This window comes from Aurantiacibacter gilvus (assembly GCF_038289935.1).
Classification (GTDB): Bacteria; Pseudomonadota; Alphaproteobacteria; order Sphingomonadales; family Sphingomonadaceae; genus Alteraurantiacibacter; species Alteraurantiacibacter gilvus.
The window spans coordinates 680432-791013 of the sequence record NZ_JBBYHV010000002.1 but is presented as its reverse complement, the minus strand read 5'-3'; the positions used below and the strand labels follow the sequence as shown (position 1 = coordinate 791013).

The following is a 110582-nucleotide window of genomic DNA, read 5'->3' as shown; positions in this document are numbered from 1 at the left end:
ACGAAGCCTTCACGGCCTATCGCGATGCCGAATGCGGTGCGGTGCTGCAAAAGTGGATCGACGGCACGATCCGCGGGATCATGACGCTATCGTGCCGCATCGACATGACCGACGCGCGCACGCACCTGCTTTGGGAAAATTGGCTGACTTACCAGGACTCGAGCCCGCCGGTCCTGCCGGAACCGGGCCCGAGCCGGTAGGGATCAGGCGGCTTCCTTCACTTCTGCCACGATCTTCCTGGCGGCATCGCCAAGGTCGTCGGCGGGGATGATCGGCAGGCCGGAGTTGGCGAGGATGTCCTTGCCCTGCTGCACGTTGGTGCCCTCGAGGCGCACCACCAGCGGCACGTCCAGCTCGACTTCCTTGGCCGCGATCACGATGCCCTCGGCAATGGTGTCACAGCGCATGATGCCGCCGAAGATGTTGACCAGGATGCCCTTCACCGCCGGGTCCGACAGGATGATCTTGAACGCGGCCGTCACCTTCTCGGTGGTGGCGCCGCCACCCACGTCGAGGAAGTTGGCCGGAAACGAGCCGTTCAGCTTGATGATGTCCATGGTCGCCATGGCAAGCCCTGCGCCGTTGACCATGCAGCCGATATCACCGTCCAGCTTGATATAGGCGAGATCGTACTTGCCGGCCTCGACCTCCATCGGGTCTTCCTCGGTCTCGTCGCGCATGGCTTCCACGTCAGGATGGCGATAGAGGGCATTGCTGTCGAAGCTCATCTTGGTGTCGAGCACCAGCAGCTTGCCGTCTTCGGTCTCCACCAGCGGGTTGATCTCCAGCATGTCGCAATCGAGCGCAGTGAAGGCCTCGTAGAGCTTGGCTGACAGCTTCTGCGCTTCCTTGGCCAGCGCTCCGTCGAGCTTCAACGCATAGGCAACCGAGCGGCCGTGGTGCGGCATGAAGCCGGTGGCGGGATCGATGGTGATGGTATGAATCTTCTCGGGCGTGGAGTGCGCCACTTCCTCGATATCCATGCCGCCTTCGGTCGAGACAATCATGGCGACGCGGCTGGTGGCACGGTCGACCACCATCGACAGGTAGTATTCCTTGGCAATGTCGACGCCGTCGGTGACGTAGAGGCGGTTCACCTGCTTGCCGGCATCGCCTGTCTGCACGGTCACCAGGGTGTTGCCGAGCATTTCCCCGGCATCCTTGCGCACGTCTTCCACGCTCTTGGCGAGGCGCACGCCGCCCTTGGCATCGGCAGGCAGTTCCTTGAACTTGCCCTTGCCGCGGCCACCGGCGTGGATCTGCGCCTTTACGACGTAAAGCGGCCCGGGCAACTTGCCTGCTGCTTCCACGGCTTCTTCCACGGTCAACGCCGGATAGCCCGTCGGCACACCGATGCCGAACTTCGCGAGCAATTCCTTGGCCTGGTATTCGTGGATGTTCATGGAGACGGACCTTCTTCGAATGCAGAGGGGGGTTTTGCGGGCGCTAAAGCATTATCGCGCCGCGCTTGCAATCGCTTAGCGTGGCCGTCATTGGCCTTGGCACCCATGATTGACCGCATGAGACTGGAAGCGATCTGCCGCGAGGCAGGATCGATGGCGCTACGCAAGTGGCCCGGTTCTGGGCACGCATTGAAAAGCTGGGAGAAATCGCCCGGTTCGCTGGTCTGCGAAGCCGATCTCGAGGTTGACAGTTTCCTCAAGCGCGAGCTGGGCGCACTGCTGCCCGCTGCCGGCTGGTTGTCCGAGGAAACGGCTGACAGCGCCGAACGACTCGGGAAGGACCTTGTTTGGCTGGTCGATCCAATCGACGGGACTCGCGATTTCATCCGGGGACGGCATGGCTGGGCCGTATCCGTGGCGCTGGTTTCGGCCGGACGGCCCCTGCTCGGCACCCTCGTGGCGCCGTCGCGCGGCGAGGTCTGGTCAGCCACGGCAGGCCGCGGGGCTTGGCTCAATGGCCAGCGGCTGCGCGCCAGCACGCGCACGGAGTTCGCCGGGGCACGGGTTCCCGTGCACGACCTGCCCAAGGAAGACCAGGACCTGGTCAAGGTCGACCAGCCCAATTCCATCGCGCTGCGCATCGCCATGGTCGCAGATGGTCAGGCCGATCTTGTTGCGACGTTGCGCTGGGGTTTCGAGTGGGACGTGGCCGCTGCCGCGCTGATCGCGCGCGAGGCAGGCGCTGCGGCGACGGACGCCTTCGGCAAGCCCCTCGCTTACAACAAGCGCGATCCGCGCGCCTTCGGCCTGCTGGTCAGCGCGCCGAAGATCCACGAAGCGGCCGTCGAACGGCTGGCGGACCGGGCAAATCGCTTGTCTTAGGTCCGCGCGGGCAGTCGCCCTTGCGGTCCGCTGGGCGCAGACCGTTCCAGTCAGTTACGCCGGAATGGAAAAAAGCTCGGGCGCGACCGCGCGCCCGAGCTTTTTCGAGGAGCCAGGCGGGCCGAACGGCCTGCGCCTGGCGCCTGAGGGCCCGGACTAGTAGGCGGCGTTGACGTCGTCCTCGGTGATCGGGGTAATGCGGATTTCCACGCGGCGGTTCTGCGAACGGCCGGATTCGGTGGAGTTGTCGGCAACGGGATACTGTTCGCCGTAGCCGATTGTCTCGATGCGGGCGCGGGCAACGCCGCGGGAGACAAGGTAGTTGGCGACCGACTCGGCGCGGCGACGCGACAGGTCGAGGTTGTACTGCTCGCTACCCGTCGAATCGGTGTGGCCCATGACGTCGATCAGCGAATTCGGATAGTCGATCATCGACTGTGCCACGCCGTCGAGCGTGTTGCGCATCTGCGGCGAGATCGTGGTCGAGTTCACAGCAAAGGTGACATCGGGGAAGTTGACGAGAATGCCGTCGCCATTGGGCGTCTGTGTAACGTCGACACCGGTCCCGGCGGTCACTTCCTCCAGTTCGCGAATCTGTTCGTCCATGCGGTAGCCGACATAGCCGCCAGCAGCGGCACCGATGCCGGCGCCGACGATACGGGCGGTCTTGCCGCCGACGAGGCCGCCAAGCAGGTAGCCGAGGCCCGCGCCGCCAATGCCGCCAATGGCGGTCCGCGAAACGTGGCGTTCGCCGGTGTTGGGATCAGTGACACATGCGGTGGTGGTGCCAGCCAGAGCCAGCGCGGCTGTGGTCGAGACGAGCATCTTGTTAAATTTCATATCGGCATTCCCTTTGTTTTTACGCAGACTAAGCCTGTCGTTGGCCGTGCTCTACTCCGGCCATCACAAGTCTAAACGCCAGAATGACCATGCCGTTCCGTGAATGATTCCTGTCGAAGGCTTTTGCACTCCGCGCCATTGCTGCTAGCGACACAAGCCTGATGAGCCCGTTTCCCTGGCACTACCTCGCCGCGCTTGCACTGCTGATCGTGCTCAACGGCGTTTTCGCCATGTCCGAGCTGGCAATTGTCTCTGCCCGCACCGCGCGCCTGCGCATGGCAGCCGAAAAAGGCAGCCGCAGCGCCGAGGTGGCAATGCGGCTGGCGGCGGACCCGGGCAAGTTCCTCTCCACCGTGCAGATCGGCATAACGCTGATCGGCATTATTGCCGGCGCGGTTTCGGGCGCGACGCTGGGTGAACCGGTGGGTGAGCGGCTGGCGGGGCTGGGGCTCGACCCGGATCTTGCCGCCAACACCGGTTTTGCGCTGATGATCGTGTTGACCACCTTCTGCAGCGTGGTGATCGGCGAGCTGGTGCCCAAGCAACTGGCGCTGCGCAATGCCGAGCGGATTGCCGTCATCATGGCGCGCCCCATGGCCGGGCTGGCGGCGGCGGCGGCGCCCTTCGTCTGGCTGCTGGATGCCTCGTCCAACCTGCTGCTGTCGCTGCTGGGGATTCGCCACAAGGGTGACCACCGGCTGACCGCCGAAGAACTGCAGATGATCTTTGCCGACGCCACGCGCACCGGGGTTATCGAGGAACAGGAACGCGCGATCCTTTCCGGCATCATGCGCTTGCAGGACCGGGCTGTGCGCGAATTGATGACGCCGCGGACCGAGATCGACTGGCTCGATGTCGAAGCAGACGAGGAACAGATCCGCCAGACCATCGCCGCTTCGCCGCATTCGCTTCTGCCCGTGGCCGAAAGCTCGGCAGACAGGGTGCTGGGGGTGGTCAAGGTGCGGGAAGTGCTGGCCTTGTTGGTCGCTGGCCAGCCGGTCGTGCTGCAAGAACTGATGCGCAAGACCGAGGTCGTGCCCGATCGGCTCGATGCGATGGACGTGCTGCGCGTGTTGCAGCAGTCGGGCACGGGCATGGTCATGGTGCACGACGAATATGGCCATCTCGACGGAATCGTTACCACGGCAGACCTGCTGTCCGCGATCGCCGGCGACTTTGCCAGCCACCAGGACGAGGGCGACACGCCCATGGTGACGGAACGGCAGGACGGTTCGCTGCTGGTTTCGGGCGCGCTTGCGGCAGATGCCCTGGCCGAACGGCTCGGCATCGACCTGCCGGAAAATCGTGAGTTCGCGACAGCAGCGGGCTACGCGCTGTTCGTCCTCAAGCACCTGCCTGCGGAAGGCGAGCACTTCAGCGACCAGGGCTGGCGCTTCGAGGTGGTCGATATGGACGGGCGCAAGATCGACAAGCTGTTGGTGAGCCAGGAGTAGGATTGCTTGTCTTGCGCACCGACCTCCGTCGGTGCGTCCTCGCTAGACGCGCTCCGCTTCGCTGCGCGCACGCTGTGCGGGATGGCGGTCGCCCTTGCGGTCACTGGCGTGACCGTTTTCACGTCAAGTTTGCTTAACTGCGCGCGACCCGCAGGTCGCCCCGAACGACGGCAAAGCCGGGTGCAGGGAACAGCACCGAGGACGAAGCCGAGGAGGAGGCTTCGAAAATCGAACTGTGAAGTGATTGCGGGCGTCAGCCCGGGATCACGGCCCGCGCAGCCTGGCCGTCACCTTCGGGCGCGGCGAGGATGGTCTGCACGGCGGTACCCTTGTCGACCGTGAAGGTCTCGGCGTCGCCGACAGCCGTGCGGATGCCCGGTGCGGCTTCACCGGCGCGATCCAGCGCACTGGTTTCCACGGCGCTGCGCGGGGCCGGGCCACCGAACAGGGCTTCGAGAGCCTGCTGCGATGCGGTGCCTTCGACCGGACGCGGAGCACCCGGCTCCGGCGGAGTCAGGTGGAAGTCGGGCGGGATCACCAGCGGTGCCTGGCGCTGCACGGCGAATTCGTCCGGACGGTCACGCCCGCCGATGTTGAGGCCGCCACACGCGGTAAGGCCCAGCACGGTGGCGCTGGCGATGAGGGCGCGGGTGAGATTACGCATGATATTCAAGACTCCGGGCTTTCGGCCGTTGGCCCAACCGTTTCTGCTGGGGCGTCGCTGTCCGATGCCTCCTGCTTGTTGGGCTCTTTCTCGCGCATGAACAGGGCACGTGCAAGGATAATCACGACGCCGGCAGTGATCGCGGCGTCGGCAACGTTGAAGATGAGGAAGGGGCGGAAATCGCCGAGGTGGAAGTCGGCATAGTCGATGACATAGCCGTAGAGGAAGCGGTCGCGGATGTTGCCGAGCGCTCCGCCCAGCACCAGCGCCAGCGGGATCACGTCGCCCAGGCGCTTCTCGCGCAGCATCCATACGAAGACCACCAGCGCGATCAGCGCGGTCACGCCGACGAGGATCCAGCGCATCTCCACGCTGGTCGCTTCGAACATGCCAAGCGAGACGCCGTAATTGTTGGTGCGGGTGAAATCGAAGAACGACAGCAGCGGGTAGTGATCGCCCACCTGTGTCAGGCCAAGGTCCTCGACCACGAACTTCTTCAGCCACTGGTCGACGATGAAGGTCAGCGCGGCGACCACCAGCCCGTAAAAGGCATATTTGCGGCTGGCGATCATGATGCGGCATCCAACCGGGCGACGACGTCGGTGCAGCGGCCGCACAGGTCGCCGTCTTCCGTTACTTCGGGCAACAGGCGCCAGCAGCGGCCGCACTTGGCGTCGCTGGACTTGGTCACGCTCACGCTATCGCCCTGGCCCACGGTGACTGTGCCGGTGATGAACAACTCGGCGAGGTCGTCGGACGAGAAGCCGGCGGGCACTGCGTTCTCCGGCACCACGACTTCGGCCTCGAGGCCCGAACGGATGGTCTTTTCGCGGCGCAGCGGTTCGATAGCTTCGGTGACGCGCTCGCGCAGGCGGCGCACCGCGGCCCAGACGGCCTCGTCGGCGTCGACTGAAGGGATTTCCGGCCATTCGAGCAGGTGCACGCTATCCGCATCGGGATAGCGCGTGGACCACACTTCCTCGGCGGTGAAAACCAGCACCGGCGCGGCGTAGCGGATCAGCGCATGGAACAGCGTGTCGAGCACGGTGCGGTAGGCGCGGCGTTCCAGTCCGTCAGGTGCGTCGCAGTAGAGCCGGTCCTTGCGGATATCGAAGAAGAACGCGGACAGGTCCTCGTTCATGAAGTCGACCAGCGCGCGGGTGTAGGCGTTGAAGTCGTAGTCTTCCACGGCCTGCCGCAGCTTGCCGTCCAGTTCGCCCAGCAGCGCCAGCACGTACTGCTCGAGCTCGGGCATCTGGGCAACGTCCACCTTCTCGGCGTCGGTGAAGCCACCCAGTGCGCCGAGCATGTAGCGGAAGGTGTTGCGCAGCTTGCGGTACTGGTCGGCCACGCCCTTGAGGATTTCCGGCCCGATGCGGTGGTCTTCGGTGAAGTCGACCGACAGCGCCCACAGGCGGATGATGTCGGCGCCGTATTCTTCCATCACCTTGAGCGGGTCGACGGTGTTGCCGAGGCTCTTCGACATCTTGCGCCCGTCGGCGGCCATGGTGAAGCCGTGGGTCAGCACCTGCTTGTACGGCGCGCGGCCGCGCGTGGCGCAGCTTTCGAGCAGCGAGGACTGGAACCAGCCGCGGTGCTGGTCGGAGCCTTCGAGGTAGAGGTCGGCGGGCGACTGCAGGTCAGGCCAACGCTCGCTCTCGAGCACGAAGGCGTGGGTCGAGCCCGAATCGAACCAGACATCGAGGATGTCGGTGATCATCTCGTAGTCGTCGAGGTTGTAATCGTTGCCGAGCAGGGCCTGCGCGTTCTCTTCGCACCAGGCATCGACGCCGCCGGCCTTCACGGCCTCGACGATACGTGTGTTCACGGCCTTGTCGACGAGGTATTCGCCGGTTTCGCGGTTCACAAACAGGGTGATCGGCACGCCCCAGGCGCGCTGGCGGGAGAGCACCCAGTCGGGGCGGCCCTCAACCATTGAACCGATACGGTTCTTTCCCTTGGGTGGAACAAACCGCGTCTGCGCGATTTCAGCCATGGCAGTCTCGCGCAGGGTGCGCGTGTGCGATGCGTCGACGGCCAGCGCCACGGCCCCGCCAATGCCGCCAAGGTGCGCGACATCGAAGTCGAACGGCGAGATCGGCTCGTCCATCGGCACGAACCACTGCGGCGTGCAGCGGAAGATCACCTTGGCCTTCGAGCGCCAGCTGTGTGGATAAGAGTGTTGATAGTCTGCGGATGCGCTGAGCAAAGCTCCAGCGGCCTTCAGGTCCTCGCAGATCGGCCCGCCAGTCCCTTCATCATTAGGCGGCGCGTTGAACTTGGGATTGATGACCGAGCCGGAGCGTTCGTCGGTGCGCGGCAGCCACAGCCAGTCCTCGCGGTAGCGCCCATCGTCGTCGACCACGAACTTGGGGCCGAGGCCATTGGCCTTGCACAGGTCGAAGTCGTCCTCGCCATGGTCGGGCGCCATGTGCACGAGGCCGGTGCCGCTCTCGGTGGTGACGAAGTCGCCGGGGAGCATCGGACGGGGCTCGGCAAAGAACCCGCCGAGGTGGTGCATCGGGTGGCGGCAGATGGTTCCTCGAAGCAAAGCGCCATCGATTGCACCGCCTACATCGATGCCTTTGAGCAGAACGGTTTGGCCGAACTGGTCATCTAGCCGCTTGTTGAATTCGCTCACCAACTGACGCGCGATAAGGAAGCGCTTTCCAGCCAAAGCTTCTACGTTGGTCGCCTCTACCAAGCCGTAAAGAACAGACTCACCGTAAGCGAGCGCTTGGTTCACCGGAATCGTCCACGGCGTGGTCGTCCAGATAACCGTATGCGCGCCGATCAGTTCGGGCACATTCGGGCACTCAACAATCTCGAACGCCACGTCGATCTGCGTCGACACGATATCCTCGTACTCGACCTCGGCCTCTGCCAGCGCGGTCTTTTCGACCGGGCTCCACATCACAGGCTTGGCACCGCGATAGAGCTGGCCGGTCTCGGCGAACTTCAGCAGTTCGGCGACGATGCCTGCTTCGGCCTCGGGCGCCATGGTGAGGTAGGGGTTGTCCCAGTCACCGCTAACGCCCAGCCGCTTGAACTGTTCGCGCTGCACGTCGACCCACCGCGCGGCGTAGTCGCGGCATTCCTGCCGGAACTCTGTCGCGGGGACCTCGTCCTTGTTGCGCTTCTTCTTGCGGTAGGCTTCCTCGATCTTCCATTCGATCGGCAGGCCGTGGCAGTCCCAGCCGGGCACGTAGGGCGCGTCCTTGCCAAGCAAGGTCTGGGTGCGCACTACCGCGTCCTTCAGCACCTTGTTCAGCGCGTGGCCGATGTGGATGTCGCCATTGGCATAGGGCGGGCCATCGTGAAGGATGAACTTTTCGCGGCCCGCGCGGCTATCGCGCAGCTGCCGGTAGAGGTCCTGCTCTTCCCAGCGCGCAAGAATGCCCGGCTCCTTCTGCGGGAGTCCGGCCTTCATCGGGAAGTCGGTCTTCGGCAGGAAGACCGTGTCTCTGTAGTCGCGCTTCTCAGTCATTGCGCGCGCCACCTAGAAGGTCGCGGGCCTGCTCGCAATCCCGTTCCATCTGCACCTTGAGCGCGTCGAGGCTGTCGAACCGCGCCTCGGGCCGCAGGAAGTGGTGCAGGGCGACGTCGATCTGCTGGCCGTAGAGGTCGCCGGAGAAATCGAAGAAGAAGGGTTCGAGCAGCTCCTTGGGCGGGTCGAACTGCGGGCGCACGCCGAGGTTGGCCGCGCCGACGAGCTGCTGTCCGGTGGCGAGAACGCGGCCGGTCACGGCATAGACGCCGAAGCGGGGCCGCAGGTAGGAGCCCATGTCCATGTTGGCGGTGGGATAGCCGAGTTCGCGCCCGCGCTTGTCGCCGTGGATCACCGTGCCGCGCACCGTGAACGGGCGGGTGAGCAAGTCGGCGGCGACCTGGCATTCGCCTGCCTTCAGCGCATCGCGGATGCGGCTGGAGGAGACGACCTGCCCGCTGGCGCCGACCGGGCCCACGGCGCGCGCTTCGATCCCGCAGGTGGCCCCCACATCGCGCAGTACCGCCACGTTTCCGTCGCGGCCCTTGCCGAAGGTGAAGTCCTCGCCTGTGACCACGCCTGCCGCGCCGATCTGCGTGCCGAGCAGGTCGCGAACGAAGCTTTCTGCCGGTGTCGCTGCCAGCTCGTCGCCAAACTCGAACACCAGCATGGCGTCGGCTCCGGCGGCGGTGAACAGTTCCTCGCGCTGGGCTAGGCTGGTGAGGCGGAAGGGCGGCACGTGTGGGGCGAAATGGCGCACCGGGTGCGGGTCGAAGGTGGCGACGATCGCGGGGCGGCCCTCTGCCTTGGCCCATTCCACCGCTTCGGCGACCACGCGTTGGTGGCCGAGGTGGAAGCCGTCGAAATTGCCCAGCGCGATGATCGCGCCGCGCAGGCTCTCCGGCACGGCATCGCGGTGCGAGAGACGGGTCATGCCATCGGCTCCAGTCCTGCCCGGAGGACGCGCAGCGCGTTGAGGCCCATGACGGCGCGAATCTCGTCCTCGCTCCAGCCATCTTCCAGCAGGGCGTTGGTGATCTGCACCAGTTGCGAGGTGTCGAAACGGGTAGTGACCGATCCGTCGAAGTCGCTGCCCAGTGCCACGTAATCCACGCCGACAAGGTCGCGCACATGACGCATGGCGCGCACGATGTCGGCGGGCGCGGTGCCACAGGCGGCGTCGGGCCAGTAGCCGATCCCGATCACTCCGCCGGTTGCGGCAACTCCGCGAAGCTCGTCATCGGTGAGGTTGCGCACGCCGGGACAGGTCGTCTGGACACCGCCGTGGCTGGAGACGACCGGGCGCCGCGCCATTGCCAGCACTTCGGCCACGCACTGGTGGCTGCAATGGGCAATGTCGATGATCATCCCCATGCGCTCCATCCGTTGCACGGCTTCGCGACCCATGTTGGTCAGCCCGCCCTTTTCGATCCCGTGGGCAGAACCTGCCAGTTCGTTGTCGAAGAAATGCGTGATCCCCGCCATGCGCACGCCCGCGTCGTAGAGCACGTCGAGGTTATCGATATCGCCTTCGAGATCGTGCAGCCCTTCGACCGAGAGCATCGCACCCACCGGCTTTCCGGCGGCTGGCGTGGCATATCGGCTGCGGCCAATCGGCGTGCAGGTTCCACAGGCGATGGCTTCTTCAAGCTCTGCCAGCTCCGTCGTGTCGCGAACCAACCACAGTCCGTTGCCGCTATCTTCGGCGGCCTGCTCCAGCTTCTCGCCATGATACAGCGTCCGTTGCAGCAACGAGGTCCAGGTCCGCACCGGCTGAGCCTGCACCATCACCAGCAGGGTAATGTTGTCGGTCTCGTCGCTGTTGTGGTCGTAATTCATATCGCGCGGCGTCTTGGTGACGCTGGAGAACACCTGCAGCGCGACATTGCCTGCCTGCAGGCGTGGCAGGTCGATATGCCCGCGATCGGCTGCATCCAGCATGTCGCGCTGCCACAGCAGGGTATCGCCGTGCAGGTCGACCACGGTCAGCGTGTCGTGCAGTGCCTGCGCCTCGGCGCTGACTTCGGGCAGCGGCTGCCCGTCGATGACATTGTGCTGGCGCTCCACGATGCCGGGCGCGAACAGCAGCAGAGCCCCAACTGCGAGCAGCACGAGCAAACCGATCCGCAAGCCCCAACGGCGCATCAGGTCGTCCGTTCGTAGGTGACGAAGTCGTAGGGCGGGAAGCCATCCTTGGCCGGACGGCTTTCGCGGGCAGTCTCGCGCCAGGTCGGATCGATAGCAGGCGAAGGCATGGTGACGTCGCCCACGGTATCCTCGAAGACTTCGGTCAGTTCGAAGGTCGTGGCCATGTCATCGAACAGCGCGAACACTTCGGCCCCGCCGATCACGGCTACATCCTCGTCGCCAGCCAGTTCCAGCGCGGCTTCGGGCGTCAGCGCCACTTCCGCGCCGTCCGCCTGCCAGTCCGTCTGCCGCGTCAGCACGATATGGCGGCGGCCGGGCAGCAGGCCGGGCAAGCTGTCGAAAGTCTTGCGGCCCATCACCATGGGTTTGCCCATGGTCAGCCGCTTGAAGCGCTTGAGGTCTTCGGAGATCGACCAGGGCACGTTACCGTCCCTGGCAATCACGCCGTTGGTCGCGCGGGCGACGATGAACAGGATGTCCCGGCTCATCACCCGACCCGCGTGATGTGGCCCATCTTGCGGCCCTCGCGCGCTTCGGCCTTGCCATAGAGGTGCACGTGCGCGCGCCCGTCAGCCAGGTGGCCCGCCAGGTTGAGCGCCTCGCTGCCCAGAAGGTTGTCCATCACCACCTTGTCGTACACGGAACTGGTGTCGCCCAGTGGCAGGTTGCAGATCGCGCGGACGTGGTTCTCGAACTGGCTGGTGACGGCGCCCTCGATGGTCCAGTGCCCCGAATTGTGCACCCGCGGTGCCATTTCGTTGAACACCGGTCCGCTGGCTGTCGCGAAGAATTCCAGCGTCAGCACGCCGACATAGTTGAGCGCGATGGCGGCCATCTGTGCCAGTTCGCGCGCCTTTGCCACCTGCTGCAGCACGATCTCCGGCGCGGGCAGTTCGGAATGGGCGAGCACACCGTGGACATGGCGGTTGCGGGTCGAATCCCAGAACCGCACTTCGCCCGCGCGGTTGCGCACCAGGATGACCGAGAACTCGCATTCGAAATCGATGCGCGCTTCATAGACGCAGCCACTTTGCGGAACGCGGGCGCGGTAGACCTCCTGGCGATCGGCGATCTTCCACTGACCCTTGCCGTCATAGCCGTCGCGGCGGGTCTTGAGGATGCCGGGGACGCCAATCCGGTCAATCGCGTCGGTAAGCTCGCTGTCGTGGTCGATCACCGCGAAGGGTGCAGGACGGCCGCCCGCCTCTTCGATGAAGCGCTTTTCGCGGACGCGGTCCTGCGCCATTTCGAGCGCGCGCGGCGAGGGCGCGAGCTGTTCCTGCGGCAAGGCTGCCAGCGGAGCGACCGGTACGTTCTCGAACTCGTAAGTGATCACGTCGCAGTCGCGCGCGAACTCGATCAACGCACCGCTGTCGTGCCAGCTGGCGCAAGTGAACTTTGCAGCGACTTCGGCAGCGACCGAATCGCGCTCGGGCGCGAAGACGTGCACGTGGTAGCCCAGCTGGGCCGCCGCCACGGCCATCATCCGGCCCAGCTGGCCGCCGCCCAGGATGCCGATTGTCGAACCGGGAGGAAGCGCGGTCATGCCCAGCCTACTCAAGCGTTGTCGCTGGGGCGCTCGGCCACCCTGTCGGTCTGCGCGGCGCGCCAGTCCTGCAGGCGGGCGGACAGGCCTTCGTCGGCCAGGGCGAGGATCGATGCAGCAAGCAGGCCGGCATTGGTCGCCCCGGCCCGACCGATGGCGAGGGTGCCGGTGGGCACGCCCGCGGGCATCTGCACAATCGACAGCAGGCTGTCGAGGCCACTCATGGCTTTCGATTGTACCGGCACGCCCAGCACCGGCAGGTGTGTCAGCGCGGCGATCATGCCCGGCAGGTGGGCAGCGCCGCCTGCACCAGCGATCACTACCTTGAAGCCTTCGTTTGCTGCGCTCTTGCCGAAAGCGTGTAGCCGGTCCGGCGTGCGGTGGGCGGAAACGATGCGAGCATCATAGGCCACGCCCAGCGCATCCAGCACTTCGGCGGCCTTTTGCATGGTGGGCCAGTCCGACTGGCTGCCCATCACGATAGCGACTGGTGCGCTCATTGCCTCAACTGTCCTTCAGGTAATACCGTTCGCCCGGCTGCATGTTATCGTCGAAGTCGTAGACGATCGGCTGGCCGGTGGGAATCTCCAGTCCGGTGATTTCCTCGTCCGAGATGTTCGACAGGTGCTTTACCAGCGCGCGCAGCGAATTGCCGTGGGCGGAAATGATTACCGTCTCGCCCGCAGCCAGCTGCGGCAGGATGTCGCTTTCCCAGTAGGGCAGCACGCGTTCGATGGTGAGCTTGAGGCTCTCGGTCTGCGGCACTTCGATCCCGGCGTAGCGTGGATCGTTGCCGGGATCGTACTGGTCGCCCTTGGGCATCGGCGGCGGCGGTACGTCGAAGCTCCGGCGCCAGATGTGCACCTGTTCGTCGCCGTGCTTCTCGCGCGTTTCCTGCTTGTTGAGGCCGGTCAGCCCGCCATAGTGGCGCTCGTTCAGGCGCCAGTCCTTGGTTTCCGGGATCCACAGCCGGTCGCAATATTCCAGCGCCAGGTGCAGCGTCTTGATCGCGCGCTTCTGCACGGAAGTGAAGGCCACGGTCGGGAAGATGCCTTTATCCTTCAGCAGACGGCCAGCTTCCTTGGCTTCCTCGACACCCTTTTCGGTTACGTCGACATCCCACCAGCCGGTGAAACGGTTGGCGAGGTTCCATTCGCTCTGGCCATGACGGACGAGGATCAGCTTGGGCACGGGTCAAAGGTCTCCTGTTGAAGGGCGCGCCCTAGCTTTCGCTGTCGGATTTGGAAAGGTCTGGAGAGGACCCGGGTGATTCGCGTCCGGCCGACTCTTGAGCCGACCTCTGGGCATCCATCGCCCGCGCTTGCGACTTGCGGCGCTTCAGGTTGGCGCGCAATTTCGCTGCGAGGCGCTCTTCGCGGGAAATATCCTTGCTCATGGGCTGCATGTCTGGCGCAAGGCGCGCTGCACCTCAAGCTTGGCTTGACTTTCATGCCGTCCGCGACAATAGCGCGCGCCTGTTCCCGCACCTGACGGATTTTTCGGGCCAGACGCTGCTGTAGCTCAGTGGTAGAGCGCACCCTTGGTAAGGGTGAGGCCGGGAGTTCAATCCTCCCCAGCAGCACCAGTCCTTTCGATCATGAACCCGCTTACGCGGGTTCGTCCTCGGCGCTGAACCCTCCATTCGGCTGGCGACCTCATTGCGGGGCACCTGCGGTCGCGCAGTCGCGCTCTGTCGTCTGCTGGGTGCAGACGATTGACCTCAAGTCACCTGCGGCATTCAATTTTTCTTCAAAACGCAGTGTGTTGTGTCTATACATCACCGATGGACGCGGAACCACTCACCAAGCTCGACCCTGCCTACACCACCGTCATGCGACTGGAGGGTGCGCTGATGCTGTTGCCGATACTGGCAGGCACGATCGCGCTCTATGTCTCGTCCGTCCTGCCGATCTGGGTGCCGGGGCTGCTGTTCCTGCTCATCGCGGCGGTGCTGGTGATCTACTTGCCGATGAAGCGATACCGTTCGCGCGGCTACCACATCAGCGACGACCGGCTGCGCGTCGTGAAGGGCGTCATGTTCCATGCCGATACCGTGGTGCCGTTCAGCCGCGTGCAGCACCTCGACGTCGAGCAGAACCCGCTCGAGCGGATGTTCGGCATTGCCCGGCTGATCCTGCACACGGCGGGCACGCACAATTCCTCGGTCACCCTGCCGGGCCTTGTCCATGCTGATGCCGTGACCATGCGCGAGGAAATCCGCGCCCATGTGAAGCGCGAATCGCTGTGAGCGAAGCAGTTCCGCCGATGGCGCCCGAAGACGGCTGGCAGCGGGTCAATAAGCTCTCCATGCTGGTGCAGCTCGTGCGGCTGGGTTTCCAGGCCATCATCCCCGCCGTCTTCTTGCTCTACAGCTCGGCTTCCGACGCGAAGAACCTCAGCACGGTTGGGCCCATTATCGGTGCCGTGGCCATGCTCGTGATCGGAGCGGTGGGCCTGTCCACCTGGCTCAACTGGTACCGCCTGCGCTACCGCGTCGGCGACAGCGACGTGAAGGTGGAGAAAGGCATCATCAGCCGCCAGGCGCGCTCGGTTCCCTATGACCGCATCCAGGACGTCAGCCTCGAACAAAAGCTCGTGCCGCGCCTGCTGGGACTGGTGCAGGTGAAGTTTGAGACCGGTGCCGGCGGCAAGGACGAACTGGCGCTGGCCTATGTTTCCGAAGCCGAGGGAGAGCGCCTGCGCGAAGTGGTGCGCGCGCTGGTAGAGGGCGAGCAGGCCGCCGAACCCGCCGCGCAGGAGGCCGAGGACGCGCCGATTGCTGCCGCCACGCCGCCCGGGCGCACCTTGTTTGCCATGGGACCGAAGCGGCTGTTCACCTACGGCCTGTTCAACTTCTCGCTGGTGATCTTCGCGGTCCTGCTGGGTGCAGCGCAGCAGTTCGAATTCCTGCTGCCCTTCGACCTGTGGGACTACATCGGCTCGTTCTTCAACAACGAGGCGGTCAATGATGCGGGCACCTACCTGTCCTCGCTCGACATGTTCGCGCGGATCGCGGCGATCCTCTACGCGCTCGGCGTGGTGCTGGTGCTGGGCGTCAGTACCGGTGTGGTCCGCACATTCGTGCGCGACTGGGAATTCCTGCTGGAACGCACCGCCAAGGGTTTCCGCCGCCGCCGCGGCCTGCTGACCAAGACCGACGTCGTCATGCCCGTCCACCGCGTGCAGGCATTGGTGGTGAAGACCGGCTGGCTGCGCCGCCGCTTCGGCTGGCACGGGCTGAGCTTCATCAGCCTGGCGCAGGATTCGGGCAGCGCCAACCACGACGTCGCGCCCTTCGCCAAGATGGACGAGATCGCGCCAATCGCGGCAGAGGCGGGCTTCAGCCTGCCGGACGAGACGGAGCAGTGGCGGCGGGCCAGCCCGAAGTACTACACCGACAAGGCGATGATCGTCGGCGCTGTCGTGACCCTAGTGGCCATGGGCAACATCGTGTTCGGCAATGCTTTGGCGGGCCTGGCGATTGCCCTGCTGGCGGCCGTCTTGGTGCTGCGCGAATACTTCCTGTGGAATTTCGACCGGCACGCCCTCGATCCGGCGCAGGTGCTGTCGCGCCGGGGCTGGCTGGCCCCGCGCCTGCAGGTGGCAAGCCGGGTCAAGCTGCATTCGGTCGAGATCGCCCAGGGCCCTCTCGCCCGGCTGCGCGGTTACTGCGACCTCAGGTTCGGCATGGCGGGCGGCAGCTTTTCGTTCGACGGGCTGGCGCTGGACGACGCCAGGAAACTGCGCGCGGCCGTGCTCGATTCGATTGCCGAGGTCGACTTCGCCAAGCTGCCCAGATGAATTGAAAATTGGCGACACGAAAAGGGCCCCGGCCGAAGCCGGAGCCCTGTTCAACGTCTGTGTCCGTCGGTTGTCCGCGTCAGTACATGACGCCGTAGTAACCGAAGACCTGGCGACCATAGTTGTCGCTGAAGATCGGGGTCTCGCTGGGCGCGTAGCTTGGTGCGTCGCGCAACTGCGACTTGTCGATGTTCACGACGTAGCCGTCCTTGGCGACATCATAGTCCAGCGCGTCCCACGGGACGGGGAAATGGCTTTCGCCGATACCCAGGAAGCCGCCGAAGCTCATGACGGCATATTCCACGCGACCGGAACGCTTGCCGATCATCAGATGGGCAATCTTGCCAATCTCCTCGCCGTCAGTGGCATAGACCTTGGTGTCTTCCACCTTGCTCGAAGAAATCAGGTTGTCGGCTTCGTCCCGCTCCAGCGGGCGCGAACGGTCGAACTGGGCGCGGCGCTCAAGTTCGGCCTCGGAAAAGGTCGGACGGGTTTGCATGGTTGTCTCTGTCATGAAGTGACCTCCTTGCTGACCGATGACGCACGCGATCCCGGGTGGATGCTTGTTTCGGGGGACGAACCCCGCAGGCGCCCTGCGTCTTGTGAAGACAGCTCGATCCGCAGCTTGCGGAGAGCGCGGCGCCAGCGTCGAAAAACGCCATCGGCATGTTCAATTACCAAACGGCTCGCCGCCGCGAGCGTTCCGAGAAACCTTGATCTTTCCGATGCTTGATCAGGCGCGCAGGTCCGCCCATTCGGGATGCTTGTCGAATTGTACCGCGACATAGGGGCAGGTTGGCTTGATCCGGAAACCCTGTTCGCGCGCATCGGCAATCAGGGCTTCGACCAGCTTGAAGGCAATGCCCCTGCCGCGTGCCTCGGGCGGGGTGAAGGTATGGTTGGCGATCCGCACGCCGTCCTCGCGCAGCCGCCAGGTCAGCTCGGCGCGGGTGTCCGTGCCTGCGACATCGGCATAGTAGGCGCCCTTGTCGCCCTTTTGCTCGGTCGTGATTTCCAGTTCTGCCACGGGGTCTCCTGTTGATCTCCTGCTTGCGCAGAACGAGCCGTGCGGCCAATGCGTTCCGCGATGCAGTTCCTGTCCGACAACGCCGCCCCCGTCCATCCCCGCTTGTGGGAAGCCATGCGTGCTGCCGATGCGCCTGACACGCCCTACGACACCGACGCGCTCAGCCGCGAGCTCGACGCGCGCTTTTCCGCGCTGTTCGGGCGCGAGTGCGCGGCGCTGTGGGTGGCGACCGGCACGGCGGCCAACTGCCTGGCGCTGGCGACCATGGTCGATCCCCACGGCGGCGTGGTCTGCCACGAGGAAGCCCACATCGAGATGGACGAGTGCGGTGCGCCCGGTTTCTACTTGCACGGGGCCAAGCTGCTGCTCGCGCCTGGCAATGGCGCGAAGCTGACCGCCGATGCGATTGGCGAGGTGCTGGCGGGCATTACCCGGGGGGTGCACCAGGTTCCGGCACAGGCGATCTCGATCACCCAGGCGAGCGAATACGGCATGGTCTATCGGCCTGACGAACTCGCCGCGATCAGCGCGCTGGCGAAACAGCACGACCTTGGCCTGCACATGGACGGCGCGCGTTTCGGCAATGCGGCGGCCTTCCTCGGCGGCGCGCCAGCCGAAGTCGCGGGGCCGGTCGACGCGCTCAGTTTCGGCATGGTCAAGAACGGCGGGATGGGTGCTGAGGCGGTGATCCTGTTCGACACGGCCAAGGCGGACATGATCCGCTTCCGCCGCAAGCGCGCGGGGCACCTGCAGAGCAAGGGCCGCTACCTCGCCGCGCAGATTCACGCCATGCTGGACGACGACCTGTGGCTTGAGAATGCCCGCGCTGCGAACGCGGCGGCGGCCGAGATCGCCGCCGCGGCGGGAGACCGGCTGGTCTATCCGGTGGAGGCAAACGAGGTATTCGTGCGCATGAATGCGGACGAGCGCGCGGCGCTGCGCGAACGGGGCTTTGCCTTCTACGACTGGGGCGACGTCTGCGTGCGCATGGTTACCAGCTGGGCCACCAACCCGGACCATGTGCGGCTGCTGGCCAAGGCCGTGTCGGCGCTGTGAGACCACTGTGAACACGGCCGACGCCAATATCCTGAGTTGGCGGGTTATCATCCCGTTCCTGCTGACGGGCACGATCTGGGGGTCGACCTGGTACGTCATAACCGGCCAGATCGACGGCGTGCCGGCTGCGTGGTCGGTCTTCTATCGCTTCGCCCTGGCAACGCCGGCGCTGTTCGTGGTCGCCTTGCTGATGAAGCGCAGGCTGCGGCTCACGCGCCCCGAGCAGGTACTGGCCATGGGCGTGGGACTGGCGCAGTTCAGCGGCAACTTCCTGTTCGTCTATCACTCCGAGCTCTACGTCACCTCCGGCATTGTCGCGATGATGTTCGCCTTGCTGATGGTGCCCAATGCCCTGTTCGCGCGGTTTTTCCTGGGAGAACGGGTGCAGGGCGGCTTCGTGCTTGGCAGCCTGGTGGCAATCGTCGGTGTTTCCTTCCTGCTGTGGCACGAATGGCAAGCCAATCCGGATGCCGGAGTGATCGGCGGCAACGTGGGGCTGGGTATTGTGCTGGCGGTGATCGGCATCCTTTGTGCTTCGCTGGCAAACGTGATCCAGGCCAACCCTACCGGGCGCGGCGTGCCCATGGTCAGCCTGCTGGCCTGGGCCATGCTTTACGGGACGCTGTTCGACCTCGGCTTTGCCTGGCTGACAGCTGGACCGCCACCCTTGCCCACGGCACCGACCTACTGGGGTGGCATCGTCTATCTCGCGCTGATCGGATCGGTGGTGACCTTCCCGCTGCATTACAACCTGGTCCGCGTGATCGGCGCGGGCCGGGCGGCCTACAATTCGATCATCACCATTGCCGTGGCCATGCTGCTTTCCACCCTGTTCGAAGAATACCGCTGGACCCCCCTGACCGCGAGCGGGATGGTGCTGGCAGTGATCGGCATGGTGCTGGCCCTGCGTGCCAGGAAGCAGCCCGGCGTGCAGGTGCAGCAGTCGGGACGGCTGATGCGTGGCGAGCCGTCAGAGCAGGGCGAGTAGCCCTTCGCGATAGGTCGGATAGTCCGGCTGCCAGCCGAGCACCCGCTTCACCTTGCCGTTCGCGACCCGCCGGTTCTCCGCATAGAAGCCGCGTGCCATGGGGGAGAGGCCCGCTTCGTCGAGCGTCTGCAGCGGCGGCGGCTCTTGCCCCAGCAACTGGCAGGCGAATTCGATTACCGTGTTCTGGCTCGTCGGCAGGTCGTCGGAGAGGTTGTAGGCCCCGGCAGGCGCCTCACGCCTGATAGCTGCCAAGACTCCGCTGGCGATATCATCGACATGGACGCGGCTGAACACCTGCCTCGGCAAGTCGATCCGGTGGGCCTTGCCAGACCTGACGCGCTCGAAGGCGCTACGACCCGGTCCGTATATCCCCGGCAAGCGGAACACCCGCGCGCCGCGGTCCAGCCAGGCGGCATCGCATTCGGCACGCACCGAGCGGCGACCGGAGCCGGTAGGCGCCGATTCGTCAACCCAGGCCCCTTGTGTGTCCCCGTAGACCCCGGTTGAGGAGAGGTAGCCCAGCCACCGTCCGTCGAGCACGTCGCCATAGCTTTCGAGCACCGGGTCATGCCCGCTCTCGCGGTCCGGCGGTACCGATGAAAGGACATGGCTCGCCCCCTCGAGTCCTTCCCGCACGGCTGCCCTGTCGCCAAAGTCGATGTCCCCGTCGGAGCCCGTCGCGGCAATATGCCAGCCTGCGCGCTCTGCCGCCGCTGCGATGCGCTTTGCCGTGTAACCCAGCCCGAAAATGAAAAGCTTTGCCATTTGCCGCGTTCTACCCCCTCGACGCTGCGAAGGAAGGGTCTTAGGTCACGGCCATGGATATTGCGCGCACCCCATCGACCATCGACGGCAACAACCAGCTTGCCGATGCCCCCCCCGAGCCCAAGGACCCGCCCGTCATCCGGCGCGAGGACTACAAGCCTTTCCCATGGCTGGTGCCGCAGGTGGAGCTGAGCTTCGACCTCGGTATCTCCAAGACCACGGTGCAGGCCAAGCTCTCCGTCGAGCGCAACCCGGCCGCCAATGCCGATCCGGTGATCCACCTTAACGGCGACGGGCTGCAGCCACTGACGGTGCTGATCGACGGCGAGCCGACCGACAGCTGGCACATGGAAGACGCCGACCTGCTGCTGTCGCTGCCGGGCGAGAGCCACGAAGTGACGATCACCACCGAGATAGACCCTTCGGCCAATACCCAGCTGATGGGCCTCTATGCCTCGGACGGCATGCTCTGCACCCAGTGCGAGGCGGAGGGCTTCCGCCGCATCACCTTCTTCCCGGACCGGCCCGACGTGCTGTCGACCTACCGCGTCCACATGACCGGCGACGCCGAGGCGTTTCCGGTCCTGCTGTGCAACGGCAACCTCGAAGCCAGCGGTGCGAACGATGATGGCACCCATTGGGCCGAGTGGCACGATCCCTGGCCCAAGCCGAGCTACCTGTTCGCGCTGGTGGCCGGACAGCTGGTCGCCAATACGGACAGCTTCACGACGATGAATGGGCGCAAGGTCACGCTCAACATCTATGTCCGCGACGGCGACCTGCCGCGCACCGGCCACGCGATGGAATCGCTCAAGAAGTCGATGAGGTGGGACGAGAAAGTGTTCGGCCGCGAATACGATCTCGACCTGTTCAACATCGTCGCCGTCAGCGACTTCAACATGGGGGCGATGGAGAACAAGGGCCTCAACGTCTTCAACACCAAGTATGTGCTGGCGGACGAGGATACTGCCACCGATTCCGACTTCGACGGCATCGAAGGCGTGATCGCGCACGAGTACTTCCACAACTGGTCGGGCAACCGCGTTACCTGCCGCGACTGGTTCCAGCTGAGCCTGAAGGAAGGCTTCACCGTGCTGCGCGACCAGCTGTTCAGCCAGGACATGGGCAGCGAACCGGTGAAGCGGATCGAGGACGTGCGCGTCCTGCGCGGTGCCCAGTTCCCCGAGGACTCGGGTCCACTGGCTCACCCGATCCGGCCGGACAGCTACCGCGAGATTTCCAACTTCTACACCGCCACGGTCTACAACAAGGGTGCCGAAGTCATCCGCATGATGCGCACCATGGTGGGCGAGGAGCGGTTCCGCGCAGCCACAGACCTCTATTTCGACACCCACGACGGCGAAGCGGCGACCTGCGAGGACTTCATCCGAGCCATGGAGCAGGGCGCAGGGATCGACCTCGGGCAGTTCCGCCTGTGGTACTCGCAGGCAGGCACGCCGAAGGTGACCGTGCGGCTCGAACACGACGGCGAAACGGCGACGCTGCACCTCTCGCAGGAAGTACCCGCCACCCCCGGCCAGCCGGAAAAGCAGCCGATGCCGATTCCGCTCAAGCTGGCGCTGTTCGACAGGGAAACCGGGAAACACCATGGTGAACAACTGGTTACGCTGACCAAGGCTCAAGATAACTTCAGCTTTGCCGGATTCGCCCAGCCACCGGTGCTGTCGATCAACCGCGGCTTTTCCGCACCCGTCACAATCCAGCGCGATACGCCGGTGGAGGATCTCGTCTTCCTCGCCGCCAAGGATGACGATCCCTTCGCCCGTTACGAGGCCTTGCAGGACCTGATCGTCAGCCACCTGAAGCAGGCGGTGGACGGCGCGCTCGATCTCGCCGCCATGCAGTCTGCGCGCGAGGCCATCGCCAGGGCGCTGGGCGCGGTGCTCGCAGACGACACCCTCGATGACCTGATGCGCGGCGAATTGCTGGTCCTGCCGAGCGAGACCTATCTCGCCGAAACCATGCTGATCGCCGATCCGGGCCGGATTCACGAGGAACGCCAGGCCATGCGCGCGGCGCTGGGCACAATGCTGGAAGCCGAGTTCGTCGCGCTCCACCAGCGCGCCTCCGCCGTGCCCTTCAGCCTCGACGCAGAGGCGCGCGGCGCGCGCAAGGTGAAGACGCAGGCACTGATCTACCTTGCCGCGGGCAATCCCGAACTGGGCAAGCAGATGGCCTGGGCGCAGTACCAGGGCGCGGACAACATGACTGACCGCCAGGGCGCGCTGATGGTGCTGACCGGCCTGACGGGCATCGAACGTACCGACGCGCTGATGGACTTCTACAACCGCTACCAGGGCAATGCGCTGGTGGTGGACAAGTGGTTCGCCCTGCAGGCGAGTTCCATGCATCCTGCGTGCATGGCCCATGTCGAATCGCTGGCCAAGCACCCGGACTTCACCCTGAAGAACCCCAACCGGGTCCGCTCGCTCTACATGGCCTTCGCCTACAACCCGCATGCCTTCCATGCAGCGAGCGGCGAAGGATACAAGCTGATCGCTGACGTGATCCTGGCGCTCGACCCGATCAATCCGCAGACGGCTGCCCGCTTCGTCCCGCAGTTGGGCCGCTGGCGGCGGATCGAACCAGGACGCTCGGCGCTGATGAAGGAACAGCTGGAACGGATCGCTTCCGCCCCCGAGCTGTCGCGCGACACCTACGAGCAAGTGAGTCGCAGCCTTGGCTGAGGTGCTCCGCGCGGACAATCTTGGCGTCCCGCATGGTTTTCTCGACGCGGCGCAGAGCGATGCGCATGCCTTGCAACTTGCTGTTGGGAACCTGCCGACGGTCTTCGTGAAGCAGGTGCATTCGGCCGAGGCCATCGCGGTGGATGCCCCTTTCCCCAAGGATGAATGGCCGGAAGTCGATGCCATGGCGACGGCCACGCCGGGACTCGCGTTGGCGATTGTCACGGCGGATTGCGCGCCCATCCTGCTGGCCGATGAAGGCGCGGGCGTGATCGGTGCCGCCCATGCCGGATGGCGCGGTGCACAGGGCGGGATTGTCGCCGCCGTGGTCGAGCAAATGGTCTCGCTCGGCGCACAAGCAGGGCGGATCGCGGCGGCGATCGGCCCGACCATTGCCCAGGCGAGCTACGAGGTAGGCACCGACATGCGCACCCACTTCGATGCAGCCGACCACGACCTGTTTCGTGAAACAGGCCCCGGCAAGTGGCATTTCGATCTCGAAAGCTACGTTGCCCGGCAATTGGCGGCGGCAGGCGTAAACTCGGTCAGGCCTCTCGGACTCGACACATACACGGAGGCGCCGCGCTTCCATTCCTATCGCCGCGCCACCCATCGCGCGGAGCCGACGACAGGCCGGCAGATTTCGCTGATTGCCTTGCCGGAATAGCCACAGGTCCGAGCAACATTCGCTGCCGCTAACATAAGTGTCACATCGCGGGTTGGCATGGCGGATTTGCTCGTCTATCAGCCGCGCCAAGCCGCCACCCGGCAAGGGTTCCCCGTGCGGCTATGACAGGGTTCTCATCATGCGCGCCCAAGGCTAAGGCCAAACGGGCGCAAGTGGCAGGCAAGGCAAGGGTATGGCAACCACCACGGGCAATGCTGAAGTGGCAGAAGTCACCGGCGAAGACGGCGTCCGCCGTCGCGACTTTATCGAAATCGCAGCAGTTTCGGCAGCGGGCGTAGGCGCGCTGGCAACGCTGGTGCCGCTGGTCACGCAGATGTCGCCGTCGGCAGACGTGCTGGCCGAAAGCACGACCGAGCTGGACATCAGCGCACTGGAAGTCGGCCAGTCGATCAAGGCCGTATTCCGCAAGCAGCCGGTGTTCGTGCGCCGCCTGACGTCGAATGAAATCGAGGCCGCCAACGCGGTGGATGTCGATTCGCTGCGCGACCCGCAGACGCTGGCGGAGCGCACCCTGCCCGGGCACGAAGAGCTGCTCGTCGTCATGGGCGTCTGCACCCACCTCGGCTGCGTGCCGCTGGGTGCTGCCGAAGGCGAGAACAAGGGCGAATTCGGCGGGTACTTCTGCCCCTGCCACGGTTCGCACTACGACACCGCCGCGCGTATCCGCAAGGGTCCCGCGCCGACCAACCTGGCGGTTCCCGAATATTCCATTTCCGACACGACGCTCGTGATCGGCTGAGGCGAGAGAGAAGAACATGAGCTTTCCCTGGGCCAAGGACTACCAGCCGCAGAACCCGTTGATGCGCTTCCTCGACGAGAAGCTGCCGCTGCCGCGCCTCGTCTACAACGCCGTGGGCGCGGGCTACCCCGTGCCGCGCAACCTCTCGTACTTCTGGAACTTCGGCGTGCTCGCCGGATTCTTCCTGGTGCTGCAGATCGTGACCGGCGTGGTGCTGGCCATGCACTATGCGCCGAACACGCTGGTTGCCTTCGGTTCGGTCGAGCACATCATGCGCGACGTCAACTGGGGCTGGCTGATGCGCTACACGCACGCCAACGGCGCCAGTTTCTTCTTCATCGTCATCTACATCCACATCTTCCGCGGCCTCTTCTACGCTTCGTACAAGCCGCCGCGCGAAATGATCTGGCTGCTGGGCGTCGTCATCTTCCTGCTGATGATGGCAACTGCCTTCATGGGTTACGTTCTGCCGTGGGGCCAGATGAGCTTCTGGGGCGCGCAGGTCATCACCGGCCTGTTCGAGGCCATTCCGCTGATCGGCCCGGGCCTCAAGACCTGGTTGCTGGGTGGCTTCGCGCCGGATAACGCCGCGCTGAACCGCTTCTTCAGCCTGCACTACCTGTTGCCCTTCGTGATCGCCGGTGCGGTGATCCTGCACATCTGGGCGCTGCATATCCCCGGCTCGTCGAACCCGACGGGCGTGGAAGTGAAGCAGGAGTCGGACACCGTGCCGTTCCACCCCTATTACACCGCCAAGGACGGCTTCGGCCTGGGCGTGGCGCTGATCATCTTCTTCGCCTTCGTGTTCTTCATGCCGAACATGCTGGGCCATCCGGACAACTATATCGAGGCGAACCCGCTCTCGACCCCGGCGCACATCGTGCCCGAATGGTACTTCTACCCGTTCTACGCGATCCTGCGCGCCTTCACCTTCGACTTCATCCTGCCGGCGAAGCTGTGGGGCGTGCTGGCCATGTTCAGCGCCATCCTGGTGTGGTTCTTCCTGCCGTGGCTGGACAAGTCGCCGGTGCGTTCGGGCCACTACCGCCCGCTGTTCCGCAAGTTCTTCTGGTTCGGGCTGATCCCGGTTATGGCCGTGCTGTTCTATTGCGGCGGCGCGCCGGCCGAAGAGCCGTATGTCATGATCAGCCAGATCGCGACGGCATATTACTTCCTGCACTTCCTGGTGATCCTGCCGATCATCTCTTCGATCGAACGACCCGATCCGCTGCCGTTCTCGATTACCGAGGCAGTGCTGGGTTCGGACGACAATGCAGTGCTGGGCGACAAAGCCCAGGCCACGGCCTGAGCTAAGGGAAAGACGAGAAAATGATCCGCCTTGTTGGTATCCTGATCGGTCTTGGCTTCAGCTTCATCGTGCTGCTGGCCTTTGGTTCTGGTGTGCTTACGGTCATCGACCAGGGCTATCTGAAAGAAGAGACCGCCGAACATGCCTTCCACCAGGAGGCCCACGGCCCCGACGGTGGCTTCCAGTTCGAAGGTGTCCTCGGCACCTGGGACTATGCCCAGCTGCAGCGCGGTTACCAGGTCTACCGTGAAGTCTGCTCGGCCTGTCACTCGCTCGACTTCGTCGCCATCCGTGACCTGCAGCAGCTCGGTTACACCGAAGACCAGGTGAAGGCCGAAGCCGCCACGATCACCGTGGCCGGCATCGACCCGAACACCGGTGAAGCGACCACGCGTCCGGCCCTGCCGACCGACTACTTCCCGGCGCCTTATGCCAACGACGTGATGGCTGCGGCGGCGAACAACAACGCCATCCCGCCGGACCTGTCGCTGATGGCCAAGGCTCGCGAAGGCGGCCCGAGCTACATCTATTCGCTGCTGACCGGCTATGCCCCGCCGTCGGAAGAGCTCCTTGAAGAGTTCCCCGATTCCGCACCTGGCGCCGGCCTGCACCACAACCCGTATTTCGCCAACCTCAACCTCGCCATGGCTCCGCCCCTGACGACGGACGGGCAGGTGACCTACGCCGAAGGCAACCCGGAACCGACCATCGAACAGATGTCGGCTGACGTGTCGGCCTTCCTGATGTGGACCGCCGAACCGCAGCTGGTGAAGCGTCGCCAGACCGGCTGGGCCGTGCTGGGCTTCCTGCTCTTCGCCACCATCCTTGCCTGGTTCGCCAAGAAGCAGGTCTGGGCTGCGGTGAAGCCGCGCAAGGACTGAAGTCCATCGCGCTGACAGGAGGAACCGGGATTTGACGCGCGGCGAGCTCAAGGCGCTCATCCGCACGATCCCGGATTTTCCGAAGGCCGGTATCCAGTTTCGCGACATCACCACCCTGCTCGCTCATGGCGAGGGGCTGGCTGCATCCATCGACATGTTGGCCGACATGGCCGCCCCGCTGGGCGCCACCAAGGTCGCCGGTATCGAGGCGCGCGGTTTCATTTTCGGCACGGCCCTGGCGCTGCGGCTCGGCGTGGGGTTCGTTCCCTTGCGCAAGGCGGGCAAGTTGCCCGTCGAGACCATCGCCGAGGACTATGCCCTCGAATACGGTGTCGCCACGCTGGAGCTGGACCCGACCATTATCAATGACGGCGAACACGTGCTGGTCGTGGATGACTTGCTGGCGACAGGCGGCACGGCTGTTGCCGCTGCCAATCTGCTGCGCCGCGCCGGGGCCGTGGTAAACCACGCCCTGTTCGTGGTGGACCTGCCCGAACTCTCCGGCTCGCAGGCGCTTGCGGAAGCACAGGTCGAGGCCCGGGCGCTTGTGGAATTTTCAGGCCATTGACCCTTGTGGGATATTCGGGCCTGATAAGGCGTTGGTAGACCATCGGTAGTATTCTCGGGCGACAGGACGGGCTCTGAATGGAAGAACAAGCGCTGGTAATTGCGCTCGTCGGTGCACTTGGCATCGGCGCCCAGTGGGTGGCCTGGCGCACCGGCTGGCCCGCCATCGTGCTGATGCTCGCCGCCGGCATCCTTGCCGGCCCCGTGCTGGGGGTCATGGATCCCGCGCATGCCTTTGGCGACTTGCTGGAGCCGATGGTTTCCATCGGCGTCGCCCTGATCCTGTTCGAAGGCGGGCTGAGCCTCGATTTTCGCGAGTTCCGTAAATATGGCGGCGGCGTGTGGCGGCTGGTGATTTTCGGTGTGCCGCTCGCCTGGCTGTTCGGCTCTCTGGCAGGTTTCTATATTGCGGGCCTCGTCTGGCCCATTGCCATCCTCTTTGCCGGTGTGCTGGTGGTGACGGGGCCGACCGTGGTCCTGCCCCTCTTGCGCCAGAGTTCGGTACAGCAACGCCCGGCAACGCTGTTGAAATGGGAAGCCATCGTCAACGATCCCTTCGGCGCGCTGTGCGCGGTGATTGCTTACGAAGTGCTGCGCGCAACCGCCAGTGGCAGTTCGGTCTATGAGGTCGTTCCCGAAATCGCCATTGCGGCAGGCATCTCAGGCCTGATCGGCTTTGCTGCTGCATGGGTCATCGCATGGAGTTTCCCCCGCGGCTTCGTGCCGGAATTCCTCAAGGTGCCCATGCTGCTGGTGGCGGTGATCTGCACCTTCGTCCTCTGCAACCAGATCGAGCACGAGGCAGGCCTGCTGGCCGTGACGGTGATGGGCATCGCGCTCGCCAACATGCATGTTTCCAGCCTTCGCTCGATCCACCCCTTCAAGCAGAACATCGCCGTGCTGCTGGTGTCGGGCATCTTTATCCTGCTGTCCGCCAGCCTCGACCTTGAACAGCTGCGGCAGCTCGAGTGGCAATTCGGCCTGTTCCTGCTGGCAGTGCTGTTCGTGGTGCGCCCGGCAACCGTCCTCCTCAGCCTGCTGTTCTCCGACGTGCCATGGAACGAGCGCCTGTTCCTCGCCTGGATCGCCCCGCGCGGTATCGTGCTGGTAGCCATCTGCGGCCTGTTCGCCCTGCGTCTGGAGGAACTGGGCTATGCCAACGGCACTATCCTCATCGGCCTGAGCTTCACCGTCGTCGTCACCACGATTGTCGCCCACGGCTTTACCATCGACCTCGTAGCGCGCCTGCTGAAGGTGAAAGGCGCGACGCGTCCCGGCCTGCTGATCGTGGGTGCCACGCGCTGGACCATCGCCCTGGCCAAACAGATGCACGAGTTGAAGACGCCGGTCATGCTGGTCGATTCCAGCTGGCAGCGGCTCAAGCCCGCGCGCGCCGCCGGGCTTCCCACGTACCACGGCGAGATCCTGAACGAGGCGACCGAGCACAACCTCGATCTTGCGCCATACCATGTGCTGATCGCGGCCACGGACAACGAGGCCTACAACACCCTGGTCTGCTCCGAGTTCGCCCCCGAAATCGGTACCGACAGCGTCTACCAGCTGGGCGAAGCGAGCGACGACAACGATCCGCGCGCCATGCCGGATTCACTGCGCGGCCGCTCGCTGTTCAGTTCCGGCTTCGGCGTGGAGGACGTGCAGCAGCGCCAGACCGAAGGCTGGGAATTCCGCCGCACCAAGCTGTCGGACCAGTACAATATCGAAGACGCACGCGAGAACCTGCCCAAGGCCACCAACATGCTGTTGCTGATCAAGCCCGACGGCACGCTCCGCTTCTTCACCCATGCCGCAAGGCCCGAGCCCGAACCGGGCGATACCATCGTCTCCTATTCCCCGCCGCGCACGGTGGCAGTCGAGGAGCAAACCGAGAAGAAGACCGGCGAAGCCGGCAACAAAGTGCCCGCACAATAAGGATGCAGGATATGTCGAAACCCATGACTATGGTCGCCGCTGGAGCGCTGGTCCTCTCGCTGGCCGCTTGCGATGTCCGCCGCGCCGGCGAAGGGGAGGGCGATCCGCCGGTCGAAGAACCTGATCCCACCGCAGAACCGTCCGCAACTCCCAGCGCCACGGAATCCTCGCCCGCCGCTTCGATCCTGCGGGACGACAGCGCGATCGACGTCCCGCTGGTAGAAGAGCCGACCGAGCCGGTCGACCTCACCATCCCCTTCGCCAGCGGCTCTGATATCAGCCCGGCCGCCGAGCGATTGCTTGAGCAACTGCTCCGAGAAGATGCCCTGGCTGAAGACTGGCCGGTGATCCTTGCAGGGCATACCGATTCGGGCGGCAACGACCAGGCCAACCTTCGCTCTTCGCGCGCACGCGCCGAAGCTGTTGCCGCATGGCTGGTAGAGCGCGGAGTGGCCGACAGCCGGATCCGGGTAATCGCTTTCGGTGAACAGAACCCGATTGCCCCCAACGCCCTGCCTGACGGCACGCCCAACGAAAGCGGGCGGCGCGCCAATCGCCGGGTCGAAGTGCGCATCGCGCCGCCCCCGGCAGATGACGATGATCGCGCCGGCTTTGATCAGGGCGCTTGACGACGGCCCCAAAGCAGTGGCAATCGCGCCATCGAGCGGGCGGGTATAGCATAGTGGTAATGCTCCAGCCTTCCAAGCTGGCTAGAGGGGTTCGATTCCCCTTACCCGCTCCAGCCTCCCTATCCGGCATCTCCTGACCAGGGCACCACTCCTGTGGCATTTTCGGCCGTGCACCGCTCGTCCAACCTGTTCGCCGAACACGGGCAACAGGAGCAAGTTGATGAACGAAGGACGGGTAACCGGGCAGCCGCAGCTTATCGGCTGGAAAGTGTGGGCATCTGCATTTGCCGGGGCGCTGATCGCCTTTGTTATCGGCAAGCTGTCCGGCGCCGGCTCCGACGAGATTTTCCATCGGCCCGGACAGGATGTCGGCTTTGCCGCGGGCTATGGCCTCGGCATCGGGTTGCTGGTTTGGCTGGCCTTCCGATTCACCACGCTGCGTGACAGTGGCTGGCTGGGCAAGTTCCCGGTCCTCCTGGTAAGCGCGGTGGGCGGCGCACTGGGCGTGATGCACAACATCTAGCGGGGTGGAAGAAGGGCCGTCAGGGCTTGAACCGTCCGCCGCGGATGTGGGTGAAACGCGTGCCGCTCCCGTCGAGTTCGTACCAGGCGATAGTCTCGACCGTCCGCACGTCGCCCGCCTTCGTGGCGCCGAATTCGTAGTCGGGCCAATCGACCAGCGTCCTGAAAGTCGTGCGGCAGTACATGGCGGCATTGCGCGGGCCCAGCAGCAGGCCGAGGGGCACGACTTCCTCGTCGATGCGGCTGCGCACCAGCTTGTAGAAGTCGACAATGCCCTGCCTTCCCTCGATCCGCTTGGTGCTGCCGAGTTCGAACACGACGTCGTCGGCATAGAAGCGGCTGAAGCCGTCGAAATCGGCCGCGTTGAAGGCGGCGACATATTGGCGGAAATCGTCTTCGGTCATGCTGTCACCGGTTTGTTGTCGATCAGGCGGGTGCCGCCGATGCGGGCGGCGACGAAGAGGCGGGCATTGCTGTTGTCGTGGTCGAGCAGGGCAATCGAATCGGCATCGCGCATTTCGGCATAGTCGACACTGGCGAAGCCGCCGTCGAGCAGCGCAGCCTTCAGCAAGGCAAGCACCTTGGCCAGCGCCGCCCCGCCGGCAATCGCGGCGATGGCCGCGTCCATTGCGCGCGGCAGCACGGCAGCGGCAGCACGGTCCTCCGCCGAGAGGTAGGCATTGCGGCTGCTCTTGGCCAAGCCGTCTTCATCGCGCACGGTCGGCACGCCGTGGATTGCATCGACATGCGGCAGCACCAGGTCGAGATCGCGCGCCATGCGGCGGATCACGGCGAGCTGCTGCCAGTCCTTCTCGCCGAACAGGGCCATGTCCGGGCGCACCTGGTTGAACAGCTTGCACACGACCGTCGCCACGCCGTCGAAGTGGCCGGGGCGGTCTGCCCCGCACAGCCCGCTGGTGACACCGGAGACGCTGATATTGGTGGCATAGCCTTCGGGATACATGACCTCGACCGTCGGAGCCCAGAGCAGCGCGACGCCTTCGGCTTCCAGTTTGGCCGAATCCTCCGCCAGCTGGCGCGGATAGGCGTCGAGGTCCTCGTTGGGGCCGAACTGGCGCGGGTTGACGAAGATCGAGGCCGCGACGTGATCGGCCTTCTTCGCTGCCTCGCGCACCAGCGCCAGGTGCCCTTCGTGCAGGGCACCCATGGTGGGAACGAGGGCGATCGTGCCCCCCTTGCCGTCAGGGCCGCGCAATTCATCCACAGCTTGGCGCAGGTCTTTCAGGGTAGTGGCGGTTTGCATGCGGCTGGACCTCGGATAGACTACGATCTCTGGCCTAGCGGCCTGCAACCCCGAGAGAAAGGCCAAGCATGGCAGCACCGCACCGGATTGTCTTCGCCAATGAAAAGGGCGGCACCGGCAAGTCCACCACTGCGGTGCACGTGGCCGTTGCGCTCGCCTACCAGGGGGCAAGGGTCGCCGCGCTCGACCTCGATACGCGGCAGAAGACCTTCTTCCGCTATTGCGAGAACCGCGCCGAGACCCAGCGCCGCCGGAACGTGGAGCTGCCGGGGCCGGTGTTCGACATCTGCCACGGCGACTCCATCGAAATGCTGGAGGAAGAGGCCGCGCGCATTGGTGAGGGCGCGGACTTCCTGCTGTTCGACACGCCGGGCCGCGACGATCCCTTCGCCCGCCATGTGGCTGCAAGCGCGGATACGTTGGTAACGCCGATGAACGACAGCTTTGTCGACTTCGACCTGATCGGCCACGTCGATGCCGAGACCTTCAAGGTCCGCAAGCTCAGCTTCTATGCCGAGCTGATCTGGGAAGCGCGTATCAAGCGCAGCCGGGCACAGCTCGAGCAGCAGAAGCGCGAGATGGACTGGGTCGTGGTGCGCAACCGCACCGGCTTTACCGACGCGCGCAACCAGCGGCGCATCGACCAGGCGCTGACCGAGCTTTCCAAGCGCGTGGGCTTCCGCGTGTCGCAGGGCCTGTCCGAACGCGTGATCTACCGCGAGCTGTTCCCCTCGGGACTGACCCTGCTCGACAAGGGTCATCTCGGCGAGCTGGGCACCAGCCACCTTGTCGCGCGGCAGGAAGTGCGCAGCCTGGTGGCGAACCTGCGCCTGCCCATGCCCCCGAGCCGGGACGAGACTTCGCGCACGGCCACGCGGCCTGTGGCCGAGATGGCGTAAGGGCGGTGGCAAAGTTCGTCGTCCTCGCCGCGCTCGGGGTACTCTTCTTCCGCTGGATCACCGGTCGTTGGCCGTGGCAGCCCAAGGTCTCCACGCGCAACCAGGCCGTGTTTCGCGCACGCCGCCTGCTGGGCGTCGAAGCGCGTGCCAACCGCTCTGACATCATTGCCGCGCACAAGCGGCTTGTCGCCATGGTCCATCCGGACAAGGGTGGCACCAACGACCAGGTGCACGAGGCCAATGCCGCGCGCGACCTGTTGCTGGACGAATTGCCCAAGGGTGTGGAATAGCGCCTTGGGCCAGTCTCCAAGGAGCTAGAATGAACCACCAATTCGATCCTACCGTCCTGCGGGAATACGATATTCGCGGGATCATTGGCAAAACGCTGGGGCCGGACGATGCCCGCGCCATCGGTCGTGGCCTTGCCACGCTGCTGCGACGTGACCTGGATGGCAAGGTCGATACACCCATGGTGGCCGTGGGCTACGACGGTCGCGTCAGCTCTCCCATGCTCGAACATGCACTGGTGGAAGGACTCACCTCCAGCGGCTGCGACGTACGCCGCATCGGCATGGGTGCGACTCCCATGCTCTACTACGCCGAAGCCTCAGCCGACGAAGTGCATGGCGGCATTCAGATAACTGGCAGCCACAATCCTGCCAATTACAATGGCTTCAAGATGGTATTTCGGGGGCGGCCCTTCTTCGGCGAGGATATCCAGACACTGGGGCACATGGCCGCGCAAGGGGACTGGATCGACGGGTCCGGCAGCGTCGAGAGCGTCGATATCATCGACGAGTATGTCGAGCGAATGCTGGCTGCGCTCGCGGGGGTGGACGAGGCAGCGCTTTCCGGCATCAAGGTCGGCTGGGACGCCGGGAACGGAGCTGCCGGGCCTGCGCTGGAGCTCCTCGCCCAGCGCCTTCCGGGTGAGCACCACCTGCTGTTCACTGAAGTCGACGGCAATTTTCCCAACCATCACCCTGATCCCACCGTCGAGGCGAACCTTGCCGACCTGCGCAAGCTTGTCGCCGAGAAGAACCTCGACTTCGGCGTGGCCTTTGACGGCGATGGCGACCGGATCGGCGCCATCGACGGCGAAGGCCGCGTCATCTGGGGTGACCAGCTACTGATGATTTACGCTGAGGACCTCCTCGCAAGACTACCCAACGCGACGATCATCGCTGACGTGAAGGCCAGCCGTGCGCTGTTCGATCACGTGTCGGCCTGCGGCGGCAAGCCGCTGATGTGGAAGACTGGCCACTCGCTGATCAAGTCCAAGATGAAGGAAGTTTCCTCGCCGCTGGCGGGCGAGATGAGCGGGCACGTCTTCTTCGCGGATGAATATTACGGCTTCGACGACGCGCTTTATGCCGGCGTGCGTCTGCTGGCGGCCTCGGCGCGGCTGGGCAAGTCGGTGACGCAGTTGCGCAGCGACATGCCGCAGATGCTCAACACCCCGGAAATGCGCTTCCAGGTCGACGAGAGCCGCAAATTCGCCGCCATCGACGAGGTCAAGGCGCGGCTGACGGGTGACGACGTGCCCGAAGGGATCGAGGTCAATGCCACCGACGGCGTGCGCGTGAACACGCCCGACGGCTGGTGGCTGCTGCGCGCCTCGAACACGCAGGACGTGCTGGTGGCGCGCGCCGAAAGCGACAGCGAGGAAGGTCTCGAGCGGCTGCTGGCGTTGATCGATGAACAACTGGCCTTGAGTGGTCTGGAGCGCGGCGAAAGCGTGGGACACTAGGCTGCGTCGCCGCACCGATCCAGCGCCCCGAAACGAGCCAAGGCGGCTCGCACACCGCGAAAACATTGACTCGTCGGCACTTCGGTGTTCGACTAGCGCCCTGCTCAACCAAAGAGGGGGCTTTTATGGGTGGTTTTTCATTCGGCGATCTTTTCCAGTTCGAAAAGATGGTGGCACCGGCGGTGCTCAAGGTTGTTTACTGGATCGGCCTGATCGGCATCGCGCTTTACTTGCTGTTCGCACTGGGCCTGGCTGTCACGACCATGGGCTACAGCCCGCTTACCGGTCTCGGCATGATCGTCGGTTCGGTTATCGGTGCATGCTTCGGTGTGCTCATGTGGCGCATCATCATCGAAGTCTACATGGTGCTGTTCGGCATCCACCAGCGCCTCGGCGAAGTCCGTGACGCGCTGAAGGGCGGCACGACGGATACGCCTGCCGAGTAATCCAATTCCCGCTCTCGCCGTGCTGACGCGGCGGGAGCGGACTTGGCCGCTGGCCAATAGGCCACTACCTCCGGGTCTGTGAGCAAGGCTGCAGTCCCTCCCGAAATTTCCGACTGGTTCGCCGGCAGGGGCTGGCGCATCCGGCAGCACCAGCTGGACATGCTGGCGGCCGCCGATGCGGGCCAGCACGCCATGCTGGTGGCCGATACCGGTGCTGGCAAGACACTCGCCGGGTTCCTGCCGACGCTGGCCGACTTCTGTCCCTCGCGGCTGGGCGACAAGGCGCCGCCGGAAGGCCTGCACACGCTCTACGTTTCCCCGCTCAAGGCGCTGGCGCACGACGTGCAGCGCAACCTCGTCACGCCGGTCGAGGAGATGGGGCTGCCCATCCGTATCGAGACCCGCAGCGGCGATACCCCCTCCGACCGCAAGAAGCGCCAGCGCGCCCGTCCGCCGCATGTCCTGCTGACGACGCCCGAAAGCCTGTCGCTGCTGCTCAGTTTCGAGGACAGTTTCACCCTGTTTGCTGGCCTCAAGCGGGTGGTGGTCGACGAGATCCACGCTTTCGCCACCCAGAAGCGCGGCGACCTGCTGGCGCTTGCCCTGTCCCGTTTGCAAGCCATTGCGCCCGACATGCAGCGCGCAGCGCTTTCTGCCACGGTGTCCGATCCCGAGGGCTATCGCGGCTGGATTGCGCCCTGGGGCGATGTCGGTTCGGTGGAACTGGTGCAGGGCGAGAAGGGTGCCGAGCCGCAACTGGAAATCCTGCTGCCGGATGAAGAGCGGGTGCCGTGGGGCGGCCATGCCGCCACATGGGCGATCCCGCAGCTGTACCAGCGTATTCGCGACAACCGCACGACGCTGGTCTTCACCAACACGCGGTTCCTCGCGGAGTACATCTTCCGCAACCTGTGGGACGCCAACGAGGACAACCTGCCGATCGGCATCCACCACGGCTCGCTGTCCAAGGAAGCGCGCCGCAAGGTGGAAGGGGCCATGGCCCGCGGTGAATTGCGCGCGCTGGTTTGTACCGCCAGCCTCGACCTCGGCGTCGACTGGGGCGATGTCGACCTGGTGGTGCAGATGGGCGCGCCCAAGGGCAGCTCGCGCCTGCTCCAGCGCATTGGCCGCGCGGGTCACCGGCTGGATACGCCGAGCCGGGCGCTGCTGGTGCCGGGCAACCGGTTTGAATTCCTCGAGGCGACGGCGGCGCTGCAAGCCGTGGAAGAGGGTCAGCGCGACGGCGAGGACTTCCGCCCCGGCGGGCTCGATGTCCTGGCGCAGCACGTGATGGCCTGCGCTTGCGCCGCCCCCTTGCACGAGGACGAAGTGCTGGCAGAGGTCCGCTCGTGCTGGCCCTATGCGCACATCGACAAGGCGCAGTTTTCCCGCGTGCTCGAATTCGTGGCGACCGGCGGCTACGCCCTGCGCGCTTACGACAAGTTCAAGCGAATCACGCGGGACAAGCATGGCACCTGGCGGCTCACCCATCCGGAACAGTCGCACCGCCACCGGATGAATGCCGGGATCATCGTCGATAGCGAAATGCTCAACGTGCGTTTCCGCAATGGCCGCTCGCTGGGCAAGGTGGAGGAGCGGTTTGCCGCCTCCCTGCGGCCCGGCGATACCTTCCAGTTCAGCGGGGTGAACCTCGAGGTCGAACTGCTGAAGGACATGGAACTCATCGTCCGCGCGAGCAAGAAGGCGGCCTCGATCCCCAGCTACAGCGGCCTGCGCCTGCCGCTCACCACGCACCTGGCCGACCGGGTGCAGGGCCTGCTGATGGACCGCGCGGGCTGGGGCCGTTTCCCCGACGACGTGCGCGAATGGCTGGAGGTGCAGGACTGGCGCAGCCACCTGCCGGGGCCGGATCGCCTGCTGGTGGAGAGCTTCCCCCACGCCAAGCGGCACTACACGGTCTACTATACCTTCACCGGCTGGAACGCGAACCAGTCGCTGGGAATGCTGATCACCGCGCGGATGGAGGCTCTGGGCCTGATGCCGGGCGGCTTCGTCGCCAACGACTATTCGCTCGCGGTCTGGGGCCTCAAGCCCGTCACCGATCCGCGCCCGTTGCTGTCACCCGACATCCTGACCGAGGAGTTCATCGACTGGGTACAGGAATCACACCTGCTGCGCCGCGCCTTCCGCGAGGTGGCGGTGATCGGCGGACTGGTGGAGCGGCAGCACCCCGGCAAGCGCAAGACCGGGCGGCAGGTCACCTTCAGCACCGACCTGATCTACGACGTGTTGCGCAAGTACGAGCCGGACCATGTGCTGATCCAGGCGGCCTGGGCCGATGCCCGCTCGAAGATGACCGACGTGGCGCGACTGGGCGACCTGCTCGACACGGCGGCGGAGCGGCTCGACCACGTCACGCTCGACTACGTCAGCCCGCTGGCGGTTCCGGTCATGGTGATGATCGGGCGTGAGGCGGTCCCGCAGGGCGGGGCGGACGACGAGCTGCTGCTGGAGGCGGAGACGCTGGCCGGGGCGGCCATGCGGGTGGGGCAGCCAGAGGAGGATGTCGACCTCGGTTGAGGCGTGTTGCCATGACCAAGGTGTTACAGGTGTGACAGTGTCCTGGAGGGAAAAACGGGTGCCCTTTTTGCTGCATACCAATTCACGGGTTGAGGGGCATCTGGTCGGCCGCTTGAGCATGCCTCCAGGAGTGCATGCTCACGCGGCCTGTAGGACAGGTCCTAGTCCGCATCCCACTCACGGTACCGGTGGTTGCCAATGAAGGCGAACTTGTCGATCCCCGCATCGCTGACCTGGTTGATGACCTGCACGGAGGCGTCATAGCTGGCGAGGGCATCGGGCTCGAAGCGGATCACGGGCGTTTCGGGCCAGGCTGCTGCAGCTTGCAGGCGCTGTGCCAGCTCTTCGTTGCTGACAGGTTCGCCATCCCAAAGCACGGCCCCGTTCTCGCGCACGACGAGCGACACTTCGGGCTGTTCGGCAAGGGTGATGTCAGGGCCCTGCGGCAAGTCGACGTCCAGCCGGTTCACGGCGATGGGGATGGAGAGGATGAGCATCACCAGCAGGACCAGCAGGACGTCGATCAAGGGAGTGATGTTGAGCTGGCTCATCGGCTCGGGGAGCCGGTTGAAGCTGCGCTCGAGCAAACGGGAACGGATTGCCATGAAATGCCTCCTTTCCGAAATGTAACAAGATAACATCACATAAATAGGCGACCGTCAAGTCTTGCATTCAATGCCCGGTGTGCCGGCCCGCGCCCAGCGGATGACAGACAAAAAAAGGGGCGGATCGCTCCGCCCCTTTTCCATTTCGCTGATCCGAAGACCTAGTTTTCTTCGCGATCTTCCAGCGGCGGACAACCGCCGCAATCGAAGACGCGGTAACGTTCGTTGCCGACGAAGCCGAACTTGGTCACGCCCGAGGTCTTGATGATATCCAGCACGCGGGCTGCAGTATCATAAGCGGCGTACTCTTCCGGCTCGAACTGCAGTTCGGGCTCGACCGAGAAGGTCAGCGTTTCCTGCAGGTTTCGCACCAGCTCGCCTTCGTTGATCGCCGTGGCGTTCCACAGGATCTGGCCGCCCTGGGTCAGCACGATCTTGTTCTTGATCGGGTCGATCTGGTCCTCTGGCGGAGGATTCGGATCCGGCGAGGGCAGGTCGATATTAATCGCATGGGTCGCGACCGGGATGGTGATGATGAACATGATGAGGAGCACGAGCAGGACGTCGATCAACGGCGTCATGTTCATGTCCATCATCGGTTCGCCATCATCACTGCCGCCTGACATTGCCATGGTAGCTTACTCCTTGAATTCTGGTCCGCGTGCCGATCAGCCGTTCGGGTCGACCGGGTTCGAGATGAACCCGACGGTCGGATAACCGGCCGCCTGCACGTTAAAGATGGTGCCCGCAACACACTTCCACGGGGCGTTGATGTCGCCGCGGATGTGCACCTGGGGAATCAGCTCGGGGTTGGCGCGGATGGCATCCGCTCCGCCGGCATTCTGCACGATAGCATCGAGGCGCTCGAAAGCGGCACGACGCAGGTCGCTGGAATCCACCAAGGTGGTGTTGTTGAGGAAGATCCGGCACTCACCTTCGCGGGTAGCACCTGTGAAAGCTGTGTTGATCGTGCCCGGCGTGCGTCCCTCGCTGTCGGTGGTGGTCACCGTAATCAGCAGGTTTTCCACCTTGTCGTCGGATTCGACCGTCTCGATGATCGGGATCTCGAGCTCTTCCACTGTCTGGATGGCCACCGGAACCGCGATCAGGAAGATGATCAGCAGCACCAGCATGACGTCCACCAGCGGCGTGGTGTTGATGTCCGACATCGGCGTATCGCCGGCACCATCTCCCATTGCTATGGCCATGTTTCTCGTCCTATCTCACGTCTGAAACCTGGTGGCGGGCGCTCGCATGCGAAAGCGCCCGCCATTGCATTATTGCCTTGGGCCTATCAGGCCTTCGGAGCGGCCGGCTTGGCGGTTGCCGGGGCCGTCTTGGCCTTGGCAGCCGGAGCGGCAGCAGCGCGAATGGCCGGCTTCACAGCACCGTTCGAGGTGATGTTGGCCTGCAGGTCGGTCGAGAAGCCGGACAGCATCGCCGAGATCTTGCGGTTGCGGCTCATCAGGTAGTTGTAGGCGAACACGGCCGGAACAGCCACGAGCAGACCAATAGCGGTCATGATCAGGGCCTCACCCACCGGGCCGGCGACCTTGTCGATCGATGCCGAACCCGACATGCCGATGTTGATCAGAGCGCGGTAGATACCGATCACGGTGCCGAGCAGGCCGACGAACGGTGCGGTTGCACCGACGGTGGCGAGGAACGGCAGGCCGCCGTTCAGCTTGGCCATGATGGCGCTTTCCGAGCGCATCAGGGTGCCGTGCAGCCAGTCGTGCGATTCGAGGCTGTCGCTCATCTTGTCCGATTCTTCGCCGGCGCGGATGCCGTCGTCGACGAGCTGGCGCCAGGCGCTGTCCTTGTCGAACTTGGTGGCGCCTTCCTTCAGCGAACCGGCGCGCCAGAAAGCCGCACGGTTGGTACGGTATTCCTTCATCACCTTGTTCTGCTCGAAGATCTTCGTGAACAGGATGTAGAAAGAGCCAACGGACTGGATGACCAGGATGGCCAGGATGGACCAGGCGACGGGGCCGCCCTGTTCCATGGCTTCCATGAAGCCGAAGTTCTGGGCGGGGGCCTCCGCCCCACCTGCGGCAAGAATGTCGATAAGCATGCGAGTTAGTCCTCTTCCTAGAGAAAATCAGTTAGATCAGTTGATCTGGTAAACGATATTGGTCGACCAGCTGCCCGTCGTCGGGTTGCCGGCAGCGTCTAGAGCCGGGTTGAACCGCCCGTAACGAGTCAGGTCGTCACAAGCTGCTTCGTCGAGGATCGGGTCCGCCGAGCGGGTCACGCGGCAAGCCGATACGCGGCCTTCTGCGTTCACCGTGACGGAAACCCCGACGGTACCCTCGATTTCACGACGCAGGGCGCGCGACGGGTAGTTCTCGATGATACGACGCGTCCAGCGAGCCTGGCCGTCCGGGCTGGCCGGGCGTGCCTGTGACGGCGGCGGCGGCGGTGCCGGGGGCGGTGCCGGCGGAGCCGGCGGCGGAATCGTCAGCGCGGGAGGGGCAGGCGGCGGAATGCGCGTCTGCGTCTGGATCGGCGGCGGTGCCACGCTCACATTGATTGGCGGCGGCGGCGCGACAGGCGGCGGCGGCGCGGTTTCAGGTTCGGGCGGTGGCGGGGGCTCCTCCTCCGGCTCCGGCTCGGGCTCCTCAATATCCACTGTGGTCACCCGCTCGACGATCTCCTTCACCGCCGACATGGCGAGTCCGGTGATCAGCAGGTAGCCAATCGCAACGTGGATGAGGGCAACGATGACAATCGAAACAACTCGACTGCCGCTCATTTCTTGGTCAGCGTAAGCCATCCAGTCCCTTCACTCCGTTTAACAACCGACCGGATTCGCACCCGGCCACTATGGGTCCCAGGATTCGCACCCTGACAGTCCCTGTGATTTCTTGTCCAGCCCCAAAAGAGCTGCGGCATCTGCATGACACAATCGATAGCTGTGCCTGAAGTGCCACGCCCGCTGTTTTTTTATGTGTGCGGGACAGACCTCGGCGGCTCTTAACGGCCATCACAGACTCTAGCAAACCCTTTTCCGATTAACCGCTGATTCAGCAATGAATCGCTCGTTTGTGCGGGCAAAACTATCCGCGAGGGGGAATCTTGCGCTAAGAACACGGCTCTGCCGTGCCCCGATCACGTCCTTTGAAAGCCCATCCCATGAGCCCCATTTTCCGCCTGAAATCGCCTGCTTCGCGCCCCCTGGCCGCAGTCGGTGCGGCGCTGCTTGCCAGTGCCTGTTCGACGATCACCGCAGCCCAGCCGCAGGTGGAAGCCGTGTCCGAATTGCCCGCGTCGCAGGCACCCACATATGCGGACCTGGTGACCATGGCCATGCAGGCCGACACGGTGGCGATCGTGCAGGTCGAGGAACAGATACCTTTCCCGCCGGAGCGGGCTCCCGGAGTGGGTCCGGGCGATGTCCGCCTTTATATAGAGGCGCTCACCCAGGCTCTGCTGAAAGCCCCGACAAGCATCGGGGAAACAGTGGTTTTCGTGGTCGACCAGCGACGTCTGGCCGATGGCGACCCGCCTGACCTGGAAGAGCGCCGTTTCCTGCTGATGGGCGACCTTTCGACGACCCAGCCGGGCGCGCTCCAGTTGCTGTCCTCGCGTTCCATGCTGCCGCACGGACCGCGAATCGAGGCCCGCGTACGGCGGGTCCTGACCCAGCTGGCTTCGTCCGACGTTCCCCCGGGGATCATTGGCCTCCGCGACGTGATTTCGGTGCCGGGCAACCTCGCTGGCGAATCGGAAACGCAGATGTTCGTCGAAACGGATAATGGCGCGCCGGTGTCGCTGACGGTGATTCGCCGCCCCGGCATGGCACCCCAATGGGGCGTGTCGATGGGCGAACTGGTCGATGCCTCGGCACAGCCGCCCGAGCCGGAAACGCTGGCGTGGTTCCGATTCGCCTGCTTCCTCCCGCGTGAATTGCCGACCGATGCCTTCCTCCAGCGCGATCGCGCCTCGCAAGAGCAGGCGCGTGCGGACTATGCCTTCGTGCTCGCCGAACTGGGCGCCTGCGAGCGCCGCTTTACCTGAACCAAGGCGAACTGCTCTGGCCAAGCGGGCCGACACTGCCTAACGGGTTCCGCCTGGAATCAAGGACAAGGGGCGGACAGGAATCTCGATGGCCGAAACACTGCGAATCGCACTGGCAGGACTGGGTACCGTGGGCGCGGGCGTGCTGCGCTTGCTGGAGGACAATGGCGAGCTGATTACGGCGCGGGCGGGGCGGCGCATCGAAGTCGTCGCCGTTTCGGCGCGGGAACGGTCCAAGGATCGCGGCGTCGACCTGTCCCCCTATGCCTGGGAAGACGACATGACGGCTTTCGCCGGGCGCGACGATGTCGACGTGGTGGTGGAGCTGGTCGGCGGCTCCGATGGACCCGCACTTGCCCTGGCGCGCAAGGCGCTGGCCGGCGGAAAGGGGCTCGTGACGGCGAACAAGGCCATGGTCGCCCATCACGGCCTGGAGCTGGCTCGCCTTGCCGAAGACCGCGGCACGCCGATGCGCTACGAGGCTGCGGTTGCTGGCGGCATTCCCGTGATCAAGGGGCTGGGCGAAGGCGCTGCCGCCAATCGCATCGAGCGAATCTACGGCATCCTCAACGGTACCTGTAACTATATCCTCTCCGAAATGGAGACCACCGGCCGCGACTTCGGCGAAGTACTGGCTGATGCGCAGGCGCTGGGTTACGCCGAGGCGGATCCCGCTTTCGATATCGAAGGCGTCGATGCCGCGCACAAGCTGGCCATCCTCGCCAGCGTGGCCTTCGGCACCGAGCTCGACTTCGCTGCCGTGGACACCTCGGGCATCACCCGCATCCGCTCTGCCGACATCGCCCAGGCCCGCGCGCTCGGCTATGTCATCCGCCTGCTGGGCATTTCCGACTGCGACGAGAGCGGCGGCGAGCGCAGGTTGTTCCAGCGCGTCGCGCCGTGCCTCGTCCCGCGCAGCCACCCGCTCGCCAGCGTCGACGGCCCGACCAATGCCGTGGTCGCCGAAGGCAACCATGTCGGCCGCCTGCTGTTTGAAGGTGCTGGCGCGGGCGATGGTCCGACCGCCAGCGCTGTCGTCGCTGACCTGATCGACATTGCCCGCGGCAATGCGACGGCACCCTTCTCGCTGCCCGTGGCCTCGCTCGAGGCAAGCAAGCCTGCCGATCCCGGCAACCGCCGCAGCCGCGCTTACCTGCGTTTCATGGTGGCAGACCGTCCGGGCGTGCTGGCCGAGATCACCGCCGCCATGCGCGATGCCGGTGTCTCGATCGAATCGATGATCCAGCAGGGCCACCCGGACGACACCGATGGCGATCCGGTGCTGGTGACCATGGTCACCCACGAAGGCCCGGAAAGCTCCGTGACGGCTGCACTCAACGTCCTAGATGGTTCGCCCAGCCTGGTGGAAGAGCCGCTGGTGATGCGCCTGCTCGGCTAGTCGTCTTCGCTCAAGTCGATGGGGACACGCTCGCCGGTGAGCGCTTGGGCTTCGCGTTCGTTGTCGACGGCACTGACAGCGGCGGCTTCCTCCTCGCTCAGCGGTTCGGGGAAGGCCGACAGGTCGATGATCGGCGGGTATTCGGGCACGCTGCCGAAGCGGACGCAGATGCCGCCGCGCGGCTGAATCCAGCACGGCGGTTCGGTCAGGCCCGGGATTACCGTCCGGTCCGATTCCACGGGCTTGGGCAGGGGCGACATGTAGCGCTCGGTGTCTGGCAGTTCGCGGCAGACCACGATGGCGCCGTCTTCGCGGATCTCTTCCTCGCAGGGTTCGGCCTCGACCAGCGGCACATCGGCGTCGGGATCGGTCTCGGTAGCCCGATCGGCGGGACCATATGCGGGCGGCGGCTCGTGCTGCGCCTGTACTGGAGCGGGCACCAGCAGGGCGGGAAAAAAGAGCGCCAGCCTTCTCGACATTGTCGAAGCTCCAACCTAAGCGCCCATCGGACCCGATGTGGCCAAATCCAGCCGGGAGCATGAATTGCCAATGAACTCTGCCGACAAACACGAGAGCGTGCTCGATCGCGTACTGGTGCTGGAGATGGTCCGCGTGACCGAAGCCGCCGCCATCGCCGCCTCCGAGCTGATCGGACGCGGGGACGAAAAGGCCGCAGACGCCGCTGCCGTCGAAGCCATGCGCAAGTCCTTCGACACCCTATATATGGACGGCACCGTGGTGATCGGCGAAGGCGAACGCGACGAAGCGCCCATGCTCTATATCGGTGAGAAGGTTGGCGGTGCGCCGGGCAAGGGTCCGAAGATCGATATCGCGCTGGACCCGCTGGAAGGCACGACCATCACCGCCAAGGCCGGCCCCAACGCGCTGGCCGTGCTGGCGGCCGCCGAGGAAGGCTGCCTGCTCAACGCGCCCGACGTCTACATGGACAAGATCGCGGTCGGCCCGGGCTATCCCGAAGACGTGATCAGCCTGGAAAAGAGTGTCACGGAAAATGTCGAGGCCGTGGCTGCGGCCAAGGGCGTGAAACCGTCCGAGATCATCGTCTGCGTGCTCGACCGGCCGCGCCATGCAGAACTGATTGCCGAGCTGCGCGGTATCGGCTGCGGCGTCGTGCTGATCGGTGACGGCGACGTGGCGGGCGTGATCGCGACGACTGACGAAGACACCACCATCGACATGTACATGGGGTCCGGCGGCGCGCCCGAGGGCGTGCTGGCTGCCGCCGCCCTGCGCTGCGTCGGCGGGCAATTCAACGGCCGCCTGCTGTTCCGCAACGACGACGAACGCCGCCGTGCGGCCAAGTGGGGCATCGAGGACCTCGACCGCATCTACAAGCTGCACGACCTTGCGAAAGGCGACTGCATCTTCGCCGCGACGGGTGTGACCTCGGGCTCCCTGCTCGACGGCGTGAAGCGCCTGCGCCGCAACGGCAAGACGATCATGACCACCGAAAGCGTTGTGATGCGCGCCAGCAGCGGTACGGTCCGCTGGGTGCAGGGCGAACACCGGCTGGATTGATTTGGCTGGATGCAGGCGCTGCGAACGATAGCTGGTTTCTTCCTCTTCCTGATTGCGGGATACCAATTCGACCGTGGCAAGCTCGCGGCAGCTCGGAATTGGATGGATCGAGCATTGGCCACAGGCTGCAATCAATTGCCCATCATCCTAGCCAACGACGCGATCTTGTTGCTCTTGGAAGACCGGTTGGCGGAGTCGCGGGAGCGATTTGCGGAGTGCGTTGCCGCTTTGCCAGTCGAGAAAGATGCAAATCACCACTATGTTGATTGTTTCTGCCGCTTCTACATCGCGGCTTTGAGCGGAAAAGCTTCTCAAGACGAGCTTCTCACTTTGAGTGAACACGCATCTTCAGTGCAGGCTGAAGAGTGGATCTTGCGCAGGTTGCGGTTTCCTTCTGCTGAATCAATCGCGGAACAGTTCGGAAGTTCTCTGGCAAAGCACCGCGCATAGAGTTTGCTGAATTCGACGGTCCAGTTCGTCGTGCCGAACGGGGAAACACGCCCCCACCTCTGTTGCAATTGCATGACGCTGGGCTAGGGCGGTGCCACCAGCCGCTAAGAGGGATTCGCGCTTCCATGAAAATCATGTCCGGCAATTCCAACCTGCCGCTGGCCCGCGCTATTGCCGCCTATCTCGAAGTCCCGCTTACCGACGCCAGCGTGCGCCGTTTCGCCGACGAAGAGGTCTTCATCGAGATCCACGAGAACGTGCGCGGCGAGGACGTGTTCATCTGCCAGTCGACCAGCTTCCCCGCCAACGACAACCTGATGGAACTGCTGATCGGCATCGACGCGCTCAAGCGCGCCTCGGCCAAGCGCATCACGGCGGTAATCCCCTATTTCGGCTATGCCCGGCAGGACCGGAAGCCCGGCCCGCGCACGCCGATCTCGGCCAAGCTGGTGGCCAACATCATCACCCAGGCGGGAGCTGACCGCGTGCTGGCGGTGGACCTGCACGCCGGGCAGATCCAGGGCTTCTTCGATATCCCCACCGACAACCTCTATGCCGCGCCCACGATGGCGGCCGACATCCAGGCCCGCTACGGCGAGAAGGACCTGATGGTCGTTTCGCCTGACGTCGGCGGCGTGGTGCGCGCCCGCGCGCTGGCCAAGCGGCTCGACAACGCCCCGCTGGCCATCGTCGACAAGCGCCGCGATCGTCCGGGCGAGAGCGAAGTCATGAACATCATCGGCGACGTGCAGGGCCGCTGCTGCGTGCTGATCGACGATATCGTAGATTCGGGCGGCACTCTGTGCAACGCCGCGCAGGCCTTGCTGGACCAGGGCGCGAAGAGCGTGGCGGCCTATATCACCCACGGCGTGCTCTCGGGCGGCGCGGTGGCACGGGTCGACAAGTCGGCGCTGACCGAGCTGGTGATCACCGACACCATCCAGCCGACCGACGCCGCCAAGGATTCGGACCGCATCCGCGTGCTCACCATCGCCCCGCTGCTGGGCGAGGCGATCCGCCGCATCGCCGACGAGTCCAGCGTTTCGAGCCTGTTCGACTGATGCGCGCGGCCCTTGCCCTCCTTGCTCTGGCAGTGGCGGGCTGTGCGACCACGCAGGCCCCGCCAGCCGAAACGCGCTGGGTGCCGGACTTCGGCTCCAACAATGTCTTCAACACCGAGCCTGGCGCTGCGCCCGGCCACCGGCTGGTGGTCGACGACCTGCGCCTGCCTGCAGGTGCCGTGGGCGCGACGCATTACCATCCGTGGGAGGAATACCTCTACGTGATCGAAGGCAGCGCCGTGCTCGACATGGTCGGTCACGAATCGCGCACCCTGATGCCGGGTGAAAGCGTGGTGATCCCCGCGCGGCAGGTGCATACGCCGCGCGCTGGCCCTGACGGTGTGCGCGGGATCGTGGTGCGCGTACACGACCTCGCCGACCCGATCCGCGTCGAGGTGGATGAGTGAAGCTTGATGCCGAGATAGCGCTGGCCCACCGGCTGGCCGAAGCCGCGCGCGCGGAGATAAGGCCGCTGTTCCGCACGGAAATGGATGGCGAAGCCAAGGACGACGCCACGCCCGTCACCATTGCCGACCGCAACGCCGAAGAGGCCATGCGCAAGCTGATCGAGGCGGAGTTCTCCGGCGACGGCATCATTGGCGAGGAGTTCGACGAGAAGCTGGGCGTCTCGGGCCGCCAGTGGGTGCTCGATCCGATCGACGGCACCACGGCCTTCCTCGCCGGTCGCCCGATCTTCGGCACGCTGATCGCGCTGGTGGTGGAGGGCTTTCCCGTGCTCGGCGTGATCGACCAGCCCATCCTTGGCGAGCGCTGGTTGGGCATTGCCGGACAGGGTACCACCTTCAATGGCCAGCCGGTGAAGACGCGTCCTTGCCCCAAGCTCGACATGGCCACCATCGCCACCACCGGCCCGCACTACTTCTCGGTCGAGCAGGGCGACAAGTTCATGGCGCTGGCCGGGCAGACCGATCACAAGCGCATGGTGATGGGCGGTGACTGTTATAACTATGCCGCGCTGGCCAGCGGGCATCTCGATATCGTCGCCGAGGCGGGCCTCAAGCTGCACGACTATGCCGCGCTGGTGCCGGTGGTCGAAGGCGCGGGCGGGGTGATGAGCGACTGGTCGGGTGAACCGCTGCATGCCGGCTCCGACGGAACGGTGCTGGCGCTGGGTGATCCCGCGCGGCTGGAGGATGTGGTCGAGGTGTTGGCGTGAATCGGGCGAGACTGTGGCTGGCCGCATTGGTGATGGGAGTGGCAGCAATGACGACTTCGGCTGGCGCATCGGCGCAAGAGGGCGACAGCCCGTTCCACTGGCAGCCTGCCGCCGACGATGACGCGCCGCGCCCCTGGGCGGTAATCATACCGGGCGGCGGCGGCCTCGCGGTCTTCCACGATACCGACCATTATTACCGCTGGGCGCGCTGGCTGAATGAACGCGGCATCGACGTGCTGATGATCGACCACGTGGCGTTGGCGCAGCGCCCGGCGCCGGAAGGCGAGGTTCCAGGAGACATGCTGGCGCGCTTTGCGGCAGAGGGCCTGGCCATTGCCCGCAGCGAAGGCCGGATGGACCTGCGCTGCCCCGGGGTGGTGATGGGCTGGTCCTTCGGCGGCGAAGGCACGCTCAACCTGGCCGCTGGCGGCCGGGTGCAGACGCCCGGTCTTGTCGGCGCGATTGCCTTCTACCCGCTCGTTGCTTTCCAGCCGCAGGACTATGCCGCCAGCGTCCCCGTTCTCGTCCTGCAGGGCGAGGCAGATGACACCACGACGCTCACCGACCTCGAGGCTTTTGTCGCGCGGGCCGAAGGCTCGCCCATCGCGGTCGAGGTCTATCCCGTAGCGCACCACGGCTTTGACGCGCAGGGGCTAGTCGAACCGGTCGAATGGAACGGCGGCACCTTCCAGTATCACCCGCAGGCCACCGCCGATGCGGCCGCGCGGATCGACCGGCAGCTGGCCGACTGGGGCATGACGGACGGCATGTCTGGTTGCGCGCTGGACTGAGGCCAAGGCCGTGTTCGACCTCATCCGCACCCGCCTTGCCGCCCTGCTGCTGGTCGCCGCGGCCAGCCTCGGCCTCGCCGCTTGCGATCTGGCCGCGGCTCCGGCGCAGGAGCCTACCAAGCGCTTTGTTATCCAGGCTGATCTCGACGAGATCGCGCAAAGTGCAGGCGACGAAAACAGCGTCGACGACCTTCTGGCGGAAAGCATGGAAGTCATCCGTCGCCGTGTGGGAAGCAATTTCCATTCGATCACCTACGAGGGTGACGGCAGGATCGTACTCGAAACGTCCGGATCGGTAGAAGGCTCGGCCCTTGCAGCCTTGATCGGGCCGACGGGAGAACTCGACTTCCGCATGGTCGACCCCGACGCCCTGCCCATGGACGTCATCGAGGGGATTGCCCCTCCCGGGAGCGAGATCCTGCCGATGGCAGACGACCTCCATGGCGGCTCAATGGCCGTGCGCAGGCTTGGCGGGATCAGTGGCGGCCTAGTCGTAAGCGCGCGTCCGGCAATTGACGAAAACTCAGGCCAGCCCGTGCTCCACATCAGTTTCGATCAACGTGGACAGGAACAGCTGGCTCGCCTTACGACAGAGAATGTCGGCCGGCAGATGGCAGTCGTCTTCGACGACGAGATCCTGATGGCGCCCATTATTCACGAGCCAATTCTTAGCGGCAGCCTGCAGGTGGCTGGCGGCTTCACCGAAGAGAGTGCGAACGAACTCGCCATCATCCTCGCGTCGGGCATGTTGCCTACGCCGTTCACGCTCGTCGAAGAGACCGTGATCACGCCGGGCGACTAGGCCGCTCGCCAGATACGGGTTGCATTTCGCGCACAATTGCGTAGATGCGCGCCCTTCACTGACACGTGATTCACTGCCGGTCTGGCCGTTAGGGCTGCCAGGGCTGGTTCGGACGTGTCTCTGTCTAGGAGATGAAAATGCCCAAGCTGAAGACCAAGAGCGGCGTCAAAAAGCGCTTCAAGCTCACTGCCACCGGCAAGGTCAAGCATGGTGTCGCTGGTAAGCGCCACCGCCTGATCAGCCATAATGCCAAGTATATCCGCCAGCAGCGCGGCACCAAGGTCCTGGCCAAGGCCGACCATTCTGCCGTGAAGAAGTGGGCGCCCTACGGCCTCGATTGAGCCGGGTTCAAGGAGACTAAGATATGCCTCGCATTAAACGTGGTGTGACCACCCGCCAGAAGCACAAGCGGATCCTCGAACAGGCCAAGGGTTACCGCGGCCGTCGCAAGAATACGATCCGCGTCGCCCGCCAGGCCGTCGAGAAGGCCGGCCAGTACGCCTACCGCGACCGCAAGGTTAAGAAGCGCAACTTCCGCGCCCTGTGGATCCAGCGCATCAACGCAGCCGTCCGCGCCGAAGGCCTCACCTACTCGCAGTTCATGCACGGCGTTAAGCTCGCCGGCATCGAGCTGGACCGGAAGGTGATGGCAGACCTCGCCATGAACGAGGCCGCGGCCTTTACCAGCATCATCAAGCAGGCGAAGGAAGCGCTTCCCGCCTGATTGGTCGATGCCTAGAAATTCAGGAAGCGCCATCCGCAAGGGTGGCGCTTTCTTTTTGTCCCGTTAAGAGCGTGGCCCCATGACGACAGAAAACCGTAGTGAAAACGAAGCGAAGGTTGCCGACACGCTCGCGCGGCTGGCTGATGCCGCCGACGCCGAGGCTGTCGAAGCAATCCGGATCGAGGCGCTGGGCAAGCAGGGCTGGATTTCCGCCCTGCTCAAGACGCTCGGCAAGATGACGCCGGAAGAGCGGCAGGTACAGGGTCCGGCGATCCAGGCCATGCGTGCACAGGTTGCCGATGCGATCACCGCCAAGAAGGCCGAGCTCGACGCCGCCGACCTCGAAGCGCGCCTCGCCACCGAAGTTCTCGACCTCACCCTGCCGGCGCCCGCCGCGCCCAAGGGCAGCGTGCACCCGGTGAGCCAGGTGATGGACGAGCTGGCGGAAATCTTCGCCGACCTCGGATTCGCCGTCGCCACCGGGCCGGAGATCGAGGACGACTGGTACAACTTCACCGCGCTCAACATGCCCGAAAGCCACCCGGCGCGGGCCATGCACGACACCTTCTATTTCCCGGACACCGCGCCCAAGGGCGGCAAGATGCTGCTGCGGACGCACACCAGCCCCGTGCAGATCCGCTCGATGATGGCGGAAGGCGCGCCGGTGCGGATCATCGCGCCGGGCCGCGTCTACCGTTCGGACAGCGACGCCACGCACACGCCCATGTTCCACCAGGTCGAAGGTCTGGTGATCGACAAGGACATCCACCTCGGCCACCTCAAGTGGACGCTGGAGACCTTCCTCAAGGCCTTCTTCGAGACCGAGGACATCGTCCTGCGACTGCGGCCCAGCTATTTCCCCTTCACCGAACCTTCTGTGGAGGTCGACGTCGGCTTCGCCTTGGTTGATGGCAAGCGCGTGCTTGGCGGATCGGGCGACGAACCCGGCCACGGCTGGATGGAGCTGCTCGGCAGCGGCATGGTCAACCGCCGGGTGATCGAGTTCGCCGGGCTCGACCCCGATGCATGGCAGGGCTTTGCCTTCGGCGTCGGCGTCGACCGGCTGGCCATGCTGAAGTACGGCATGGACGACCTGCGCGCCTTCTTCGACGGCGATACGCGCTGGCTGGGCCACTATGGCTTCAGCCATCTCGACCAGCCGACCCTTTCCGCAGGCGTAGGAGCGAAAGCATGAAGTTCTCGCTCGAATGGCTGAAGTACTTCCTCGACACCGAGGCGAGCGTGGCGGAGATTTCCGCCAAGCTGAATGCCATTGGCCTCGAGGTGGAAGGCGTGGAAGACCCGGCCGAGAAGCTGGAAGGCTTCACCGTGGCCGAGGTGTTGACTGCCAGGCCGCATCCCGATGCCGACAAGCTGCAGGTGCTCACCGTCAGCACGGGTGAAGGCGATCCGCTGACCGTGGTCTGCGGCGCGCCGAACGCGCGTGCGGGCATGAAGGGCGTGCTTGGCACTGCCGGGGCGATCGTGCCTGCCAACGGCATGAAGCTGCGCAAGTCGGAGATTCGCGGCGTCGAATCGAACGGCATGATGTGCTCGGTGCGCGAACTGGAGCTGGGCGATGACCACGAAGGCATCATCGAGCTTCCCGCGGACGCGCCGGTCGGCACCAGCTTTGCCGAATACAATGCCGCCTCGCCGGTGTTCGACGTGGCGATCACGCCCGACCGGCCCGACTGCATGGGCGTCTACGGCATCGCGCGTGACCTCGCGGCTGCCGGCATGGGCAAGCTCACCCCGCTGCGCGAGCACGACATCGAGGCCAAGTTCGCTTGCCCGGTCGAAATCCGAACTGACGATGCCGAGGGCTGCCCGGCCTTCTATGGCCGCGTGATCAAGGGTGTCACCAACGGCGCTTCGCCCGACTGGATGCAGCGCCGCCTGATCGCTGCCGGCCAGCGCCCCATTTCGGCGCTGGTGGACATCACCAACTACATGATGCTGGCCTTCGGGCGTCCGGCGCACGTCTATGACCTTGCCAAGCTAAGCGGCCCCGTGGTCGCCCGCCGCGCCAGGGACGGCGAGCAGGTCGAGGCGCTCAACGGCAAGACCTACACGCTCGACAGCACCATGACCGTGATTGCCGACGACAAGGGCGTCCACGACATTGCGGGCATCATGGGCGGTGAGCATTCGGCCGTGCAGGACGGCACCACCGACGTGCTGCTCGAGATCGCCTATTTCGATCCCGATTCCATCGGCGTCACCGGCCGCAAGCTGGGCCTTGCCACCGATGCCCGTACGCGCTTCGAGCGCGGCGTCGATCCGGCGTGGCTGGAAGAGGGCCTCGACGGACTCACCAGCCTGATCCAGCGCATCTGCGGCGGCGAAGCCTCCGAAATGGTCAAGGCTGGAAGCCCGCCGGTCGAGCCCAAGGTCGTGCAGTTCGATCCCGCACTCACCGCCAGCCTCGGCGGCGTGGACGTGCCCGAAGCCGAACAGAAGCGCATCCTCGAGAACCTCGAATTCGGTGTCGCTGCGGACTGGCAGGTTACCTGCCCGCCGCGCCGGCACGATATCGAAGGCCCGGCTGACCTCGTCGAGGAAGTCGTGCGCATTTTCGGCCTCGAGAATGTCGCCAGCGTTGCCCTGCCGCGCACTGACGGTGTCGCGCGCCCGACCGCCACGCCCATGCAGGCTCTCGAACGCCGCCTGCGCCGCGGGGCTGCCGCGCGCGGGTTGAACGAGGCCGTGACCTGGTCCTTCCTGCCGACGGCAGAGGCCGAGCACTTCGCCGATGGCGAGCCGCTGTGGCTGCTCGACAACCCGATCAGCGAGGACATGAAGGCCATGCGCCCCTCGCTCATCCCGGGCCTGCTGAGCGCTGCCAAGCGCAATGCCGACCTCGGTGCGGCAGGCTCGCGCCTGTTCGAGATTGGTCGCCGCTACCTGCGCGCCAAGGATGGCAGCAGCGACGAACACCCGACGCTGGCCGTGCTGCTGGCGGGCGAAAAGGTCGCGCGCGGCTGGGCAACGGGCAAGGCCGCCAGGTTCGACGCCTTCGACGCCAAGGCGGAAGCCGAGGCCCTGCTCGCCGAAGCCGGTGCGCCGGTCGACAAGCTGATGGTCATGGGCGAGGCGGGTAGCCAGTTCCATCCCGGCCAGTCCGCCACCCTGCGCCTTGGACCCAAGAACGTGCTCGCCCGCTTCGGCGCGCTGCACCCGGCGACGCTCGACGCTTTCGACATCGACGGCCCGGTGGTCGCGGTGGAAATCTACCTCGACGCCATCCCGGCGAAGAAGGGCAAGGGTGGTTTCGAGAAGCCGCACTTCGCGCCGCCTGCGCTGCAGTCGGTCGAGCGTGACTTCGCCTTCCTCGTCCCCGCCGAACTTCCGGCAGGCGACCTGTTGCGTGCCGTGAAGGGTGCCGACAAGGCCAACATCGTCGATGCCCGCGTGTTCGACGTGTTCGCCGGACAGGGCGTGCCCGAAGGCAAGAAGTCGCTCGCCATCGAGGTGACGCTGCAGCCGGGCGAGAAGTCGTACAAGGACGAAGACCTGAAGGCGATCTCGGGCGCTGTTGTTGCTGCCGCCGCCAAGCTCGGCGCAGAGCTGCGCGGCTGATCACGCATGTCCAATCGCCGTACCTTCGCGATCATCTCGCACCCTGACGCGGGTAAGACCACGCTGACCGAGAAGCTGCTGCTGCAAGGCGGCGCTATCCATGCGGCGGGGCAGGTGAAGGCGCGCGGCGAGGCGCGGCGGGCACGTTCCGACTGGATGAAGATCGAGCAGCAGCGCGGCATCTCGGTCACCAGCTCGGTCATGACCTTCGAGAAACAGTTCGAGGGTGAAACCATCACCTTCAACCTGCTCGACACGCCGGGGCACGAGGACTTCTCCGAAGACACCTACCGCACGCTGACGGCGGTCGATTCCGCCATCATGGTGATCGACGCGGCCAAGGGCATCGAGCCGCAGACGCTGAAGCTGTTCGAGGTCTGCCGCCTGCGCTCGGTGCCGATCATCACCTTCGTCAACAAGGTCGACCGCGAAGGCCGCGACGCATTCGAGACGCTCGACGAGGTGGCGGACAAGCTCGCGCTCGACGTCAGCCCGCAGATGTGGCCCATCGGCATGGGCGGCCTGTTCGAAGGCCTGCTCGACTTCCGCACCGGCGAGGTCGCGCGGCCCGAAGGCCCGTCCAAGGAATACCTCGGCAAGCGCGAGAAGGATGCCGCGATCCCCGAGCAGTACGAGGAAGAATACCAGCTGGCCCAGGCGGGCTATCCCGAATTCGACCTCGAGGCCTATCGCAATGGCGACCTGACGCCGGTCTATTTCGGCTCCGCGCTGAAGAACTTCGGCGTCGAGGAACTGATCGACGCCATCGCCCGCTACGCCCCACCGCCGCGTCCGCAGCCTGCGGGCGAGGAGACAATCAGCCCCGAACTCGACGAGGTCACCGGCTTTATCTTCAAGGTGCAGGCCAACATGGACCCCAACCACCGCGACCGCATCGCCTTCATGCGGCAGGTGTCGGGCACCTTCAAACGCGGCATGAAGCTGACGCCCAGCGGCCTCGGCAAGCCGATCGCGGTGCACTCGCCGATCCTGTTCTTCGCGCAGGACCGCGAGATCGCCGACACCGCCGAGGCGGGCGACATCATCGGCATTCCCAACCACGGCACCCTGCGCGTGGGCGATACCCTGTCGGAGAAGAACCAGGTCCGCTTCACCGGCCTGCCCAATTTCGCGCCGGAAATCCTGCGCCGCGTGCAGTTGAAGGATCCGACCAAGACCAAGCAGCTGCGCAAGGCGCTGGACGACCTTTCCGAAGAGGGCGTGATCCAGGTCTTCTACCCGGTGATCGGCGGCTCCAGCATCGTTGGCGTGGTCGGCCAGCTGCAGCTGGACGTGCTCGTCTCGCGCTTGAGCGCGGAATACAAGGTGGAGGCGGCGCTGGAAGCCTCTCCCTTCGCCACGGCACGCTGGCTGAAAGGGTCCGATGCGGCGCTGAGGGACTTCGAGAAGTTCAACCAGGGCAACCTCGCGCTCGACCGCGACGGGGACATGGTGTTCATGGCCAAGAGCGCCTGGGACGTGGGCTACCAGCAGGAAAAGAACCCCGAGCTGACCTTCTCCGCCACCAAGGAGCGGTAAGCCTGGCTTCGTCGTCCCGGACTTGCTCCGGGACCGCTCGCGAATCGGTGAACGATCCCGGCTTCCGCCGGGATGACGAATGGGTGTAGGTAGCCTGCCATGGCCGATTTCTTCGACTCTCTGAGCGACAAGCATATTGCGATGGTGGAGGCCCAGCCGGTCTTCTTCGTCGCCACCGCCGCGCCCGATGCGCGGGTCAACCTGAGCCCCAAGGGCTATGACGCCTTCCGCGTTCTCTCGCCCACGCGGGTTGCCTATCTCGACCTTGGCGGGTCGGGCAACGAGACAAATGCCCACCTGCTGGCCGACGACCATCCGCAAGGCGGGCGGATCACGCTGATGTTCTGCAATTTCCAGCAGCCCGCGCTAATCCTGCGCATCTACGGGCGCGGCCAGCCGGTCCTGCCGTGGGAACGCGGCTGGGACGATCTGGCGCAGCACTTCACCCTGCTGCCCGGCACCCGGCAGATCTTCGATATCGCGGTGGAAAGCGTGCAGACCAGCTGCGGCTGGGGCGTGCCGTTCATGCAGTACGAGCGCGAGCGGCTGACGCTGGCCAAGGCGCATGCCAATGCCGATCCGCAGGAGTGGGCCGGAAAGGTCAAACGCCGCCGCGAATCCATCGACGGCCTGCCAACGCGCCCGACCGACCGTTATATCGCCGGGACCATGCCGCCCGAACGGCCAACCGACGGCGACTGATGCGGCTGACTTTCGCCAGCTACAACATCCACAAGGGCGTCGGCGCCGATGGCAGGCGCGATCCCGATCGCATCCTCGAAGTCATCGCGGAGATCGAAGCGGACGTCGTCGCTCTGCAGGAGGTGGACCTGCGCCTTGGTGCCCGCCGCGCCGTGCTGGACCGGGGGGACCTCGAACAGGCCGGATGGCAGGTGGCCAGCCATCCCACCAAGCCCGCCAGCCTCGGCTGGCATGGCAATGCCCTGCTGGTGCGAAAGGGGCTGGAGATTGTCGATGTCGATGCCCACCGCCTGCCGCAGGTCGAACCGCGCGGGGCCATTCGCGCCACCCTGCGCCATGCCCGCCAGGAAATCTGCGTCACCGGCATGCACCTCGACCTGACCGGCCTGCGACGCAAGCGGCAATTCGCTCATGTTTGCAATGCCAGCCGGGCACCGGGCTTGCCCGCTGTGATGCTGGGTGATTGCAACGAGTGGATTCGCCCGATCGGCGGCGAGCGCGGACTGGCGGCGCATTGGCACATGGTGGAGCCGGGCCGCAGCTTCCCCGCGCGCCGCCCCATGCTCGAACTCGACCGGATCATGCACACGCCGCACTGGCAACTCGAGAAGGCCGATGTCCATGCCAGCCGCGCGGCGCGCCTGGCATCGGACCACCTGCCCGTATTCGCGACACTGGTGCTGCACGAATCTTAGGCACGCTGCCTTTTATTTGTGCGCTGCAGCAAGATCGCACGACCCAGAATTGCCCGAAGACCCCGAAAACCGGCGCTTAGTTGCGTTTGGCACGCTCGTTGCATTCCTCGTCCATGGCCGGGAGCAACTCGGTGAGCCACAGGGGTCAATGATGAAATTCGTCATCGCCATTATCAAACCATTCAAACTCGACGAAGTGCGTGAAGCACTCGCAGGGATCGGCGTCGCCGGCATGACCGTGTCGGAAGTGAAGGGCTTTGGTCGCCAGAAGGGCCAGACCGAAATCTATCGCGGTGCCGAGTACTCCGTGAACATGCTTCCCAAGGTGAAGCTCGAAATCGCTGTGAGCGCCGAGCTGATGCCCAAGGTCGTCGAGACCATCCAGACAACCGCCAGCACGCAGAGCATCGGCGACGGCAAGATTTTCGTGCTCGACCTCGAGTCGACCACGCGGATCCGCACCGGCGAAACCGACGAAACCGCGCTGTGATCAGGGGGCCTAGAACAATGAAATCTGCTATTTGGAAACTGGGCGCTGTCGGTCTGACGGCGCTGCTCGCATCCAGCCCGGCCTTCGCCGCAGTGGCCGAGGCCCCCGTGGCCGAAGTCGCCGAAGCGGTTGCTGAAGTCGCCGAGCCCGCAGCCGACGCCGTCGGTGGCGGCACGGCCTATATCTTCAACACGCTGCTGTTCCTGATCGGCGGCTTCCTGGTCATGTGGATGGCCGCTGGCTTCGCCATGCTCGAAGCCGGCCTTGTCCGCGCCAAGAACACCTCGACGCAGTGTCTCAAGAACATCGGCCTCTATTCGATTGCCGGCCTGATGTTCTGGGTCGTCGGCTACAACATCGCCTATCCCGGTTTCGCCGAGGATTCGATGGGCCTGATCGGCGGCTTCAGCGGGATCTACTCGATGCAGGGTGTTGGCGAAGCTGACATCGACACCGGTTACTCGGTGGCTTCGGACTGGTTCTTCCAGATGGTCTTCTGCGCCACCACGGCCTCGATCGTTTCGGGCACGCTGGCAGAACGCATCAAGATCGTTCCCTTCTTCATCTTCGTCACCGTGCTGACCGGCCTTATCTATCCGGTCGTGGTGAGCTGGGAGTGGGGTGGCGGCTACCTCGACAGCCAGTGGGGCTTCTCCGACTTCGCTGGTTCGACGCTGGTCCACTCGACCGGTGGCTGGGCTGCCCTGATCGGTGCCATCATCCTCGGCGCCCGTATCGGTCGCTACACCGACGGCAAGGTCAACGTCTTCCCGGGTACCAACATTCCGCTCGCTACCCTGGGTACCTTCATCCTGTGGCTCGGCTGGTTCGGCTTCAACGGCGCATCGCAGCTGGCGATGGGCACCGTTGGTGACGTGTCCGACGTGTCGAAGATCTTCGTCAACACCAACATGGCTGCCTGTGGCGGCGTGGTGATCGCGATCATCCTCACGCAGATCCGCTACAAGAAGGCCGACGTTACCATGGCCATGAACGGTGCGCTGGCCGGCCTCGTGTCGATCACCGCAGAGCCGCTGGCTCCGACCGTTGGCCAGTCGATCCTGATCGGCATGATTGGTGGCGCCATCGTGGTCTTCACGGTTCCGCTGCTCGACAAGCTGAAGATCGACGACGTGGTCGGCGCCATCCCGGTTCACCTGTTCGCAGGTATCTGGGGCACGCTGGTTGTCGCCTGGACCGGTGATGCAACCTTCTCGGGCCAGCTGGTCGGTGTCCTGCTGACCGCAGTGTGGGTCTCGGCAGCCTCGGCAGTCATCTGGCTCGCTCTCAAGTACACCATCGGCCTGCGTCCTTCGGCGGAGATCGAGACTGCAGGTCTCGACATCCACGAGATCGGTGTCGAAGCCTATCCGGGTCTCGCCAACCAGGCGTAACCCCTTACCGAATTGGCGGGGTCAGGATCTCTCCTCCTCTCCCCCTGACCCCGCCAACACTCGTTCCTCCTGCGAACGTACACCTTGAACGGGCCGGAGCCGCAAAGCTCCGGCCCCTTTTTTGGCCCATTTTTTTGTTGCCAGTGGCCCCCCCAAGGCGGCTACATGGTTCCGGTAACATCCGGGTCACGAACTTCAGGGGAATAGATCCATGAAAATGGTCGTCGCAGTGATCAAGCCGTTCAAGCTGGAAGCCGTGCGCGAGGCGCTGGCAGGGATCGGTGTTGCCGGCATGACTGCCTGCGAGGCCAAGGGCTTCGGGCGGCAGAAGGGCCAGACCGAAATCTATCGTGGCGCCGAATATGCCGTGAACATGCTGCCCAAGGTGCGGCTGGAAATCGTCGCCAGCGACGAGATGGCGCCCAAAATTGTGGAGACCGTGCGCGAGGCAGCCAACACCGGCACGATCGGTGACGGCAAGATCTTCGTGCTCGACGTGGGCGGAGCCACGCGCATCCGCACCGGAGAGACCGGAGAGCTGGCCCTCTGAGGCAGTCTTCCTAGCTGTCGCCGGTTTCGCGCCGGCTCCAGCGTTCACGGATCATGTCGGAGGTTTCGCGGCTGCCGTCGTGGCTCCAGCCCGGCTCGCGCCAGATATACGAGAATTTGTGCCTCCAGGGCGCCTGCCACACGTCGCGGGCAATGCCGATCCACTCGTGGAACACGGCATAGAGCAGGTTGAAGCTGCCCAGCTGGCGCACGATCCCGTAGTGGATGCGATCCTCGTGGTCTTCGGGCGTGAAGGTGCCGAACAGTTTGTCCCAGACAATGAACACGCCCGCATAGTTGCGGTCGAGGTAACGCGCGTTGACGGCGTGGTGCACGCGGTGATGTGATGGCGTGTTCATAACCGCCTCGAACCAGCGCGGCATCCGGTCGATCGCTTCGGTGTGGATCCAGAACTGGTAGATCAGGTTGAAGCCCGCGCAGACCGCGATCATGCCTGGCTCGAAGCCCAGGGCGGCGAGCGGCCAGCGAAACACGAAGGAAACCGCGATAAACCCGGTCCAGGTTTGCCGAAGCGCGGTGGAGAGGTTGTAGTGCTGGCTGGAATGGTGGTTGACATGGCTCGCCCAGAACCAGCGCACGCGGTGCGCCATGCGGTGGAACCAGTAGTAGGCCAGGTCGTCGAGCACGAAGCACAGCGGCCAGGCCCACCAGGCCCAGCCAATCGACAGGGGGCCTTGCTGATGGATCCACACCAGCATGGCCACCGTCAGACCGCCGGTGATCGCGCCCGCCACCGTGCTGCCGATCCCGAAGGCCAGCGAAATGCCGGTATCTTGCCACTCGTAGCGCTGGGGTTGCCCGCGCGCGCGCACCCAGAGCAATTCGCCCACGATCAGCGCAACGAATACGGGAATGGCATAGGCGACCGGATCGAAGGGCATGGCGGTTAATTAACAGCGCTGTCAGCAGTGGTCCAGTCCCCGGCTGCAGGGCCCAGCGCGAGCGTCAATGGGCGACCTTCGCACGAGATGTGCAGCGTGCCGTCCTGATTCGCGGGGCGACAGTCTTCGGGAAGCGGCCGTGCTACGAAATGATTGCCGTGTGGGACGAGGACCAGCAGGCGACCTTGCCGGTCCCGGGCGATGGCTGCCCGCCCCTTGGCATCCAGTGCTACTGCGACCGGTTCGAACCCGCCCGGGGCCAGCCGAATCAGTTCAGCCGCTTCTTCGGGCGACTCGAGTCGGGCTTGCTGGCGAAAACCCAGCAACCAGGTCAGTCCCACGAGAAGGAGGACTGCAACAAGCGAACCGCCCAACTGGAGGAGTTCGCTGTCCATGCCGTCAGGGCCGTGCCTTGCTCGAAAGACCCTCCAGCGCCGGGGCGATCGCGCTGATGTCGTAACCGGCGGCAGCAGCAGCCGTGACCAGGTCCTGCGGCTGCGCGCCCCGACTGGCTTCCGCCAGCGCCCAGAGGAAAGTGGAGCGCGTGCCGCTGCGGCAATAGGCCAGCGTCGGGCCATCGGCCTCCTCCAGCGCCGCGACGGTCTCAGCGATCTTGTCCGGCGTCATTCCGCCGCCGGTTACAGGTATATACCGGTAACCAAGGCCCTGCTCCTGCGCTGCGGCCGCGATCTCGTCACTGGTCGGCTGACCTGCTTCCTCGCCGTCCGGCCGGTTGTTGATGATCGCGGTGAAGCCGTCGGCCCTGGCTTGCGCAACCTCTTCCAGGGTGATCTGGGGGCTGGCCCAGACAGTGTCGGACAGGCGTCGGAAATCGGTCATGGCAGCATCCTCTGGCGCTTCGGGTGGGGCACCGTAACCCATGCTGGAGCCGCGCAGAGAGGACAAGGGCACAATTGCCAAGATGCAACGCTTGTCGCCATCATCCGGCCGTAGTCTTAAATCATTCGCGTCGCGCCGCTTTCTTCGCTATAAAAGAGAGTGATTGAAGCGGCGGGGCAGGTCCTCCGTTTCCGGCCGACGGGCACTTCGCCCGCATCGTTGGCCGTTAGAAGAGGGCGGGATTGAAGGTTTTTCGAATACATGGGTTATGATCGAGGGCGTCGCGGAAAGGGCCGCGACAAGCGTGACAATATTGGGGAAGAAGGCTTCGATCCCTTCATGGATGGCCCCCCTCCAGCATCCGGCGGCTGGCGCGATGGCGGTGAAGACCGCTTTGGCGGCGGCGGTGGCGGCGGTGGCCGCTTCAACGACGATCGTGGCGGCGGTGGCGGCTTCGGCGGCGGCAATCGTGGCGGTGGCTTCAGCGGCGGTAATCGCGGCGGCGGCTTCAGCGGTGGTGGACCGCGCGGTGGCGGCGGCGGCGGAGACCGCGGCGGCATGCCCGCGCAGGTCGTAGGCACTGGCCAGGGCAAGGTAAAGTTCTTCAACGCCCAGAAGGGTTTCGGTTTCATCCAGCGTGATGAAGGCGGCGAAGACGTATTCGTGCACATCAGCCAGGTCGAACGTGCTGGCCTCGAAGGCCTCGCCGAAGGCCAGGAACTGCAGTTCAACCTCGTCGATCGCGGCGGGAAGGTCTCTGCGGCGGACCTGCAGGTGGTGGGCGACGTGATCGCTGCCCCCGCAAAGGCGCCGCAGCGCGAGCTGACCGGCGAGAAGGCCGTGGGTACGGTCAAGTTCTTCAACACCATGAAGGGCTTCGGCTTCATCACCCGCGATGACGGCAAGGAAGACGCCTTTGTCCATATCAGCGCTGTCGAGCGTTCGGGCATTCAGGGCATCAACGAGGGCGACCGTTTCGAGTTCGACCTCGAAGTCGACCGACGAGGCAAGTACTCGGCTGTCAACCTGGTCCCCGTGCAGGGCTAACCCGAAGGGTTATCTCACGGGGCGACCAGCCAAGGTTGCGGCGGCCGAGTATGTTTGACCGGCCGCCGACACCCTCCTAGACGAGAGCGTATTGGCGGTCCGGGTGGCCGCTTTTTGCTTTTCTTGCTTTCCTAGGATTTCTCACAATGTCGATTACTCCCCTGATGCCCGTCTACCCCCGGTGCGGCGTGCGGCCCGTTGAGGGCGATCACTGCCACCTGATCGACGAGGACGGCACGCGTTATCTCGACTTTGCATCCGGCATTGCCGTCAACCTGCTCGGCCATTCGCACGAAGGCCTGATCGGCGCGATCCAGCGCCAGGCCGCAAAGCTGATGCACGTTTCCAACCTCTATGGCAGCCCGCAGGGCGAAGAACTGGCGCAGCGGCTGGTCGACAAGACCTTTGCCGACACGGTGTTCTTCACCAACTCGGGCGCCGAGGCGGTGGAGTGCGCGATCAAGACAGTACGTGCCTATCACCAGCATGTCGGTAACGACGACAAGTACGAGATCATCACCTTCAAGAATGCCTTCCACGGGCGGACGATGGCGACGATCTCTGCCTCCAACCAAGAGAAGATGCACAAGGGGTTCTACCCCATGCTGGCAGGCTTCAAGTACGTCGATTTCGACGATCTCGAAGGGGCCAAGGCAGCCATGGGTCCGAACACGGCGGGCTTCCTAGTCGAGCCGGTGCAAGGCGAGGGCGGCATCCGTCCTGCCTCGCAAGAATTCATGCAGGGCCTGCGTGATCTGTGTGACGAGCACGACCTGCTGCTGGCGCTGGATGAGGTGCAGTGCGGCGTTGCCCGTACCGGCACGTTCTATGCCTACGAGCAGTACGGGATCGTGCCGGACGTGGTGGCGACGGCCAAGGGCATCGGCGGCGGCTTCCCCTTGGGCGCCTGCCTTGCCACCGAAAAGGCCGCGCGCGGCATGGTGATCGGCACCCACGGCTCCACCTACGGCGGCAACCCGCTGGCCATGGCTGCCGGCATGGCGGTGATGGATGCCGTGGCGAACGACGAATTCCTGGCGGAAGTCCGCGCCAAGGGCGAACGCCTGCGCACCCGGCTGGAACAGTTCATCGGCAACTACCCCGAGCTGTTCGAAGGTGTGCGCGGCATGGGCCTGATGCTGGGAATCAAGATGAAGGCCGAACCGCGGCCCTTCATGGTGCACCTGCGCGACAACCATCAGTTGCTGACCGTGGCTGCGGGCGACCAGACGCTGCGCGTGTTGCCGCCGCTGGTGATCGACGACGCCGAGATGGACGAGTTCTTCGAGAAGCTGTCTGCCGGTGCCGCCAGCTACACGCCGGAAGACGCGTCATGAGCGGGGACAGGCCCCTCGACCTCGCGCCGGTGGTGCGGAACCTGCTCGACCTGTCCGACGCGGGCGGGGATGCTGTCGCGGCGATGATCAACGATGCGATCGACCGCAAGGCGGCGCGCAAGGGCTGGCCCAAGGGCAAGCCCGATGCCGATGCGCCGCTGGCAGGCCACGTGCTGGCCATGGTGTTCGAGAAGAGTTCGACGCGCACCCGCGTCAGTTTCGATATCGCCATGCGCCAGCTCGGCGGCTCGGCGATTATCCTCGATTCGGGCACCTCGCAACTGGGGCGCGGCGAATCGATTGCCGACACCGCGCGTGTGCTCAGCCGGATGGCCGATGCGATCATGGTCCGCACGGACGATCACGCCAAGATCGAGGAGATGGGGGAGTACGCCCACGTGCCGGTGATCAACGGCCTGACCGACCGGTCGCACCCGTGCCAGATCGCGGCTGACCTGCTGACGGTGATCGAACATGGCAAGGCGCTGCCGGGGCTGGAAGTCGCCTGGTTTGGCGATGGTAATAACGTGCTGCACTCGATCCTCGAGGCGGCATCGCTGATGAAGTTCAACGTCCGCGTGGCGACGCCTTCCGGCTACGAACCCGAAGCCGAATTCGTCGACATGGCGCGCAATGCAGGCTGCACTGTCACGCTGACGCAGGATGCTCAGGCCGCTGCCAGCGGTGCCGACGTCATCGTCACCGACACCTGGGTTTCGATGGGGCAGGAGCATGTTCACAACAAGCTCGCCGCGATGGAGCCTTACCGTGTCGACGAGGCGCTGATGGCGCATGCCAAGGCCGACGCGGTATTCCTGCACTGCCTGCCCGCCCACGTCGGCGACGAGGTAAGCGAAGGCGTGTTCGAAGGGCCGCAGTCAGTGGTCTTCGACGAAGCCGAGAACCGTATTCACGCGCAGAAGTCGATCCTGCTGTGGTGCTTCGGCAAGCTGGGGTGAGCGCGCTTCACATTCGGCCCATGCGCCCCATATGGCGCGCATGACCGACATACCCCCTGCCACTTTCTCGGACGAGTTGCTGGGCTTCGCCATCCCCTCGCGAAATTCGCGCGGGCGGGCTGTGCGGCTTGGCCCGGTGCTGGACGATATCCTCGCCGCGCACGACTATCCACCGGCCCTGAAGCACTGCCTTGCGGAAGCGCTGGTCGTGACAACGCTGATGGGGGGGTTGCTGAAAGACGAGGGCGACCAGCTCACCATGCAGGCACAGGGCGAAGGTGGCGCGGTCAGCCTGCTCGTCTGCGATTACCGTGACGGCGAGATACGCGGCTACGTTGAACACGATCCCGAGCAAGCGCCTGCCGACGGGGCGAATGCTGACCTCGCGAGCCTGTTCGGCAAGGCGCATCTCGCGATTACCTTCGACATCGCCAAGACCGGCAAGAGGTACCAGGGGATCGTGCCCCTCGAAGGCGAGTCGCTGGGCGTGGCGGTGGAGGCCTACTTCGCACAAAGCGAACAAATTCCGACACTGATCCGCACGGCCATCCGGTCAGGCGCGGTCGGCACCATGGCGGCCGGTTTTCTCGTACAACACCTTCCGGAAGGCGAGGAAGGCCGCGAGCGGCTGCATGTACGGCTCGACGATCCCGAGTGGGAGCACGTCTCGGTCCTTGGTGAAAGCCTGCGGCATGATGAATTGGTCGACCGGGATCTGTCTTTGGAAGAACTGGTCTGGCGACTCTATCACGAGGAAGACAAGGTGCTCATCTCGCCGGGTGCGGCCTTGTCAAAGGGATGCCGTTGCACCGTCGCACACTTTGAAGATGTCTTGGCGCGTTTTCCCAAGGAGGACCGCCGCGAAATGGCTAATGAAGAAGGGATCATCCTTGTCGACTGCGCGTTCTGTTCGAAGATCTTTCCGATTCTAGACTAACGATTCGTCGCAGCTGAGGTGCAATTGGTCGTTCATATTCACTGTGCTATAAGGTGGCTGATTGGAGTGGAATGAAAGTGAAGCATTTGGGCAAATTTGTGGGCTTGAGCAGCGTCGTGGCGGCAGCCACGGTGGCGCTGACGCCTGCCGTTGCGCAAGCGCCAGAGCTTGCCATGCTCGATACGCTCACTCGCGGCGCGTGGGAGTTCCGGGCGCGAGGCGATGACGATACCTTGCGCATCTGTGTGCGGACGGGCCGCGAGCTGATCCAGCTGCGGCACCGCCAGACCAATTGCGAGCAGTTCATCGTGCAGGATGACGCCAACGAAGTGACCGTTCAGTACACCTGCCGCGGTAGCGGTTACGGCCGCACCTCGATCCGCAAGGAAGGCAGCACGCTGGTGCAGATCCGCAGCCAGGGCACCTACAGCGGCACGCCTTTCTCGCTGGTGGGCGAGGCCCGCCGTACGGGCAGCTGCTGACACTTGCCCCAAGGCGCGCAAATGCCTAGCGCGCGACTATGAGTGAATCCGGAAAAATCGCGGTCGTCCTGCTTTCGGGCGGGCTCGATTCGATGGTCACTGCCGCGCTTGCGCGAGAGCAGGGCTATCGCCTCCATGCCCTGACCATCGACTATGGCCAGCGCCACGTGCGCGAGCTGGAATCAGCGCGCGCCATTGCCGAAAAGCTGGGCGTGGAGCGCCATGTGCTCTTGCCGCTCGACCTGCGCCAGTTCGGCGCGTCGGCGCTGACCGACGACATTGCCGTGCCCAAGGGCGGCGTGGGCGAGGATATCCCGGTCACCTATGTCCCAGCGCGCAACCTGCTGTTCCTGTCGCTGACGACGGCCTTTGCGGAAAGCTCGGGTTCCAGCGACATCTTCATCGGGGTCAACGCGCTAGACTACTCGGGCTACCCTGATTGCCGCCCGGAATTCATCGCCAGCTTTGCAGAGACCGCCCGGTTGGGCACCAAGAAGGGCGTCGAAGGCGAGCCTTTCACCATCCACGCGCCGCTGCAGCACATGACCAAGGCCGATATTGCCAGCGAGTGCCGGCGGCTGGGGCTAGACCCTGCATGGAGCTGGTCTTGCTACGATCCGTCGCCCGAAGGCCTGGCATGCGGCCTTTGCGACAGCTGCCGCTTGCGACTGAAGGGCTTTGCCGAAGCGGGTGTGGAGGACTTTACCGCCTATGCCGCGCGCCCTGAAGGGCTCGACTAGCTGCGGGCAATGACCCCGCAGGCAATCCGGCTGCCGGCATCGCCTGCCGGGTCGCTCCGGTAGTCATCGGGACCGGCGTGCACCACGACTGCGGTGCCGTCCTGGTCGAAGATCTGCGGCAGCACCGTTTCGCTGTTCCCTCGCAGGATCGTGCTCATTGTGCCGATTCCGTCGGCTGAAACCTGGGCATTGGGCATGTCGCCAAGGTGCGCACCCATGGGGTTGCGTGTCCCATGCTGGTTCCCGCCCGGGTTGAGGTGTCCGCCAGCCGAGGTGAAGTCACTGGCGGTGCAGCTGCCCGTGGTATGCAGGTGCACGGCGTGTGTTCCCTCAGGCAGGCCGTCCAGCGAAACCGAGATCGTTACCTCTCCGGCCAGCGAGTAGAGCCGTGCCGATCCCACTTCATCACCGGCACTGTCGAAGATGGTGGCGCTGCCGACCTCGTCAGCCGCGGATTCGTAGACGGTTGCGCAGCCACTGGTGGCGACAAGGCAAAGAGTTGCGAGAATGCTTGTGCGAATGGACATGACGTCTCCGGTTTGGTCGGCTCTGCTGCCCTAACGCGCAATCCGCAAATTGGGTCCGCTAGGTCGTGGCCAGAATGCCCGATATCTGCAGCGCGGCGACCAGTTGCGCGATTGCCGCGCGTGCCTCGCTATCTTCGGTTGAGCCACCTGTGGGCGTCGTAACGGCAGCGGCGCGCTGCCAGCCGCTGCCATAGCGTGCGCTCTGGCCAGCGGCCTTGTCGCGCACGACCATGCCTTCAACGGGCGGCGTGAACAGCCAGTTGCCTGCCTGTCTGCTGGCGATCATGCCTGCCTGTGCAGACCAGACACCAGTCGGCGTGTCACCCACCAACCAGCATTCACCGTCCGTCGGAGCAGCCGGAGGGTCGTTCGCCTCGCCCTCCACTGCCAAATGCAGCAGGGCATCAATCCGCGCGAAGGCCTCGTTGACGGTCAGTTCTTTTTGCGCCTGGGCGACGAAAAGATTTGGCAGCGCCAGCCGCGGGGTCCGCGAAATCGGCGAAGGCTTGGAGCAAGCGAATTCACTGGCTGGAGAAGGCCATTTCCAACCAGTCCTGACGGTCAGAGTCTGCGTACCGCAGGCTTTCCCCACCTCTCCAGCATCAGCTCTGTCAGCCCCCAGACCAGCGCGTCGGCGCGGTCGGGCGATCGGCCCGGTCCTTCGTAGCCGCCGCCCACCATCAGCCCGCACAGTTCGTCCTCCAGCTGCGCAAACTGGCCGACGTGGTTGACGCGGCCGCTTTCGTAGTGTGCGGCCACGGGTTCGGCGCGGGCTGCCTTGCCGCGGCTGGCGTGGACCAGCTTCAAGGGCATCTGGCAGTCGGCGGCGCGCAGGACGCCGGCGACCATGTCGCCGCCCTGGTTGGCCTCGGCGACCACGCGGTCCGCCTTCCAGTGCAGCGCGGCCTGCGCCACTGCGCGCGCCCAGCCTTCGGGGCTGGAGCCGCGGAGCGATGCATCATCCAGGACCTTGCCTTGCCCATCCGGCGTCACCGCACAGACGACGATCCCGCAGGTATCGCCATGGGCGCTGGCGGGCGGGGCCACCGCCACGACGATGCGGGCAAGTTCGCCGACATAGGCCACCTCGCGGCACCGCTCGATCAGCGAGCGGGACCACAAGGCACCTTCGACATCTTCGAGCAGTTCGCCGACCAGCTCCTGTCGCCCCAGCGCGGTGCGGGCGAATTGCTGGCGGATCGACCGCACAAAGGCCGCCGAAAGGTGCGCGGCGTTTTCGTAGGTGCCGCCGCGGGTGATGGCGACGGCGCTGCATTCGCGTGCTTCCTCCACCAGTTGCCGCACGATCGGCACCGCGCGCGGGGTGGTGGTGGCGAGCGCGAGGGGGCGCTCACCAAGACGCAAGCCCAGCTGCAGATTGTTCCACGTCGTCATGGCACGATTGCCGGAATTATCCCATTTGGCGATCTCATCGCACCAGGCGTGCGTATGTTGCGGACCTCGCAGGCTCTCCGGCTCGCCGGCAGAAAACAGCATGGCCTGCGCGCCGTTGGGCCATAGCAGGCGCCGCGTGCTGCTCTCGAACCGGGGCCGCGCCTTGCCGCGATGGCAGGCGAGGATACCGCTTTCGCCTTCGACCAGCACGGCCCGCGCCTCGTGGATCGAGCTGGCTACCAGGGCAATGCGGGCTGAGGGATCGCTCCCCGCTAGCTGCCGCACCCATTCGGAACCCGCGCGCGTCTTGCCGAAGCCGCGTCCCGCCATGATCAGCCAGGTGCGCCAGTCGCCGGGCGGCGGAAGCTGGTTCTCGCGCGCCCAGAAGGGCCAGTAGGCCTGCAACTGGCGCCGTTCGGGCTCGCTCAGCTCGGCCAGCAGGCGACCGCGCTGCGACCAATCCTTGCCAAGCAGGAACTCCCGCTGGCTAGTCGCCTGCATCGCGCTCGTGGCCCTGTCTGCCGTCTTCCAGCAGCATCTGTTTCACCTCGGCCTCGCGCAGACGCATCATTTCCAGCTTCTCGTTGAGCGATTCGAGCACGCTTTCCTCGTCCTCCTCGCTTTCCAGCGCCCGCTGGTGCGCTACCGTCTCGCGGTGCATGGCGAGCAGGCGCAGGGCATTGGCGATGTCGAACTTGCGATCATCCTTGCCCGCGACCACGCCAAACCGCAGCCGTTCGAGCGTCTCCATCTCGAGGTGGGCGTAACCTTCCATCAGCGCCTCGTTCCACAGGCGGCGGAATTCCGGGTCGAGCTTGCGGGTCTTGTAGGCGCGGCTTTTCGAAGCGCCGGAGACGCGCGCCGCTTCGCTGACGTTGGAGGTTTCCGCCAGCGTATCGAGGAACAAGGCGCGCCAATGCCGGTCGAGATCGGGCTTTTCGCCTTCTTTCTGCACTGCGCGCAGCTTCACCTGTGTACCCATGCCTGCCGACCCCGATGTCCAAAACAAAAGGGCGCCCCCGTCGCCGGGACCGCCCTGAATTGTCGTCCGGGAGTGGCTCCCGGCGACTCGCTTTATCGCGATGTTCGGGTTCTCTAACCAAAGTGCGTGACGATGTCAATACAAAAGTGCCAAAGAGGTTATATTGTAGGACTTGCCCCTTGCGGCGGCCTCCCCTAATCGGCGGGAAACGGCACAGGATTTCCCATGCTTCGCGGATTGTACGACTGGACGATGGCCAAGGCCGCGCATCCCAAGGCGGAGTGGTGGCTGGCCTTCTTCGCCTTTGTCGAATCGAGCTTCTTCCCCATCCCGCCGCACCCGCTGCTGGGCCTGATGTGCCTGGCAGAGCCGAGGAAGGCGATCCGGTTCGCCCTCGTCTGCACCGCCTTCTCCGTGCTCGGCGGGCTGTTCGGTTACCTGATCGGGTACTTCCTCTACGAAGCCGTGGGCGAGGCGATGATCGGCGCGCTGGGGCTTTCCGACAGCTTCCCGCAGGCGGCTTGCTACATCCGCGAACAGGGCGCGGCCGCGGTGTTCCTCGCTGCCGGTACGCCGATCCCGTTCAAGCTGATGACCATCACCGCCGGGTTCGTGGAGATGCACCTCGTCACCTTCCTGCTGGCGGCGATTGCCGGGCGCGGGCTCATCTTCATGGTGGTGGGCGTGCTGTTCCGCCTGTTCGGCGCGCCGATCAAGGCCTTTATCGACAAGTACCTGGTGATGGTGACCTCGGCCTTCGTGGTGCTGGTGGTGGGCGGTTTCCTGGCGATTACCCAGCTGGCGCACGACGAAAGCGGCGAGGCGGATACCGGCTCTTGCGCCGCGGTGACCTCGCTCGACGACCTTTAATTCGACTATTCTCGAAATAAGGCTTGCATTGGCGTGCAATCATTTCGATAATAGTCGAAATGAAGCAGGATGACGCTATCGCCGCCCTCGGGGCGCTCGCCCACGATCACCGCCTTTCGGTGTTCCGCTTGCTGGTGCAGGCGGGGCCGCAAGGTGTGGCCGCGGGCGATATTGCCCGCCAACTGGGCTTGCCGAATTCGTCGCTGTCGTTCCACCTTGCGCAATTGCAGCAGGCGGGGATTGTCAGCCAGCGGCGCGATGGGCGTTCGCTGATCTACAGCGCCGACTATGCCGCGATGGAGAGCCTGCTCGGCTTCCTCACCGAAAACTGTTGTGCCGGCGCCACCTGCATGGCGTCCAAAGATTCCGCCAAGGAGAACAGTCGATGAAACGCATGCACGTCCACCTGGGGGTCCGTGACCTCGACACCTCGATCGCCTTCTATTCCGAGCTGTTCTCTGCTGCTCCCGTGGTTCGCAAGCCGGACTACGCCAAGTGGCTGCTCGACGATCCGCGGCTGAACTTTGCCATCTCGCAGGGTCACGACCACAGCGGGATTGCCCACCTCGGCCTGCAGGCTGAGGACACCGACGAACTGCGCGAGATTTATGGCCGGTTGCAGCGCGCCGAACAGCCCGTGCTCGAAGAAGGCCAGACAACCTGCTGCTACTCCCGCAGCGAGAAGAGCTGGACTGCCGATCCCGACGGCGTGAAGTGGGAAGTATTCCATACCCACGGCGAGGCAACCACCTATGGTAATCCCGCGCCGCTGGTCCCCGCCTCCGCCGCGACCGGTGCGTGCTGCGGCTGACCTAGCCATCGGCTGGGCTGTACAAGGGATCACCTGATGGCTTCGTTCGAACGTTTCCTCTCGATCTGGGTTGGCCTTGCGATTGCGGCCGGGGTCACCCTGGGGCTTGTCGCTCCGGGCGTGGCCACCGCGCTGGCCGGGCTGGAATATGCGTCGGTCAACCTGGTGGTGGCGGTGCTCATCTGGGCAATGATCTATCCGATGATGGTGGCGGTCGACTTCACCAGCATCCGCGACATCGGCACCAAGCCCAAGGGACTGATCATCACGCTGGTGGTGAACTGGCTGGTAAAGCCGTTCACCATGGCGGCCTTGGCCGTGCTGTTCTTCGACCATCTCTATGCGAATCTGATCGGAGAGGCTGACGCACAGCAATACATTGCCGGCCTGATCCTGCTGGGCGCCGCGCCCTGCACGGCGATGGTCTTCGTATGGTCGCAACTGACCAAGGGCGATCCGGCCTACACGCTGGTGCAAGTGTCGGTGAACGACCTGATCATGATCGTGGCCTTCGCCCCCATCGTGGTCTTCTTGCTCGGCGTCACCGACATTATCGTGCCGTGGGACACACTGCTTCTGTCGGTCGTGCTCTACGTCGCCTTTCCGCTGCTGGCAGGCTGGCTGACCCGCCGCTCGATCATCGCGCGCGCCGCCGGAGACGATCAAGCGGTCGACAGCTTCACCTCGCGGCTCAAGCCGTTCTCGATCCTCGGCCTGCTCGCCACCGTGGTCCTGCTGTTTGCCTTCCAGGCTGAGACCATCGTTTCACAGCCGGTGCTGATCGTGCTGATCGCGATCCCCATCATCATCCAGTCCTACGGCATCTTCGCTGTCGCCTATGCCGCAGCCTGGGCGTGGCGCATTCCGCACACCATCGCCGCCCCATGTGCGCTCATCGGCACCTCCAACTTTTTCGAGCTGGCGGTAGCAGTCGCTATCGGCCTGTTCGGCCTGACGAGCGGCGCGGCGCTCGCCACGGTGGTAGGCGTGCTGGTCGAGGTGCCGGTGATGCTGTCGCTGGTCGCCCTGGCCAACCGGACGCGCGCGAACTTTCCAGGCTAGGGCCTAGATAATCCCCACAGCCTTGCCGGCGCGTTCGAACATACCGAGGATGGTCTCCACCTCCTCGGAGCTGTGCTCGGCGCAAAGCGAGCAGCGCAGCAGCGTCATGTTGGCAGGCGTTGCCGGCGGACGCGCGAGGTTCACGTAGAGGCCTTCCTTCAGCAGCGCTCCCCACATGGCCGCACCGCGCTCCAGGTCCGGCATGATCACCGCGACGATGGCGCTTTCTGGCTGGTCGGTGCCCAGCTGGAAGCCGAGCTCGGTCAGGCCAGCATGCAGGCGCTTGGAATTCTCCCACAGGTGCGCGCGCTTGTTGGAGCCGTGCATCAGCTTGCGGATCGAGGTTGCGGCCGTCGCCACCACGCTGGGCGGCAGCGAGGCGGTGAAGACGTAAGGACGGCACACCAGCCGCATGATCTCGAACTTGGGATGGTTGGACACGCAGAAGCCGCCCACCGTGCCGACGCTCTTGGAGAAGGTGCCGATGATGAAGTCGACATCGTCGATACACCCGGCCTGCTCGCAGACGCCGCGCCCGTTATCACCGATGAAACCCATCGAATGCGCCTCGTCTACCAGCACCATGGCGCCGTGCTTCTTGGCGACCGCGACCATTTCCTTCAGCGGGGCAATGTCGCCCAGCATCGAGTAGACGCCTTCCAGCACCACCAGCACGCCCGCGCCTTCGGGAATGCGCTTGAGGCGCTTTTCCATCGCTTCGATATCGTTGTGCTTGAAGGGCACGATCTCGGCCTTGCCCATGGCGCAGCCATCCCAGATCGAGGCATGGCTGTCGATATCGAGCACCACGTAGTCACCCTTGCCGGCGATGGTGGAGATGATGCCGAGGTTTGCCTGGTATCCGGTCGAGAACACCATGGCATGATCCATGGCGTAAAATTCCTTGAGCGCTTCCTCGCACTCCTTGTGGCCCTGGTACGTACCGTTCAGCACGCGGCTGCCGGTCGTACCTGAACCGAAGTTGTCGAGCGCGTCCTTGCCCGCCTGGATCACGTCCGGGTCGAAGGTCATGCCCATGTAGTTGTAGGTGCCAAGCAGGATCGTGTCGCGCCCGTTGCAGATTGCACGGGTCGGCGAAAGTACCTTTTCCATCACCAGGCTGAACGGATCTTCCATTCCGCTGGCGAGCAGGCCTTCGCGCATTGCGATGGTTTCGTCGAACTTGGAGAACAGATCCCTGGATTCGCCAGCCATGGTCTGCGGCCTGTCCGGTTGCGAGATGCCTTCGCTCATCTTGATGTCAGCCCGCAGTCTGTGCGGCGACAGCATCGACGAGTTGGCCGTAGTTCTCGATCTCGGCCTGCTGGTTCATCGAGATGATGATGTCGAACTCGTCTTCGATGGCGGCGACAAAGTCCATCACTGTCAGGCTGTCAAACTCGAGGTCCCCGGCGAAAGTGGTGGAATCGGTGATCTCGACACCCTTCTTGTTGAACTCCTCGATGATCGAACGGATCTTGGTATCGACGGCGTCGCGGTCCATAGTATTTCCTGTTTGTACCTGTGGCGGGCGCAGGCCTGCCATCTTGTTGCGTCGGCAAAGCGGCTGACCATGGTGCTTGTCAAGCGGATTGGCGATTGGCAAGCTTGATCGAACTCTGGCAAGGTTGACCAGAATGTCAGGGGGGCAGCATGAACGAAACAAAATCGGGTGAGCCGCGCAAGTTTGCCACGAACGCGGTGCAGATGCTGCGTACGGTACAGTCAAATACGCTGTCGTTGTCGTCAATGGCAGACCAGAAGGCCTCGATCCTGATGGGTGCGACCTTCGTGGTCTTCTCGATCTCCGTGGGTCGCGCGCTGGAAGGCTCGATGCCCTATTCGCTTGGTGTGCTGGCGGTCTTTGCCTTCCTCTCTTCGCTGTCCGCCGCCTGGGCCGTCATGCCGTCGATCCTCAAGCCACCGCAGGTTCCGAACAAGCAGCAGAACCCGCTGTTTTTCGGGCACTTCGCCTTTCGCAATGAAGACGAATGGGCGGATGACTTCCTCGATCACCTGGAAGACGAAGAGGCCATGTTCCGCATGATGCTGCGCGACCTGTATCAGAACGGCCTGGTGCTGCAGCGGCGAAAGTATCGCTACCTGTCTTACGCCTACCGGCTGTTTGTCTATGGAATGATGTTGACGCTGGTTGCCGTGGCCATCGAATATTCGATGATCTATTCCTGACCGGCGGCGTCAGGCTGCCTCGCGTTCCATCAGGCCTCTTACGGCGGCCATGAAGGGACCGATGCTCACCGGCTTGGACAGGTAGCCTTCGGCGCCCGACTCGCGGATGCGCTGCTCGTCGCCTTTGCCGGCATAGGCGGTAACGGCGAGGACCGGCACGGTCGACAGGTCTGCATCGCCTTTCATCGTCGAGATCAGGTCCAGCCCGGATACTTCCTGCAGCTGGATATCCATGACGACGAGATTGGGCGTGAAGGCGCGAGCCCGCTCGATGGCAAGGTTGCCGTCTGCGCATGGCTCGACGGCAAAGCCGCCCGCCTGCAATACGTCGCAGAAAAGTTTCCTGTTCAGATCGTTGTCCTCGACAACGAGGATGCGCTTCGTCATGGAGCCCCCAACGCTTCCATCCCAATGGAAGTCTGTCCATTACCCTGCTTGTGGATAAGTGACAATTCTAAACGCAGATGAAGATTCGGTTACTTCGGCTTCGGCCTATGCTTTGCAGGCGCTGGGCTGGGTGCTGGCGGATGACAGGCGCGCACAGCGCTTCCTTGACCTGACAGGCCTGACACCCGACGGCCTGCGCGAGGCGATTGGCGACACATCGACCCACCGCGCGGTGCTTGATTTCCTCGCCCAGCACGAGCCCGACCTGCTGGGGGCCGCCGAAGCGCTTGGCATTGAACCGGATCGGCTGGTCGCCGCCCAAAGGAGACTGCACGCATGAACCGTCCGCTTGTCGTTACCGATTGCGATGAAGTCCTGCTGCACATGGTGCGGCATTTCCGCGACTGGCTGGATAGCGAGCACGACATCGCCTTCGAGCTGGAAGGCAATCCCTTCATCCAGTCGATGCGCCGTCGTGACAGCGAGGAAAGCCTGAGCGAGGCTGAGGTCTGGGACCTGCTGGGCGGGTTCTTCGACACGCAGATGCATGCGCAGGAACCGATCGCCGGATCGGTGGCCGCCATTGCCGATTTGCAGCGCGAGGCAGACGTGGTGGTGCTCACCAACCTCAACCACGAGCGCAACGAGGCGCGCCGCAAGCAATTGCAGGCGATCGGGATCGACCTTCCGGTCTTCACCAACCTTGGCCCCAAGGGCGGGGCCTTGCAGCGGATCGTCGAGGAGCATGACGCCAGTCGCGCGGTCTTCATCGATGACATCGCCAAGCATCACGAATCCGCATTGGAACACGTCCCGCAAGTCCATCGTTTGCACTTCTGCGGCGAACCGGCCATTGCGCCGCACGTGCCCTGCGCCCATGAGGCAGGCCATGCCCACGCCCGGATAGACAATTGGGCCGATGCCCTGCCATGGCTGCTCGAAACCCTCCACGGAGACCAATAATGTCCTACGAAGCGCGGCTGCAAGAACTCGGCATTGTCCTGCCTGACGTGTCGCCCCCATTGGCCAGCTACGTGCCGGTCATGGTGCACGGCGACCTTGCCTTCGTTTCGGGGCAGCTTCCCTTTGTCGACGGCGAACTGGTGACGGGTACGCTCGGCAAGGATGTCGAACTGGACCAGGCCATTGTCGCGGCGCGTGCTTGCGGCCTGATGATCCTGGCGCAGCTAAAGGCGGCCATTGGCTCGCTCGACAAGGTGGAGCGGGTGGTAAAGCTGGGCGGCTTCGTCGCCTCTACCCCTGACTTCACGGACCAGCACAAGGTGGCGAACGGCGCGTCGGACCTGATGGCCGAGGTCTTCGGCGATGCCGGCCGCCACGCGCGCGCCGCCGTGGGCGTGCCGAGCCTGCCAGTCGGAGCCGCAGTCGAGGTCGACGCGGTAATCGCGCTTTCGGCTGACTGATCCATGTCCAAGGCTGACAAGCTTCAGGCACTGGCAGCCTATGCCTATGCCCATCGCGGCCTGCACGACGCCGAGGTGCCGGAAAACTCCGTGGCCGCCTTTCGCGCGGCCATGGCCAGGGGCCTGGGCATCGAATGCGACGTGCGCAAGAGCAGTGATGGCCGCGCAATCGTGTTCCATGACAAGGACCTGGAACGGCTTACCGGTCGCAGCGGCGCATTGGGCCAGCGCTCGGTAGGCGACCTCACCTCCATCACCCTGACTGGCAGTGAAGAGACCATCCCGACCCTGCGCGACGTGCTCGACACGGTCGCCGGACAGGTGCCGCTGTTGCTGGAGATCAAGATCGACGGTGTCAGGCCGGTCGAGGCCTTGTGCCGCGCGGTGCGGCGTGACCTCGAAGGCTATGATGGTCCGGTCGGCGTGATGAGCTTCGATCTGCGCGTGCCCCAGTGGTTTGCCGCGCGCGAGGCGGACCTGCCATGCGGACTTGTGGTGACGGAGCAGAACGCCCGCACTTTCCTGTCATCGATGGCGCTGCGGCGCGCTGTCAGCAAGACCGCCGCTGACTTCCTCGCGCTCGATATCCGCGACTTGCCCAGCAAGATCTCCGCCAAGGCCCTGGCCCAGGGCAAACCGCTGTTTACCTGGACCGTGCGCAATGCCGAGCAGGCCAAGACCGCGCAGGAAGCAGGCGCCGTGCCGATCCTCGAAGCCGCAGGGGTAGCGGCTTGGGAGGCGGTCTCCTAGATTGGCCCCGATGGCCGAACCTGCGCTCACCGCCCGGATTGCTTCCTCAGTCGGCAGCGTCGATGCGGTCACCTGGGACCGGCTGGCGGGCAGCGACAATCCCTTCACCAGCCATGCCTTCCTGTCGCTCCTGGAAGATTCGGGCAGCGTCGGCCCCGGCTCCGGCTGGCTGCCTGCACCGCTCCTGCTCGAAAGCGAAGAGGGCAAGCTGGTGGGCGCGCTGCCGAGTTACCTGAAGGGCCATAGCCAGGGCGAATACGTGTTCGACCATGGCTGGGCCGATGCCTATGAGCGGGCGGGCGGCGAATACTATCCCAAGCTGCAGGTCTCCGTGCCTTTCACACCAGCCACCGGCCCGCGCTTGCTGGTGGAGGACGAACGCTACGCCTTCCCTTTGCTCCGCGCCGCCGAGCAGCTGGTCGCGCAGAACGGTTGGTCGAGCGCCCACGCGACCTTTGTCGAGTCGGTACAGCAGGACCTGTTCGAGGCGGCTGGCTGGCTGCGGCGTGAGGATATCCAGTTCCACTGGCTCAATCGCGACTATGCCAGTTTCGACGACTTCCTCGGCGAACTGACCAGCCGCAAGCGCAAGGACCTGCGCAAGGAACGCCGCGCGGCTTGCGAAGGCCTGGAGATCAAGGCGCTGTCCGGCGACGACATCCGTGCGGAGCATTGGGACGCCTTCTGGCTGTTCTACCAGGATACCGGCGCACGGAAGTGGGGCACACCATACCTGACCCGCGAGGCTTTCGACCTGATGGGCCAGCGCATGGGAGACAAGCTGCTGTTATTGCTTGCCTATGAGCATGGCTTGCCGATCGCAGGCGCGCTCAATTTCATCGGCGGAGAGGCGCTTTACGGACGCTATTGGGGGTGCCTTTCGGAACGCCGCTTCCTGCATTTCGAACTTTGTTATTACCGCGCCATCGATGCGGCGATCGAACGGGGACTGAAGCGGGTAGAGGCGGGCGCACAAGGCGGACACAAGCTGGCGCGGGGGTACGAACCGGTCGCTACCGTCTCCATGCATTACATCGCTGATCCGGGGTTCCGCGCAGCCGTCGCGGATTTCCTCGAACGCGAGCGGCAAGGGATTGCTGTCGACCAGGATTACCTGGCGGACCGCACGCCCTTCCGGAAAGCGTAGTTACGCGACGCAGACGTCCGACTGGCGCAGCCATTCGCGGGCACGGCGCTGGGCATCGGCGATTTCGATTGCCGTCATCTCGTCGGACACGTCAGCGCGGCACCAGGCAGCTGCTTCATGACCATGCGAGGCGGCAAGGTTGAACCACTTGTGCGCTTCGATCAGGTCGCAGTCCACGCCGTGGCTGCCGGTCGAATAGGCAACGCCGAGGTCGTAGTAGGCATTGGTGTCACCGTCCGCAGCAGCGGAAAGGCAGCGCGCCACCAGCATGTCCGCCCCCGAAACGTCGGCGGGCTGCACCTTGGCGAAAGTCTCAATCTTGGCGAGTTCCATTTTCGTAATCCCCCTAGTGTGTTGACCGGGACCCCAATTGCCCGGGTCCAGCATCGTGGACGAGCCGATGTTTTGACGAACGTGGTCAAGAATTGGTTAACGCGGCGGGGAAATTCTGCCTGAGCGCTGAATCCGGCAGGGCAATTTAGATTGCCGCTTGTGCCTGGAATGCCCTCGCCCTATAGGCCCGCCCGATCACGGCTTCGGCAGCCGCGCGAATAGATCCCAGCAAGAGCGGGACAGTCGGCGGTTGTTGTAGGAGAGGCCCTTCATTTGGGATTCGGAGCAATTGAATGGCAGCTGCCACGCATGACGACATCGACATCCTGGCCAAGGCCAAGCGGGCCCTGTCGGCGGACTACACGCCGAGCGAAGACGAAGAGTACATGTCCGAAAAGCAGCTGAACTATTTCCGCGTGCTGCTGCTGGAATGGAAGAAGTCCATCGTCGCTGCGTCCGAAAACACGTTACAGAGCCTGCAGGACGGCCCGATCCGCGAACCCGACCTCAATGACCGGGCTTCCAGCGAGACCGACTGGGGTATCGAACTGCGCACGCGTGACCGCCAGCGCAAGCTGATCTCCAAGATCGATGCTGCCATGCGCCGTATCGACCAGGGCGAATATGGCTGGTGCGAAGTCACGGGCGATCCGATCGGGCTCAACCGCCTGACCGCCCGCCCAATTGCCACCATGACGGTGGAAGCCCAGCAGGCGCACGAACGCCGCGAGAAGATCTCCCGCGACGACTGACCCGAAATGGGACAGTCCGGTCCACGAGCCCGATCTCTTAACGCATGATTAGCCATTCTGGCGGCATCTTGCTGGGGCACGTGAAACGCGGGCATGGTGCCCGCTCCAACCGGTTACGGTAGCAGGAAAATGAACGGCCCGATGAGCAATGTCGAAACACGCCAGGTCGATCGCGACAGCCTGTTCCTGCTCGCGCAGCTGCGCGTTGACGGGCAGGACCCGGTTTACCGGGTCAAGGTACGCAACCTTTCTTCAGGCGGGATGATGGCTGACGGCGACGTGCAGGTGCTGCGCGGCGCGCTGGTCGAGATCGAACTGCGCAATATCGGCTGGGTCGAAGGTACGGTCGCCTGGAAGCAGGGCAACCGCTTCGGCATCGCCTTTGTCGACGAGATCGACCCGCGCCTGGCCCGCGCGCCGGTTACGGGCTCCACCGTGCCGCACGATCCGGCCAGCAACGATCCCGACCGGAAGCTGCGCAAGATCTGATCGACCTGCGTAGTTGATGCGGCCGACGCCTCGCCCTATTCGGGCGGGCGATGAAGCTTTCGATCCTCCCGCTTTGCCTTGCGCTGCTCGCTGGCCTCACCGCTTGCGGTTCGAGCGATGAAGGCGAACTGGATATTGCCCTGATCGGCGACGAGGACGCCGTCCTCACCAGCGGCCTGCGGCTTTCCGGGCCGGCCCAGCACGTGCGCGGTGCGACGCAGACCGGGCTGGTCACCCTGAATGCGCAAGGCGAAGTCGTGCCCGCCATTGCCGAAACCTGGCTGCCGACCGATGACGGACTGAGCTACATTTTCCGCCTGCGCGAAACGACCTGGCCCGATGGCGAGCCGATGACGGCGGCAAGCGTGCGCGAGGCGCTGGAGGACGCGCTGGAGGGGCTCGAAGGCACCTCGCTCGGCCACGACCTTGCGCTGGTCGAGGATGTGCGGGCCATGGCCGGACGCGTTATCGAGATCCGGCTATCCACCCCTGAACCTTACCTGCTGCAGTTGCTGGCCCAGCCCGAGCTGGCGCTTCGCCAGCCTGGCGGCGAGACCGGACCCATGTCGTTGGTCCGCCGGGAGGAAGGCGATATCACGCTGGAACTGAAACCACCGCTGGCGCGCGGGTTGCCGGATAGAGAAGACTGGCAGGATGACGTGCGCTTGCTGCGGCTGCACCTGCGCACGGCTGCCGATGCCATCGCCATGTTTGATGATGGCGACGTGCAGCTGGTGCTCGGCGGCACGCTCGGTGACCTGCCGCTGGTGGAGACCGGGCCGCTGTCTTCGGGAACCTTGCAGATCGACACGACTTTCGGCCTTTTCGGCTTGCAGGTGCGCAGCGAAGAGGGCCTGCTGAGCAACGACGGCGTGCGCGAAGGACTGGCCATGGCGATTGACCGGCAGGCCTTGCTGGAACGCTACAATATCGGCGGCTGGGTGCCCACGACGCGCCCGGTATCTCCCGGCTTGCCCGGTGAACCCGGACTGGTGCGCGAACGCTGGGTGGACGAACCGATTGCCGACCTGCGGGCCGAGGCCACCGCGCGCATCGCCGCCTGGCGCGAGCAGTTCGACGAGGGCGATCTGTCACAGCCCGCAGTGGTAACCATCGCGCTCGAATCGGGGCCGGGCTGGAGCCGCTTCTACGAGGACCTGGCGCAGCAGCTGGCCAGCGTGGGCATTCGCCTGCAGCGGGTGGCCGACGCGCGCGAGGCGGACCTCGTGCTGGTCGACCGCGTGGCGCGCTATCCGGCCCCGCGCTGGTTTCTCAACCAGTTCAACTGCTCGCTGGAGCAGGGCCTGTGCGACGAAGGTGTCGATGCCGAGGTGGAACTGGCCATGGCCGAGCGCGACCCTGCCTTGCGGGCGCGCCGCCTGGCCCAGGCAGAGGCCGATCTGACGCTGGCAAATGTCTACATTCCAATAGGTTCGCCGCTCCGCTGGTCACTGGTGCGCGGCGGAGTCAATGGCTTCGAAGCCAACGTCTATGGCTTCCATCCCTTGCCGGAGATGGCCGAAATACCCAGATAACGGGCAAGGAGACCCGCTTTCATGACTGAAGACGTCCAGCGTCCACGCCCGATGACCGCCGACTTGCCGCTCGGCAGGGACCCGGTTTCGATCCGCCGCCGGATCGAGGCGATGGAGCAATTGCTCGAACGCAGCTTCGTGATTCCGGGGATCAACCGTCCTGTCGGTCTCGATGCCATTGTCGGCCTGGTGCCGGTGGTGGGTGACATCGTGGCCATGGGCCTGGGTGCCTATATCGTCTGGGAAGCGCGCAATCTCGGCCTGCCCAAGTGGAAACTGCTGCGCATGGCGGGCAATGTCGCCTTCGACAGCGCGGTGGGTGCCGTGCCGGTGGTGGGGGACCTGTTCGACTTCCTGTTCCGCTCCAACACCCGCAACCTGCGGATCGTGAAGCGGCACCTCGACAAGCACCACCCGGATAGCCGCGTGATCGAGGGTTAGTTCGCTGCAAATAGTTTCCATCGCGACCAGTCTGGCCTAGGACCGGGCCATGGCGCGCGACGTAACCTATTCCTCCTACCTCGACCTCGAGCGCATCCTGGCAGCGCAGCACCCTGCCTCGGACGCGCACGACGAGTTTCTCTTCATCATCGTCCACCAGGCGAGCGAGCTGTGGCTCAAGCTGTGCCTGCACGAGCTGGAAGCAGCGCGCGAGCTGGTGATTGCCGACGACCTTGGTCCCGCCTTCAAGATGCTCAGCCGGGTGGCGCAGGCGCAGCGGCAGCTGATTTCCAGCTGGGATGTGTTGGCGACAATGACCCCGCACGAGTACTCGCTGATCCGCCCGCACCTCGGCTCGTCGAGCGGCTTCCAGTCGGCGCAGTACCGCCTGATGGAGTTCATCCTCGGCGGCCGCAATCCGGACATGGTGACCATGCACGAGGCCACGCCTGAAGTGGCCGAGCGGCTGCGCGCGGAGCTGGCGCGGCCCAGCCTTTACGGCGAAGTCCTGCGGTTGTTGCGCAAGCGCGGACTCGCGATCCCCGATGGCGTGGTCGAAGGCGAGTTCAAGGGACCGCACAAGGCCATTCCCGAAGTCACCGAAGCATGGGCGCAGGTCTACCGCGACCCCAAGACCCATTGGGACCTCTACGAGCTGGCGGAGAAGCTGGTTGACCTCGAATACCACTTCCAGCGCTGGCGGTTCGGCCACCTCAAGACCGTCGAGCGCATCATCGGCTTCAAGACCGGCACCGGCGGCACGGCTGGCGTGCCTTACCTCGAAAGCGTGCTCAAGCTGGGCTTCTTCCCCGAACTGCTGGCGGTGAGGACCGAGCTGTGACGGACTGGGCTGCCGAAGCCGCAAGGCTCGATGCCGCTGATTCGCTGGCGAAGTGGCGGAACGAGTTTCTGCTCGACGAATCAGTGGCCTACCTCGACGGCAATTCGCTCGGCGCGCTGCCCAGGGCGACGTCGGCACGGATCGAGGATGTCATCCGCCGCGAATGGGGCGAGGGGCTTGTCACCAGCTGGAACGCTGCCGGCTGGATCGACCTGCCGGGCCGGATCGGCGCCAAGATTGCCCCGCTGATCGGCGCGCGGCCCGAAGAGGTGATCGCCTGCGACAGCGTCTCGGTTAACCTGTTCAAGCTGATCAGCGCCGCGCTCGCCATGCGGCCGGGGCGCAAGGTGGTACTGTCCGAGCCGGGCAATTTTCCAACTGACCTCTACATGATCGACGGCCTCGTGCAGCAGGGCCTCGCCGAACAGCGGCTGGCCGATCGCGCCGAGATCGAGGACGCGTTGGACGACGACGTCGCGCTGCTGCTGCTCACCCACGTGCACTACAAGACCGGCGAGGTGTTCGACATGCAGCGCCTGACCGAAGCCGCCCACGAAGCTGGCGCGCTGGTGCTGTGGGACCTGTCGCACTCGACCGGCGCGGTGCATGTCGACCTCGAGGAAGCGGGCGCCGACTTCGCCGTGGGCTGCGGCTACAAGTACCTCAATGGCGGCCCCGGCGCGCCGGCCTTCGCCTATGCCGCCTTCCGCCACCAGGAGGTGCTGCAGCAACCGCTCAGCGGGTGGATGGGCCACAAATCGCCCTTCACCTTCGTCGACCACTACGAGCCAGCACCGGGTATCGAAAAGATGCTGGCCGGCACCCCGCCGATCGTCTCGATGAGCGCGCTGGAGGTGGGCGTGGACCTGATCGCCGCCATCGGCGTGGACGCGCTGGTCACCAAGTCGCGCGCACTGTCCGAATTCACCCGCGCGGCCATGGCCGAGGTCGTGCCCGAGCTGCCCTGCGTCTCGCCCGAAGACCCGGCGGCGCGCGGCAGCCAGCTTTCCTACCGGCACGACCACGCCTACGAACTGTGCCAGGCGCTGATAGCCCGCAAGGTCATCGGCGACTTCCGCGCGCCGGACCTGCTACGCCTCGGCTTCGCCCCCGCCTATGTCCGCTTCGCCGACTGCTGGCGCGTGGTGAGCGAATTGCGCGATATTCTCGACAGCGGGGAATGGCGCAGGCCGGAGTACGCGGCGCGGGCGGCGGTGACTTGATCGAGACACTCAAGATCGTTGGTTTCAGCATGCTGACCGCTGTGCTCTACGGCGTAGCGCACGACATGGTGACCGCACACCTCAGCCTTGAATACTTCACCGTGGCACACCCTCCGCTAATCTCGACAGAGAACCCTGTGCTCCTTGCGCTTGGCTGGGGCGTGGCGACGACATGGTGGGTGGGACTGATTCTCGGCGTAGCGCTTGCCTTGGCCAGCCGCGCGGGCAGTCGGCCTGTTCTGGCGCTGGCCGATGTGCGTCGCAGTATCGTAAGGCTGATGCTGGTCTCTGCCATTACCGCGGTGTTAGCTGGTCTTGTCGGAGTGGCTTTGGCAATCGCCAGCGAGCCGCCAATCGGTATGTGGGCCGAAATGATCGCGCCCGACCGGCAGGCGCGCTTTGCCGGGGCCTTGTTCGCACACAGCGCCAGTTACCTGGTCGGCTGCATTGGCGGGATCGTGATCTGCGTGGCGGCATGGCGCAAGCGCGGTTCTGCACTGCCGCCTCACTCCTCCAGCTCGATGTCCCAGTAGAGCCAGTCGCGCCAGGTCTCGTGGAGGTAGTTCGGCGGGAAGGCCTTGCCCTGCTGTTGGAGCTGCCATGAAGTCGGACGGATCGGCTCGACATGCAGGTGCATGTTCGCCTGCTTCGGCGTGCGCCCACCCTTCTTCATGTTGCATGGCGCGCAGGCCGTGGCGATGTTCTCCCACGTCGTCTTGCCGCCCAGTCGGCGCGGGATCACGTGATCGTAGGTGAGGTGCTGCTGGCTGCCACAATACTGGCAGGAGAACTTGTCGCGCAGGAACAGGTTGAAGCGGGTGAAGGCGGGAAACTGGCTCGGCTTCACATATTGCCGCAGGGCGATGACGCTGGGCACCTGCATGTCGAGCGATTGCGAATGCACCGCGCGGTCATAGCTTGCCACGATATCAACGCGCTCAAGGAAAATCGCCTTGATCGCCGTCTGCCACGGCCACAGGCTGAGCGGGTAGTAGGACAGCGGCGTGTAATCCGCGTTGAGCACCAGCGCGGGACAGCTTTCCAAGCTGCGCACGGGATCGTCATCTGCGCTGCGAAATCTCGCGGCCCGTTCGATCAGTTCGGCTTTGAACACGGTCTGGTGCCCTCCCTGATTGATCTGGAATGTGCACTTGCAGGGAAAAGCGTCAAGTCTGTTACAGACAGGCTATCCACAGGGATATTCACACGGGCAGGGCTGTGGCATGAGCCTTGCCAGCCATGATCGTCACCCGTTTCGCCCCCAGTCCCAATGGTCCGTTGCACCTCGGACATGCCTGGTCGGCCATTGTCGCGCATGATCTGGCGCGCAAGGCAGGCGGGCGTTTCCTGCTGCGGATCGAGGATATCGACGGCGCCCGCTCGCGCCCAGAACTGGCGGACGACTTCCGCCGCGACCTCGCATGGCTGGGGCTGGAATGGGAGGAAGTGCCGGCGCAATCCACCCGTCTGGGCAGCTACGAGGCAGCAGCGCAGCGCCTGCAGGACATGGGCCTGCTCTACCGCTGCACTTGCACACGGGCGGAGATCGCCGCGCTGGAGCCAGAGATCGGTCTCGAGGGCGCGATCTATCCCGGCACCTGCAAGGGCGAGAACTTCGATCCCTCCCGTCCTGCAGCGTTGCGGCTGGACTGCGAGGCGGCGCTCGAGGGCGCCGGCGACCTGTTCTGGGAAGACGAGAACGCCGGCACCATCGATGCCGTCCCTTGCCAGCTGGGTGACGTGGTGCTGGTGCGCAAGGATGCGCCCGCCAGCTATCACCTCGCCGCCACGCTGGACGATGCGGCCGACGGCGTGACGCTGGTGACTCGCGGGGAAGACCTGTTCATCGCCACCCATGTCCACCGGCTGCTGCAGGAACTGCTCGGCTTGCCGGTTCCCCGTTGGCACCACCACGGTCTGCTGCTGGGCGCAGACGGCAAGAAACTGGCCAAGAGCCGCCAGTCTGGCGAGCGCGGCTGGGGCCTTGCCGAGATGCGCGAGGCGGGAGAAGATGGACGCGCGCTTGCCGAAAGGCTGCGCATGGGCCAAATGCCGTGTGGCATTACCCGCTCACGCTTCCCACATGGTGGATCATGAATACATTCCTCACCATCCTGCTCATCATCTTTGCCATCATGGCAGCTGTCTCGCTGGTGCGCGGCATTGTCGCCTTCCTGCAGACGACCAAGATCGACCTGGAAAGCGGCGGAGAAAACTCCAAGGCGCTGATGGAGGCCCAGAACCGCGCCATGTTCTCGCGCATCAAGTACCAAGCCCTGGCGATTGCCGTCGTGGCCGTGCTGCTCCTGATCAATAGGTAGTCTGGGCGCGTCGTCCCGGACTTGATCCGGGACCTCCATCCGCTAGGTCCGGCGTGACTGAGACAGATCCCGGTTCAAGTCCGGGATGACGGAGTGCTGGCATGGTAAAGCTCAACAAGATCTACACGCGGACGGGTGACGACGGGACCACGGGACTCGTCGACGGCTCGCGGCTGCCCAAGCACGCGGCGCGGATGCAGGCTGTCGGCGATGTCGATGAAGCCAATGCTGCCATCGGCATAGCTGCCGTGATTGCCGAGGGCGACCTGCGCGCCGACCTTGTGCGGCTGCAGAACGACCTGTTCGATCTCGGCGCTGACCTCGCCAAGCCCGGCGACGATTTCGAGCCGTCCGAAATGGTGCTGCGGATCGTGCCGGCGCAGGCCAGCTGGATTGAGGCGCGGATCGACGCGCTCAACACCGCACTCGAGCCGCTGACCAGTTTCGTCCTTCCCGGCGGCAGCGAGCTGGCCGCGCGGCTGCACGTGGCCCGCACAGTCGCCCGCCGTGCCGAACGGTCCATGACCGCCATTGCCGAAAAGGACGCCGTCAACCCGGCCGCGCTCGCCTTCATCAATCGCTTGTCAGACTACCTCTTCACCGCCGCCCGCGTCGCCAATGATGGCGGCAAGGACGATGTCCTCTGGACGCCGGGCGCCAACCGCTAGGCCTCGGAACAAGCCTCCTTGCTCGCCCGTTGGTGAGGCAAAGGAGATTATTGATGAGCAATTCCAAGGCAGAAAGCCCCGAAGCGCGTCAGGTGAACCTCGCCCCGGAGACCCACAACGACGAGCAGGACGAGCACCTGATGCAGGCGCAGGCCGTGTCGGCCGAAGCGCGCCGCACGACCGTGACCACGCATATGCCGACCGAAAGCGAAAAAGATGATGGCGGCATCACCCTGCTCAACATGTCGAAACAGGATACCGTCGATCACATGCGCGACATGGAAAGTTCCGGCCGTATCGACATGGACGCCTATGCCGGTGAACCGAACCACGATGACGACGAGGGCAAGTACGGCAAGGCGAGGAAGCCCGATGTCGACCTGCCGTCCGACTGATCGCTAGTTGCCTCCCAAGGTGCCATCGTTGAGAAGCCAGAGACCGGCAGTCAGCAATATCGAGCCTCCTGCCACACAAAACGCCAGCAGCCGGAAATTGGGCGCTCCCAGCGCGGCGATCTTGTGCGTGCTCAGCCGCTCATAGGTCTTCACTGCACGGTGTTGCGCCAGCAAGGCAAGCCAGCCGCCGGCAAGGATAAAGACCGTCGCGATAGCGCGCGCCAGCCACGGCGGCTCGAAATCGCCAAACACCGCCCGGAAGCCAAGCCCGATGCCGATCGCGGCGAATGATGTTCGGATCCACCCGGCGAAGGTTCGCTCCATCGCCATGATATTACGATCCTCGGCAAGATCCGTGCGCGTTTCGGCCCAGTGGGTCGTCTTGTCGCAATCTTCCGGGGGATCGTCCTGCGCCATGGCCGCAACCTAGCCGATTTTCGGCGGGCGACCAAACCACGCGCGGTTCAATGTTCCTCGGCCTGCCGCTTCAACTGGTAGAGCAGTTCCATGGCCTCGCGCGGGGTCAGAGCATCGACATCGAGGGCCTGCAGTTCCTCGCGCAACAGGTCGCGGTCTTCATCCGCCTCTTCCGCCACGGCAGCAAACAGCGGCAACTCACCAAGGCCCGCTGCCAGCCCGCCGGTTTCAGCGCGGCCCTTCTCCAGCCTGTCGAGGACCGACTTGGCCCGCCTGACCACTTGCGGGGGCACACCCGCCAGCTTGGCCACGGCGAGTCCGTAGGAGCGGTCCGCCGCGCCTTCGGCCAGTTCGTGCAGCAGCACGAGGGCGCCCTTCCATTCCTTCGCCCGCACATGGTGCAGCGACAGCGCCTCGCAGGTCTCCGCCAGCCGCGCCATCTCGTGATAGTGCGTGGCAAACAGGCAGCGGCTCTTGTTGGTCTCGTGGATCGCCTCGGCCACGGCCCATGCCAAGGCGAGGCCGTCGTAGGTGGAGGTGCCGCGTCCGACTTCGTCGAGGATGACGAAGCTGCGCTCGCCCGCCTGCGACAGGATTGCTGCGGTCTCCACCATCTCGACCATGAAGGTGGAGCGTCCGCGGGCAAGGTTGTCCGACGCGCCGACGCGGCTGAACAGCTGGTCGACCAGGCCGATGTTCGCGGCGCGGGCGGGGACATAGCCGCCCGCCTGTGCCAGCAGCACGATCAGCGCGTTCTGGCGCAGGAAGGTCGACTTGCCGCCCATGTTGGGGCCGCCGACCAGCCACAGGCGGTCGCGCTGTGACAGCGCGCAGTCGTTGGCGACGAACCGCTCGCCCTGCGCGGCCAGCGCCGCTTCGACTACCGGATGCCGCCCGCCTTCGATGGCGAGCACGGGTTCGTCGGTGACGTTAGGGCGGCACCATTCGCCGTCGCTCGCGCGCTCGGCCTGGCCCGCCGCGACGTCGAGCCGCGCCAACGCCGCCGCGGTCGCTGCAATCGCCTCGCGCCGCGCCGAAACCCTCTCTACGAACTCCTCGAAATGCGCTTCTTCTGCTGCCAGCGCGTGCCCGCCCGCCTCGGCGATGCGGTTGGCTTCCTCGTGCAGGTGCAGCGAGTTGAAGCGCGCGGCGTTGGCCATTGTCTGGCGATGGGTGAAGCCGGAATCCTGCGCCATCAGCTTGTCGGCGTGCTTGCTCGGCACTTCGATGAAATAGCCGAGCACGCCATTGTGCTTGATCTTGAGCGAGGGGGTGCCCGTCTCCTCGCGGTAGCGCGCCTCCAGCGCGGCAATCGCGCGGCGGGCATTGCCGGAGGTGTCGCGCAGGTCATCCAGCGCTGCGTCGTAGCCCTCGGCGATATAGCCGCCGTTCTGCCGCTCGGTCGGCGGGGAGGGCACCAGCGCGCGGCTCAGCAGGTCGGTCAGTTCGCCGTGTCCGGTGAGGTGCGGCAACAGGGCGTCGAGCAGGGCAGGCCGGTCTGGCTGGCCTTGCAGCACTCCATGGATGCGGCGCGCTTCGTTGAGGCCGTCGCGCACTTGCCCCAGATCACGCGGGCTGCCGCGACCGGCGACGATGCGGCCCAGCGCACGGCCAATGTCGGGCAGGCTTCGCAGCAGTCCGCGCAGGTCTGCCCGCAGCAAGGGATCGGCAAGAATGAAGCTGACCAGCGCCAGTCGTTCCTCGATCGCAGCACGGTCTGCCAGCGGGGCGGCGAGGTCTTCGGCTAACTGCCGTGCTCCTGCACCCGTCACGCAGCGGTCGATGGCAGCGATCAGGCTGCCGGTGCGCGTGCCTTGCTGGCTGGAAAGGATTTCCAGGCTGGCGCGCGTTGCCTCGTCCATGGCCATGTGTTCGCCGCTGGCGCGGGCCTGCGGCGGCAGCAGCAGCGGCAAGGAGCCGCGTCCGGCATGTTCGAGATAGGCCACCAGCCCGCCTGCTGCGGCGAGCATGGCGCGGCTGAATTGGCCGAAGCCGTCGAGCGTCGCCACGCCGTGGACCCTCTTCAGCCGGGCCTCGCCAGCATCGCTGGCAAAGTCGCCACGCGGACGCACCACCGCATCCGGCTGCGCTTCGCTCCAGCCTTCGGGCACCACCACTTCGCTCGCCCCGATCCGGGCCAGCACAGCGGGCAAGCGTTCGGGCGGGCATTCTTCCAGCGTCATCGCCCCGGTCGAGATGTCGCATGCCGCCACGCCGCAAGTGTCACGCACGTCGCAGACGGCAGCCAGGACGTTGGCGCGGCGCGGTTCCAGCAGGGCTTCCTCGGTCAGCGTGCCTGCGGTGACAAACCGCACGATATCGCGCTTCACCAGCGCCTTCGACACCGGAGAACCTTCGCGCCTGGCGCGTTCCTTGGCTTCGTCGGGCGTTTCCACCTGCTCGGCAATCGCCACCCGGCAGCCCGCCTTGATCAGCCGCGCGAGGTATCCTTCCGCCGCGTGCACCGGCACACCGCACATGGGCACCGGTTCTCCGCCGTGTTCGCCGCGCGTGGTCAGCGCGATATCGAGCACGCCCGCAGCTGTTTTCGCGTCGTCGAAGAACAGCTCGAAGAAGTCGCCCATGCGGTAGAACAGCAGGCAATCGCCGGCCTCCGACTTGAGGTCGAAATATTGCGCCATCATGGGAGTTGCAGTGCCGGCCATGGAGAGAGCGGGACTAGCCTCGTGCGCGCCGATTCGGGAAGGGCGGGCGAGCCGCTTTCCCCTATCGCAGCAGGAAAACCCGCTCTATGGTCCGCGCAGCAGAAGGGGATCACGCGTGGCCGAAGAGAAGAATTCCAGTTTCACCGAGCGCGAGGCGCTGTTCTACCACGAGGCTATCCGGCCGGGTAAGATCGAGATCATCGCCTCCAAGCCGATGACCACCCAGCGCGACCTGAGTCTGGCCTATTCACCCGGCGTCGCTGTTCCGGTGCAAGCCATTGCCGACGATCCTGCCAACGCGGCCCGATATACGGCCAAGGCCAACCTGGTGGCGGTGATTTCCAACGGCACGGCGATTCTTGGCATGGGCAACCTCGGCGCGCTGGCATCGAAGCCGGTGATGGAAGGCAAGGCCGTGCTGTTCAAGCGCTTCGCCGACGTCGATTCCATCGATATCGAGCTCGACACCGAAGACCCGGAAAAGTTCATCGAGGCGGTCGCGCTGATGGAGCCGACCTTCGGCGGCATCAACCTGGAAGACATCGGCGCTCCCGCTTGCTTCATCATCGAGCAGGCCCTGCGCGAACGGATGAACATTCCGGTCATGCACGATGACCAGCACGGCACGGCGATCATCACCGCCGCCGGCTTGCTCAACGCCTGTCACCTGACCAAGCGCGACATTGCCGATGTGAAGGTGGTGGTGAACGGTGCCGGCGCTGCCGCACTTGCCTGCACCGCGCTGATCAAGGCCATGGGCGTCAAGCACGAGAACGTCATCGTCTGCGACCGCAAGGGACCGATTTATCCGGGCCGCGAGGGCGTCGACCAGTGGAAGAGCGCCCACGCGGTGCCGACCGAACACCGCACGCTGGAAGAGGCGCTGAAAGGCGCGGACATCTTCCTCGGCCTGTCGGCCGCCGGTGCGCTCAAGCCCGAATGGGTGGCCGAAATGGCGGACCAGCCGATCATCTTCGCCATGGCCAACCCGACGCCGGAAATCATGCCTGACGAGGCCAAGGCCGTGCGTCCCGATGCCATCGTGGCGACCGGGCGCAGCGACTTCCCCAACCAGGTCAACAACGTGCTCGGTTTCCCCTTCATCTTCCGCGGCGCGCTCGACGTGCGGGCCACCGCGATCAACGAGGAAATGAAGGTCGCTGCCGCCCGCGCCATTGCCGAGCTCGCCCGCGAACGCGTGCCCGAGGAAGTGGCTGCCGCCTACGGCAAGAACCACCAGTTCGGCGTCGAATACATCATCCCCGCCCCCTTCGATCCGCGGCTGATGGAAGTGGTCTCTTCCGCCGTGGCCAAGGCGGCGATGGATTCGGGCGTGGCCCAGTCGCCGATTGAGGATTTCGACGAATACCGCCACAAGCTGAAAGCGCGCCTCAACCCCACGACTTCGGTGCTCACCCGCGTTTACGAGGACGCCAAGGCCAATCCCAAGCGCATGGTCTTCGCCGAAGCGGAAGAGGAAGTGGCGCTGCGCGCCGCCATCCAGTTCCGCGATTTCGGCTATGGCACGCCGATCCTTGTCGGCCGCACGGAGAAGGTGCGCGAGAAGCTGGTGGAACTGTCGGTGGACGATCCCGACAGCTTCGAGATCGCCAACTCGAATACCTACGAGAAGATCGAGCCGATGGTGGAGTACCTCTACAAGCGGCTCCAGCGGCGCGGCCATACCGAGCGCGACGTGCGCCGCATGGTCAACCAGGAACGCAACGTCTTTGCCGCCCTGCTGGTGGCCTTGGGCGAAGGCGACGGCATGATTACCGGCCTTACCCGGACCTTCAGCCAGACCGCGCGCGAGATCGGCCGCGTGCTCGATCACAAGCCGGGGCACACCCCGTTCGGCATGCACATGGTGATTGGCAAGAACCACACCACCTTCCTTGCCGATACGGTCATCAACGAGCGGCCGAGTTCCGAGCAACTGGCGCACATCGCCAAGGAAAGCGCCGCCGTTGCCCGGCGCATGGGTCACGAACCGCGCGTCGCCTTCCTGTCCTATTCCACCTTCGGTAACCCGCCGGGCCAGTGGCTGAGCAATATCCGCGATGCCGTGGCCATTCTCGACGCCGACGCGACGGTGAACTTCGAATACGAAGGCGAGATGGCACCGGATGCCGCGCTCAACGCCAAGGTCATGGCGCTCTATCCCTTCAGTCGCTTGTCCGGCCCCGCCAACGTGCTGATCATGCCCGGCCTGCAGTCCGCCAACCTTTCGGCCAAGCTGCTGCGCGAACTGTCCGGCGATACCACCATCGGCCCGCTGATGATCGGTTCGGAAAAGCCGGTGCAGATCGCCCCGATGACCTCGCTGGCACCCGACGTGCTGACGCTGGCCGTACTGGCGAGCGCGGGAGTCGTGGGTTAGGGGCGGCTAGCGGCTTACCACGGCACTTCGCTGCCGTCGTAGGCCAGGAAAGCGTGGCGCGGCGTGCCTTCGGCCTCGAGCAGGTCGAGCATGCCGTTGACGCTGGTCTCCACGTCGATCAGCCCGTTCGGCCCGCCCATGTCGGTGCGCACCCAGCCGGGATGCAGCGAGATCACACCCACGCCGCGCTCCTCGGCATGCTTGGCGAAGAGCGAACGCGCCAGCATGTTCTGCGATACCTTGGACAGGCGGTAGAGGTTCACGCCGCCTGACGAATCTGCGATCGAGCCCATCTTGCTCGACATCATTGCAATGGTGCCGCCCTTCTTCATCAGCGGCAGCAGGGTGAGGGCAGCCTGCGCCGGGGCGACGGCATTGGTCATCACGATATCGGCGACATTGTCGCGCGTGAGGTCCTCGAGGCCCTGTGCATCGCCGCCGTAAACGCCGGGGTTCATCACCAGCAGGTCGACTGACCCTTCGGCGCAGGCGCTGGCGAGGCCGGCCACGGCCTGTTCGTCGGTGACGTCGCATTTGACGATTTCGACAACCGGTGCATTCGCTTTCGCAACGTCGTGCAAGTCGGGGCTGGTGCTGCGTTCGGTGGCAATCACCTTGTAGCCGCGCCGGGCGAGTTCCTGCGTCAGTCCCAGCCCGAGGCCGCGCGAGGCGCCGATCACGATGGCGGTCTTGTCACTCATGCAAATGTCCTTTCATTCCTTTCGGGTCGAACGGGCAGAGGCAGGCTGCAGTTCCGACTTATTTCCGCCGGTAGCGGAAGTACCAGACCTCGTGCCCGTAGGTGTTGCGCGCCTTGTGCTCGTAGCGTGTCTCGGGCCAGCCGGAGGGGCGATTGCGGAAGCTGGCGGGGCCGTCGGTCACCCATTCGAAGGGGCCGGTGTCCGGGTCCATGAACCGCTGCATCACCATCAGTGCGTGGCGGACATAGACCGGGTGATCGGTGCCGAAGCGGAATTCGCCGCCGGGCTTCAGCTTGTCGGCAAACATCTGCACCGGGCCATCGTTCATCATCCGCCGCTTGGCATGCTTGGCCTTGGGCCAGGGGTCCGGGTGCAGCAGGTAGAGCATGGTCAGCGAGCCATCGGGGATGCGCGCCAGCACCTCCAGCGCGTCGCCATGGTGGATGCGCACATTGGCGAGCGTACCGTCACGTACATGGGTCAGCGCCTGGGCCACGCCGTTGAGGAAGGGCTCGGCGCCGATAAAGCCGTGGTCGGGCAGCAGGTCGGCGCGGTAAGCCATGTGTTCGCCGCCACCGAAGCCGATCTCGAAATGCAGCGGGCGGTCTTCCCCGAACAGCCGTTCTGCCGTGACGGGGCCTTCCGTCGGCACGGCGATCCGTGGCAGCAGGGTATCGACCAGCTCCTGCTGGGCCGCGCGCAGGGGTTTGCCCTGGCTGCGGCCATAGAGCCGGTTGAGCGTTGTCGGATCGCCGGGCTTATGCGCTGTCATGCGCGGCTCGCTAGAGCGGGTGGGCAGGCCTTGTCCAGTTCGCAAATGACCGGCGGGGTTGAGACATGCGACCGGCTTCGGCTAGGCGCGCGGCCATGGAACAGGCAATTGCTCTCTTCGAAGCCCAGCCGCCCTGGGCACAGACCGTCATTGCGCTGGCGGGGCTGGTGCTGGTCGCGCTGGCGGTCAACTACCTGCTCAAGCGGGTCCTGCTGCGGCTGGCCGCGCCCTTCCTCGACACCCGCAGCCTTACTGCCGACAAGGCCGCCTTCCGCCTCGCCACCGTTGCGCCGCTGCTGGTGGTGGCCAACGGTATCGAGCATGTTCCCAACCTGCCCGGGGCCCTGACCCTGCTGGTCCGCAACGTGGCCGAGGCCACGATCGTGCTGAGTGTCGCCATGGCGATCAGCAAGGCGCTGGACTACGTCGACGAGCTCTACCGCCGTCGGCCGGAGGCGGCCATGCGACCGATCAAGGGCTATGTGCAGGTCCTCAAGATCGCCATCTATTGCGGCGCGGCCATCCTCGGCATTTCGGCGCTGATCGAGCAGTCGCCGCTGCTGCTGCTGTCCGGCCTTGGCGCCATGGCCGCCGTGCTGCTGCTGGTGTTCAAGGACACTATCCTCTCGCTGGTCGCCTCGGTGCAGCTGACCAGCAACGACATGCTGCGCGTCGGTGACTGGATCGAGATGCCGGGCATGAATGCCGACGGCGACGTGATCGACATCGCGCTGCACACGGTGAAGGTGCAGAACTTCGACAAGACCATCACCACCATCCCCACGCACAGGCTGATCTCCGACAGCTTCCGCAACTGGCGCGGGATGAGTGAGAGTGGCGGCCGCCGCATCAAGCGGGCCTTGCCGCTGGACCAGAACTCGGTCCGCTTCCTGTCGGACGAGGAGGTCGACAATGTGCGCCGTTTCCGCCTGCTCACCGACTACCTCGAGGGCAAGGACAAGGAACTGGCCGAATGGAACGCGCGCGAACTTGGCGGCGACAGCAACCCGGTCAACGCGCGGCGGATCACCAACATCGGCACCTTCCGCGCCTATGTGATCGCTTACCTGCGCGCCCATCCGGAGCTGGAAGACAGGGGCTTCACCCTGCTGGTCCGCCAGCTGGCACCGACCCCGCAAGGCCTGCCGCTGGAGATCTACTGCTTCACCGGCACCACCGACTGGGGCGAGTACGAACGCATCCAGGCCGACATTTTCGACCACCTGCTGGCGATCCTGCCGGAGTTCGGCCTGCGGCTGTACCAGCAGCCGAGCGGGCTCGACCTGCAAGGCCTGCGGTCCGCCTAGTCACCGGATATCCTGCAAGAAAGCAAAACGGCCTGCCACCGTAAGGTAGCAGGCCGTTCGCAATCCCCCATTCGGGTACGTCAGTTTCAGGCAGCTTCCTGCTCTTCGTTCGGGTCGCGCAGTACGTAACCGCGGCCCCAGACGGTTTCGATGTAGTTCTCGCCCTGGCAGGCGCTCGAAAGCTTCTTGCGCAGCTTGCAGATGAACACGTCGATGATCTTCAGTTCCGGCTCGTCCATTCCGCCATAGAGGTGGTTGAGGAACATTTCCTTGGTCAGCGTGGTGCCCTTGCGCAGTGAAAGCAGCTCGAGCATCGCATATTCCTTGCCAGTCAGGTGGACGCGGGCACCGTCGACTTCGACGGTCTTGGCGTCGAGGTTCACCGCCAGCTTGCCGGTGCGGATGACCGACTGGCTGTGGCCCTTCGAGCGGCGCACGACGGCGTGGATACGGGCAACCAGCTCGTCGCGGTGGAACGGCTTGGTCACGTAGTCGTCGGCTCCGAAGCCGAACGAGCGAATCTTGGAGTCCATCTCGGCAATGCCGGAGAGGATCAGCACCGGCGTCTGCACCTTGGCGACGCGCAGCTTCTTGAGCACGTCGTAGCCATGCATGTCGGGCAGGTTCAGGTCGAGCAGGATGATATCGTAATCATACAGCTTGCCGAGGTCCAAACCCTCTTCGCCGAGATCGGTCGAGTAGACGTTGAACCCTTCGGTCGTGAGCATCAGCTCGATCGCCTTGGCGGTTGTCGGTTCGTCTTCGATCAGCAGAACGCGCATCGTATTACCCCTTCGTGTCCCCGTAGGATGGGCCCCCAACGGGAGCCGTTGCCTGGAATTAACCACGCCACTTCTCACCAAAAAAGGTTAATAAAGAGTTTCGCGCGTTAAGACTTTCCGTGTGAGTCTTTCGAGTCACACTGTTTGTTTTGCGTTCCGGCCTCCGCCGGAACGTCCTCGGTGCGGTTCTCTCCAGTCGGCTGCGCCTCCTTGCGAGGCACCTGCGGTCGCGCGGTCGCGCTTGCCCTTCGCTGCACGCGGGTTCGGGTGACAGCTGTTAAGGTGTGGGCGGGAAGTCATTAAGATCGGCGCCCCCGCCGCCCCTCTCGTCGCCCCGGACGTCCGGCCGTATTGGCAGGTTGCGGGGAGGGTCTCCGTATCAGTGGTGCGGCTCATGCCGCGGAGCGTGCCAAGTGCCCAACCGCGTACACTGCAAACGCCGCGAATGCCGCCGGGATTGCGAACAGCGACATCATCGTCGTTTCGGCTATACCAAGGACGAGGCCATAGCCGATTAGGACCGGAGCCACGATTGTACCCAGTCGGCTTACGCTCTTGGTCAGGCCAATGCCGAACGCCCGCAGGTCTTCAGGATAATAGGTCGCCAGCACATAATTGATGCCGCCATAGGCGCCCAGGAAGAAGAAGCCGCCGGTTGCCAGCATCGTCATCAGCAACCAGCCCGGCACCGTGGCGAGGAATTGCCCGACAAGGAAGAGCGTGACTGCGGCGATGATCAGGAATGCGCCGAGCACCCGGGTTCCGCCGAAGCGATCGATGAGTACGCCCACACCCAGTGCGGCGACTATCCCGCCAAGCGAGAAAATGGTCACCGAAAGTGCGGCGAACGACTGATCGCGGCCGACCTCGACCAGCAGCGTGGGGAGCCACGAACTGAGGCAATACTGGACCGTCAGCATCGAGATGAACATCAGCCAGAGCAGCAAGGTACCGCCGAGCATGCCGGGGGCGAGCACATCAAGGGGTCGCGAGGCGGTCTTTTCGGCCGCTGCGGAGTCAGGACCCTTGTCCGCGCCGCGCAGCCAGATCATCGCTGCCACTGCGGTTACCCCGGAAAGGGCGCCGACAAGAGCGATGGCAAGGCGCCAGCCGCCATTGTCGAGGAAGGCGGAAGCGAGGATGCCGGAGGCCGTCGCCCCCGATCCGTAGCCGGTGAAAAGCACCATGAGAGCCAGGCCGAGGCGGTGGGACGGCGCGACCTTGGTGACAATGGCAAGGCAGCTTGGCAGGCACCCGCCAAGGAAGATTCCGTCGATCAGGCGAAAGGCGAACAGCGACGAAGCATCCCACGAAACCGCCGTGGCAAATTGCGCCAGGCAAAATCCGAACACGGCCAGGATAATTGCGGCGGGATTGCCCAGCCGCCGTGCGATCAGGGGAAAGACCAGCAGGCCAATCGTCTGTCCGATCAGGTTGGCTGAAAATATCTGGCCAAGCGCCGCGGGACCCAACCCCAGCTCCGCCGAAATCTCCGGTGCCATGGGGCCAAGGACCGTGTGGATGAGGCCGTCGAGGAAGTAGATCGCGGTGCAAACGGCGATCGCTGCCAGGGCCTGTCTCGAGAACCGTGCAGGACCCCGGGCATCGCCAGCCACCGCCTTCGGCATGTCAGATGCCGAAACGCTCGCGCGCTTCCTCCACCGTGGCGGGTTCCATTCCGAACAGGGCCCCGATTTCGCGCGCCTTGGCGACCATCTCGTGGTTGTGCCTTGCCACCGTTCCGTCGGGCAGGTGGATCCCGTCCTCGAACCCCACGCGCACGAGATCGCACTGCATCGACAGGCCGAGCGTTATCATCTTGAACATGTCGCGCCCGGTGGAGGTCATTCCGAAAATCGCCTGCGGGAAGTAGCGCAGGCCTTCCTCGACATTGAACAGCAGGTTGCGGGTGATCGCCGGGACCGCGCCGAAGCCACCGCCGTGCAGCAGCCAGATGTTCTTGCGGTGCCTGTCGAACAGGCCTTCTTCGGCATAGCGCAGCAGGCGGTGGATTACGGTCGCTTCGACCACTTCGAACTCCAGCGCCGATCCGCGGGCATAGACTTCCTGGATGGTCGAGCGGAGGAATTCGGGCGAATTCACATAGGGTGTTTCCTTGTGATAGCCGCCTTCAGGGTGATAAAAGTCGGCGGAACCACCGGCGACACCGAACACGTCGGGCCGGGGTTCGATGTTGAGGAGCCCGAGTCGTTCCTCGTCACTCGGCCAGATGAAGCCGCCGGTCTTGGGATCACGCCGCACGCCGATCCCGTTGGTGGTCTGGACAAGGACCGGGCTACGCTTGCGGATTTCCGTGATGATTTCCGAATAGATTGCCGGATCGCCGGAGTTCTTTCCCTCGCGGTCCCGGGCATGAACATGCACCAGTGCTGCGCCTGCTTCGTAACACCGCGCTGCGGCCTCCCCCAGCTCCGCCGGCTGCTTGGGCACGATCGCGCCATCGCGGTCCTGCTGCATGCCCCCGTTCAGCGCCACCGTGATGATGAATTTGTTGCCAGCGAACATCCGTGTCTCCCCTGTCCGGGAGTGATAAGATGCTTTCAGGCTAACGGCAAACAGGTCGTTCGCTGCTTTGCCAACAAATGTCGGCAATCGGGCCGCAGGCAGAAACTCCGCCTTTGCCGCTCACCCCATGGCCTGCAACTTCTTCGCCCGCCGCCGCTGCACGCTCGACCCGATCCCGATAGCCTCGCGGTATTTCGCCACGGTGCGCCGCGCGAGGTCGAAGCCCTCGGCTTTCAGCAGGTCCACCAGGGCATCGTCGGAGAGGACTTTCTTCGGGTCTTCGGCGTCGCACAGGGCCTTGATGCGGGCCTTTACCGCCTCGGCGCTGGCGCCTTCGCCGTCGGCTGAGCCTACGCCGCTGGTGAAGAAGTACTTCAGCTCGAACGTGCCGCGTTCGCAGGACAGGAACTTGTTGCTGGTGACGCGGCTGACCGTGCTTTCGTGCATCTCGATCGCCTCGGCCACCTTGGCCAGGGTCAGCGGGCGGAGTTCGGAGACGCCGCGGCGGAAGAAGCCGTCCTGCTGCTTCACGATCTCGGCGGCGACTTTCAGGATGGTCTTCTGCCGCTGGTCCAGCGCCTTGATCAGCCAGTTGGCGTCGGCCAGCTTCTCGCTCAGCCAGCCCCTGGCCTCCTTGCCGGTGCAGCCGCCGCGCAGCTCGACATAGTAGCTGCGGTTGACCACCAGCCGCGGCAGGGTCGCCTCGTTCAGCTGGATGTCCCAGCCATCGTTACCCTCGGCGTCGGTGACGGCGGAGAGCAGCACGTCGGGCACTACCGAGGCGCTGGCCGTGCCGCCGAATTGCAGGCCCGGCTTGGGATCGTAGCTGCGCAGCTCGGCCAGCATGTCGGCCAGGTCCTCGTCGTCGACGCGGCAGATGCGCTTGAGGTGCGCGAAGGCGCCCTTGGCGACCAGTTCGAGGTTGTCGATCAGCACTTCCATGCACGGATCGTAGCGGTCGGCCTCCTTGGCTTGCAGCGCGAGGCATTCGGACAGGCTGCGCGCACCGACGCCCGCGGGGTCGAGCGACTGGACCAGTTCGAGCGCCGACTCGACCCTGGCGAGCGGCACGTCGAGATTGATGGCGATCTCGCGCAGGTCGGTGCTGAGGTAGCCCGCTTCGTCGAGCAGGCCGATCACGTTGCGGGCGATGAAGGCGGTCTGCGGATCGGGAGCGGCAGGGCCGACTTGCGCTTCGAGATGGTCCGCCAGCGAGAGGCCTTCCTCACCGCGGTTCTCGAAGTCGAATCCTTCGCTGTCGCCGCCGCTGGCCATCTGCGCGGACCAGTCGCCGGTGTCGCGATCCGTGTCGAGCGCGCCGGGGTCGATGTCGAGCGCCTCGTTGCCATCACCGGGAGTAGAGTCGCGGACCTGCGGCTCATCGCTCTCGGGCGGGGCGTCGGTGTTTTCCGAACGTATCTCGCCCGCATCCAGCAGCGGGTTACTCTCCAGCGCTTCGCCGATGAAGGTCTCGATCTCGAGGTTCGACAGCGCCAGCAGCTTGATCGCCTGCTGCAACTGCGGCGTCATCACCAGCGATTGCGATTGCCTGAGGTCCAGGCGGGGACCGAGCGCCATTATGCCTGCTCGCCAACGCTCGGATGGTTCCGGCCCCCGCCCCCTCCCAGCCACCCGACAGGATGATGGACAATCATCGGGTGGCTGGGAGGGGGAGTGGGCTGGCACCGCGCCCCAGCCACAAGGCTGGGAAAACAGGTCATAGCGTGAAGTGTTCGCCGAGGTAGAGTCGGCGCACGTTCTCGTCGGCGACCAGCTCTGCGGGCGATCCGGCGAACAGTACCTGGCCGCCGTAGATGATGCAGGCGCGGTCGACGATGTCGAGCGTTTCGCGCACGTTGTGATCGGTGATCAGCACGCCGATGCCGCGGTTCTTGAGGTCGATCACCAGTTCGCGGATGTCGCTGATCGACAGCGGGTCGATACCGGCGAATGGTTCGTCGAGCAGCATGATCGAGGGATTGGCGGCCAGCGCGCGGGCAATTTCGCAGCGGCGGCGTTCACCGCCCGACAGCGCCATGGCGGGGCTGGAACGCAGGCGGGTGATGTGGAACTCTTCCAGCAGCCGTTCCAGCTCGGCCTCGCGCGTCGCCTTGTCCGGCTCCACCATTTCCAGCACGCAGCGGATATTCTGTTCCACCGTCATGCCGCGGAAGATCGAGGTTTCCTGCGGCAGGTAGCCAAGGCCCAGGATCGCGCGGCGGTACATCGGCAGCTTGGTGACATCGACGCCGTCCATCATGATGCGGCCGGAGTCGGGCTTCACCAGCCCCATGATCGAATAGAAGCAGGTGGTCTTGCCCGCGCCGTTGGGGCCGAGCAGGCCCAGCACCTCGCCCTTGGCCACGGTCAGCGAGATGTCGCTGAGGACCGCGCGCTTGTCATAGCTCTTGGCGATGGACACGACTTCCAGCCCGCCCTCCGGAGGCAGTTCGGGGGAAGCGTTGGCAGGCGCATCGGCCATGGCGTGGGCCAGCGCGTCTTCGTCCAGGATGTCGTCGTCGAGTGCACTCATGACCGCTCATCTAGCACGCTGGGCCAGCCTTTGAAGGGGTGTTTGGCAAGATTCCTGCATGTCGGCCACAGCGAGGCCATGGCGCAACAAAATGAACCTATGGTTGACGCCCTTGCAAGAATGCTTCGGTTTTGGGATAACCGGAGTCGGGATTGGAAAAGGAGTGGCGCAATGAACAGGGCGCTTGAAGGAACGGCCAAGGCGGAAAACCGCACGGTCCACAAGCTCGACTGGCGGCGCAAGATCAGCGATCACGTTGCCTTTGGCCTGCTGATTTACACCGGCCTGCACATTTTCCTTACCCTCACGGCGCTGAAAAGCGGCAGCGGCTCGATGCTGCCGTACCTGGCGCTCGTCGTGCTGGTGGCTGCCGTTATCCCGGCGTGCCGCTGGTTCGAAATGCGCTGGGAGGAGCTAACCGCCCACGACGTGAGCGATCCTGCGCTCGCTCCGAAGTTCCGCCGCGAAGTGATCATGTTGTGGATGACCGTTATCGGCCTGCCTGTTGCGCTGACCTTCGGCTTCAAGGGCGTCGCCGCGCTACTCTGACGCGAGGCCTTCGCCTCCTGGCCGCCGCCCTGCTGGCTGCCCTGTCGGCTTTTGCCGCAACGCCGGCCTTGGCGTCGCCGCTGCTTCCCGAAACGAATGCCCAACAAGAGGCGACTCCCACCCCGCCTTCGTCCGGCCCGATCCAGCTCGAGCGTGCTGCAGGCGAAGACCAGCGCACCGAAGAGCGGCTTGCCGAAATCTTCGCCAACGTTCCCAGCCTTGCCAACGTAACCGTCTCGGTCCGCGAAGGCGTGGTGACGCTGGGCGGTACCGCCCCCGACGAAGCGGCCCTGGCCCGCGCCGAAACCATCGCTGCCGGTGTGGAGGGCGTGGTTACGGTCGAGAACGGCATTACCCGCGACGTCTCGGTGGACTTCGAGGAAGGCATCGGCGGCCTGGGCGACCGGCTGGCGGGCTTCGTGCGCATGCTGCCGCTGCTGGGAGTCGCGCTGCTGGCCGGACTGCTGGTGGTGGCCTTCGGCTACATCCTGTCGAGCCTGACGTTTGTCTGGCGGCGGTTTGCGCCCAACTCTTTCCTCGTCGAACTGATCCGCAGCGCGATCCGCTTTATCTTTGTGGTCTTCGGCTTGCTGGTGGCGCTGGACATGGTCGGCGCCGGGGCGCTGATGGGCGCGGTGCTGGGCGGAGCCGGCGTTATCGGCATCGCCCTCGGCTTTGCCATGCGCGACACGGTGGAGAACTATGTCGCCAGCCTGATGCTGAGCCTGCGCCAGCCGTTCCGCGCCAACGACTACGTTGTGATCGACATGCACGAAGGCCGCGTGATCCGCCTCACCAGCCGCGCGACAATCCTGATGACGCTGGACGGCAACCACCTGCGCATTCCCAATTCCGCCGTCTTCAAGGCGACCATCCTCAACTATACGCGCAATCCGCAGCGCCGGTTCGACTTCGCGCTCGGCGTCGATGCCGACGACGATGCCGAGGCGGCCATGAAACTGGGGCGCGAGACCTTGCAGGGCCTTGGCTTCCTGCTCGACGACCCCCCGCCCGAAGTGCGCATCGAGGAAGTCGGCGATTCCAATGTGGTCCTGCGCTTGTTCGGCTGGATCGATCAGCGCGAAGCCGACTGGCACAAGGCCCGCAGCCGCGCCATCGTGGCCTGCAAGCAAGCGTTGGAAGAAGCCGGCTTTGCCTTGCCCGAGCCGATCTACCGCCTGCGCTTCGACCAGCGCACCGCCACGCTGCCGTTCGAGAACATCGGCGAAGGCCGGCCGCGCACCCCCGCGCCGCCACCCGCGCGTCCCGCACCTGCCGAGGCGAGCGAAGACGTCGCGCCCGATGACGAGGTCGCGCGCATGGTGGAAGAAGAACGCGCTGCGCCGGAGAAAGGGCAGGAGAACGACCTGCTCGATCCCGACCGCCCGGTGGAGTGAGCGACTGGGGTCAGCGGCAGGTGTTTGTTTCGGAGTCGAAGAAAGGGGACACTCAGTCCCTCTCTCTGAGGACCTCCAGATAGGCGAGCAGATTGGCGATATCGCCCTCTTCGAAGACGAAAACCGGCATTTGCATCGTATGGCCGACCTGAACTCCGCGCTCGAACGATGCCTCTACCGCCCACGCTGGCAAGCGGTGGGCCGCGCGGCGAAGGCTCGGTGCGTCCGGATTTGGCGAGATGCCGTCGTCGAGCGCGTGACAGCCAGCACAGTTCGCCTGCGCAAAGGCTCTGCCCTCGGCTGCGCTTTCGTACAGAGTGTCCGCTTGCTGATCGGTTACACAGGCTGCAACCAAGAGCGGAATGGCAAATACGAACATGGGCTTGAGCACGATATGGCCCCCTTCCTGCCGGGACGATGTAGCGCAGCGACACAGGCGGACACAAGCCAGCATGGACCGAAATGGAGTGCCAGGTGCGAAAGCCCCTGATCCGGTCGGTGGCCCCACCTGTCGCCAAGCCCTGCGCGGCTAACCGTTGTAACGCTCGATAGCTTCTCTCACGACCCGCTTGGCTTCTGCGGCGTCGCCCCAGGCGCCCACGCGCACCCACTTTTCGGCTTCGAGGTCCTTGTAGTGGGTGAAGAAGTGCTCGATCTGCTGGAAGATGATCGAGGGCAGGTCCTTGGTCTCGCCGACGTCCGAGTAATACGGGAAGGTGGTGTCCACCGGCACGCAGATCAGCTTCTCGTCACCGCCGTGCTCGTCTTCGAGGTTGAGCACGCCGATCGGGCGGGCGCGGACCACGCAGCCGGCGATGAAGGGCGAGCGGGCGATGACCAGCGCATCGAGCGGGTCGCCATCGGGTGACAGCGTGTGCGGCACGAAGCCGTAGTTCGCCGGATACCGCATCGGCGTGTGCAGGATGCGGTCGACAAACAGCGCGCCGCTGGCCTTGTCGAACTCGTACTTCACCGGCTCACCGCCAGTGGGCACTTCGATGATCACGTTCAGGCTCTCGGGCGGATTGTCGCCGACCGGGATATGTTCGATACGCATGGATGCTCGTTCCCTTGTGGAATCTGTGCGGCATCCCCTCCCAAAACCGCCGCGCGCCTAGCGCAGCAGGCGGCAATTGCCAAGCGCGGCGATTCGGAGCAGTCTCCCGGACAAACTCAACAAGAGTCGCAAAAGACTCGGGAGCGGAGAGGAGAACCAACATGCATGTGGGGATGGCGACGGGCTTTGCCTACCAGGGCGGTGACTACGGAAGCGATGCGGATTTCATCCGGCAGGAGATTTCCAACCTGCTGCTGGCGGAGAAGCTGGGCTTCGATTCGGTGTGGATCACCGAGCACCATTTCAGCACCTATTCGATGTCGAACGACCCGCTGCAGCTGCTCACCTATATCGCCGGGCAGACCAGGCACGTGAAGCTGGGCACCCAGTGCATCATCGTGCCCTGGCACAACCCGGCGCGGCTGGCAGAGAAGATCATCAACCTCGATATCCTGTCGAACGGCCGCTGCATCCTCGGCTTCGGCGGCGGGCTGGCGGCGCACGAGTTCGCCGGCCTCGGCGTGGACCAGAACCGCAGCCGCGCGCTCTACAACGATATCCTCGACGTGCTGATCCCGGCGCTCGAAACCGGCGTGCTTGAGGGCGAGGGCGAGTTCGGCAAGATCCCGCGCGTCGAACTGCGCCCGGGGCCGATCAAGAGCTTCGAAGGCCGCAAGTTCTGCGGCAGCCTGTCGGGCAATTCGATGTACTCGGCGGCCAAGCACGGTTTCGGCAACATGATCCTGTCGATCCCGCAGCGCGGTACGCCGCCGGGCGAGGACAAGTACCTTGCCGTCTGGCAGGAGGTGAACGGTGCAGGCACCGCCCCGCCGCCGCCGATGCTCTCGGGCAATTACAACGTTCACGAAGACGGCGACCATGCGCGCGAACGCGGCAACCATTTCCTGTCGCAGACCATGCGCGCCGCCGTCACCAACTACCACCTCGACAAGCCCGGCACCTATGCGAACGTGAAGGGCTACGAGCACTACGAGAACATGATGCTCAAGACGCCCGATGAGGTGGAACAGTACAGCGCCGGTTTCGGCCGCGGCGCGGTGGCGGGCACACCGCAAGAAGTGCTCGACCACATGTGGGAGCTGAAGGAGCAGTACGGCCCGCAGGGCTTCTTCCCGCACCTCTACTACGGCGGCATGCCGCAGGACGAGGCGCTGGCGAATATCCACCTGTTCGCCGAGAAGGTCATGCCCGAGCTGAAGAGCTGGGAGAGCGAGACCTCCATCGACGACCGCTTCCTGGAGGCAGCGGAGTAGTTGCGCAGTTGCGGGGCGGGGCTTAGAGGCTCCGCTCCATGAGCAAGACTCCCCAGGCCATCCGCGGCACGCAGGATATTTTCGGCCCCGATGCCGAGGCTTTCGCCTTTGTCGTCGAGACCTTCGAACGCGTGCGCAAGCTGTACCGTTTCCGCCGGGTGGAAATGCCGGTGTTCGAGAAGACCGAGGTCTTCGCCCGCTCGATCGGCGAGACCACCGATATCGTCTCGAAGGAAATGTATTCGTTCGAGGATCGCGGCGGGGAGAGCCTGACGCTGCGCCCGGAATTCACCGCCGGGATTGCCCGCGCTTACCTGACCAATGGCTGGCAGCAGCACGCGCCGCTGAAGGTGGGTACGCACGGCCCGCTGTTTCGCTACGAGCGCCCGCAGAAGGGCCGCTATCGCCAGTTCCACCAGATCGACGCCGAGATCATCGGCGCGGCGGAACCGCAGGCCGATGTCGAGCTGCTGGCCATGGCCGACCAGGTGATCCGCGAGCTGGGCATCAAGGACGTGACGCTGCACCTCAACACGCTGGGCGACGGCGACAGCCGCGAGGCCTGGCGTGCGGCTCTGGTGGACTATTTCGGCGCGGTGCGCGGCGAGCTGAGCGAGGATTCGCAGGAACGCCTCGACAAGAACCCTCTGCGCATCCTTGACTCCAAGGACCCGCGTGACCGCAAGTTCGTTGCCGATGCGCCCAAGATCGACGCCTTCCTGTCCGACGATGCGCGCGCCTTCTTCGACGCTGTCACCAGCGGTCTGGATGCGGCAGGCGTGAAATGGACCCGCGCCGAAAGCCTCGTGCGCGGGCTCGACTACTACCGCCACACGGCGTTCGAATTCATCCCTGACGAAGGCTCGGCAGCGGCTGGCGCTCTGGGCAGTCAGTCCACGATCCTCGGCGGCGGTCGCTATGACGGCTTAATGGAGAGCCTCGGCGGCGCGCCGACGCCTGCCGTGGGCTGGGCTGCGGGGATCGAGAGGCTGGCCATGCTGGTGGGCGAGAAGGGTGAGACCAAGGCTGACGTTGTCGTCGTCGTTGAAACCGACGACCGTATGTTGGATGCTCAGGCTCTGGTGAAAAACTTGCGTGAAGCTGGTTTCGCATCAGAACTTTTCGCAACTGGATCTCCGCGCAAGCGGTTCGACAAGGCCCGGAAGATCCCGTCGCACACTCTGATTTCTTTCACTATGACTGATGAGGGGTCGTCATTGCGCTTTCATGGAGATGGCGGCGAAATCGCGACCAAGGTCGAAGACTTCGTCCTCAATTCGCAATGACCATCCCCGCCGAACGTCTCCGCCAGATCGCCAATCGCTTCGCCGAGCTCGAAGCGCGGATGGCCTCTGGCCAGCTCGAGGGCGAGGCATTCGTCCAGGCGAGCCGCGACTATGCCGAGCTGGAGCCGGTCGCCAAGGCGGCCGCCGAAGTGCAGGCCATGCGCGACGAGATCGAGGGACTGACGGAGATGCTCTCCGATCCCGAGATGAAGGCCATGGCCGAAGAGGAGCTGGCCGGCCTCAAGAAGGCCCTGCCCGAAGCCGAGCATTCGCTGGCCATCGCCATGCTGCCCAAGGACGCGGCTGATGCGCGTCCGGCCATGCTGGAAATCCGCGCAGGCACCGGCGGCGACGAGGCCGCGCTGTTCGCGGGCGACCTCTACCGCATGTACGAGAAATATGCCGCCGAACAGGGCTGGAAGGTCGAGCCAGTCTCGATGGCCTCCAGCGATGCGGGCGGGTTCAAGGAAGTGGTCGCCAACGTCACTGGCACCGGCGTCTTCGCCAAGCTCAAGTTCGAGAGCGGCGTGCACCGCGTGCAGCGCGTGCCGGTCACCGAGAGCGGCGGACGCATCCATACCTCGGCGGCGACCGTGGCTGTCCTGCCCGAGCCGACCGAAGTCGACATGACCATCGACGACAATGACCTGCGGATCGACATTTACCGCTCGTCTGGCGCGGGCGGGCAGCACGTCAACACGACCGACTCCGCCGTGCGCATCACCCACATCCCCACCGGGATCGTGGTCGCGATGCAGGACGAGCGCAGCCAGCACAAGAACCGCGACAAGGCGATGAAGGTGCTGCGCGCCCGCCTCTACGAAGCCCGCCGCGCCGAGGCGCACGGGGCCGAGGCCGAAGCGCGCAAGGCCATGGTCGGTTCGGGTGACCGCTCCGAGCGCATCCGCACCTACAATTTCCCACAAGGCCGCGTCACCGATCACCGCATCGGCCTGACGCTGCACAAGCTGCCCGAAGTGCTCGAAGGCCAGGGGCTGGGCGAGCTGATCGACGCGCTGATTGCCGAGGACGAGGCCAAGCGCCTCGCCGCGATGGGCGACTAGGCCCGTGGCCAAGGTCACCGCCACCCTGCGGGAAGCGGCGCGGATGCTGACCGGACTGTCCGATACCCCGCGCCTCGATGCCGAACTGCTGATGGCAGAGGCGCTCGGCGTGTCGCGCTCCGACTTGCTGCTGCGCCACCACGATAGCGAGGTTCCCGCGCGCTTCGCCCAGCTGCTTGCCCGCCGGCTGGAGCGCGAGCCGGTGGCCTATATTCTCGGACGACAGGAGTTTTTCGGGCTGGAGTTCGCTGTATCCCCCGACGTTCTGGTCCCGCGCGCCGACAGCGAATGCGTGGTGCAGGTGGCCTTGGATGCAGCGCCGGATGCGCGCCGCATCCTCGATCTTGGCACGGGTTCGGGCGCACTGCTGCTCGCGCTGCTCTCGCATCTGCCGCAAGCCGAGGGCATCGGCATCGACGCCTCGGCACAGGCACTGCTGGTCGCGGCTGCGAACGGCGTGCGCCACGCGAACATGCCGACCGGATTCGCTGGCGGCGATCCCTTGGCAATGCCGGATATGGCCCCGCGAGCCGATGGCGGATCAGCTCGTTTCGTCCAGCGAGACTGGAACCAGGCCGGTTGGGCGGACGACCTTGGCCGCTTCGACCTGGTGATCGCCAATCCGCCCTATGTCGAGGACAATGCCGAACTCGACCCCGATGTACGGGATTTCGAGCCCGCCAGCGCGCTGTTTGCCGGCGCCGAAGGGCTCGACGATTACCGCGTCCTGGTGCCGCAATTGCCGCAATTGTTGGCAGATAACGGCGTGGCCGTGCTCGAAATCGGCGCTCTGCAGGCCGAATCCGTGGCCGAAATTGCCCGAACTCATGGCTTTGCAACTGAACTGCACCAGGACCTTGGCGGACGCGACCGGGCGCTTGTTTTGCGATTAACGCTTGGCAAAGGTGAATCGAGTAGCTAACTCTACTAACAGGTCCACGGCGCAAGGCGCTGGACCGCAACTCCAACATTTGCCTGGCGCGCGGTGGAACACCGCTGTGAGCATATGCAGATGAAGGGCAGATAGCATCTCTATACTGGGGTGCCTCCAAAAGGGGTCATATGGCGCAGCGGCATGGTTCCGCAGCCAGATTGAGGAAGCGAATTTCCCTTGAACAATAATCGTAACAATAACCGTCGTCGTGGCCGTGGCAGTAACCGTGGCGGAAACCAGGGTGGCGGTGGAAACCAGTCCAACCGGATCGATTCCCGCGCGCGTGGCAATGCCCCGCAGATGCTGGAAAAGTACAAGAAGCTGGCAAACGACGCCGCGCTGAACGACGACCGGGTGCAGACCGAGTATTACCTGCAGTTCGCGGATCACTATTTCCGCGTGATCGCCGACAACAAGGCGCAGAAGGACGAGGCGCAGGCCAAGCGCAATTCCGAGCGCGGAACGAACAATTCCGACGACGGCGATGATGACGATGACGACCAGCAGCAGGATCGCCAGCAGGATCGCCAGCAGGAAAGTACGCGCGGCCGCCGTAATCCCAAGGGCAACCGGCGCAATGCCAACGAACCCGAAGAGGGCGTAGAAGGTCCCTCGGTCGACAACGAGGACGATGACAATCCGTTCACGCGCGACGACCGTGGTTCGGGTCAGAAGAAGCCGCGCAAGGCTTCGCGGAAGCCCCGGAACGAACAGCGCGACGACGAGGATGACGACAACGACGGCGCGCTCGATCCGGGCATGCTGCCGCCGGCCATCGCGCGCGGTTCCGATGACGACGACAGCGACGAGGACAAGGCTCCGCGCCGCAAGCCCAGTCGCTCGCGCCGCAAGCCGGCCGACGATGACGACGGCGAAGAGGCCCTCGAAGCTGTCAGCTAGGCGCTGACAGCGGCAGGACGGTGACGCGGACGATGGCCAGCGGGCTTTCCCTGATTGAACGTCTGGCCCTGATCGATCGTCTTGCCAAATGGCCGCGCCTGTCCGCGCTGGCCCTTGGCGTACTATCCGCAACCGGTTTCCAACCCATCGGCCTGTGGCCCGTGGCCTTGCTGGCCGTGGGTGTCTTTGCCTTGCTGGCAACCCGTACCAGAACCTGGCTGCGCGCCTTCGGCCTCGGCTGGCTCTTCGGTGTGGCGCATTTCACGCTGGGCAACGCCTGGATCGCCAACAGCTTCACTTACCAGTCGGAAATGCCCGAGGTGCTCGGCTGGCTGGCCGTGCCGCTGCTGGCGTTGTACCTCGCGGTCTATCCGGCCCTGGCCGCCCTGGCCGCCCGCGCGGTCGTGAAGGGCGGAACCGGCTGGGCCTTCGCGCTGGTCTTTGCCGGAGCATGGATCGTTACCGAGTGGATGCGCGGCTGGGTCTTCACCGGCTATGCCTGGAACCCGCTGGCCATGGTGCTGCTTGGCCCCTTCGACCGGCCCGGCCTTGCCGCCATTGCTCCGGTCATGGGCACCTATGCCTTGTCCGGCCTTGCTGTCCTGCTGGGCTGTGCGCTGGTGCTGCTGGTGCGCGAGCGCAACTGGCTGGCGAGCGGCGGTGTGGCTTCACTGCTGGCGGTCGGCATGTACCTGCCACCGGTCGCGCCGCGCCATGTCCAGACCGGGGACGAGCTGCTGGTCACCATTGTCCAGCCTGACATCCCGCAGGAACAGATCAGCGATCCGCAGTATTACGAAGCCAACTACACGCGCTTGGCGCAGCTCTCGCCGCGGCTCGACGAGGATACCGCACCGCGCCTGGTGCTCTGGCCCGAGGCGGGCATGGCGGACTACCTGCGCGACGGCTATCCGCAGCGGTATTATGATCGCACCACGGCGCTCGCCAGCCCGGACTATGCCCGCCGCCGCCTTGGCGCGACCGTCGGTGAAGGCTCGGTCCTGCTGACGGGCGCAGTCGACCTCGAGATCGGCCCGGACGAGAACGGCTGGGTGCGGGCATTGGGTGCGCGCAACGCCGTGACCGCTGTCAGCGCCGATGGCGAAATCCTCGGCAGCTATGCCAAGGCGCACCTCGTGCCTTACGGCGAATACCTGCCCATGCGCGGCCTGCTCGAACCGCTGGGCCTGTCGCGGCTGGTCGCGGGTTCGATCGACTTCTGGCCCGGACCTGGCCCACAGACAATCGACCTTGGCGAATACGGCCGCGTGGGCGTGCAGGTTTGCTACGAGATCGTCTTCTCCGGCGAGGTGGTCGACCCTGACAACCGGCCGGACTTCATTTTCAATGCTTCCAGCGAAGGCTGGTTCGGGGCCTTCGCCCCGTCGCAGTTCCTTGCCCAGTCACGCATGCGCGCGATCGAGGAAGGCCTGCCGGTGCTGCGCGCCACCAACAGCGGCATCAGCGCGATAATCGATCCGCGCGGCGTCGTGCGCGAGCACCTGGGCCTGCCACATGGCGGGCGCATCGACTCCGTGGTCCCGCCTGCCGCCGCTCCGACATTGTTCGCCCGGTTTGGCAACATGCTGGCGCTTGCCTGGGCACTGGTTTTTCTGCTTGCCGCTTTTGTTGCCATGCGTCGGCAGGCCAGTTAGAGCCTCGCCCCGAATAGACTTGAATTTTTTACGAGAAGGCAATCTCCAACATGCGCCAATCCTACCTGTTTACTTCCGAAAGCGTCTCGGAAGGCCACCCGGACAAGGTGTCCGACCAGATTTCCGACGCCATTGTCGACCTG

At 64.7% G+C, this 110582-nt stretch carries 124 protein-coding genes and 2 tRNA genes (2 of these 126 running past the window's edge); 80 read left to right on the top strand and 46 right to left on the bottom strand.

The window, feature by feature from the left end:
- A protein-coding gene (locus AAEO60_RS13790) for a DUF6265 family protein (RefSeq protein ID WP_341674286.1) crosses the window boundary here: on the top strand, positions 1-200 show its final stretch. The gene continues 679 nt to the left of window position 1, outside the view; the window shows 200 of its 879 coding nt (coding positions 680-879); the start codon falls outside the window, past its left edge; its stop codon occupies positions 198-200.
- A gap of 3 nt (positions 201-203) precedes the next feature.
- Here AAEO60_RS13790 and sucC read toward each other — a convergent pair whose 3' ends face one another.
- Positions 204-1403 (bottom strand): ADP-forming succinate--CoA ligase subunit beta, encoded by a 1200-nt coding sequence (gene sucC, locus AAEO60_RS13785; RefSeq protein ID WP_341674285.1) that lies wholly within the window; start codon positions 1401-1403, stop codon positions 204-206.
- A 105-nt stretch (positions 1404-1508) separates the two neighbouring features.
- Between sucC and AAEO60_RS13780 the strand changes: the two genes are divergently transcribed.
- Positions 1509-2285 carry a 3'(2'),5'-bisphosphate nucleotidase CysQ gene (locus AAEO60_RS13780; protein ID WP_341674284.1) on the top strand — a complete coding sequence of 259 codons (777 nt, stop codon included), beginning with the start codon at positions 1509-1511 and terminating at the stop codon, positions 2283-2285.
- 156 nt (positions 2286-2441) lie between these two features.
- On the opposite strand, the gene AAEO60_RS13775 is transcribed toward AAEO60_RS13780, so the two are convergent.
- Complete coding sequence (locus tag AAEO60_RS13775; RefSeq protein ID WP_341674283.1) at positions 2442-3125, bottom strand: YiaD family glycine zipper/OmpA-like lipoprotein; 684 nt, start codon at positions 3123-3125, stop codon at positions 2442-2444.
- A 161-nt stretch (positions 3126-3286) separates the two neighbouring features.
- Between AAEO60_RS13775 and AAEO60_RS13770 the strand changes: the two genes are divergently transcribed.
- Positions 3287-4579: a hemolysin family protein gene (locus AAEO60_RS13770; RefSeq protein WP_341674282.1), complete on the top strand. Its 1293-nt coding sequence runs from the start codon at positions 3287-3289 to the stop codon at positions 4577-4579.
- Positions 4580-4832: 253 nt separating this feature from the next.
- Here AAEO60_RS13770 and AAEO60_RS13765 read toward each other — a convergent pair whose 3' ends face one another.
- Genes AAEO60_RS13765 through AAEO60_RS13720 form a run of 10 tightly spaced genes read right to left on the bottom strand, consistent with a single transcriptional unit; the run spans position 4833 to position 13820 of the window.
- Positions 4833-5243, bottom strand: a complete 411-nt coding sequence (locus AAEO60_RS13765) for a DUF3035 domain-containing protein (RefSeq protein WP_341674281.1) — start codon at positions 5241-5243, stop codon at positions 4833-4835.
- Between the two features lie 5 nt (positions 5244-5248).
- Positions 5249-5815 carry a signal peptidase II gene (gene lspA / locus AAEO60_RS13760; protein WP_341674280.1) on the bottom strand — a complete coding sequence of 189 codons (567 nt, stop codon included), beginning with the start codon at positions 5813-5815 and terminating at the stop codon, positions 5249-5251.
- A complete protein-coding gene (ileS, locus tag AAEO60_RS13755; protein WP_341674279.1) occupies positions 5812-8730 on the bottom strand; it encodes an isoleucine--tRNA ligase in 2919 nt (972 codons plus the stop codon). Before ileS ends, lspA begins: the two co-directional genes overlap by 4 nt.
- Positions 8723-9664, bottom strand: coding sequence for a bifunctional riboflavin kinase/FAD synthetase (locus tag AAEO60_RS13750; RefSeq protein ID WP_341674278.1), 942 nt, complete (start codon positions 9662-9664; stop codon positions 8723-8725). The genes ileS and AAEO60_RS13750 overlap by 8 nt, the downstream gene beginning before the upstream one ends.
- Complete coding sequence (locus tag AAEO60_RS13745) at positions 9661-10875, bottom strand: dipeptidase (RefSeq protein WP_341674277.1); 1215 nt, start codon at positions 10873-10875, stop codon at positions 9661-9663. Before AAEO60_RS13745 ends, AAEO60_RS13750 begins: the two co-directional genes overlap by 4 nt.
- Complete coding sequence (locus AAEO60_RS13740; RefSeq protein WP_341674276.1) at positions 10875-11366, bottom strand: dihydrofolate reductase; 492 nt, start codon at positions 11364-11366, stop codon at positions 10875-10877. The genes AAEO60_RS13745 and AAEO60_RS13740 overlap by 1 nt, the downstream gene beginning before the upstream one ends.
- The gene (locus AAEO60_RS13735; RefSeq protein WP_341674275.1) at positions 11366-12424 is read right to left on the bottom strand and encodes a 5-(carboxyamino)imidazole ribonucleotide synthase; all 1059 of its coding nucleotides are present in this window, start codon (positions 12422-12424) and stop codon (positions 11366-11368) included. The genes AAEO60_RS13740 and AAEO60_RS13735 overlap by 1 nt, the downstream gene beginning before the upstream one ends.
- A gap of 11 nt (positions 12425-12435) precedes the next feature.
- Positions 12436-12924, bottom strand: coding sequence for a 5-(carboxyamino)imidazole ribonucleotide mutase (gene purE / locus AAEO60_RS13730; RefSeq protein WP_341674274.1), 489 nt, complete (start codon positions 12922-12924; stop codon positions 12436-12438).
- A 4-nt stretch (positions 12925-12928) separates the two neighbouring features.
- Positions 12929-13615 carry a 2,3-diphosphoglycerate-dependent phosphoglycerate mutase gene (gene gpmA, locus AAEO60_RS13725; RefSeq protein WP_341674273.1) on the bottom strand — a complete coding sequence of 229 codons (687 nt, stop codon included), beginning with the start codon at positions 13613-13615 and terminating at the stop codon, positions 12929-12931.
- Between the two features lie 31 nt (positions 13616-13646).
- Positions 13647-13820, bottom strand: a complete 174-nt coding sequence (locus AAEO60_RS13720; RefSeq protein ID WP_341674272.1) for a hypothetical protein — start codon at positions 13818-13820, stop codon at positions 13647-13649.
- Positions 13821-13934: 114 nt separating this feature from the next.
- On the opposite strand from AAEO60_RS13720, the gene AAEO60_RS13715 reads away from it, so the two are divergent.
- The 3 genes from AAEO60_RS13715 to AAEO60_RS13705 all read left to right on the top strand — a co-directional run bounded on the left by AAEO60_RS13715 (position 13935) and on the right by AAEO60_RS13705 (position 16225).
- Positions 13935-14009, top strand: a tRNA-Thr gene (locus AAEO60_RS13715).
- 198 nt (positions 14010-14207) lie between these two features.
- Positions 14208-14672, top strand: coding sequence for a PH domain-containing protein (locus AAEO60_RS13710; RefSeq protein WP_341674271.1), 465 nt, complete (start codon positions 14208-14210; stop codon positions 14670-14672).
- Positions 14669-16225: a PH domain-containing protein gene (locus AAEO60_RS13705; RefSeq protein ID WP_341674270.1), complete on the top strand. Its 1557-nt coding sequence runs from the start codon at positions 14669-14671 to the stop codon at positions 16223-16225. Before AAEO60_RS13710 ends, AAEO60_RS13705 begins: the two co-directional genes overlap by 4 nt.
- A gap of 79 nt (positions 16226-16304) precedes the next feature.
- Here AAEO60_RS13705 and AAEO60_RS13700 read toward each other — a convergent pair whose 3' ends face one another.
- Entirely contained in the window at positions 16305-16739 is a 435-nt protein-coding gene (locus AAEO60_RS13700) for a PRC-barrel domain-containing protein (protein WP_341674269.1), read from the bottom strand.
- 219 nt (positions 16740-16958) lie between these two features.
- Entirely contained in the window at positions 16959-17252 is a 294-nt protein-coding gene (locus AAEO60_RS13695; RefSeq protein ID WP_341674268.1) for a GNAT family N-acetyltransferase, read from the bottom strand.
- Positions 17253-17312: 60 nt separating this feature from the next.
- On the opposite strand from AAEO60_RS13695, the gene AAEO60_RS13690 reads away from it, so the two are divergent.
- Together AAEO60_RS13690 and AAEO60_RS13685 are read left to right on the top strand one after the other, a co-directional pair.
- A complete protein-coding gene (locus tag AAEO60_RS13690; RefSeq protein WP_341674697.1) occupies positions 17313-18308 on the top strand; it encodes a threonine aldolase family protein in 996 nt (331 codons plus the stop codon).
- Positions 18309-18315: 7 nt separating this feature from the next.
- On the top strand, positions 18316-19296 hold the full coding sequence (locus tag AAEO60_RS13685; RefSeq protein ID WP_341674267.1) for a DMT family transporter: 981 nt from the start codon (positions 18316-18318) through the stop codon (positions 19294-19296).
- On the opposite strand, the gene AAEO60_RS13680 is transcribed toward AAEO60_RS13685, so the two are convergent.
- Positions 19279-20061 carry a Rossmann-fold NAD(P)-binding domain-containing protein gene (locus AAEO60_RS13680; RefSeq protein WP_341674266.1) on the bottom strand — a complete coding sequence of 261 codons (783 nt, stop codon included), beginning with the start codon at positions 20059-20061 and terminating at the stop codon, positions 19279-19281. The genes AAEO60_RS13685 and AAEO60_RS13680 overlap by 18 nt on opposite strands.
- 53 nt (positions 20062-20114) lie before the next feature.
- On the opposite strand from AAEO60_RS13680, the gene pepN reads away from it, so the two are divergent.
- The 10 genes from pepN to AAEO60_RS13630 all read left to right on the top strand — a co-directional run bounded on the left by pepN (position 20115) and on the right by AAEO60_RS13630 (position 30034).
- Positions 20115-22769 (top strand): aminopeptidase N, encoded by a 2655-nt coding sequence (gene pepN / locus AAEO60_RS13675; RefSeq protein WP_341674265.1) that lies wholly within the window; start codon positions 20115-20117, stop codon positions 22767-22769.
- Position 22770: 1 nt separating this feature from the next.
- The gene (pgeF, locus tag AAEO60_RS13670) at positions 22771-23436 is read left to right on the top strand and encodes a peptidoglycan editing factor PgeF (protein ID WP_341674696.1); all 666 of its coding nucleotides are present in this window, start codon (positions 22771-22773) and stop codon (positions 23434-23436) included.
- A gap of 193 nt (positions 23437-23629) precedes the next feature.
- On the top strand, positions 23630-24196 hold the full coding sequence (petA, locus tag AAEO60_RS13665; protein WP_341674264.1) for a ubiquinol-cytochrome c reductase iron-sulfur subunit: 567 nt from the start codon (positions 23630-23632) through the stop codon (positions 24194-24196).
- A 16-nt stretch (positions 24197-24212) separates the two neighbouring features.
- Positions 24213-25505 carry a cytochrome b gene (locus tag AAEO60_RS13660; RefSeq protein ID WP_341674263.1) on the top strand — a complete coding sequence of 431 codons (1293 nt, stop codon included), beginning with the start codon at positions 24213-24215 and terminating at the stop codon, positions 25503-25505.
- Positions 25506-25525: 20 nt separating this feature from the next.
- Positions 25526-26386 carry a cytochrome c1 gene (locus AAEO60_RS13655; RefSeq protein WP_341674262.1) on the top strand — a complete coding sequence of 287 codons (861 nt, stop codon included), beginning with the start codon at positions 25526-25528 and terminating at the stop codon, positions 26384-26386.
- Positions 26387-26417: 31 nt separating this feature from the next.
- Positions 26418-26954 carry an adenine phosphoribosyltransferase gene (locus AAEO60_RS13650; RefSeq protein WP_341674261.1) on the top strand — a complete coding sequence of 179 codons (537 nt, stop codon included), beginning with the start codon at positions 26418-26420 and terminating at the stop codon, positions 26952-26954.
- Positions 26955-27031: 77 nt separating this feature from the next.
- Positions 27032-28882: a cation:proton antiporter gene (locus AAEO60_RS13645; RefSeq protein ID WP_341674260.1), complete on the top strand. Its 1851-nt coding sequence runs from the start codon at positions 27032-27034 to the stop codon at positions 28880-28882.
- A gap of 11 nt (positions 28883-28893) precedes the next feature.
- The gene (locus AAEO60_RS13640) at positions 28894-29511 is read left to right on the top strand and encodes an OmpA family protein (protein WP_341674259.1); all 618 of its coding nucleotides are present in this window, start codon (positions 28894-28896) and stop codon (positions 29509-29511) included.
- 39 nt (positions 29512-29550) lie between these two features.
- Positions 29551-29624: transfer RNA gene (locus AAEO60_RS13635), tRNA-Gly, on the top strand.
- 107 nt (positions 29625-29731) lie between these two features.
- A complete protein-coding gene (locus AAEO60_RS13630; RefSeq protein ID WP_341674258.1) occupies positions 29732-30034 on the top strand; it encodes a hypothetical protein in 303 nt (100 codons plus the stop codon).
- A gap of 19 nt (positions 30035-30053) precedes the next feature.
- Here the strand turns inward: AAEO60_RS13630 and AAEO60_RS13625 are convergent, their stop codons facing one another.
- Positions 30054-30437: a nuclear transport factor 2 family protein gene (locus tag AAEO60_RS13625; protein WP_341674257.1), complete on the bottom strand. Its 384-nt coding sequence runs from the start codon at positions 30435-30437 to the stop codon at positions 30054-30056.
- Entirely contained in the window at positions 30434-31297 is an 864-nt protein-coding gene (panC, locus tag AAEO60_RS13620) for a pantoate--beta-alanine ligase (protein ID WP_341674256.1), read from the bottom strand. The genes AAEO60_RS13625 and panC overlap by 4 nt, the downstream gene beginning before the upstream one ends.
- Positions 31298-31365: 68 nt before the next feature.
- Here panC and AAEO60_RS13615 point away from each other — a divergent pair, with 68 nt between their 5' ends.
- The 5 genes from AAEO60_RS13615 (at position 31366) to AAEO60_RS13595 (ending at position 36933) form a co-directional block, all read left to right on the top strand.
- Positions 31366-32196: a division plane positioning ATPase MipZ gene (locus tag AAEO60_RS13615; RefSeq protein WP_341674255.1), complete on the top strand. Its 831-nt coding sequence runs from the start codon at positions 31366-31368 to the stop codon at positions 32194-32196.
- 5 nt (positions 32197-32201) lie between these two features.
- Positions 32202-32486: a J domain-containing protein gene (locus AAEO60_RS13610; protein ID WP_341674254.1), complete on the top strand. Its 285-nt coding sequence runs from the start codon at positions 32202-32204 to the stop codon at positions 32484-32486.
- Positions 32487-32515: 29 nt separating this feature from the next.
- Entirely contained in the window at positions 32516-33946 is a 1431-nt protein-coding gene (pgmG, locus tag AAEO60_RS13605; RefSeq protein ID WP_341674253.1) for a phosphoglucomutase/phosphomannomutase PgmG, read from the top strand.
- Between the two features lie 125 nt (positions 33947-34071).
- Complete coding sequence (locus AAEO60_RS13600; RefSeq protein ID WP_341674252.1) at positions 34072-34392, top strand: DUF4282 domain-containing protein; 321 nt, start codon at positions 34072-34074, stop codon at positions 34390-34392.
- Positions 34393-34470: 78 nt separating this feature from the next.
- Positions 34471-36933 (top strand): ligase-associated DNA damage response DEXH box helicase, encoded by a 2463-nt coding sequence (locus AAEO60_RS13595; RefSeq protein WP_341674251.1) that lies wholly within the window; start codon positions 34471-34473, stop codon positions 36931-36933.
- Positions 36934-37094: 161 nt separating this feature from the next.
- Here the strand turns inward: AAEO60_RS13595 and AAEO60_RS13590 are convergent, their stop codons facing one another.
- The 5 genes from AAEO60_RS13590 to AAEO60_RS13570 all read right to left on the bottom strand — a co-directional run bounded on the left by AAEO60_RS13590 (position 37095) and on the right by AAEO60_RS13570 (position 40293).
- Positions 37095-37538, bottom strand: a complete 444-nt coding sequence (locus tag AAEO60_RS13590; RefSeq protein WP_341674250.1) for an ExbD/TolR family protein — start codon at positions 37536-37538, stop codon at positions 37095-37097.
- 161 nt (positions 37539-37699) lie between these two features.
- Positions 37700-38170: an ExbD/TolR family protein gene (locus AAEO60_RS13585; RefSeq protein ID WP_341674249.1), complete on the bottom strand. Its 471-nt coding sequence runs from the start codon at positions 38168-38170 to the stop codon at positions 37700-37702.
- A gap of 36 nt (positions 38171-38206) precedes the next feature.
- Positions 38207-38746 carry an ExbD/TolR family protein gene (locus tag AAEO60_RS13580; protein WP_341674248.1) on the bottom strand — a complete coding sequence of 180 codons (540 nt, stop codon included), beginning with the start codon at positions 38744-38746 and terminating at the stop codon, positions 38207-38209.
- A gap of 86 nt (positions 38747-38832) precedes the next feature.
- On the bottom strand, positions 38833-39612 hold the full coding sequence (locus AAEO60_RS13575; protein ID WP_341674247.1) for a MotA/TolQ/ExbB proton channel family protein: 780 nt from the start codon (positions 39610-39612) through the stop codon (positions 38833-38835).
- A 36-nt stretch (positions 39613-39648) separates the two neighbouring features.
- A complete protein-coding gene (locus AAEO60_RS13570) occupies positions 39649-40293 on the bottom strand; it encodes an energy transducer TonB (protein WP_341674246.1) in 645 nt (214 codons plus the stop codon).
- A 380-nt stretch (positions 40294-40673) separates the two neighbouring features.
- Between AAEO60_RS13570 and AAEO60_RS13565 the strand changes: the two genes are divergently transcribed.
- Positions 40674-41558, top strand: coding sequence for a hypothetical protein (locus tag AAEO60_RS13565; RefSeq protein WP_341674245.1), 885 nt, complete (start codon positions 40674-40676; stop codon positions 41556-41558).
- Positions 41559-41646: 88 nt separating this feature from the next.
- Positions 41647-42957, top strand: a complete 1311-nt coding sequence (locus AAEO60_RS13560; RefSeq protein ID WP_341674244.1) for a homoserine dehydrogenase — start codon at positions 41647-41649, stop codon at positions 42955-42957.
- Here AAEO60_RS13560 and AAEO60_RS13555 read toward each other — a convergent pair.
- On the bottom strand, positions 42954-43436 hold the full coding sequence (locus AAEO60_RS13555) for a hypothetical protein (RefSeq protein WP_341674243.1): 483 nt from the start codon (positions 43434-43436) through the stop codon (positions 42954-42956). The genes AAEO60_RS13560 and AAEO60_RS13555 overlap by 4 nt on opposite strands.
- 70 nt (positions 43437-43506) lie before the next feature.
- Here AAEO60_RS13555 and glpX point away from each other — a divergent pair, with 70 nt between their 5' ends.
- From glpX to AAEO60_RS13470, 17 genes are all read left to right on the top strand, one after another.
- Complete coding sequence (gene glpX, locus AAEO60_RS13550; protein WP_341674242.1) at positions 43507-44496, top strand: class II fructose-bisphosphatase; 990 nt, start codon at positions 43507-43509, stop codon at positions 44494-44496.
- A gap of 9 nt (positions 44497-44505) precedes the next feature.
- A complete protein-coding gene (locus AAEO60_RS13545; RefSeq protein ID WP_341674241.1) occupies positions 44506-44946 on the top strand; it encodes a hypothetical protein in 441 nt (146 codons plus the stop codon).
- Between the two features lie 125 nt (positions 44947-45071).
- Positions 45072-46007 (top strand): ribose-phosphate pyrophosphokinase, encoded by a 936-nt coding sequence (locus tag AAEO60_RS13540; protein WP_341674240.1) that lies wholly within the window; start codon positions 45072-45074, stop codon positions 46005-46007.
- Positions 46007-46414, top strand: a complete 408-nt coding sequence (locus AAEO60_RS13535) for a cupin domain-containing protein (protein WP_341674239.1) — start codon at positions 46007-46009, stop codon at positions 46412-46414. The genes AAEO60_RS13540 and AAEO60_RS13535 overlap by 1 nt, the downstream gene beginning before the upstream one ends.
- Positions 46411-47184 (top strand): inositol monophosphatase family protein, encoded by a 774-nt coding sequence (locus tag AAEO60_RS13530; protein WP_341674238.1) that lies wholly within the window; start codon positions 46411-46413, stop codon positions 47182-47184. Before AAEO60_RS13535 ends, AAEO60_RS13530 begins: the two co-directional genes overlap by 4 nt.
- Positions 47185-47231: 47 nt before the next feature.
- Complete coding sequence (locus tag AAEO60_RS13525; protein WP_341674237.1) at positions 47232-47975, top strand: dienelactone hydrolase family protein; 744 nt, start codon at positions 47232-47234, stop codon at positions 47973-47975.
- 10 nt (positions 47976-47985) lie between these two features.
- On the top strand, positions 47986-48777 hold the full coding sequence (locus AAEO60_RS13520; RefSeq protein WP_341674236.1) for a preprotein translocase subunit SecD: 792 nt from the start codon (positions 47986-47988) through the stop codon (positions 48775-48777).
- Between the two features lie 137 nt (positions 48778-48914).
- Positions 48915-49118 carry a 50S ribosomal protein L35 gene (gene rpmI / locus AAEO60_RS13515; protein WP_341674235.1) on the top strand — a complete coding sequence of 68 codons (204 nt, stop codon included), beginning with the start codon at positions 48915-48917 and terminating at the stop codon, positions 49116-49118.
- A 23-nt stretch (positions 49119-49141) separates the two neighbouring features.
- A complete protein-coding gene (rplT, locus tag AAEO60_RS13510; RefSeq protein ID WP_341674234.1) occupies positions 49142-49501 on the top strand; it encodes a 50S ribosomal protein L20 in 360 nt (119 codons plus the stop codon).
- 79 nt (positions 49502-49580) lie between these two features.
- A complete protein-coding gene (pheS, locus tag AAEO60_RS13505; protein ID WP_341674233.1) occupies positions 49581-50696 on the top strand; it encodes a phenylalanine--tRNA ligase subunit alpha in 1116 nt (371 codons plus the stop codon).
- Complete coding sequence (pheT, locus tag AAEO60_RS13500; RefSeq protein ID WP_341674232.1) at positions 50693-53083, top strand: phenylalanine--tRNA ligase subunit beta; 2391 nt, start codon at positions 50693-50695, stop codon at positions 53081-53083. The genes pheS and pheT overlap by 4 nt, the downstream gene beginning before the upstream one ends.
- Before the next feature lie 6 nt (positions 53084-53089).
- Positions 53090-54622, top strand: coding sequence for a peptide chain release factor 3 (locus tag AAEO60_RS13495; RefSeq protein WP_341674231.1), 1533 nt, complete (start codon positions 53090-53092; stop codon positions 54620-54622).
- A 99-nt stretch (positions 54623-54721) separates the two neighbouring features.
- Entirely contained in the window at positions 54722-55324 is a 603-nt protein-coding gene (locus tag AAEO60_RS13490) for a pyridoxamine 5'-phosphate oxidase family protein (protein WP_341674230.1), read from the top strand.
- Positions 55324-56019 (top strand): endonuclease/exonuclease/phosphatase family protein, encoded by a 696-nt coding sequence (locus AAEO60_RS13485; protein WP_341674229.1) that lies wholly within the window; start codon positions 55324-55326, stop codon positions 56017-56019. The genes AAEO60_RS13490 and AAEO60_RS13485 overlap by 1 nt, the downstream gene beginning before the upstream one ends.
- Before the next feature lie 151 nt (positions 56020-56170).
- Complete coding sequence (locus tag AAEO60_RS13480; RefSeq protein ID WP_341674695.1) at positions 56171-56509, top strand: P-II family nitrogen regulator; 339 nt, start codon at positions 56171-56173, stop codon at positions 56507-56509.
- Between the two features lie 17 nt (positions 56510-56526).
- Positions 56527-57903 carry an ammonium transporter family protein gene (locus AAEO60_RS13475; RefSeq protein WP_341674228.1) on the top strand — a complete coding sequence of 459 codons (1377 nt, stop codon included), beginning with the start codon at positions 56527-56529 and terminating at the stop codon, positions 57901-57903.
- Positions 57904-58114: 211 nt separating this feature from the next.
- A complete protein-coding gene (locus AAEO60_RS13470; RefSeq protein WP_341674227.1) occupies positions 58115-58453 on the top strand; it encodes a P-II family nitrogen regulator in 339 nt (112 codons plus the stop codon).
- A gap of 10 nt (positions 58454-58463) precedes the next feature.
- Here the strand turns inward: AAEO60_RS13470 and AAEO60_RS13465 are convergent, their stop codons facing one another.
- Genes AAEO60_RS13465 through AAEO60_RS13455 form a run of 3 tightly spaced genes read right to left on the bottom strand, consistent with a single transcriptional unit; the run spans position 58464 to position 60194 of the window.
- Complete coding sequence (locus tag AAEO60_RS13465) at positions 58464-59354, bottom strand: sterol desaturase family protein (protein ID WP_341674226.1); 891 nt, start codon at positions 59352-59354, stop codon at positions 58464-58466.
- 5 nt (positions 59355-59359) lie between these two features.
- The gene (locus AAEO60_RS13460; RefSeq protein ID WP_341674225.1) at positions 59360-59749 is read right to left on the bottom strand and encodes a hypothetical protein; all 390 of its coding nucleotides are present in this window, start codon (positions 59747-59749) and stop codon (positions 59360-59362) included.
- A 4-nt stretch (positions 59750-59753) separates the two neighbouring features.
- A complete protein-coding gene (locus tag AAEO60_RS13455; RefSeq protein ID WP_341674224.1) occupies positions 59754-60194 on the bottom strand; it encodes a protein tyrosine phosphatase family protein in 441 nt (146 codons plus the stop codon).
- Positions 60195-60455: 261 nt separating this feature from the next.
- On the opposite strand from AAEO60_RS13455, the gene AAEO60_RS13450 reads away from it, so the two are divergent.
- The 6 genes from AAEO60_RS13450 (at position 60456) to queC (ending at position 65696) form a co-directional block, all read left to right on the top strand.
- Positions 60456-61241: a cold-shock protein gene (locus tag AAEO60_RS13450; RefSeq protein ID WP_341674223.1), complete on the top strand. Its 786-nt coding sequence runs from the start codon at positions 60456-60458 to the stop codon at positions 61239-61241.
- 146 nt (positions 61242-61387) lie between these two features.
- Positions 61388-62578: an aspartate aminotransferase family protein gene (locus tag AAEO60_RS13445; protein WP_341674222.1), complete on the top strand. Its 1191-nt coding sequence runs from the start codon at positions 61388-61390 to the stop codon at positions 62576-62578.
- Complete coding sequence (gene argF / locus AAEO60_RS13440; protein ID WP_341674221.1) at positions 62575-63537, top strand: ornithine carbamoyltransferase; 963 nt, start codon at positions 62575-62577, stop codon at positions 63535-63537. The genes AAEO60_RS13445 and argF overlap by 4 nt, the downstream gene beginning before the upstream one ends.
- A gap of 40 nt (positions 63538-63577) precedes the next feature.
- A complete protein-coding gene (hslO, locus tag AAEO60_RS13435) occupies positions 63578-64474 on the top strand; it encodes an Hsp33 family molecular chaperone HslO (protein ID WP_341674220.1) in 897 nt (298 codons plus the stop codon).
- Between the two features lie 98 nt (positions 64475-64572).
- Positions 64573-64956, top strand: a complete 384-nt coding sequence (locus tag AAEO60_RS13430; RefSeq protein WP_341674694.1) for a DUF3617 family protein — start codon at positions 64573-64575, stop codon at positions 64954-64956.
- 38 nt (positions 64957-64994) lie between these two features.
- Positions 64995-65696: a 7-cyano-7-deazaguanine synthase QueC gene (queC, locus tag AAEO60_RS13425; protein WP_341674219.1), complete on the top strand. Its 702-nt coding sequence runs from the start codon at positions 64995-64997 to the stop codon at positions 65694-65696.
- Here queC and AAEO60_RS13420 read toward each other — a convergent pair.
- Genes AAEO60_RS13420 through AAEO60_RS13405 form a run of 4 tightly spaced genes read right to left on the bottom strand, consistent with a single transcriptional unit; the run spans position 65693 to position 68600 of the window.
- Positions 65693-66223, bottom strand: a complete 531-nt coding sequence (locus AAEO60_RS13420) for a superoxide dismutase family protein (RefSeq protein ID WP_341674218.1) — start codon at positions 66221-66223, stop codon at positions 65693-65695. The genes queC and AAEO60_RS13420 overlap by 4 nt on opposite strands.
- Before the next feature lie 58 nt (positions 66224-66281).
- Positions 66282-66815: a DUF2793 domain-containing protein gene (locus AAEO60_RS13415; RefSeq protein WP_341674217.1), complete on the bottom strand. Its 534-nt coding sequence runs from the start codon at positions 66813-66815 to the stop codon at positions 66282-66284.
- A complete protein-coding gene (locus AAEO60_RS13410; protein ID WP_341674216.1) occupies positions 66785-68119 on the bottom strand; it encodes a DNA-packaging protein in 1335 nt (444 codons plus the stop codon). The genes AAEO60_RS13415 and AAEO60_RS13410 overlap by 31 nt, the downstream gene beginning before the upstream one ends.
- On the bottom strand, positions 68106-68600 hold the full coding sequence (locus tag AAEO60_RS13405) for a hypothetical protein (RefSeq protein ID WP_341674215.1): 495 nt from the start codon (positions 68598-68600) through the stop codon (positions 68106-68108). The genes AAEO60_RS13410 and AAEO60_RS13405 overlap by 14 nt, the downstream gene beginning before the upstream one ends.
- Positions 68601-68825: 225 nt before the next feature.
- On the opposite strand from AAEO60_RS13405, the gene AAEO60_RS13400 reads away from it, so the two are divergent.
- From AAEO60_RS13400 to arsB, 4 genes are read left to right on the top strand one after another with little or no spacing between them, the layout of a single operon-like run.
- Positions 68826-69470, top strand: a complete 645-nt coding sequence (locus AAEO60_RS13400; RefSeq protein ID WP_341674214.1) for a YqaA family protein — start codon at positions 68826-68828, stop codon at positions 69468-69470.
- Positions 69471-69529: 59 nt separating this feature from the next.
- Complete coding sequence (locus AAEO60_RS13395; protein ID WP_341674213.1) at positions 69530-69859, top strand: ArsR/SmtB family transcription factor; 330 nt, start codon at positions 69530-69532, stop codon at positions 69857-69859.
- The gene (locus AAEO60_RS13390) at positions 69856-70281 is read left to right on the top strand and encodes an ArsI/CadI family heavy metal resistance metalloenzyme (protein ID WP_341674212.1); all 426 of its coding nucleotides are present in this window, start codon (positions 69856-69858) and stop codon (positions 70279-70281) included. Before AAEO60_RS13395 ends, AAEO60_RS13390 begins: the two co-directional genes overlap by 4 nt.
- A gap of 36 nt (positions 70282-70317) precedes the next feature.
- Positions 70318-71343, top strand: a complete 1026-nt coding sequence (gene arsB / locus AAEO60_RS13385; RefSeq protein WP_341674211.1) for an ACR3 family arsenite efflux transporter — start codon at positions 70318-70320, stop codon at positions 71341-71343.
- A 3-nt stretch (positions 71344-71346) separates the two neighbouring features.
- Here arsB and spt read toward each other — a convergent pair whose 3' ends face one another.
- On the bottom strand, positions 71347-72597 hold the full coding sequence (gene spt / locus AAEO60_RS13380) for a serine palmitoyltransferase (protein WP_341674210.1): 1251 nt from the start codon (positions 72595-72597) through the stop codon (positions 71347-71349).
- A gap of 7 nt (positions 72598-72604) precedes the next feature.
- The gene (locus AAEO60_RS13375) at positions 72605-72847 is read right to left on the bottom strand and encodes an acyl carrier protein (protein ID WP_341674209.1); all 243 of its coding nucleotides are present in this window, start codon (positions 72845-72847) and stop codon (positions 72605-72607) included.
- A 149-nt stretch (positions 72848-72996) separates the two neighbouring features.
- Between AAEO60_RS13375 and AAEO60_RS13370 the strand changes: the two genes are divergently transcribed.
- Complete coding sequence (locus AAEO60_RS13370; protein WP_341674208.1) at positions 72997-73533, top strand: Pycsar system effector family protein; 537 nt, start codon at positions 72997-72999, stop codon at positions 73531-73533.
- A gap of 9 nt (positions 73534-73542) precedes the next feature.
- Here the strand turns inward: AAEO60_RS13370 and AAEO60_RS13365 are convergent, their stop codons facing one another.
- Positions 73543-73920, bottom strand: coding sequence for a response regulator (locus AAEO60_RS13365; protein ID WP_341674207.1), 378 nt, complete (start codon positions 73918-73920; stop codon positions 73543-73545).
- Between the two features lie 58 nt (positions 73921-73978).
- On the opposite strand from AAEO60_RS13365, the gene AAEO60_RS13360 reads away from it, so the two are divergent.
- From AAEO60_RS13360 to AAEO60_RS13340, 5 genes are read left to right on the top strand one after another with little or no spacing between them, the layout of a single operon-like run.
- Positions 73979-74260, top strand: a complete 282-nt coding sequence (locus AAEO60_RS13360; protein ID WP_341674206.1) for a DUF3572 domain-containing protein — start codon at positions 73979-73981, stop codon at positions 74258-74260.
- Positions 74257-74883 (top strand): HAD family hydrolase, encoded by a 627-nt coding sequence (locus tag AAEO60_RS13355; protein WP_341674205.1) that lies wholly within the window; start codon positions 74257-74259, stop codon positions 74881-74883. Before AAEO60_RS13360 ends, AAEO60_RS13355 begins: the two co-directional genes overlap by 4 nt.
- Positions 74883-75344 carry a RidA family protein gene (locus tag AAEO60_RS13350; RefSeq protein WP_341674204.1) on the top strand — a complete coding sequence of 154 codons (462 nt, stop codon included), beginning with the start codon at positions 74883-74885 and terminating at the stop codon, positions 75342-75344. The genes AAEO60_RS13355 and AAEO60_RS13350 overlap by 1 nt, the downstream gene beginning before the upstream one ends.
- A gap of 3 nt (positions 75345-75347) precedes the next feature.
- A complete protein-coding gene (locus AAEO60_RS13345) occupies positions 75348-76094 on the top strand; it encodes a glycerophosphodiester phosphodiesterase family protein (protein WP_341674203.1) in 747 nt (248 codons plus the stop codon).
- Between the two features lie 10 nt (positions 76095-76104).
- Positions 76105-77241 (top strand): GNAT family N-acetyltransferase, encoded by a 1137-nt coding sequence (locus tag AAEO60_RS13340; RefSeq protein WP_341674201.1) that lies wholly within the window; start codon positions 76105-76107, stop codon positions 77239-77241.
- Here the strand turns inward: AAEO60_RS13340 and AAEO60_RS13335 are convergent, their stop codons facing one another.
- Complete coding sequence (locus tag AAEO60_RS13335) at positions 77242-77574, bottom strand: SEL1-like repeat protein (RefSeq protein ID WP_341674200.1); 333 nt, start codon at positions 77572-77574, stop codon at positions 77242-77244.
- Positions 77575-77867: 293 nt separating this feature from the next.
- On the opposite strand from AAEO60_RS13335, the gene dksA reads away from it, so the two are divergent.
- The 7 genes from dksA (at position 77868) to AAEO60_RS13300 (ending at position 83388) form a co-directional block, all read left to right on the top strand.
- Positions 77868-78326 carry an RNA polymerase-binding protein DksA gene (gene dksA / locus AAEO60_RS13330; protein WP_341674199.1) on the top strand — a complete coding sequence of 153 codons (459 nt, stop codon included), beginning with the start codon at positions 77868-77870 and terminating at the stop codon, positions 78324-78326.
- Between the two features lie 141 nt (positions 78327-78467).
- Positions 78468-78815 (top strand): PilZ domain-containing protein, encoded by a 348-nt coding sequence (locus tag AAEO60_RS13325; protein ID WP_341674198.1) that lies wholly within the window; start codon positions 78468-78470, stop codon positions 78813-78815.
- A 50-nt stretch (positions 78816-78865) separates the two neighbouring features.
- Positions 78866-80350, top strand: a complete 1485-nt coding sequence (locus tag AAEO60_RS13320) for an ABC transporter substrate-binding protein (protein ID WP_341674197.1) — start codon at positions 78866-78868, stop codon at positions 80348-80350.
- A gap of 21 nt (positions 80351-80371) precedes the next feature.
- Positions 80372-80791, top strand: a complete 420-nt coding sequence (locus tag AAEO60_RS13315) for a DUF4112 domain-containing protein (RefSeq protein WP_341674196.1) — start codon at positions 80372-80374, stop codon at positions 80789-80791.
- Positions 80792-80840: 49 nt separating this feature from the next.
- Entirely contained in the window at positions 80841-81632 is a 792-nt protein-coding gene (locus AAEO60_RS13310; protein WP_341674195.1) for a tryptophan 2,3-dioxygenase, read from the top strand.
- Entirely contained in the window at positions 81629-82855 is a 1227-nt protein-coding gene (gene kynU / locus AAEO60_RS13305; RefSeq protein WP_341674194.1) for a kynureninase, read from the top strand. The genes AAEO60_RS13310 and kynU overlap by 4 nt, the downstream gene beginning before the upstream one ends.
- Positions 82813-83388, top strand: a complete 576-nt coding sequence (locus tag AAEO60_RS13300) for a hypothetical protein (protein ID WP_341674193.1) — start codon at positions 82813-82815, stop codon at positions 83386-83388. The genes kynU and AAEO60_RS13300 overlap by 43 nt, the downstream gene beginning before the upstream one ends.
- Here AAEO60_RS13300 and AAEO60_RS13295 read toward each other — a convergent pair.
- Positions 83361-83951, bottom strand: coding sequence for an HNH endonuclease (locus AAEO60_RS13295; protein WP_341674693.1), 591 nt, complete (start codon positions 83949-83951; stop codon positions 83361-83363). The two genes, AAEO60_RS13300 and AAEO60_RS13295, sit on opposite strands and share 28 nt — an antisense overlap.
- 143 nt (positions 83952-84094) lie before the next feature.
- Here AAEO60_RS13295 and gluQRS point away from each other — a divergent pair, with 143 nt between their 5' ends.
- From gluQRS to AAEO60_RS13275, 4 genes are all read left to right on the top strand, one after another.
- Positions 84095-84952, top strand: a complete 858-nt coding sequence (gene gluQRS / locus AAEO60_RS13290) for a tRNA glutamyl-Q(34) synthetase GluQRS (protein WP_341674192.1) — start codon at positions 84095-84097, stop codon at positions 84950-84952.
- Positions 84949-85176 carry a hypothetical protein gene (locus AAEO60_RS13285; RefSeq protein ID WP_341674191.1) on the top strand — a complete coding sequence of 76 codons (228 nt, stop codon included), beginning with the start codon at positions 84949-84951 and terminating at the stop codon, positions 85174-85176. Before gluQRS ends, AAEO60_RS13285 begins: the two co-directional genes overlap by 4 nt.
- Positions 85177-85277: 101 nt before the next feature.
- Positions 85278-85844 carry a cob(I)yrinic acid a,c-diamide adenosyltransferase gene (locus AAEO60_RS13280; RefSeq protein ID WP_341674190.1) on the top strand — a complete coding sequence of 189 codons (567 nt, stop codon included), beginning with the start codon at positions 85278-85280 and terminating at the stop codon, positions 85842-85844.
- 53 nt (positions 85845-85897) lie between these two features.
- A complete protein-coding gene (locus tag AAEO60_RS13275; protein ID WP_341674189.1) occupies positions 85898-86239 on the top strand; it encodes a hypothetical protein in 342 nt (113 codons plus the stop codon).
- A gap of 3 nt (positions 86240-86242) precedes the next feature.
- Here the strand turns inward: AAEO60_RS13275 and AAEO60_RS13270 are convergent, their stop codons facing one another.
- Positions 86243-86656, bottom strand: coding sequence for a YidH family protein (locus AAEO60_RS13270; protein ID WP_341674188.1), 414 nt, complete (start codon positions 86654-86656; stop codon positions 86243-86245).
- 47 nt (positions 86657-86703) lie between these two features.
- Positions 86704-89322 carry a DNA mismatch repair protein MutS gene (gene mutS / locus AAEO60_RS13265; protein WP_481125112.1) on the bottom strand — a complete coding sequence of 873 codons (2619 nt, stop codon included), beginning with the start codon at positions 89320-89322 and terminating at the stop codon, positions 86704-86706.
- 115 nt (positions 89323-89437) lie between these two features.
- Between mutS and AAEO60_RS13260 the strand changes: the two genes are divergently transcribed.
- Positions 89438-91702 carry an NADP-dependent malic enzyme gene (locus AAEO60_RS13260; protein WP_341674186.1) on the top strand — a complete coding sequence of 755 codons (2265 nt, stop codon included), beginning with the start codon at positions 89438-89440 and terminating at the stop codon, positions 91700-91702.
- A 14-nt stretch (positions 91703-91716) separates the two neighbouring features.
- Here the strand turns inward: AAEO60_RS13260 and AAEO60_RS13255 are convergent, their stop codons facing one another.
- On the bottom strand, positions 91717-92403 hold the full coding sequence (locus tag AAEO60_RS13255; protein ID WP_341674185.1) for an SDR family NAD(P)-dependent oxidoreductase: 687 nt from the start codon (positions 92401-92403) through the stop codon (positions 91717-91719).
- A gap of 58 nt (positions 92404-92461) precedes the next feature.
- Positions 92462-93175 carry a tRNA (guanine(46)-N(7))-methyltransferase TrmB gene (trmB, locus tag AAEO60_RS13250; protein ID WP_341674184.1) on the bottom strand — a complete coding sequence of 238 codons (714 nt, stop codon included), beginning with the start codon at positions 93173-93175 and terminating at the stop codon, positions 92462-92464.
- 95 nt (positions 93176-93270) lie between these two features.
- Here trmB and AAEO60_RS13245 point away from each other — a divergent pair, with 95 nt between their 5' ends.
- Positions 93271-94482 carry a mechanosensitive ion channel family protein gene (locus AAEO60_RS13245; RefSeq protein WP_341674183.1) on the top strand — a complete coding sequence of 404 codons (1212 nt, stop codon included), beginning with the start codon at positions 93271-93273 and terminating at the stop codon, positions 94480-94482.
- Positions 94483-94568: 86 nt separating this feature from the next.
- Here the strand turns inward: AAEO60_RS13245 and ctrA are convergent, their stop codons facing one another.
- The 5 genes from ctrA to lptB form a co-directional block, all read right to left on the bottom strand.
- Positions 94569-95264 (bottom strand): response regulator transcription factor CtrA, encoded by a 696-nt coding sequence (gene ctrA / locus AAEO60_RS13240; protein WP_341674182.1) that lies wholly within the window; start codon positions 95262-95264, stop codon positions 94569-94571.
- A gap of 392 nt (positions 95265-95656) precedes the next feature.
- Complete coding sequence (locus AAEO60_RS13235; RefSeq protein WP_341674181.1) at positions 95657-96892, bottom strand: MFS transporter; 1236 nt, start codon at positions 96890-96892, stop codon at positions 95657-95659.
- Between the two features lies 1 nt (position 96893).
- Positions 96894-97790, bottom strand: a complete 897-nt coding sequence (locus AAEO60_RS13230) for a beta-keto acid cleavage family enzyme (protein WP_341674180.1) — start codon at positions 97788-97790, stop codon at positions 96894-96896.
- A gap of 120 nt (positions 97791-97910) precedes the next feature.
- The gene (rpoN, locus tag AAEO60_RS13225) at positions 97911-99368 is read right to left on the bottom strand and encodes an RNA polymerase factor sigma-54 (protein WP_341674179.1); all 1458 of its coding nucleotides are present in this window, start codon (positions 99366-99368) and stop codon (positions 97911-97913) included.
- A gap of 139 nt (positions 99369-99507) precedes the next feature.
- Entirely contained in the window at positions 99508-100272 is a 765-nt protein-coding gene (gene lptB, locus AAEO60_RS13220; RefSeq protein WP_341674692.1) for an LPS export ABC transporter ATP-binding protein, read from the bottom strand.
- A 222-nt stretch (positions 100273-100494) separates the two neighbouring features.
- Here lptB and AAEO60_RS13215 point away from each other — a divergent pair, with 222 nt between their 5' ends.
- Together AAEO60_RS13215 and AAEO60_RS13210 are read left to right on the top strand one after the other, a co-directional pair.
- Complete coding sequence (locus AAEO60_RS13215) at positions 100495-100872, top strand: hypothetical protein (RefSeq protein ID WP_341674178.1); 378 nt, start codon at positions 100495-100497, stop codon at positions 100870-100872.
- Positions 100873-100940: 68 nt separating this feature from the next.
- On the top strand, positions 100941-102269 hold the full coding sequence (locus tag AAEO60_RS13210; protein ID WP_341674177.1) for a mechanosensitive ion channel domain-containing protein: 1329 nt from the start codon (positions 100941-100943) through the stop codon (positions 102267-102269).
- 52 nt (positions 102270-102321) lie between these two features.
- Here the strand turns inward: AAEO60_RS13210 and AAEO60_RS13205 are convergent, their stop codons facing one another.
- On the bottom strand, positions 102322-102660 hold the full coding sequence (locus AAEO60_RS13205) for a c-type cytochrome (RefSeq protein ID WP_341674176.1): 339 nt from the start codon (positions 102658-102660) through the stop codon (positions 102322-102324).
- A gap of 138 nt (positions 102661-102798) precedes the next feature.
- Complete coding sequence (gene ppa / locus AAEO60_RS13200; RefSeq protein WP_341674175.1) at positions 102799-103326, bottom strand: inorganic diphosphatase; 528 nt, start codon at positions 103324-103326, stop codon at positions 102799-102801.
- 161 nt (positions 103327-103487) lie between these two features.
- Between ppa and AAEO60_RS13195 the strand changes: the two genes are divergently transcribed.
- The 7 genes from AAEO60_RS13195 to metK form a co-directional block, all read left to right on the top strand.
- Positions 103488-104600 carry an LLM class flavin-dependent oxidoreductase gene (locus tag AAEO60_RS13195; protein WP_341674174.1) on the top strand — a complete coding sequence of 371 codons (1113 nt, stop codon included), beginning with the start codon at positions 103488-103490 and terminating at the stop codon, positions 104598-104600.
- A 38-nt stretch (positions 104601-104638) separates the two neighbouring features.
- Entirely contained in the window at positions 104639-105886 is a 1248-nt protein-coding gene (gene hisS / locus AAEO60_RS13190; RefSeq protein WP_341674173.1) for a histidine--tRNA ligase, read from the top strand.
- Positions 105883-106950, top strand: a complete 1068-nt coding sequence (gene prfA / locus AAEO60_RS13185; protein WP_341674172.1) for a peptide chain release factor 1 — start codon at positions 105883-105885, stop codon at positions 106948-106950. Before hisS ends, prfA begins: the two co-directional genes overlap by 4 nt.
- Positions 106951-106954: 4 nt before the next feature.
- The gene (gene prmC, locus AAEO60_RS13180) at positions 106955-107872 is read left to right on the top strand and encodes a peptide chain release factor N(5)-glutamine methyltransferase (protein ID WP_341674171.1); all 918 of its coding nucleotides are present in this window, start codon (positions 106955-106957) and stop codon (positions 107870-107872) included.
- Positions 107873-108061: 189 nt separating this feature from the next.
- Positions 108062-108784, top strand: coding sequence for a DUF4167 domain-containing protein (locus tag AAEO60_RS13175; RefSeq protein ID WP_341674170.1), 723 nt, complete (start codon positions 108062-108064; stop codon positions 108782-108784).
- A 20-nt stretch (positions 108785-108804) separates the two neighbouring features.
- Entirely contained in the window at positions 108805-110439 is a 1635-nt protein-coding gene (lnt, locus tag AAEO60_RS13170) for an apolipoprotein N-acyltransferase (RefSeq protein ID WP_341674169.1), read from the top strand.
- 50 nt (positions 110440-110489) lie between these two features.
- A protein-coding gene (gene metK / locus AAEO60_RS13165) for a methionine adenosyltransferase (protein ID WP_341674168.1) crosses the window boundary here: on the top strand, positions 110490-110582 show its 5' portion. It continues 1125 nt past the right edge of the window; only the first 93 of its 1218 coding nucleotides appear in the window; it begins with the start codon at positions 110490-110492; its stop codon lies beyond the right edge, outside the window.

Coding starts and splice junctions, on each gene's coding strand:
- AAEO60_RS13300 (WP_341674193.1), top strand. CDS start 82,813: ATGGCGCAGGCCGGAGTACGCGGCGCGGGCGGCGGTGACTTGATCGAG.
- petA (WP_341674264.1), top strand. CDS start 23,630: ATGGCAACCACCACGGGCAATGCTGAAGTGGCAGAAGTCACCGGCGAA.
- AAEO60_RS13585 (WP_341674249.1), bottom strand. CDS start 38,170: ATGGCAATGTCAGGCGGCAGTGATGATGGCGAACCGATGATGGACATG.
- AAEO60_RS13660 (WP_341674263.1), top strand. CDS start 24,213: ATGAGCTTTCCCTGGGCCAAGGACTACCAGCCGCAGAACCCGTTGATG.
- AAEO60_RS13195 (WP_341674174.1), top strand. CDS start 103,488: ATGCATGTGGGGATGGCGACGGGCTTTGCCTACCAGGGCGGTGACTAC.
- AAEO60_RS13710 (WP_341674271.1), top strand. CDS start 14,208: ATGGACGCGGAACCACTCACCAAGCTCGACCCTGCCTACACCACCGTC.
- AAEO60_RS13420 (WP_341674218.1), bottom strand. CDS start 66,223: ATGTCCATTCGCACAAGCATTCTCGCAACTCTTTGCCTTGTCGCCACC.
- purE (WP_341674274.1), bottom strand. CDS start 12,924: ATGAGCGCACCAGTCGCTATCGTGATGGGCAGCCAGTCGGACTGGCCC.
- hisS (WP_341674173.1), top strand. CDS start 104,639: ATGAGCAAGACTCCCCAGGCCATCCGCGGCACGCAGGATATTTTCGGC.
- AAEO60_RS13485 (WP_341674229.1), top strand. CDS start 55,324: ATGCGGCTGACTTTCGCCAGCTACAACATCCACAAGGGCGTCGGCGCC.
- AAEO60_RS13270 (WP_341674188.1), bottom strand. CDS start 86,656: ATGGCGCAGGACGATCCCCCGGAAGATTGCGACAAGACGACCCACTGG.
- trmB (WP_341674184.1), bottom strand. CDS start 93,175: ATGACAGCGCATAAGCCCGGCGATCCGACAACGCTCAACCGGCTCTAT.
- spt (WP_341674210.1), bottom strand. CDS start 72,597: ATGAGCGAAGGCATCTCGCAACCGGACAGGCCGCAGACCATGGCTGGC.
- ctrA (WP_341674182.1), bottom strand. CDS start 95,264: ATGCGCGTTCTGCTGATCGAAGACGAACCGACAACCGCCAAGGCGATC.
- AAEO60_RS13690 (WP_341674697.1), top strand. CDS start 17,313: ATGCAGTTCCTGTCCGACAACGCCGCCCCCGTCCATCCCCGCTTGTGG.
- AAEO60_RS13625 (WP_341674257.1), bottom strand. CDS start 30,437: ATGACCGAAGACGATTTCCGCCAATATGTCGCCGCCTTCAACGCGGCC.
- AAEO60_RS13340 (WP_341674201.1), top strand. CDS start 76,105: ATGGCCGAACCTGCGCTCACCGCCCGGATTGCTTCCTCAGTCGGCAGC.
- AAEO60_RS13480 (WP_341674695.1), top strand. CDS start 56,171: ATGAAATTCGTCATCGCCATTATCAAACCATTCAAACTCGACGAAGTG.
- AAEO60_RS13745 (WP_341674277.1), bottom strand. CDS start 10,875: ATGCGCCGTTGGGGCTTGCGGATCGGTTTGCTCGTGCTGCTCGCAGTT.
- argF (WP_341674221.1), top strand. CDS start 62,575: ATGAGCGGGGACAGGCCCCTCGACCTCGCGCCGGTGGTGCGGAACCTG.
- AAEO60_RS13580 (WP_341674248.1), bottom strand. CDS start 38,746: ATGGCCATAGCAATGGGAGATGGTGCCGGCGATACGCCGATGTCGGAC.
- AAEO60_RS13570 (WP_341674246.1), bottom strand. CDS start 40,293: ATGAGCGGCAGTCGAGTTGTTTCGATTGTCATCGTTGCCCTCATCCAC.
- pgmG (WP_341674253.1), top strand. CDS start 32,516: ATGAACCACCAATTCGATCCTACCGTCCTGCGGGAATACGATATTCGC.
- queC (WP_341674219.1), top strand. CDS start 64,995: ATGAGTGAATCCGGAAAAATCGCGGTCGTCCTGCTTTCGGGCGGGCTC.
- rplT (WP_341674234.1), top strand. CDS start 49,142: ATGCCTCGCATTAAACGTGGTGTGACCACCCGCCAGAAGCACAAGCGG.
- pheS (WP_341674233.1), top strand. CDS start 49,581: ATGACGACAGAAAACCGTAGTGAAAACGAAGCGAAGGTTGCCGACACG.
- ileS (WP_341674279.1), bottom strand. CDS start 8,730: ATGACTGAGAAGCGCGACTACAGAGACACGGTCTTCCTGCCGAAGACC.
- AAEO60_RS13400 (WP_341674214.1), top strand. CDS start 68,826: ATGCTTCGCGGATTGTACGACTGGACGATGGCCAAGGCCGCGCATCCC.
- AAEO60_RS13365 (WP_341674207.1), bottom strand. CDS start 73,920: ATGACGAAGCGCATCCTCGTTGTCGAGGACAACGATCTGAACAGGAAA.
- AAEO60_RS13765 (WP_341674281.1), bottom strand. CDS start 5,243: ATGCGTAATCTCACCCGCGCCCTCATCGCCAGCGCCACCGTGCTGGGC.
- AAEO60_RS13450 (WP_341674223.1), top strand. CDS start 60,456: ATGGGTTATGATCGAGGGCGTCGCGGAAAGGGCCGCGACAAGCGTGAC.
- AAEO60_RS13565 (WP_341674245.1), top strand. CDS start 40,674: ATGAGCCCCATTTTCCGCCTGAAATCGCCTGCTTCGCGCCCCCTGGCC.
- AAEO60_RS13280 (WP_341674190.1), top strand. CDS start 85,278: ATGGTAAAGCTCAACAAGATCTACACGCGGACGGGTGACGACGGGACC.
- AAEO60_RS13645 (WP_341674260.1), top strand. CDS start 27,032: ATGGAAGAACAAGCGCTGGTAATTGCGCTCGTCGGTGCACTTGGCATC.
- AAEO60_RS13770 (WP_341674282.1), top strand. CDS start 3,287: ATGAGCCCGTTTCCCTGGCACTACCTCGCCGCGCTTGCACTGCTGATC.
- AAEO60_RS13640 (WP_341674259.1), top strand. CDS start 28,894: ATGTCGAAACCCATGACTATGGTCGCCGCTGGAGCGCTGGTCCTCTCG.
- AAEO60_RS13525 (WP_341674237.1), top strand. CDS start 47,232: ATGACGACTTCGGCTGGCGCATCGGCGCAAGAGGGCGACAGCCCGTTC.
- AAEO60_RS13460 (WP_341674225.1), bottom strand. CDS start 59,749: ATGGACAGCGAACTCCTCCAGTTGGGCGGTTCGCTTGTTGCAGTCCTC.
- ppa (WP_341674175.1), bottom strand. CDS start 103,326: ATGCGTATCGAACATATCCCGGTCGGCGACAATCCGCCCGAGAGCCTG.
- AAEO60_RS13750 (WP_341674278.1), bottom strand. CDS start 9,664: ATGACCCGTCTCTCGCACCGCGATGCCGTGCCGGAGAGCCTGCGCGGC.
- AAEO60_RS13465 (WP_341674226.1), bottom strand. CDS start 59,354: ATGCCCTTCGATCCGGTCGCCTATGCCATTCCCGTATTCGTTGCGCTG.
- AAEO60_RS13445 (WP_341674222.1), top strand. CDS start 61,388: ATGTCGATTACTCCCCTGATGCCCGTCTACCCCCGGTGCGGCGTGCGG.
- panC (WP_341674256.1), bottom strand. CDS start 31,297: ATGCAAACCGCCACTACCCTGAAAGACCTGCGCCAAGCTGTGGATGAA.
- AAEO60_RS13700 (WP_341674269.1), bottom strand. CDS start 16,739: ATGACAGAGACAACCATGCAAACCCGTCCGACCTTTTCCGAGGCCGAA.
- AAEO60_RS13390 (WP_341674212.1), top strand. CDS start 69,856: ATGAAACGCATGCACGTCCACCTGGGGGTCCGTGACCTCGACACCTCG.
- gluQRS (WP_341674192.1), top strand. CDS start 84,095: ATGATCGTCACCCGTTTCGCCCCCAGTCCCAATGGTCCGTTGCACCTC.
- AAEO60_RS13740 (WP_341674276.1), bottom strand. CDS start 11,366: ATGAGCCGGGACATCCTGTTCATCGTCGCCCGCGCGACCAACGGCGTG.
- AAEO60_RS13310 (WP_341674195.1), top strand. CDS start 80,841: ATGGCGCGCGACGTAACCTATTCCTCCTACCTCGACCTCGAGCGCATC.
- rpoN (WP_341674179.1), bottom strand. CDS start 99,368: ATGGCGCTCGGTCCCCGCCTGGACCTCAGGCAATCGCAATCGCTGGTG.
- AAEO60_RS13405 (WP_341674215.1), bottom strand. CDS start 68,600: ATGGGTACACAGGTGAAGCTGCGCGCAGTGCAGAAAGAAGGCGAAAAG.
- AAEO60_RS13370 (WP_341674208.1), top strand. CDS start 72,997: ATGAACGAAACAAAATCGGGTGAGCCGCGCAAGTTTGCCACGAACGCG.
- AAEO60_RS13475 (WP_341674228.1), top strand. CDS start 56,527: ATGAAATCTGCTATTTGGAAACTGGGCGCTGTCGGTCTGACGGCGCTG.
- pheT (WP_341674232.1), top strand. CDS start 50,693: ATGAAGTTCTCGCTCGAATGGCTGAAGTACTTCCTCGACACCGAGGCG.
- AAEO60_RS13540 (WP_341674240.1), top strand. CDS start 45,072: ATGAAAATCATGTCCGGCAATTCCAACCTGCCGCTGGCCCGCGCTATT.
- dksA (WP_341674199.1), top strand. CDS start 77,868: ATGGCAGCTGCCACGCATGACGACATCGACATCCTGGCCAAGGCCAAG.
- arsB (WP_341674211.1), top strand. CDS start 70,318: ATGGCTTCGTTCGAACGTTTCCTCTCGATCTGGGTTGGCCTTGCGATT.
- AAEO60_RS13735 (WP_341674275.1), bottom strand. CDS start 12,424: ATGACCGCGCTTCCTCCCGGTTCGACAATCGGCATCCTGGGCGGCGGC.
- AAEO60_RS13355 (WP_341674205.1), top strand. CDS start 74,257: ATGAACCGTCCGCTTGTCGTTACCGATTGCGATGAAGTCCTGCTGCAC.
- AAEO60_RS13215 (WP_341674178.1), top strand. CDS start 100,495: ATGAACAGGGCGCTTGAAGGAACGGCCAAGGCGGAAAACCGCACGGTC.
- AAEO60_RS13590 (WP_341674250.1), bottom strand. CDS start 37,538: ATGGCAATCCGTTCCCGTTTGCTCGAGCGCAGCTTCAACCGGCTCCCC.
- AAEO60_RS13630 (WP_341674258.1), top strand. CDS start 29,732: ATGAACGAAGGACGGGTAACCGGGCAGCCGCAGCTTATCGGCTGGAAA.
- AAEO60_RS13655 (WP_341674262.1), top strand. CDS start 25,526: ATGATCCGCCTTGTTGGTATCCTGATCGGTCTTGGCTTCAGCTTCATC.
- AAEO60_RS13535 (WP_341674239.1), top strand. CDS start 46,007: ATGCGCGCGGCCCTTGCCCTCCTTGCTCTGGCAGTGGCGGGCTGTGCG.
- AAEO60_RS13455 (WP_341674224.1), bottom strand. CDS start 60,194: ATGACCGATTTCCGACGCCTGTCCGACACTGTCTGGGCCAGCCCCCAG.
- AAEO60_RS13410 (WP_341674216.1), bottom strand. CDS start 68,119: ATGCAGGCGACTAGCCAGCGGGAGTTCCTGCTTGGCAAGGATTGGTCG.
- AAEO60_RS13315 (WP_341674196.1), top strand. CDS start 80,372: ATGACTGAAGACGTCCAGCGTCCACGCCCGATGACCGCCGACTTGCCG.
- mutS (WP_481125112.1), bottom strand. CDS start 89,322: ATGGCCGGCACTGCAACTCCCATGATGGCGCAATATTTCGACCTCAAG.
- AAEO60_RS13600 (WP_341674252.1), top strand. CDS start 34,072: ATGGGTGGTTTTTCATTCGGCGATCTTTTCCAGTTCGAAAAGATGGTG.
- AAEO60_RS13230 (WP_341674180.1), bottom strand. CDS start 97,790: ATGTTCGCTGGCAACAAATTCATCATCACGGTGGCGCTGAACGGGGGC.
- AAEO60_RS13560 (WP_341674244.1), top strand. CDS start 41,647: ATGGCCGAAACACTGCGAATCGCACTGGCAGGACTGGGTACCGTGGGC.
- AAEO60_RS13495 (WP_341674231.1), top strand. CDS start 53,090: ATGTCCAATCGCCGTACCTTCGCGATCATCTCGCACCCTGACGCGGGT.
- AAEO60_RS13320 (WP_341674197.1), top strand. CDS start 78,866: ATGAAGCTTTCGATCCTCCCGCTTTGCCTTGCGCTGCTCGCTGGCCTC.
- AAEO60_RS13335 (WP_341674200.1), bottom strand. CDS start 77,574: ATGGAACTCGCCAAGATTGAGACTTTCGCCAAGGTGCAGCCCGCCGAC.
- AAEO60_RS13395 (WP_341674213.1), top strand. CDS start 69,530: ATGAAGCAGGATGACGCTATCGCCGCCCTCGGGGCGCTCGCCCACGAT.
- AAEO60_RS13325 (WP_341674198.1), top strand. CDS start 78,468: ATGAGCAATGTCGAAACACGCCAGGTCGATCGCGACAGCCTGTTCCTG.
- pepN (WP_341674265.1), top strand. CDS start 20,115: ATGGATATTGCGCGCACCCCATCGACCATCGACGGCAACAACCAGCTT.
- lspA (WP_341674280.1), bottom strand. CDS start 5,815: ATGATCGCCAGCCGCAAATATGCCTTTTACGGGCTGGTGGTCGCCGCG.
- AAEO60_RS13680 (WP_341674266.1), bottom strand. CDS start 20,061: ATGGCAAAGCTTTTCATTTTCGGGCTGGGTTACACGGCAAAGCGCATC.
- AAEO60_RS13780 (WP_341674284.1), top strand. CDS start 1,509: ATGATTGACCGCATGAGACTGGAAGCGATCTGCCGCGAGGCAGGATCG.
- AAEO60_RS13490 (WP_341674230.1), top strand. CDS start 54,722: ATGGCCGATTTCTTCGACTCTCTGAGCGACAAGCATATTGCGATGGTG.
- AAEO60_RS13235 (WP_341674181.1), bottom strand. CDS start 96,892: ATGCCGAAGGCGGTGGCTGGCGATGCCCGGGGTCCTGCACGGTTCTCG.
- AAEO60_RS13285 (WP_341674191.1), top strand. CDS start 84,949: ATGAATACATTCCTCACCATCCTGCTCATCATCTTTGCCATCATGGCA.
- AAEO60_RS13555 (WP_341674243.1), bottom strand. CDS start 43,436: ATGTCGAGAAGGCTGGCGCTCTTTTTTCCCGCCCTGCTGGTGCCCGCT.
- prfA (WP_341674172.1), top strand. CDS start 105,883: ATGACCATCCCCGCCGAACGTCTCCGCCAGATCGCCAATCGCTTCGCC.
- hslO (WP_341674220.1), top strand. CDS start 63,578: ATGACCGACATACCCCCTGCCACTTTCTCGGACGAGTTGCTGGGCTTC.
- AAEO60_RS13775 (WP_341674283.1), bottom strand. CDS start 3,125: ATGAAATTTAACAAGATGCTCGTCTCGACCACAGCCGCGCTGGCTCTG.
- AAEO60_RS13575 (WP_341674247.1), bottom strand. CDS start 39,612: ATGCTTATCGACATTCTTGCCGCAGGTGGGGCGGAGGCCCCCGCCCAG.
- AAEO60_RS13255 (WP_341674185.1), bottom strand. CDS start 92,403: ATGAGTGACAAGACCGCCATCGTGATCGGCGCCTCGCGCGGCCTCGGG.
- lptB (WP_341674692.1), bottom strand. CDS start 100,272: ATGGCCGATGCGCCTGCCAACGCTTCCCCCGAACTGCCTCCGGAGGGC.
- sucC (WP_341674285.1), bottom strand. CDS start 1,403: ATGAACATCCACGAATACCAGGCCAAGGAATTGCTCGCGAAGTTCGGC.
- AAEO60_RS13720 (WP_341674272.1), bottom strand. CDS start 13,820: ATGAGCAAGGATATTTCCCGCGAAGAGCGCCTCGCAGCGAAATTGCGC.
- AAEO60_RS13275 (WP_341674189.1), top strand. CDS start 85,898: ATGAGCAATTCCAAGGCAGAAAGCCCCGAAGCGCGTCAGGTGAACCTC.
- rpmI (WP_341674235.1), top strand. CDS start 48,915: ATGCCCAAGCTGAAGACCAAGAGCGGCGTCAAAAAGCGCTTCAAGCTC.
- glpX (WP_341674242.1), top strand. CDS start 43,507: ATGAACTCTGCCGACAAACACGAGAGCGTGCTCGATCGCGTACTGGTG.
- AAEO60_RS13245 (WP_341674183.1), top strand. CDS start 93,271: ATGGAACAGGCAATTGCTCTCTTCGAAGCCCAGCCGCCCTGGGCACAG.
- AAEO60_RS13350 (WP_341674204.1), top strand. CDS start 74,883: ATGTCCTACGAAGCGCGGCTGCAAGAACTCGGCATTGTCCTGCCTGAC.
- AAEO60_RS13545 (WP_341674241.1), top strand. CDS start 44,506: ATGCAGGCGCTGCGAACGATAGCTGGTTTCTTCCTCTTCCTGATTGCG.
- AAEO60_RS13615 (WP_341674255.1), top strand. CDS start 31,366: ATGGCAGCACCGCACCGGATTGTCTTCGCCAATGAAAAGGGCGGCACC.
- AAEO60_RS13375 (WP_341674209.1), bottom strand. CDS start 72,847: ATGGACCGCGACGCCGTCGATACCAAGATCCGTTCGATCATCGAGGAG.
- AAEO60_RS13470 (WP_341674227.1), top strand. CDS start 58,115: ATGAAAATGGTCGTCGCAGTGATCAAGCCGTTCAAGCTGGAAGCCGTG.
- AAEO60_RS13345 (WP_341674203.1), top strand. CDS start 75,348: ATGTCCAAGGCTGACAAGCTTCAGGCACTGGCAGCCTATGCCTATGCC.